Source organism: Pseudomonas sp. B16120 (assembly GCF_044218845.1).
GTDB lineage: Bacteria > Pseudomonadota > Gammaproteobacteria > Pseudomonadales > Pseudomonadaceae > Aquipseudomonas > Aquipseudomonas paracarnis.
Map to the genome: position 1 here is coordinate 623,527 of NZ_CP162588.1, position 115,343 is coordinate 738,869.

The window sequence follows — 115,343 nt, forward strand, 5'->3', positions numbered from 1 at the left end:
GCCGGTCTGGTGGCCGAGGCTGTCGTTGATGCGCTTGAAGTTGTCGATGTCCACCAACAGCAGGCTGATCGGGCTGTCGCTGTCGCGGGCAAAGCGCTCGTCGAGGTTGCGAATGAACGCGGGGCGATTGCCCAGGTTGGTCAGGTTGTCGGTGTAGGCCAGGCGTTCGATGCGCTGCTGCGCCAGCTTGGTCTGGGTGATGTCTTCGTAGATGCCGATGTAGTGGGTCAACTCGCGGTTGTCGCCATACACTTTGGAAATCGACAGCTGGCCCCAGTAGGGTTCCAGGTTCTTGCGGCGGCTCTTGAACTCGCCTTGCCAGCTGTTGCTTTTGGCCAGGGCCGAGGGCGCGTCGAACAGCAATTCGCTGAGGTTCTCCAGGGCTGGCAGTTGGGCCAGGCGATGGCCGTGGACTTCTTCGGCGCTGTACTGGGTGATCGCGGTGAAGCTGGGGTTGACGTACTCCACCACGCCGTCGCAATTGACCAGCAAGAACGCGTTGGCGCTTTGCTCTACCGCGCGCTGGAACAGGTGCAAGGCGCTGGTGGCAGTGCGGCGGTTGTGGTTGTTGATGACCTGGGCGAACTGGTCTGCCAACTCGCCGGCGAACGCGATTTCATCGGACTGCCAGGCGCGCGGGCTGCCACCTTGTTCCAGGCACAGCACGCCGACCACCTGGCCGTCGACACGGATGCTGGCGTCGAGCATCGCGTGGATGTCCTTGGCGCGCAGGCTTTCAGCCATTTCCCGGGTGCGTGGGTCGCGCATGGCGTGGGTGGCGTCGATGGCGCGGCTGGAGTGCAGGGCTTCCAGGTAATCCGGGAAGCCGCTGGCATCGATGGCTTCAGGCAGGTGGTGTTGTTGATCGGCGCGGTGATAGGCGGAGATCGGTACCAAGTGATGGCCTTCGAGGTTCCAGATGCTGGCGCAGTCGATCTGGTAAATGTCGCAGGCGCTGCGCGTGATCAGTTCAGCGGCTTCTTGCAGGGAGTTTGGCGTGGTGTAGCGTTGGCGCGCCAGCAGCAGGATCAGTTCTTGCTGGGCGCGCACTCGCTCCAGATGCTGCAACTGTTCCTGCTGTGCTCGCTGATTGAGCTCCAGGGCAATTTGCAGGCGGCTGTTCTGGTTTTCCAGGTCGACCGTCGGGGCGGGTGCGCTGTTCTCGCTGAACAGCCCCTCGACCACCATCAGGTAGCCGCGCACCAGGTGGCGGTTGTGTTGTTTGTAGGCCTCGCCCATTTCCAGCACGCTCAGCGGGCCGTCATGGGTGTGCAGGGTATAGCGCACCAGATAATGGGGGCTGTGGGCCAGTTGTTGCTGGATCGCATCGTGCAACTGGTAGCGCGCCTGGGGTTCCATCAGGCTGGCGTAGGGCGTGCCGATCAAGGCGCAGAGTTCAACCGCCGGCAGGCCGAACTGGCGTTCGCAATTGGGATCGAGGTAGAGCAGGGCCCAGCTTGCCTCATTAAGCCGCTCGAAACGCAGCATACCGAGGCGCGAAGGCACCGGTAATTGCGTCACTACCTCGGCCGCCATACGGGCGACATCGGGTTGGCTTTTCATGGGGAAACTCGCTTGGGAAAATGCGCACTGCGCTGGGCTCACGCCCTCTTGACTGTCGACTGCGGCAAGGTTGCATCATGCAGGACGCAGTGACAAGAGAGGATGAAGGCTAAGTGCTATAAGCCTGTTATCGGCCGCGCGAGGGATTTCTGTAATTGGGGTGATCGATGGTTCACGCCTGTTCTCTGTAGGAGCGAGGGGGACGCCTAGTTCTTGCTCGCGAAAAACGCCAGGGCACCGCGTTTATCCAGAAGACCCGCGTCATCGTTGACGATCTTCGCGAGCAAGCTCGCGTCTACAAAAACACAGGCAAAAAAAGCCCCGCCAAGTGGCGGGGTTGAGGTACGAGCGTGGCGCTCGGAAATCGGTGTGGCAAGGACCTTCCCGGTAACAGGAAGGCCCTGCGACTTACAGCAGGATGGTGCGGATGTCGTTCAGCAACTGGCTCAGGCGCTGGGTGAAGCGCGCAGCCGCGGCGCCGTTGATCACGCGGTGATCGTAGGACAGCGACAGTGGCAGCATCAGCTTGGGTTGGAACGCTTTACCGTCCCACACAGGCTGGATGGTGGCCTTGGACACACCCAGGATCGCCACTTCCGGCGCGTTGACGATTGGCGTGAAGCCAGTACCGCCAATGTGGCCGAGGCTGGAGATGGTGAAGCAGGCGCCCTGCATGTCGTCGGGGGTGAGCTTCTTGTCGCGGGCCTTGGCAGCCAGCGCAGCCGCTTCGCCAGCGAGCTGCAGCAGGCTCTTCTGGTCGACGTTCTTGATGACCGGTACCAGCAGGCCATCCGGGGTGTCGACCGCAAAGCCGATGTGCACGTACTTCTTGCGAATGATCGCCTTGCCGCTTGGCGCCAGCGAGCTGTTGAAGTCCGGCAGTTCCTTGAGCAGGTGTGCACAGGCCTTGAGCAGCAGTGGCAGTACGGTCAGCTTCACGCCGGCCTTCTCGGCCACGGCTTTCTGCGCAACGCGGAACGCTTCCAGGTCGGTGATATCGGCCTGGTCGAATTGGGTCACGTGCGGGATGTTCAACCAGCTGGCATGCAGGCCTGCCGCGCCGATTTGCATCAGGCGGGTCATCGGCACTTCTTCGGTTTCGCCGAAGCGGCTGAAGTCCACGGTACGGATCGGCGGAATGCCCGAACCACCGGTAGCGCCGCCGGCAGCCGGAGCTTCCTTGGCTTTTTGCATCATGGTTTTGACGTAAACCTGCACGTCTTCCTTCAGCACACGGCCGTGCGGGCCGCTGGCTGCAACAGCGCTCAGCTCGACGCCGAATTCACGGGCCAACTGACGCACGGCTGGGCCGGCGTGAACCTTGGCACCGCTTGGCGCAGGTGCAGCCGCCGCAGGGGCGGGCGCAGCTTCGGCTTTTGCGGCCGGCGCAGGGGCAGCAGCGGCAGGTGCCGCTTCAGCCTTGGCCGCCGGAGCAGCAGCCGGTGCTGGTGCGGCGGCTGGCGCAGCACCTTGTACTTTGAGCTTGAGGATGAAGTCACCGGTGCCGACTTCGTCTTCCAGCTTGACCGCGATGCTTTCCACTACGCCGGCAGCCGGCGATGGGATCTCCATGGAGGCCTTGTCGGACTCCAGGGTGATCAGCGACTGGTCGGCTTCGACGGTGTCGCCGACCTTGACCAGCAGCTCGATGATCTTGGCCTTGCCCGACGAGCCGATGTCCGGGACGTGAATGTCCTGGACGGTCGCGGCGGCAGGTGCGGCGGCCGGGGCTGGAGCAGCCTCGGCAGCGGCAGGCTTTTCAGCAGCAGGTGCAGGTGCAGCGGCGGCCGGAGCCGCGGCCGCAGGGGCTGCATCAGCAGCGCCTTCGATTTCCAGTTCCAGCAGTTCGTCGCCTTCTTTCAGGCGGTCGCCCAGCTTCACTTTCAGGCTCTTGACCACGCCGGCCTTGGGAGCAGGGATTTCCATGCTCGCTTTGTCCGACTCCAGGGTCAGGATGCTCTGGTCGGCTTCGACGGTGTCGCCGACCTTCACAAACAGCTCGATTACTTCACCTTCACCGCTGCCGATGTCAGGTACGCGAATGAGTTCGCTCACAAAAAATCTCCTCAGCAGTCCAGTGGGTTGCGTTTTTCCGGGTTGATCCCGAACTTGACGATAGCGTCAGCCACCACCTTGGGTTCGATCTCACCACGGTCAGCCAAGGCTTCCAGGGCTGCCAACACCACGAAGTGACGGTCGACTTCGAAGAAGTGACGCAGCTTCTTGCGGCTGTCACTGCGGCCGAAACCATCGGTGCCCAGGACTTTGAATTCCTTGGACGGGACCCACTGGCGAATTTGTTCAGCAAACAGTTTCATGTAGTCGGTAGAGGCAATGACTGGACCCTTACGGCCGGCCAGGCACTCTTCGACGTAGCTCTTGGCTGGCTTCTGGCCAGGGTGCAGACGGTTGCTGCGCTCCACGGCCAGGCCGTCGCGGCGCAGTTCGTTGAAGCTGGTGACGCTCCATACGTCGGCACCGACGTTGAACTCGTCGCGCAGGATCTTCGCCGCTTCACGCACTTCACGCAGGATGGTGCCGGAGCCCATCAGCTGTACGTGGTGCGCCGCTTCCTTGGTGTCTTCTTCGAGCAGGTACATGCCCTTGATGATGCCTTCTTCCACACCGGCCGGCATGGCTGGCTGCTGGTAGGACTCGTTCATCACGGTGATGTAGTAGAAAACGTCCTGCTGCTCTTCGGTCATCTTCTTCATGCCGTCCTGGATGATCACCGCCAGCTCATAGCCGTAGGTTGGATCAAAGGTGCGGCAGTTCGGGATGGTGGCAGCCAGGATGTGGCTGTGACCGTCTTCGTGTTGCAGGCCTTCGCCGTTCAGCGTGGTGCGGCCGGCGGTACCGCCGATCAGGAAGCCACGGGTACGGCTGTCGCCTGCTGCCCAGGCCAGGTCGCCGATACGCTGGAAGCCGAACATCGAGTAGAAGATGTAGAACGGCAGCATTGGCTGGTTGTGGCTGGAGTACGAAGTACCGGCAGCGATGAAGGAGCTCATGGCGCCCGCTTCGTTGATGCCTTCTTCGAGGATCTGGCCCTTCTTGTCTTCCTTGTAGAACATCACCTGGTCTTTATCGACTGGCTCGTAGAGCTGGCCGACGGAGGAGTAGATGCCCAACTGACGGAACATGCCTTCCATACCGAAGGTACGGGCTTCGTCCGGGATGATCGGGACGATGCGCGGGCCGATGTCCTTGTCCTTGACCAATTGCGCGAGGATACGCACGAAGGCCATGGTGGTGGAGATTTCACGGTCGCCCGAGCCGTCAAGGATAGCCTTGAGGGTGCTCAGGTCTGGCGTCGGCACGCTGAAGCTGTTGGCGCGGCGCTGTGGCACGAAACCGCCCAGTGCAGTGCGGCGCTCGCTCAGGTAGCGGGCTTCGGCGCTGTTTGGCTCTGGCTTGAAGAACGGCAGGTTCTCCAGCTCTTCGTCCTTGACCGGGATGTCGAAGCGGTCGCGGAACAACTTCAGGCTGTCGACATCGACTTTCTTGGTGTTGTGCGCGGTGTTCTTCGCTTCGCCGGCACCAGTGCCATAACCCTTGATGGTCTTGGCCAGGATGACGGTCGGTTGTTCTTTGTGGTTGACCGCTTCGTGGTACGCCGCGTAGACCTTGTACGGGTCGTGGCCGCCACGGTTGAGCTTCCAGATTTCGTCGTCGGACAGGTCGGCAACCATCGCCTTGAGTTCAGGCGTGTTGAAGAAGTGCTCACGGACGAACGCGCCGTCTTTGGCTTTGTAGTTCTGGTACTCGCCGTCGATGACTTCGTCCATGCGACGCTGCAGGATACCGTCGACGTCCTTGGCCAGCAGTGGGTCCCAGAAGCGGCCCCAGATGACTTTGGTCACGTTCCACTGAGCACCGCGGAACACGCCTTCGAGTTCCTGGATGATCTTGCCATTGCCGCGAACCGGGCCGTCGAGGCGCTGCAGGTTGCAGTTGATGACGAAGATCAGGTTGTCGAGCTTCTCGCGGCCGGCCAGGGAAATGGCACCCAGGGATTCCGGCTCGTCGCACTCGCCATCGCCGAGGAAGCACCAGACTTTCTGCTTGCCTTCAGGGATGAAGCCACGGGCTTCCAGGTACTTCATGAAGCGTGCCTGGTAGATTGCCTGGATCGGGCCCAGACCCATGGAAACGGTCGGGAACTGCCAGAAATCAGGCATCAGCCAAGGGTGCGGGTAGGACGACAGGCCCTGACCGTCGACTTCCTGGCGGAAGTTGTTCATTTGTTCTTCGCTGATGCGACCTTCCATGAACGCACGGGCGTAGACGCCTGGCGAGGTGTGGCCCTGGAAGTAGATCAGGTCGCCGCCGTGTTCGTCGGTCGGGGCCTGGAAGAAGTAGTTGAAGCCGATGTCATACAGGGTTGCGCTGGAAGCGAAGCTGGAGATGTGACCGCCCAGGTCCGAATCTTTCAAGTTCGTGCGCATTACCATCGCCATGGCGTTCCAACGTACCAGCGAGCGAATGCGGCGTTCCATGAATAGGTCGCCAGGCATGCGTGCTTCGTGGGTAACGGGGATGGTGTTGCGGTATGGCGTAGTGATGGCGTAAGGCAGTTGCGAGCCGCTGCGGGTCGCGAGCTCGCCCATACGGGTCATCAGGTAGTGAGCACGGTCTTCGCCTTCTTTGTCGAGAACCGATTCCAGGGCGTCCAGCCATTCCTGGGTTTCGACGGGATCGAGGTCTTGCATGGCTTGCTCCAGGGCGGAAAGGCTACCAGAATCGGTTGCCTGAAGTTTGCGACTGGCCTTGTGGGCAGACGACATAAATTCTTGGATGGCCGAAGGTTGCTTCGGCGTCCTGTAGTTTTACTACAAATCGTCGGCCATTTCAGCCTTTCGAATGTATATACGAGTAGTAAAACTACACAAGACTGAGCGTATGGCTCGGTCTTGCTGGTGAGCATAATCGTTATTGTTGGTCTATTGCGAACAAGAAAAGGTGAAACTTTGATGTTGCCTGCCAAGATTAATTTAATTTCAGCTATTTCTAACCTTTGTTCGACAGTCCTTCACCGAGCATGGCTCTTGCCTTCACAACTACACGCCATTTACACGCCGATCAAGGATAGACCATGAGCCTTCCAACGCTGGCCGAACTGCCGGCCATTCTGTTGCCTTACGCCAACCGGGCCGAACAGTCATTTCGTGACGCGGTGGCCGCGCTGGATGACGATCATGGCCTTTCTGCGTGGACGCCGCAACGGTGGGCCGACTTCGCCCGCGTGTGCGCCGCCAGTGATTTCGTCATTGAACAGAGTGTTCGTGACCCTTTGATGTTGCTGGAGCTGGTGGCCTGGGGCGAGCTGGACCGCGGCTTTGCGCCCGGCGAGCTGTGCAGCCAGATAGCCGGTGCCGTGCAACAGGCCGAAACAGAAGATGAACTGGGCCGTGCGCTACGCCGCCAACGCACGCGCCAGCAGGTGCGCATCATCTGGCGCGACCTCACACGCCAGGCCGACCTGGTGCAAACCTGTCGCGATCTGTCCGACATGGCCGACGCCTGCATCGACCAGGCCTATCAATGGCTGTACCAGCGCCACTGCGCCCAGTTCGGCACGCCGACCGGCGCACGCAGTGGCGAGGCGCAGCACATGGTCATCCTCGGCATGGGCAAGCTCGGTGCGGTGGAGCTGAACCTGTCGTCGGATATCGACCTGATCTTCGCCTACCCCGAAGGCGGCGAGACGGTGGGCGTGAAGCGCGCCCTGGATAATCAGGAGTTCTTTATTCGCCTGGGTCAAAAACTGATCAAGGCCCTGGACCCGATGACCGTCGACGGTTTTGTCTTCCGCGTCGACATGCGCCTGCGTCCCTACGGTTCGGCCGGCGCCCTGGTGCTCAGCTTCAACGCGCTGGAGCAGTACTACCAGGACCAGGGCCGGGACTGGGAGCGCTACGCCATGATCAAGGCGCGGGTGGTGGCCGGGGACCAGGCGGCTGGCGCGCAACTGCTCGACATGCTGCGCCCGTTTGTCTATCGCCGTTATCTGGACTTCTCGGCCATCGAAGCGCTGCGCACCATGAAGCAACTGATCCAGCAGGAAGTGCGGCGCAAGGGCATGGCCGACAATATCAAGCTGGGCGCGGGCGGCATTCGTGAGGTGGAATTTATCGCCCAGGCATTCCAGCTGATCCATGGCGGCCGCGACCTCAGCCTGCAGCAACGCCCGCTGTTGAACGTGCTGGGCACGCTGGAAGGCCAGGGTTATTTGCCCGCGGCGGTGATCAGCGAGCTGCGCAGCGGTTACGAGTTCCTGCGCTACACCGAACATGCGATCCAGGCGATTGCCGACCGCCAGACGCAAATGCTGCCGGACAGCCCCGAAGACCAGGCGCGCATTGCCTTTATGCTGGGCTTTAGTGACTGGGCCGCGTTCCATGAGCGCCTGATGTACTGGCGTGGCCGTGTGGACTGGCACTTTCGCCAAGTGATTGCCGACCCTGATGAAGAAGAGGGCGAAGAAAGCGAATTGGTGGTCGGCGGTGAATGGTTGCCACTGTGGGAGGAATCCCAGGATGACGATGCCGCGTGCCGCCAACTGAGTGAAGGCGGTTTCGCCGATGCCCCCAAGGCCCTCAAGGCCTTGGCCAGCCTGCGCGCCAGCCCGCAGTTGCGCGCCATGCAGCGCCTGGGGCGTGAGCGCCTGGATGCGTTCATCCCACGCCTGCTGGCCCAGGCCGTTGAACATGCCAACCCAGACCTGGTGCTGGAGCGCGTGTTGCCGCTGGTGGAAGCCGTGGCCCGGCGTTCGGCCTACCTGGTGTTGCTGACCGAGAACCCCGACGCCCTGCGTCGCCTGCTGACATTGTGCGCAGCCAGCCCGTGGATCGCCGAACAGATCACCCGTTTCCCGCTGTTGCTGGATGAATTGCTCAACGAAGGCCGCTTGTTCAAGCCGCCGCTGGCGCCGGAGCTGGCCGCTGAGTTGCGCGAGCGCCTCACGCGCATTCCCGAAGATGACCTTGAGCAGCAGATGGAAGCCTTGCGCCATTTCAAACTGGCGCACCGCCTGCGGGTGGCCGCTTCCGAAATCGCTGGCAGCCTGCCGTTGATGAAGGTCAGCGACTACCTCACCTGGCTGGCCGAAGCCATTCTTGAACAAGTGCTGGCCCTGGCCTGGCGCCAGACCGTCGCCCGCCACGGCTCGCCGCAGCGCCTGGACGGCACCCTGTGCGATCCTGGGTTCATCATTGTCGGTTATGGGAAAGTCGGCGGCATCGAACTGGGGCATGGTTCGGACCTGGACCTGGTGTTTATCCATGACGGCGACCCCCAGGCCGAGACGGACGGTGCCAAGCCGATCGATGGCGCACAATTCTTTACACGCCTGGGCCAGCGCATCATTCACCTGCTGACCACCCAGACCAACTCCGGCCAGCTGTATGAAGTGGACATGCGCCTGCGACCTTCCGGCGCATCGGGCTTGTTGGTGAGTTCCCTGGGGGCGTTTGATCGCTATCAACAAAATGAAGCCTGGACCTGGGAACATCAGGCCCTGATCCGTGCGCGGGTACTGGTGGGCAGCCAGGATGTGGGCCAGGCGTTCGAGCAGGTACGGGCTAACGTGTTGGGGCGTGAGCGGGACTTGGAGAAGCTGCGCCAGGAGGTCAGCGAGATGCGTGCCAAGATGCGTGACAACCTGGGCACCAAGGCCACGACTGCCGGCAGGGGCGCCAATGCCTTCGAGGCCACGGCGCTGTTCGACCTCAAGCAGGACGCCGGAGGTATCGTCGATATTGAATTTATGGTGCAATACGCGGCTTTGGCGTGGTCTGCGCAACATCCATCGTTGCTGCGCTACACCGACAATATCCGCATTTTGGAGGGCCTGGAGCAGGTCGGGCTGATGCCCGCCGCCGATGCCCATTTGCTGCGTGAAGTGTACAAGGCTTATCGCTCAGCCGCGCACCGCCAGGCTTTGCAGAACGAGGCCGGTACGGTAGCCGGGGACCAGTTCGCCGACGAGCGGCGACAGGTGATGCGAATCTGGCAGGCGCTGGGCTTAAATTGAAACTCGACTGATTGGCGACGCCAATTTTTATATGGGATGCGGATTAATGTGGGAGCCGGGCTTGCCCGCGATGCAGGCGCCTCGGTTTATCAGGGATACCGAGGTGATGCGATCGCAGGCAAGCCAGCTCCCACATAAAGATGCTCCCTGGCGCACCGCGATCTACAGTTATTATCGATGCGGGGAGGCATAGGCCTCCCCGCATCGTTTGTGGAAACTACATGAATATTCTGATCGTTGGGCCCAGTTGGGTCGGTGACATGGTGATGGCACAGACACTGTTTCAGTGCCTGCGCCTGCGCTATCCAGACTGCCAGATCGACGTGCTCGCCCCTGAGTGGAGCCGGCCGATCCTCGAGCGCATGCCAGAGGTGCGTAAGGCCTTGAGCTTCCCGCTCGGCCACGGCGCCCTCGAGCTGGCGACTCGCCGACGTATCGGCAAGTCCATGGCGGGCCAGTACGACCAGGCGATCCTGCTGCCTAACTCGCTGAAGTCGGCGCTGGTGCCGTACTTTGCCGGTATCCCCAAGCGCACCGGCTGGCGCGGCGAGTTTCGCTATGTGCTGCTCAACGACGTGCGCACCCTGGATAAAGCCCGTTACCCGTTGATGATCGAACGCTTTATGGCTTTGGCCTACGAGCCGGGCACTGAACTGCCCAAGCCGTACCCGCGCCCCAGCTTGCAGATCGACCCGGTGACCCGCGACGCGGCGCTGGCCAAGTTCGGCCTGACCCTGGATCGGCCCGTATTGGCCTTGTGCCCGGGCGCCGAATTTGGCGAGTCCAAGCGTTGGCCGTCGGAGCATTACGCCAAAGTCGCCGAAACCAAGATCCGCGAAGGCTGGCAGGTGTGGTTGTTCGGCTCCAAGAACGATCATTCGGTGGGTGAAGACATTCGTCAGCGCTTGATCCCCGGCCTGCGTGAAGAGGCGGTGAACCTCAGTGGCGACACGTCCCTGGCCGAGGCCATCGACCTGTTGTCGTGCGCCGACTCGGTGGTGTCCAACGACTCCGGCCTGATGCATGTGGCGGCGGCGCTGAATCGTCCGCTGGTGGCCGTGTACGGCTCCACATCCCCAGGCTTCACTCCGCCGTTAGCCGACAAGGTCGAAGTGGTGCGCCTGGGCCTGGATTGCAGCCCGTGCTTTGACCGTACTTGCCGCTTCGGCCACTACAACTGCCTGCGCCAGTTGCTGCCCCAGCCGGTAACCGATGCCCTGCAGCGTTTGCAGGGCGACGTGGTCGAGGTTCATTGAGTTGCGGGTTCTGGTAATCAAGACCTCATCCCTGGGCGACGTGATCCATGCCTTGCCGGCCCTCACCGACGCAGCGCGGGCGATTCCCGGCATTCGGTTCGACTGGGTGGTGGAAGAAGGCTTTGCCGAAATCCCCACCTGGCACCCGGCGGTCGACAAGGTGATTCCGGTGGCGATTCGCCGCTGGCGCAAGAACCTCTGGCAAACCGTCAAGAGCGGTGAATGGCGGAGGTTCAAGCAGGCGGTGCAGTCGACCAAATATGACCTGGTGATCGACGCCCAGGGCTTGCTCAAAAGCGCCTGGCTGACGCGCTATGTGCGGGCGCCCATCGCTGGCTTCGACAAAGATTCTGCGCGTGAACCCCTGGCTGCGCGCTTTTATTCCCGGCGCCTGGCCGTGGCCCGTGGGCAGCATGCGGTGGAGCGCTTGCGCCAGCTGTTTGCCGTGGCCCTGGGCTACGACCTGCCCCAACGCCTGGGCGACTACGGCCTGAGCGTTGAAAAGCTGCTCGGCCTGCCGCCGAAAAAACCGTTCGTATTGCTGTTGCATGGCACCACTTGGGACACCAAGCACTGGCCCGAAGCCTATTGGCGCGAGCTGGCCGAACGCATGGGCCGCCTGGGCGTGGACGTAAAGCTGCCGTGGGGCAACGCCGCCGAAAAGGCGCGGGCCGAACGCCTGGCCCTCGGCCTGCCCAACACCGAAGTGTTGCCCAAGCTCAACCTGGCGGGCGTTGCCCGTGTCTTGGCGAGCGCCCGTGCCTGCGTGGCCGTCGACACCGGCCTTGGCCACTTGGCGGCGGCATTGGACGTGCCGACCATTTCCCTGTTTGGCCCCACCAACCCAGGCCTTACCGGTGCCTACGGCAAAGGCCAGATTCACTTGGCCAGCGACTGGCCGTGCGCGCCTTGCCTGCAAAAACAGTGCACTTATCAACCCACTGCCGACGACCTGCGGCGGTTCGACATCGCCCGCGAGTCGCCCCTGTGCTTCACGCGCTTGAACCCTGAGCGTGTTGCAAGCCGGCTGAGCACGTTGTTACTGGCCGAGGAGCAGCACTGATGCAACTGGCTTTTGTTCTGTACAAGTACTTCCCTTTCGGTGGCCTGCAGCGCGACTTCATGCGCATCGCCCTGGAATGCCAGCAGCGCGGCCACAGCATTCGGGTGTACACCCTGATCTGGGAAGGTGATATCCCGCCAGGCTTTGAGGTGCTGGTGGCGCCGGTCAAGGCCTTGGTCAACCACCGTCGCAACGAAAAGCTCTACGCCTGGATCCAGGCCGACCTGGCCAAGCGCCCAGTGGACCGCGTGGTGGGCTTCAACAAAATGCCGGGGCTGGACCTGTACTTTGCCGCCGACGGTGTGTTCGAGGACAAGGCCCAGACCCTGCGAAACCCGATGTATCGCTGGTTCGGGCGCTACAAGCACTTTGCCGAATACGAGCGCGCCGTGTTCGATAAAAACGCCAAGACGCAGATCATGGTGTTGTCTGAGCATCAGCAGCAGCTGTTTACCCAGTATTACGGCACCCAGGCCGAGCGTTTTCACCTGTTGCCACCGGGTATTGCCCGCGACCGCCGCGCCCCGCCGAACGCCGCCGAAATCCGCGCCGAGTTCCGCGCTGAATTTGGCTTGGCCGAGGATGATCTGCTGTTGGTGCAGATCGGTTCGGGGTTCAAGACCAAGGGCGTCGACCGCAGCCTCAAGGCGCTGGCCGCTCTGCCTTCGCGGCTGAAGAAACGCACCCGGCTATTTGTAATCGGCCAGGACGACCCCAAAGTATTCCAATTGCAGAGCGCGGCGCTGGGCCTGGGCGACCAGGTGCAGTTCTTCAAGGGCCGCAATGATATTCCGCGTTTCCTGCTGGGGGCGGACCTGTTGATTCACCCTGCGTACAACGAGGCGGCCGGCATGGTGCTGGTCGAAGCGGTGGTCGCCGGCCTCCCTGTACTGGTGAGCCAGGTGTGCGGCTATGCGTTCTACATCGACAAGGCCCAGAGCGGCCGGGTGTTGGACGAGCCGTTCGAGCAAACCCAGCTCAACCAGTATTTGGTCGATATGCTCGACGACCCACAAGCGCGTGCGACCTGGAGTCGCAATGGTCTGGCCTTCGCCGAGACGGCCGACCTCTTTAGCATGCCGCAGTACGCTGCGGACCTGATTCTGGCGGAGCCAAACCGATGAAGTTGATTCTAGCCGAACCCTTCAAGACCCTCTGGGCCGGACGCGATGCGTTCGCCGAGGTCGAGAAGCTGGAAGGCCAGGTGTTCCGCGAGCTGGCCGCTCGCCGTACGTTGCGTACGGTGGTCGAGGGCCAGCCTTATTTTGTGAAGATCCACCGTGGGATCGGCTGGGGCGAAATCCTCAAGAACCTGGTCACCGCCAAATTACCGGTGTTGGGCGCGGGCCAGGAGTGGGTGGCGATCCAGCGCTTGCAGGCGCTTGGCGTACCGACCATGACCGCCGTGGCGTTCGGTGAAAAAGGCAGCAACCCGGCCGACCAGCATTCGTTCATCATCACCCAGGAACTGACCCCCATCATCAGCCTGGAAGACCTGACCCTGGACTGGGTCAAGCAACCGCCCGTGCCGGCCATCAAGCATGCCTTGACCCTTGAGCTGGCGCGTACCGTGGGCGCGATGCACCGCGGCGGCGTCAACCACCGTGACTGCTACCTGTGCCATTTCCTGCTGCACACCGACCGGCCTATCAGCGTCGACAACCTCAAGCTGTCGGTGATCGACCTGCACCGTGCCCAGGTACGTGCGACGATCCCCGTGCGTTGGCGCAACAAAGACCTGGCCGGCCTGTATTACTCCGCGTTGGAGATCGGCTTGACCCAGCGCGACAAGCTGCGTTTTCTCAAGGCCTACTTCCAGCAGCCGCTGCGCCAGATCCTGGCAGAGCAAACCGCGCTGTTGTCTGCGCTGGAACGCATGGCAGCAAAGCTGTATGCGCGTAAACAGCGATATGGGGATGCGATCTGATGGCGGGTTGGAATCTGGAACCTGCCTACGCCGCCCTGGCGGATGACTTTGGAAGCCTGGACGCGGTGTTCGCCCTGCAAGGCGAGCGGCTGACCCGCGACCCGTTGTCGGAAGTGATCCGGGTGGAGCGTGGCGGGGTCAATTATTACGTCAAGCGCTACGTAGGTGCCGGCAAGGGCCTGCGTCGTTACCTGGGCAGGCCGCGGGTGAAGTCCGAATGGCAGAACCTCAAGCGCTTCGCCAAGTGGGGCATCCCTACCGCCGACGTGGTGGCCTGGGGCCTGGACCGTAAGGGCCTGGCCTATAACCGTGGCGCCATGATCACCCGCGAACTGCCCAAGACCGAAGATCTGTCGGTGCTGGCCGAGCGTCACGATGAGCGCCTCAAAGACCCCCGGTGGGTCGATGGCATCAGCCGCCAGCTCGCCGAATACACGCGCACCATGCACGATCACCGCTTCACCCATAACGACTTGAAGTGGCGCAATCTGCTGGTGGACGACCAACGCACCCTGTACCTGATCGACTGCCCCAACGGTGATTTCTGGCGCGGTTTCTGGCTCAAGTACCGCATCACCAAAGACCTGGCCTGCCTGGACAAAGTCGCCAAGTATCACTTGTCGGCCACCCAGCGCCTGCGCTTCTACCTGCAATATCGTCAGCGCGCGCACCTGACCGCGTCGGACAAACAGCGAATTCGCCATGTGGTGAAGTTTTTCGAGGGACGCGAATGAGTGACTTCCTGGCGGCCGAAGACCGCGCTCTGCTTGAGCGCAACGGCCTGGCGACCTTCGACGCGCTGTGGGCCAAGCAACTGGATGCAGTGGACGAGCCGAACACCAGCGGCGACGGTTGGAGCAGTGTGTATCGCCTGGAGCTTGAGGGGCAGGGTTACTACCTCAAGCGCCAGAGCAACTACCTCACGCGCACCTTGCACCGCCCGTTCGGCGAGCCGAGTTTTGCCCGCGAGTTTCGCAACATCAGCCTGTATCGAAAGCTCGGTATACCGGCCCTGCAAGCGGCGTTCTTCGGTGAACGCAAGGTCAAGGGCGAGCGCCGGGCGATGCTGCTCACCCGTGCGCTGGATGGCTGGAATGACCTGGACTCGTTGCTGGAGCAGTGGTCGCAATTGAGCGCAGCCCAGCACAGTGCGATCCTGTTGGCGTGCGGCAAGCTGGCGCGTCATCTGCACAGCGTCGGGCAAGTGCATGGCTGTTTTTACCCCAAGCATATTTTCCTGCAGCCTGCCGGTGAGGGTTATGCCGCGCAGTTGATCGACCTGGAGAAAACCCGCCCGCTGCTGTTTGGCTGGCGTGACCGGGTCAAGGACCTGGAACCGCTGCTGCGCCGCGCGCCGCAATGGTCGGACGCGCAGGTGCGCCAATTGCTGGCGGCGTACCTTGAGCAGTCCGAGGACAGTGCCCTGGTGTCCACTTGGCACCAGCGCCTGACCGCGCGCCGCAGCCACAAGGAGAACCGCTGATGCGTTTATCCGAGCTGAAATCGGCTGGGCGTACCCCCGGCCTGCCACTGACCCTCGACCTGGCGGATGCCGCCGGCCCTGGGCAATTGCAATTGCTGAGCCTTTTGCGGGTGTTGCCGGGGCAGCGCTATGTGGGCGCCGCCGTGTGGCGGGGTCGCCCGGTGTTGGCCAAGTTGTTGGTGGGCAACAAGGCGGCGCGGCATTTTCAGCGTGAGCTTACGGGGGTGCGCCTGTTGGCTGAGCAGGGCCTGACCACGCCGTTGCTGCTGGCCGATGGCTTGCAGGACGGCGAGGGCGGTTGGCTGCTGTTTGAATTTATCGAGGGGGCCCAAAGCCTGTCCGACGCTTGGCTCGCCGTCGAAAACCTGCCGCCGTTGGCGGACGAACAAACCGCTGTGCTCGCCGAAGCGCTGGGCGCGATTGCCCAGATGCATGCCAAGGGCCTGTGGCAAGAAGACCTGCACCTGGACAACCTGCTGCGCAAGGATGGCAAGCTGTATTTGATCGATGGCGCCGGTATTCGTGTCGAAGAGGCGGGCAAGCCGTTGTCGCGCAATCGAGTGCTGGAGAACCTCGGTGTGTTCTTCGCCCAACTGCCCAAGAACCTCGAGCCCTTTACCGAAGAGTTGCTGGTGTATTACTTGCTGGCCAACGGCGAACACGCCTTGCCAATGCAAGCCTTGGAAAAGCAGGTGCGTAAAGTCAGCGCCTGGCGTTTGAGAGACTACCTGGACAAGACCGGCCGCGAATGCACGCTGTTCAGCGTGGTGCGCGGCGCTTTTGGCTTGCGTGCGATCCGCCGCGAAGAAGAAGCCGCCATGGTGCCGGTGCTGGAGCAGGCCGATGCGTTGCTCGACCAGGGTCACCTGTACAAGACCGGTGGCGCGGCGAGCGTGGCCAAGGTCGACGTGGCTGGCCGGCCGCTGGTTATCAAACGCTACAACATCAAGGGCTTTGCCCATTGGCTCAAGCGCTTCTGGCGCCCGAGCCGCGCCTGGCACTCCTGGCGCGAAGGCAACCGCCTGGCCTTCCTGGGCTTCGCCACGCCCAAGCCGCTGGCGGTGCTGGAGAAACGGTTCCTGTGGTTGCGCAGCCGTGCCTACCTGGTCACCGAATACCTGCCTGGGCCAGACATCATCGAGCGCTTTGCGCCGTATGTTGAAAGCGGCGATGCGCCCGAGAGCGAATTGCAGGCGCTGGACCAGTTGTTTGCCGAGCTGATCCGCGAGCGCATCAGCCATGGGGATTTCAAGGGCCATAACCTGTTCTGGAGCGACGGGCGCTGGGCGATGATTGACCTGGATGCGATGTGCCAGCACGGTTCGCTGTCCAGCTTCGCCCCTGCGTATGCCAAAGACCGTGCGCGATTTATGCGTAACTGGCCGCAGGGCAGTGCGCTGTACCAGGTGATTGACCAGCGCTTGCCCAAAGAGGCGGGTGTCGGCAGTTAAATCTATCGCGGGCAAGCCCGCTCCCACACTTGATCTGTGAACGCGGTCAAAATGTGGGAGCGGGCTTGCCCGCGATGGCGCCCGTCCAGGCGCTGCATTCAGAACTGGTACTGCGCCCCAGCCCCCGCATACCACGACCGCCCCGGCGCGGCTTCGTAATAGCGACCATTGCCGTCGCCCACAATTACCGACCCCACATACTGGCGATCCAGCAGGTTATCCAGGCGCAAGGTCTGGTGAAAGGTCCAGTGCTCTACCTTCTGCTCAAACCGTGCGCGCCAGTTGAAGACGCTGTAGGCCGGTGCGGCATGTTGCTGGTTGGTGTCTTCTACGTAGACTTTGCTGCGGTACAGGCCCTCGATGGCGGTGCTGACCCAGTCCCGTGGTTTCCAGTTCAGTTCGGCGAACAGGGTAGTTTGTGGCACGCCGGGGAGGTAGTTGCCTTTGTCGATGGTGTTGGCGCCGCTGGCAAAGTCGCTGTCGTAGGTGGCGTGCAGGCGGGTGTAGGCGAGGCTGGTGCTCCAGTGCTCGCTCAGTTGGCTTTCAACGCCCAGTTCGAAGCCGCGGCGCAATGTGCGACCGGCGTTCTGGTAGCTGGTACGGCCACCGATGGATTGCTGCACCACCAGTTCGTCCTCGGTGGTGATCTGGAAAAGGGCGGCGTTGATCCGCGTGTTGTTCAGTTGCGCTTTCACACCCATTTCATATTGCGTACTTTCAGATGGCTTCAAGCCGAAGTTGAAGCCCTCGGTGTTGCCCGGTGCATAGGCCAGCTCGGCCTGGGTCGGGGTTTCAAAGCCTTTGCCTGCGCTGATGTAGCCATGCAGGTCGGGGGTGAACGCATACATCACGCTCATCGACGGTGTGTTTTTCTGGTAGGTCTTGTTGCCGCTGGCGTCGCCATTGCTGAGGAACTGGTCGTCAACGTCCATCTGCATCGTGCTGTGGCGTACGCCGGCTTGCAGGGTCCAGCGGTCGAGGGCCCAGTTGGCTTGGATATACGGGTCGAGGCTGCGAGCCGTGTCGATTTCGTCGCGGCGTAGTTGGCCTTTCACGCCCAGGGCATTGCCGCTGTAGTTCTGATAGCCATGGCGGCTGTCCTCGCTTTGGTCGAAGTCCAGGCCGGTAATGATCATCAGCTCGCCAGGCGCGCTTTCGATGGGCTGCATCCAGCGCACGCTGCCGCCGTAGAACTTTCGATCAAATTGCACCACGCCTCCGCCGCGTTCGTTGGCGGGCGTGCCCTTGGGGATCGACAGGTACTGAATCACACTACGGCGCCCAGTGTAGGCATTGACCTGCAAGGTGGCGCCACCGAAATACCGCTCGTAATTCATCCCCAATTGCTGATGATCGATACTTTTGCGCGTGTTGTAGTTCAGCGCATTGGCGCTCACCGAACGCGGGTCGGCCTTGTACGCCGCCCAGGTCTGCCCCAGTGGATCTTGCGTACCGTTCTGCTCCAGGCTGCTGTAGATCAGCGCCAGCTTGCTGTCGTCATCGGGCTGGAAATTGAGCTTGGCGAAGGTCTGGTCGCGGCGCGCGCTGCTGTGATCGCGGTAGCCGTTGGTGTCCATGCGCGAGGCGTCGAGCACAAACCCGGCGCCATTCGCCGCGCCCTCGGCGCTCAGGTGGTTCTTGTTCAGCCCGTCGCTGCCCACCAGGGTTTCGGCGCCGATGCGCGGCGGGCCCTCGCCGTCGCGGGAGAACATCTGGATCACGCCCCCGGCGTTGCTGCCATACAGCGTCGCCGCCGGGCCGCGCAGCACTTCGATGCGCTCGGCGGTGTCGAGGTTGAAGGTGGCGGCTTGACCCTGACCGTCCGGGGTACTGGCGGGAATGCCGTCGGCGACCAGCTTGATGCCGCGCACGCCGAATGCCGAACGGGCGCCGAAGCCGCGGGAAGAAATTTGCAGGTCCTGCGCATAGTTCTGGCGGTTCTGCACCACCAGGCCGGGCACGCGGGACAGGGCTTCGGAGGCGTTGATGCCGAGTTGGCCGTCACTGATCTGTTCGCGGCTGATGCCGTCCACGGAGTAGGGCAAATCAAACGTTGGGCTGGCGCTGCGCGAACCGGTGACCACGCTGGGGTCAAGTATCAGTGGCGAGTCCTCGCCTTGCGCTGTGGTGCTCAAGGCCAGCAGGCCAGGCAGCAAGAGGGAAAAGCGAGCGTGCGTTTTTTTCATGAGGCAGCCAGAGTCTCGGGCACGCATAGTGAAGGCGCGCAAAAAGTGCGCAAGTTTAAACAGTCAGGTAAGTTTTACCATTTCGGATTTTTCCCACGCAATGTGGCGGTGCTTCTCGGATGAATGAGCCAATCTCTCGGTGCTAGCGTGGCTGACCGTTTGCGAGGCTCGGATATGAAAAGAAAAAGAATGGCGGCGCTGGGTATAAGTGTCGTTGCGCTGTTATTAAGCGGTTGTGGAACCGTTAATAGCGTCATGCGCAAAGAGGGCGACACGGCGCGTGAGCTCAGGCTCGTAAAAACCTATTGCCAATCCATTCCCCGCGCTTACAGCGGCGTGGCGTTTGATTTCTGCATGCTGCACGCGGCCCCGGACCCCACCGGGTTCCTCATACCCTTCGTGCTCGTAGATATTGCGGTGTCCGCGGTTGCCGATACGGTGGTTTTGCCCTATACGATTTATCGACAATCGGCCGACGGTAATATCAGCATCTATTGGCGTCCAGGCCGTTCATAAGCCTATGGGTATAAAAGCACCTGCCCAGCCCATTTACTGGGCGAAAGGAGTAGTCCGTGAGTCGTGGTTTCAAAGTACTGCTGGTTTCAACCTTGTTAATGGCCTCCGGTTGCGGAACGATCAATACCGTCTTGCGTCCGGATGCCGTGGCCAGCCAGAATCTCAAGGAGTCGCGCAGCCACTGCGAAAACGTGCCGCGTATCTACAGTGGGGTGATCTACGGCTTTTGTACCCTCAATGGCGAGCCCGCACCGGACAAAAGCCTGAAGGACCAAAGCCTGCTGGATCGCCAAGGCAATGCTTTCCCGATCATCGCGATTGAATTTGTCGCCTCTGGTGTCATGGACACCCTGATGCTGCCTTACACGATCTACCGCCAGAACAAGGACGGCAGCATCGAGATCTTCCGCTAGCCCCTCTCGGCGCTTGCCGCTAACAGCTTCCCTCTGCTTTTAAGCTATAATCCCGCCCTTTAGCTGTTTCTCGCCCAGGCGAGAGGCACACTTTTTTCAGGCGCGATGCGCCTGCATGCAGACTAAAAGAGGCTAGACCCCAGTGGCATTGACGATTCTTGGCCTGTCCGGCGCCCTTAGCCATGATCCTTCCGCAGCCCTGTATATCGACGGCAAGCTGATTGCGGCCGCCGAAGAAGAGCGCTTCGTACGCGACAAACATGCAAAGAACCGCATGCCCTACGAGTCGGCGAAGTTCTGCCTTGAGCAGGCTGGCATCAAGCCTTCGGACGTTGACGTGGTGGCGATCCCGTTCGCCCCGATCAGCCTGTTCGGCGAGGCGCGCTGGCACTACGCCAAGCGTTACTGGTACGCCCCGGACCGCGCCCTCGACGCGATCCTGATGGGCAACCGTCGTTACAAACGCTATCGCAACAAGATCGTCTGGTGCCTGGAGCAACTGGGCTTCGATCCTAAGAAAATCAAGATCGAACCGGTTGAACACCACCTGGCTCACGCTTCCAGCGCCTACCACTGCTCGGGCTTCCAGGAAAAAACCGCGATCCTGGGCATCGATGGCAAGGGCGAGTACGCCACCACCTTCTTCGGCTACGGCGAAAACGGCAAGATCCACAAGATCAAGGAATTCTACGATCCGGACTCCCTCGGCGGCCTGTACGGCGCAATCACCGAGTTCCTCGGTTTCGAGATGCTCGACGGTGAGTTCAAGGTCATGGGCATGGCGCCGTACGGCGATGCCAGCAAGTACGATTTCTCTCGCCTGGCCTCCTTTGAAAACGGCGAGCTGGTGATCAACACCGACTACGCCAATGTCATCGGCCTGCGCCGCTACAAAGAGAAGGGCAAGGGTTTCTACTTCTCGCCGAAACTGATCGAGTGGCTGGGGCCGAAACGCGAAGGCGACATCGCCGACGAGCCGTACATCCACTACGCGGCCAGCATGCAGGCGCTGTTCGAGAAACTGGCCTTGCAGATGATCGACCACTACCTGGGCGACATCCTCAAGGACACCGGCAAGCTGGCCTTCGCCGGCGGCTGTGCGCTGAACGTCAAGCTGAACCAGAAGATCATTGCCCGTGACGACGTCAAAGAGCTGTTCGTACAGCCGGCTTCCGGCGATGCCGGCACCGCCGTCGGTGCGGCGGCCTACGTGTCCCATGCTCGTGGTGTACCGGTCGAGAAGATGGAACACGTCTACCTCGGCCCGTCCTACAGCAACGAAGACGTGATTGCCGCGTGCGCCAAGCACGAGAGCAAGCCGAACTGGCGCAAGATCGAGAACATGCCTAAGCGCATTGCCAAGATCATGGTCGACGGCAATCCGGTCGCCTGGTTCCAGGGCCGCATGGAGTTTGGCCCGCGTGCGTTGGGCGGTCGTTCGATAATCGGTTGCCCAAGTGCAACCGGCGTGGCGGATCGCATCAACCACCAGATCAAGTTCCGCGAGCGCTGGAGGCCTTTCTGCCCGTCGATGCTCGACACCGTGGCCCCACAGATGATCAAGGTCGATCACCCGGCGCCGTTCATGACCTTCACCTTTGAAGTCGCCGAAGAGTGGAAGACCCGTGTACCGGAAGTGGTGCACGAAGACGGTACTTCCCGTGCCCAGGTGCTCAAGCGCGAATACAACCCGCGCTACTACGACATGATGAAAGAGCTGGAAGTGCTGACCGGTAACGGCGTATCCCTGAACACCTCGCTCAACCGTCGTGGCGAAGCGATGATCTGCTCGCCGACCGACGCGCTGAACATGTTCTTCGGCTCGGACCTGCAGTACCTGATCATGGAAGACATCCTGGTGGTCAAGGACGGCGTGGACCCTTATGACGCCGTGGTTTAAATGCTGAACCGCTTCCAGGGCTGGCGTGAACGTGGCTGGGCGCCTGTCGAGGCCGAGGTTTACGCCCAGGCCTGGCAGCGTTACGGCGGCAGCGTGGCGACCCATCCCCAGGTGATCGAGCGGCTGGCCGGCCTGGCGCAGATACCCGTGCGCTACCTGGGCTGGGAGCAAGGTGGTGAGTTCAAGGGGGCGATCGCCACCTGGGGGCGCGACCTGGCGCTGTCCAAGGACGTGCTCAAGCGCAGCGGCAAGAAAGGCCTGTTTGACCTGGGCAACGCCGAGATCATCCTGCCGATTGCCGCCGATGCGCAGGTACCGTTACGGCACCGTGCGCGCTACCTCTCGGCGCTGAACGAGGGGCGCGTGAGCACCCTCAAGCCTCAGGCCGAGCAATTGGCCATGGCGCGCACGCCCGAAGACCTGTCGAAGAAGTTTCGCTATAACCAGCGGCGTGAACTGCGCCTGTTGGAAGAGGCGGGCGGCGTGGTACGGGCGGTCAGTGAGTTTTCCAGCGTAGAACTGGCGGCGATTTATTGCGACCTGTTCCAGCGTCGTTGGGGCTTCCCGGCGGCGGGCGCGGCGCGTCTGGCCGAGGTGCTGGAGTTGCTCAAGGAATTCCTGTTCGGCTCGGTGCTGTTTCTGAACGACGCGCCGATTGCAGTGCAATTGGTGTATCAGGTGCAGTCCAACGAGTGGTTCAGCGCCGAGTATGTCAACGGCGGCGTCGACCCTGAAACCCGTGCATTCAGCCCTGGCAGTGTGCTGAGTTTCCTCAATACCCAAAGTGCCTGGGAACAGGCGCGGGCGGCGAACAAGTCACTGCGCTTCTCCTTCGGGCGTTCCGACCGTGAATACAAGGAGCGCTGGTGCAACCCGGTGCCGGTGTTCAGCGTATGAGCCGCAAACAGCAACTGCTCAAGCGCCATCGGCGTAACAAACGTATTGCGCTGCTGATCGGCGTGCTGGTGTTGGTCGCGACCGGCGTACTGGTTGCCTGGTGGTTGCCGCTGATCCTTGCGGTGCTGTTGTGGGCCGCCCATGAGGCCTGGTTTGCCGATCACCTGTTTTACTCGCCCCAAGACAGCTATGAGTACGCGTTCCCGGCCGGCAGCGAACAACCCGGCTTGCGCCTGGAGGCGGGCCGACTGTTGCTGGATACGCCGTTGGCGGCGGATGAAACCCTGATCGTCGGCATTGAGTTGAAAAGTACCTGGCTGGGGCGTTTCTTCGACCCTGCGGTGGACCTGTTGGGCCTGGCAAGCCCGGACCGGCAAACCTTCGAACGCGGCGTCGCTGGGCGGCGTTATCTGAACCTGACCGGCGCCGCCGAAGACTTGGCGGCGGGCAAGCTCCACTTGCGCGGGCGTTTTTGCCGGATCAAGGGGCAGCCGACGCTGTGGCGCTTTCGCCAGCCCGACTATCGCCAGCAACGTGTGATGGTGATCGCGCCCCATGCCGACGATGCCGAGCTGGCTGCGTTCAGCCTTTACAGCCAGGCGACTGAAAGCTGGATCGTCACGCTGACCGCCGGTGAAATCGAAGCCGAGCATTATCAGCACATGGGCCTGCCCAAGGCTGAAGCTGCGCGCCTCAAGGGCCGTTTGCGCGCCTGGGACAGCGTCGCCGTGCCCCGCTGGGCGGGCGTGCCCGAGGCGCAGTGCGTGCAATTGGGCTACTTTTGCATGCAGTTGCAAGCCATGCAGGTCGCGCCGGATCAGCCTCAAGCCTCGCGCGAAGCCGATTTGGCCGATACGCGGCTGTTTCGCCAGTTCAATGGTTTTGCCCTGCCTGGCGATGCTGATGGCGCGCCGACTTGGCACAACCTGATCGCCGATCTGCGGGCGCTGCTGCTCAAGGCGCGGCCCCAGGTCATCGTGTTGCCCACGCCGTTGCTGGACCCCCACGCCGACCATATCTGCGCCCATGCGGCAGTGCTGGAAGCCTTGCAGGGCCTGGCGTGGCAGCCCGACACATTGCTCGGCTACGCCAATCACCTGCATGATAACGACCGTTGGCCCATGGGCGATTCCGGCGCTGGCGTAGCATTGCCGCCGCGTTTCGATGGCGCTGTGGAGCTGGTGCCGTGCAGTTTCGCCCTCGCCTTGAGCCAGCAGCAGGACAAGGCCATGGCCCTGGGCATGATGCACGACCTGCAGCCGCCAGCGCCGTTCAAGCGTCGAGTGCGTAGGTGGTTGCAGCAACTGCTGGCGGGCCGTAGTCCATCGCCCTATGGCGAGAACGAATTCTTTCGCAAGGCCGTGCGCCGCCACGAGCTGTTGTGGGTCCTGAAGCAGGACTGAGAGCCGATTGAAGGCGGGCCGTTATGCGCCTGCCGCCCTTTTTACCGGGCTGCGTGCCCGTAGCCAGATCGCTGCATGGAGAGTTATGAAGCCTCGTTTCAAGGTTTTGCAGTTACAGCCGGACTACAACGTCAAGACCCATGACTTCGCGGACTTGGGTGAGCAAATCGTCAAATCCCTGCCGGCTGAGCGTTTCGAGGTGACCTCCGGATTTCTCAGTGGGCGCCCGCTGCCCGGCCAGCCCCTGAGCGTGGCCGAGCACTCCCACTATTTCGAGCTGCCGGAGAAGTCTCTCAAGGGTATTCGCTTTGGCGCCATGTGGCAGATCTACAAATACTGCCGTGAGCAGAAGTTCGACGTGGTCATCTGTAACCGGTTCAAGTCGGTGAACATGATGCTGTCGCTCAACCGCTGGTTGAAGATCCCGCTGTGCATCGGCATCTCCCACGGCTTTGGCGAGTACGCCCGTGGTTACCGTCGACGTCAGACCCAGCGCTGGGTCAGCCCGGCGTGGCGCTTTGTCGGTGTGTCCGAAGCGGTCAAGGACTACCTGGTAGACCTCAACTGCGGCTTCACCCGTGAGAACACCACCTACGTCACCAACGCGATCGACATTCCCCAGGCAGAGGCTTTGCAGCTGTCCCGTGAAGACGCACGCAAGGCCTTGGGCCTGCCCATGGATGCACGGATGATTGGTGCCCTGGGCCGCCTCGTGCCGATCAAGGGTCATACCCATCTGCTGCAAGCCTTCGCCACGCTCAAGGACAAATACCCTGAGGCGCAGGTGGGCATCATTGGTTCCGGCCGTGCCGAAGCCGACCTGCGCGCCGACATCGAGCGCCTGGGCCTGACCGGCCGTGCGCACTTGCTGGGTTTTCGCGAAGACGGCATGAAGTACGTGCGTGGCTTCGATATCTGGACCATGCCGTCGCTGTTCGAAGGTCTGGGCCTGGCCTTGCTGGAAGGCATGAGCGGCCATCTGCCGGTGATTGCCTCCAACGGCCCGGCGATGCTGCCGCTGGTGCTGGGCGCGGGCGGCTTGTCCCACGACCCGGGCAATGTCGAACAACTGGCTGCGGCCCTGGATACTTACCTGGCCTTGAGCGATGAACAATTGCGCGCCAAGGGGGAGGAGGTGTTCCGCTATCTAGAGGCCAACCACACCCTCGACGAGTTCAAGCACAAGTACCTGACCCTGATTGAAACCGGTTTGCGTGAAGTAGGTAGAGCATGAATCAGCCACAACCCCTGGTCTCGGTGATCATCGCTTCCTACAACCATGGCCAGTACATCGAGCAAAGTATTCTTAGTGTGCTGGGGCAGACCTACCCCAATATCGAGCTGTTGGTGGTCGACGACGGCTCCAAGGATGACAGCGTCGAACGCATCCAGCGCTTGCAGGCCGAGCACGGCTTTGATTTCCAGGTGCAGCAGAATCAAGGGCTCAGCGCCACCTTGAACGGTGCGATTGCTCGCGCCAAGGGCAGCCTGATCGCACCGTTCGGCTCGGATGACATCATGTTGCCGGACCGTATTGCCACCCAGGTGGCGTATATGGACGGCAAGCCGAAGGTGGGCATGTGTGCTGGCAATATCGAGCTGATCGACGGGGATGGCAACCTGCACCCGGAGAAGAAACAGCGTCGCGACGTGCCGTTTCGCTGTCTGGATTTCGACGACCTGTTCCTGGACCGCAAACCGTTTCCACCGGCGCCGACCATGCTGATACGTCGCGAAGTGCTGGAGGAGGTCGGTGGTTTCGACCCACAGATTCCCCTGGAAGACTTGCTGATCCAACTGAAGATCACGGCGGCGGGCTATACCATCGACGCCCTTGACGTGGTGATGGCCAAGTATCGCCAGCACGCTAACAACACGTACAAGAACCACCGCTACATGATCCAGAACATCCTCAAGACCTACGCGAAGTTCAGCGAGCACCCGGCCTATGACGCGGTTCGCTACAACTTCCTGAACTCGATGTTCCTCAAGACCGCCGACCGCGACCGCCCGTTGGCGCGGGAGATTCTCAAGCAGATCCCTATGAAGTTCTGGGGGCGCAAGACCTTGCGGGGGCTGGTGCGGTTGTATCTGGCGCCGCTCAAGAAGAGCTGAACCGGCACCGCACCCTGTAGGAGCGAGCAAGCTCGCTCCTACAGGTGTTTACAGGCTTTGGACCTGCTCGCGGATTTTCGCAGTGGCGGTTGGGCTTGCCACCGAGGCGTAACCTTTGAGCAGTTGTTCGAAGTGCGTTTCGAACAGCCAGCTGCGGTCCTGCGGATAACGCTGCATGTGGCGCAGGTTACGTTGGCGCAAGGCGTGACGCAGTGAAGACGGGTAGATGCGCAGGTCAGCCACGTCGATCAGGGCAAACTCACCGTCGTCCATCAACAACACGTTACCCAGGTGCAGCGAGCGGAAGTACACGCCGCGCTCGTGCAGTTGCGCCATGAACCGGCCAAAGCGCTCCACCAGTGACTCACGCAGACTGCTGTCCAGGCTTTGCAGCGCTTGGCGCAACGTCAGGCCGGGCAGTGGTGTGTAGGTCACGGCGCTGCTGGCATCGCTGAGGCGATAGAGCCCAAGGATGTGCGGCGTGGGAATGCCCAGGGTGCGCAGTTGCTCGCTGTTGCTGGCAAAGCGCTCGGAGTACGGGTTGAAACTGCCGGAGGTGTACCAGCGGCGTGGGCGGAACAGTTTGAGGAAACTGCCGTCCTCCAGGCGCAGGACTTTGGGCCCCAGGCCATCGGCTTCAATCACGTGGGCGTTGCTGCACAGCTGTTCAAACGCCGCGGGCTTGAGGTTCTGCACCTTCATGCGCAGCAGGCTGCGGTGGCGTTGGGCGAGGCTCAGGCCAGTGATAATTGCCAGGGGAATCCACAGCAGGAACCAGTGTTCCTTGGGGCGCGACAATATGCCGCCGCCTTCGGTCAGGCCTGCTCCGATGCCATAGGCCAGCAGGGACGATGCCAGGATGAACAGCGGCTGGGCGCGCTCCTTCAAACCTTTGTATAGGCCCCAGCCGAGCATGAAGGCCCAGGGGATAAAACCAATGATGCCGACGTAATAGAGCACGCCGAGGGCAAAGCTGTGGGGCTCGCGCAGTTGATAACCGTCCGCCAAGGTCAGGAACAACTCGGAGTCGTAACTATGGCCGATCCACGGGTGCTCGGCGATAAGCTGCAAAGACATGCTCCACAATTCCAAGCGGAACGAGCTGCCACGCATAATGATTGATTCAGGATAGAACAGCATCAGCCCGACGATGCCCAAGGCGGTGCCGGCGAGCAGTAGCATTGAGCGTCGATTGCGGCTGACAAAACTCATCCAAAGTATGGCCAGCGTCAGCGCCACCAGCGGCGTGCGTGAGCCGGTCGCCAGCACCGCAGCGGTCATGATCGCCAGGGACGGTACGCTGAACCACAGCACGTTGAGACGCTGGGTGGTCATGCAGACGTATAGCCAGTACACCGTGAAAAAGCCAAACAGGTGCGAGCTGAGCAGCGGGTTGTCGAGGGCGCCCAGACCACCGATCATGCGCATGCCAGGTTGATAGCCCTTGGCGAACGCCACCAGATTACCCAGGCTCACCACCAGCGCAATCACCGCAGCGCTGAAGAAGATCGGTTTGAACAATTCGTTGCGGTAATGCAGCAACAGCCCGCAGCCACCAAACAGCATGAAGGTATTCAGCGGTCGCTTGAACAGGTCGGTATCGGAACTGGGCGCGGGGCTCCAGAGCAGACTGGTCAACGCCCAGGCGGAGAACGCCAGGAACGCGATCGCCAGGGGTTCGCGCAGCAGGTCCTTGAACTCCCGAGGACGCATGCACAACAGAAACAAGGTCGGTACGCTGAACAGGATGTAGACAATTCGGTGCAGTACATTGCGATTGCCGACAAAGAACAGTGCACTCAGGAGCAGCAACAAGCCAACAGGCAAAATCCATAGGACCAGGAAGTCGAAAACGCGATTTGAGCCATAGGTAAGGCGCTTGGAGTGCATACAGTAAAGCCATTCCAGAAAGAGAAAGCCGACCATCTTAAGCTAGTGGCTAAGTAATGTCGCCGGTAGGATCCAACCGGGCCGCGGCTTACGCCGGGTGCAAGTACAACAGAGAAGCTGTGCTAAAGTCAGCCTCCTTTTTCAAAACGCCGCGTGATATGACCGACTCCAGTCCGAGCGCAAGCCCTTCGAGCTTGAAAATATACTTCCGCCTGCTCAGTTACGTTAAGCCCTATATGGGCTTGTTCGCGTTGAGTATCCTTGGATTTTTGATTTTCGCGTCGACCCAACCGATGCTGGGTTACATCCTCAAGTACTTTGTCGACGGTCTTTCCAATCCGGAAGCTGTGCTGTTCCCGACCGTGCCCTTTTTGCGCGACCTGCAATTGCTGCAGGCGGTGCCGCTGCTGATTATCCTGATCGCGGCCTGGCAGGGCCTGGGTTCATTCCTGGGCAACTACCTGTTGGCCAAGGTCTCCCTGGGTTTGGTCCACGACCTGCGGGTGCAACTGTTCAACAACCTGCTGACGCTGCCCAACCGTTACTTCGATAACCACAACTCCGGGCACCTTATTTCCCGCATTACCTTCAACGTGACCATGGTCACGGGTGCCGCGACCGATGCCATCAAGGTGGTGATTCGCGAAGGCATGACGGTGATCTTCCTGTTCGCTTCCTTGCTGTACATGAACTGGCGCCTCACCTTGGTAATGATCGCGATCCTGCCGTTGATTGCCGTGATGGTCAGTACCGCCAGCAAGAAATTTCGCAAGCAGAGCAAGAAGATCCAGGTGGCCATGGGCGACGTGACCCACGTGGCCTCGGAGACCATCCAGGGCTACCGCGTGGTGCGCAGCTTCGGCGGCGAAGTCTACGAACAGAAGCGCTTTTTCAAGGCCAGCCAGAGCAACACCAACAAGCAACTGCGCATGACCCGCACCGGGGCGATCTACACCCCGGCGCTGCAATTGGTGATCTACTCCGCCATGGCCGTGCTGATGTTCCTGGTGCTGTACCTGCGTGGCGACGCCTCGGCGGGTGACATGGTGGCCTACATCACCCTGGCGGGCTTGCTGCCCAAGCCGATCCGCCAACTTTCGGAAGTCAGCTCGACCATCCAGAAAGGCGTGGCGGGCGCCGAAAGCATCTTCGAACAACTGGACGAAGACGTTGAGGTCGACCACGGCACTCTCGAACGCGACAAGGTCAGCGGTCGTCTGGAAGTGCGTCACCTGAACTTCACCTACCCTGGCATCGATCGCCATGTGCTCAAGGACATCAGCTTCACCGCCGAGCCTGGGCAGATGATTGCGCTGGTGGGTCGTTCGGGCAGTGGCAAGTCGACCCTGGCCAGCCTGATCCCGCGCTTCTACCACCATGAAAGCGGTGAAATTCTGCTCGATGGCATCGAGATCGAAGACTACAAGCTGCTCAACCTGCGCAAGCATATTGCCCAGGTCACCCAGCATGTGACCCTGTTCAGCGACACCGTGACCAACAACATCGCCTATGGCGACCTGGCCGGTGCGCCTCGTGCCGACGTTGAAGCGGCGGCGGCGGATGCCAATGCCAAGGACTTCATCGATCAGTTGCCCAAAGGCTTCGATACCCAGGTCGGTGAGAACGGCGTGCTGTTGTCCGGCGGCCAGCGCCAGCGCCTGGCGATTGCGCGCGCCTTGCTCAAGAATGCGCCGCTGCTGATTCTCGACGAGGCCACCTCCGCTCTCGACACCGAGTCCGAGCGGCATATTCAGGCGGCACTCGATAAGGTCATGCAAGGCCGCACGACTCTGGTGATCGCACACCGCCTGTCCACCATCGAGAAGGCTGACCTGATTCTGGTGATGGACGACGGGCGGATTGTCGAGCGTGGTACCCACGGCGAGTTGTTGGCGCAGAACGGCTATTACGCCCGCCTGCATGCCATGGGCCTGGATGCACCGGTGCAGGCTGATATCACCTGATCCACCCGGCATCACGGGGTAAATGAAATGTAGGAGCGAGCTTGCTCGCTCCTACAGAGAGCAAATCCCCTCCCACATTTGCCCTGCGGCGGTCGCAAGCCATCGCAAACCCTGTGCTAATATCGCGCCCCTGTTCATTTTGTATGTGGGTTGCTCCATGAAGTTGTCCATGCCGCGATTCAATCAAGCCGCTGTCTTGGTGGTCGGCGATGTCATGCTCGACCGTTACTGGCATGGTGGTACCTCACGGATTTCCCCTGAGGCTCCGGTACCGGTCGTCAAGGTCGAGCAAATCGAAGACCGCCCAGGTGGCGCTGCCAACGTCGCGCTCAATATTGCCGCCCTCGGCGCCCCGGCCTCCCTGGTGGGGGTGACCGGCGACGACGAAGCGGCCGAAAGCCTGGCCAACAGCCTGCAGGGCGCCGGCGTGCGTGCGTTGTTTCAGCGCATCGCCTATCAGCCGACCATCGTCAAGCTGCGGGTCATGAGCCGTCATCAGCAGTTGCTGCGTATCGATTTTGAAGAACCCTTCGCCACCGACGCCCTGGCCCTTGGCGACCAGGTCGAGGCACTGCTCGAAGGTATCAAGGTGCTGGTGTTGTCCGACTACGGCAAAGGCGCCTTGCAGAATCACCAGGTGTTGATCCAGGCCGCCAAGGCCCGCAACATTCCGGTGCTGGCCGATCCCAAGGGCAAGGACTTTTCGGTTTACCGAGGCGCCAGCCTGCTCACGCCCAACCTCAGTGAGTTCGAGACCATCGTCGGCGGTTGCGCTGATGAGCACGAACTGGTGAGCAAGGGCGCGGCGCTGATGGCCGATCTCGACTTGGGCGCCTTGCTGGTGACCCGTGGCGAGCACGGCATGACCCTGCTGCGTCCGGGCCATCCGGCGATGCACCTGCCAGCGCGTGCCCGTGAAGTGTTCGACGTCACCGGCGCCGGTGATACCGTGATTTCTACCCTGGCAGCCTCCATTGCTGCCGGTGAAGAACTGCCCCACGCCGTGGCCCTGGCCAACCTGGCGGCGGGCATTGTGGTGGGCAAGCTGGGTACCGCCGCCATCAGCGCACCGGAGTTGCGCCGTGCGATTCAGCGCTCGGAAGGCTCGGAGCGCGGTGTGCTAGGCCTGGAGCAATTGCTGCTGGCGATTGACGATGCCCGGGCTCACAACGAAAGCATTGTGTTCACCAACGGTTGCTTTGACATCCTGCACGCCGGGCATGTGACGTACCTGGAGCAGGCGAGTGCCCAAGGCGACCGTTTGATCGTCGCGGTCAACGATGACGCGTCGGTCAGCCGCTTGAAAGGCCCTGGCCGCCCGATCAACAGCGTTGACCGGCGCATGGCGGTACTCGCGGGCCTGGGTGCGGTGGACTGGGTGATCAGCTTCTCTGAAGGCACGCCGGAAAACCTGTTGGCCCAGGTCAAGCCCGACGTGCTGGTCAAGGGCGGTGACTACAGCGTCGACCAAGTGGTCGGTGCGGACATCGTCAGTGCCTACGGTGGCACGGTCAAAGTGCTGGGGTTGGTTGAAAACAGCTCCACCACCGCGATTGTCGAGAAGATCCGCAACAACGAGTGATACCCCGTGGGGCGAGCCTGCTCGCCCTAGCTTTTCTTCGGCACGATCTTGCGCAGCATCTGCCGCGCCTTGCCGGTCAAGCGCTTGAGCTTGGAGTCTTTTTCCGGCTCTGCCAGGCCCTGCTGCCTGAGCCAGTCCTTCCAGCGAATGCGCTCATCGCGCACCAGCCAGCCTTCTTGCTGGGCAAAACTTTCCGCCAGATACAGGCCGCGCGTGCTGGCCGGGTACAGCTGATCCTTCTTGACGGTATACAACTCTGCAAGCGGCTCGCCGTCTTTGAGCGGCATCAAGTACAGGTCCGGACGCTGACGATCCAGGCGTGCCACCAGTTGGTCGCCCTCCAAACGCTCATCCACATGAAACAAACTGAGGGACTTGGCCTCCTTCGGCACTTCCAGGCGCAGGTCATAAATCAATTGCAGCGAGGCGGTCGGCAGGTGCACGTAGGCCCGTGGGCGCTCGATCAGTTGCATGGTGGCGCAGCGTACCGGGCGTGCGGCGCCGGACAAGGGGCTGAGCCGAAACGGTAGGGCTTCGCGGTAATGCAGGGCGGCGGAGTAGGGCGCCGGCAGCCAGGTGTCGTTGAAGCGCCCGCCGAGCCAGCCTTCGGGTGTTTCGAGCAGGCACTCTTCAGCAATTTCCTGGATGGCGGTGTGCAGCGGCAGGTTCAGTTCATGGGCCGGGACGTAGCCGGAGATCAGCTTGAGCACCACGTCGCCACGGTCCTGGCGGCGTTGGCGCACCAGCACCCAGTAGTCCTTGTTTTGCCAGTGCAGGGTCAGGCGTACCGAGACGCCGAGGTTCGCCAGTTCCAGGGCGAAGCGTTCGGCATCTGGTACCTCGACCGGCTTGCGCCGTTGGAGGGTCTGGGCGAAGTTGAGCGGCATGCCGACGCTCTGGTAGCTCAGGCCTTCGGGGGTGGCTTCGACGTGCAGCGGCAGTGTCTTGAAGTTGCTGGGGTTCTTTCTTATGAGCGTACGCGGCATGTCGGCTCCTTCTTGCGACGGGGTCGGCCGCGTGGGCGGCATCAGAGTTGACGAATGACCCGGGCAGCAGTTGCTACGTTATGGGCCAGGTGCAGCGGATTAATGGTCCCGACAATAGCACTGACGACGCCCGTTTGCGCGAACAACAAGGTGAAACTGGCCTGAATTGGATCCATTCCCGGTTCCAGGCATACGTGGCCGCTGGCCAGCGCCTTTTTCACCAGGATGCCCTTGCCGTGGGCGGCCGCATAGTCAATCACGGCCTTCTCAGCCTGTTCGTTGAGGTTGTAGGTGACCATCGCGCAGTCGCCCTGTTCCAGCGCTTTCACGCCGCCCTCAACGGTTTTGCCGGAGAAGCCGAAACCGCGAATCTTGCCGTCTTTCTTCAACTGCGCCAGAGTCTGGTAAACCTCGCAATCGTTGAGGATATGCAAGTCGTTGCCGTCGGAGTGCACCAGCACCAGGTCGATAAAATCCGTTTCAAGTCGTTTCAGACTGCGTTCGATCGACATCCGCGTATGGGCCGCGCTGAAATCGTGATGGGACACGCCATTGGCAAACTCTTCGCCAACCTTGCTGACGATGACCCAGTCCTTGCGCTGGTCACGCAGCAGCGGCCCCAGGCGCTCTTCGCTCATGCCATAGGCCGGTGCGGTGTCGATCAGGTTGATGCCCAGTTCGCGGGCCTGGCGCAACAGCATGCGGGCCTCGTCGTCGCCAGGGATCTGAAAGCCGTTGGGGTATTTCACCCCTTGGTCGCGGCCCAACTTGACGGTGCCCAGGCCCAGGGGCGACACCAGCAGGCCGGTGCTGCCCAGGGGGCGATGCAGGTCGTGCAGGGTTGGCAGGCTCATGGCAACAGTTGCTCCCAGACGGGTTGGCCGATTGCCGGTGCTGGCAGCTCGGGCAGCGGGGTATTGGCGCCTGGGCGGATGCCGTCGCGCTCCAGAGCGTGGAGTACGCGGTCGGCGAAGTCCGGCGCCAGGGCCAGTTTGGTGGGCCAGCCGACCAGCAGGCGGCCGTCTTCGGCAAGGAACGCGTTATCGGGACGGCTCAGCCCCGATTGCAGCGGCTCGGCGCGATCCACCCGCAGGGTGGCCCACTGGGTCTGGCTCATGTCGATCCAGGGCAGCAGTTGCGCCAGCTCTTTCTGCGCGGTGGCGATCTGTTCTTGCGGCGTACGCGCCACGCCGTCAGCCTCGGCGATATCACCGCCCATGTACCACACCCAGTTGCCATCCGCGGCCGGGTGGGTGGTCACGGTGAGGCGCGGCTTGGTGCCGCCGCCCAGGCAGTGGGCGTACAGCGGCTTGAGGCCGGGGCCTTTGGCGATGATCATGTGCAGCGGGCGTTTTTGCATGGCCGGCTGGCTATGGCCCAGGGCGGCGAGCAAGTCTGCCGTGCCGCCGCCAGCGCTCAGGACTATGCGCTGGGCGCGGATCTCACGGCCATCGACCTTCAAGCCCACCAGGGTGTCACCCTCCAGCAACGGTTCGATGTGCACACCTGCGAGCAGGCTGTCACCAGCCAGTTGCGCCAAGCGATTGATCAGGCTGGGCACGTCCACCACCAGCTCGGCCAGGCGGTAGACCTTGCCTTTGAAGCGACGGTCCTGCAGCGCCAGGGGCAGTTCGTCGCCCTTGACCTGATCGACGCGGCCACGCACGGCCTTGCTGGCGAAAAAGCTGGTGAGGTTGCCGGCAATCGTCCCGGGCGACCACAAGTAATGTGCCTGGGACAGCACGCGCACACCGGACAGGTCCAGCTCGCCGTTGCCGGCCAGGGCTTCACGCCAGCGGCGCGGCATATCGGCAATGGCTTCGGAGGCGCCGGTGAGGGCGCCATGCAGGGCGTATTTCGCACCGCCGTGGATGATGCCCTGGGACTTCAGGCTTTGCCCGCCGCCCAGGGTGGCGCTTTCCACCAGTACCGTGGAAAACCCCTGGCCGCGCAGGCGCGCATTGAGCCAGAGGCCGGCAACCCCGGCGCCGACAATCAGAACGTCGGTGGAAATAACGGATGGCATCGGCGACCTCAGTGTTCAAGACAAGAGGCGCAGTATACAGGCTGTTGAGTGGCGGTCAGTGTCCGGCGGTTTTCGAGAACAGCTGAATCACCACCACGCCCAGCACAATCAGGCCCATCCCCAGCATCGCCGGCACATCCAACTTCTGCCCGTAGATGAACAGCGCCGCGATGCTGACCATGACGATGCCCATCCCTGCCCATACCGCGTACGCCACGCCGACCGGCACGGTGCGCACCACCAGAGTCAGCATCCAGAACGCCACGCCGTAACCGACGATCACCAGCAACAACGGAATAGGGGTGCTCCAGCCTTTGATGGCTTTCATGGAAACGGTGGCGATCACTTCCGAGCAGATGGCGATGGCCAAGTAGTAGTAGGCGGCATTCATGGGGCAATCCTCGAGGTGATGCGCATTTGATAAGGTCGGCATTCTAGAGGTTCGCCAGATGGGGTAAAGTCATTACCTATCTGGAATTGAGATGGGTTGAGCCATGAGCGTGCAATGGGATCTGGAGCAGATGCGCCTGTTTGTGAGCGTCGCCGAGCAGCGCTCGTTTTCTGCCGTGGCGCGGGGGCAGCGCAAGGCGCAATCGGCGGTCAGCAGTGGCATTGCCCTGCTGGAGGCGGACTTGGGCGTTGTCCTGTTCGAACGTAGCAGCGGCCGGCAACCGCGCCTGACCGAGGCCGGCAGTGTGTTGTTGGAGGAAGCGCGTGAGGTGCTGCGCCAGTGTGAGCGCCTCACGGGCCGGGCGTTGTCGTTGACCCGCGGCGAGGAAGCCTGCCTGCGCCTGGCCCAGGATGAGGCGATGTTGTTCCAGCCTGTGCTCGACAGCCTGGAGGCGCTGGCCGTGCACTACCCGCTGCTGGAGGTGCAGTTGTCCAGCGCGGCCCAGGGCGATGTGGCGCGCAAGCTGGTGGAGCGCAAGGCGGACCTGGGGCTGTTGTTCTATCACGACCAGATTCCCGAAGCCCTGGAGCGAAGGGTGGTGGGCAGCGTGGAAATGGTCACGGTGTGCGGAGTCAATCACCCGTTGGCCAAGGAGCAGTACGTGACGTGCCAACACCTGGCCCAGTTTCGGCAGTTGCTGATGTCGACCCAGACCAGCGTCTACCCCGGCAGCGAGGCGGCCAGCCCCCTGGTGTGGCGCGCCGACAGCTTCTACGTATTGGCCGAATGGCTGATGAGTGGCCTGGGCTGGGCCTGGCTGCCTCGGCATATCGTGCAATACCCGACCTACCAGCAACAGATGGTCGAATTGGCCAGCGAATGGACCCCGCCCGCCCTGGTGGTGGAACTGGTGTGGCGCCGCGACGAGCACCTTGGGCCCGCCGCGCGCTTCTTGGCCAAACGTTTTGCCGAGTGCTTGCAGGCGATCGACTGAAAAAGCCGATAAACTCCGCCGCCATGAATAGAACTCTCTACAGCTGTGTGTTTTACCTGGCGCTGCCGTTGGTGGCTTTACGCTTGTGGTTGCGTGCGCGCAAAGCGCCGGCCTATGCCAAGCGGGTGGGCGAGCGGTTTTCCTATGGCTTGCCGGTGATGCGGCCCGGCGGGATTTGGGTGCACGCGGTGTCGGTCGGCGAAAGCATTGCCGCCGCCCCGATGGTTCGCGGCTTGTTGGAGCGTTATCCACAGCTGCCGATTACCGTCACCTGCATGACGCCCACCGGTTCCGAGCGGATCCAGGCGTTGTTCGCCAACGAACCGCGCATCCAGCACTGCTATTTGCCGTACGACTTACCGTGCGCCGCCAAGCGTTTTTTGAACCGCGTCCAGCCCACGCTGGCGGTGATCATGGAAACCGAGCTGTGGCCCAACCATATCCACGCCTGTGCCCAGCGCGGTATCCCGGTGGCGCTGGCCAATGCACGGTTGTCGGCGCGTTCGGCCAAGGGGTACGCGCGATTTGCCAAGCTGACGGCGCCGATGCTGGCAGAAATGAGCCTGTTCGCCGTACAGACCGAGACCGAGGCCGAACGCTTGCGCAGCCTGGGTGCACGTCCTGAAACCGTGGAAGTGACCGGCTCGATCAAGTTCGACCTGAGCATCGACCCGCAGTTGACGGCCCGCGCCGCTGCCCTGCGTGAACAATGGGGCGCCAGCGAGCGTCCGGTCTGGATCGCCGCCAGTACCCACGAAGGTGAAGACGACGTGGTGCTGGCCGCTCATCGCCAGTTGCTGGCGAACTATCCCAATGCACTGCTGATTCTGGTGCCCCGTCATCAGGAGCGCTTTGGCCCTACGTTTGAGCGCTGCGTGCAGCAAGGGTTTGCCACCGTGCGTCGCTCCAGCGGCGAGCCGGTTACCGAGCACACCTCGGTGCTGCTCGGCGACACCATGGGCGAATTGCTGTTTCTTTACGCCCTGGCCGACAGCGCATTCGTCGGCGGCAGCCTGGTGCCGACCGGCGGGCACAACCCGCTGGAACCGGCGGCGCTGGGTAAACCGGTGATCATGGGCCCGCATGTCTTCAACTTCCTCGACATCACCGCGATGATGCGCGACGCCGGGGCTTTGCGAGAGGTGGACGATGCCGATGGGCTGGCCGAAGCGGTGCGACAGTTGTTTGAGTTGCCCCAGGACGCACGCAAGATGGCGCAGGCGGGGCTCAAGGTGATGCAGGCCAATCAGGGCGCGCTCAAGCGTTTACTGGAGGGTTTGGACAAACTGATCAAACACTGACAACACCAACCCAATGTGGGAGCTGGCTTGCCTGCGATAGCATCACCTCGGTGTACCTGATGTACCGAGGTGTCTGCATCGCAGGCAAGCCAGCTCCCACATTTTAATAGCCGGGGCGGGCCTTGAGCTGTTCGGCAGCGGCTTTGGCCAGGTCCGGCGGCAGGAAGTCTTTGTCCGGGTTGTAGTCAGCCTTGAGATAGCGCGCCAGATCTTGCAAATCCCCCGGGTTGAGCGTGCCGGCCGCCTGCTTCAAGCGCAGGTTGTCGAGGATGTAATCGTAGCGGCTGTTGTTGTAGTTGCGCACCGACGCGTACAGCTGGCGCTGTGAGTCCAGCACGTCGACGATGTTGCGCGTGCCCACCTGATAGCCGATTTCCGTGGCTTCCACTGCGCTCTGGTTGGAGATGATCGACTGGCGGCGCGCTTGCACCTGCTCCACATCGGTGTTGACTGCACGGTGCAGATTGCGGGTGTTTTCCACCACTTGGCGGCGCAGGCCTTCACGTTGTTGCTCGGTCTGGTCGAGGCGCGAATAGGATTCGCGCACTTGCGAGCTGGTAAGGCCGCCGCTATAGATCGGGATGTTCAAGCGCAGGCCGACGGTGCGTTGCGACACATCGCCACCGTACGGGATGGGCAACTGATTCGGGTTGCTGAAACCCAGGGCGTCGTTGTCGCCTTTTTCGTATTGCGCAACCGCATCGAGCGTCGGCAAGTGGCCGGCTTTGCGCTGCCGAAGGGTTTCTTCAGCGGCGGTTACCGCGTAATTGCTGGCGAGCAGGTTAAGGTTCTGGCGCCCGGCAGTTTCGACCCAGGCCTTGGCGTCGTTCGGCGCCGGCGGCAGCACCGGCAGCGTATGGACGATGCCCTGGATCGAATTGTATTGGCGGTTGGTCAGGGTGATCAGCGCTTCGAAAGCGTCGTCCACCTGGCGCTGGGCCAGGATGCGGTTGGCCCGGGCAGTGTCGTAGCTGGCCTGGGATTGCAGCACATCGGTCTTGTCCGACAGGCCCACATCGAAGCGTTCGTTGGACTGGTCGAGCTGGCGCTTGAAGGCATTTTCTTCGGCTTTGGTCGACGCCAGGTTGTCCTGGGCACGCAGCACGGCGAAGTAGCTCTCGGCACTTTGCAAAATCAGGTTCTGCTCGGAGGCCGACAGTTGCAGCGAGGCTTGCTCGTTGACCGCTTGTGCGGCTTGCAGCTGGAACCAGCGGTCGGCGCGAAACAGCGGCTGGCTCAGGGTGGCGCGCCAGGAGTGGGCGTCACGGTTGGCCGTGGCGGCCGGTTGATCGATCTGGGTGCGCACGTTATTGCTGTCGGCACCGGCCGACAGATTCGGCAGCAAACCTGCGCGGGCCTGGGGCACCACTTCTTTTTGCGCGCCGTACTGCGCACGGGCAGCGGCCAGGTCGGCGTTGTTGTGCGCCGCTTCCTGATAGACGCTGACCAGGTCGGTGTTGGCGGACAAGGGCGCTTCAGCTGCCCAGACCAGTCCGTTGGTCGCACAAGACACGGCAACAGCCAGTGAGAGTTTGCGCAGCATGAGGCGATCCCTAATTTTAATATTACGACTATAATTTAGCGCTCAAGGCTAAGGCTGGCCATTCCTGGCGTCAAGCCTTGAAGCAGTGCCCGAGTGTAGTGGCCGGACCTGCGCACAACAATCCCACGATCGCGCCATTCATCACGCTGAATGCACCGCTATTGGCAATTTGCCCACGCCATGGTCTAGACTGGCCGCGTTCTTGTCGGGGTGCCTTGTTGGAAGGCTGAGATCGGTAAATACCGGATCCCGTTGAACCTGATCAGGTTAGCGCCTGCGTAGGGAACAAGATTTCTCGTCACCCGGCGAGTCCTCTTGTGCTTCGTCCGGGATGTTGTTCGACAATCGAACAGCCCTCGTGCGCCAAGCACAGCACTGGTTACAGTGCGTCCGTCCGTCACAGGTTCGCTCCGACAAAAATCCACCGCCTGGATAAGTTGGAGAGCCCGTGATGAGTACAAAACTAAAAAATACCGTGCACCTGAGTGAATCGGCCAAGGTCGACTCCGGCTCCGTGCAGCCGTTTACCCGCTCGCAAAAAATCTACGTGCAGGGCTCCCGCCCGGATATTCGCGTGCCGATGCGCGAGATCAGCCTGGACGTCACGCCTACCGATTTCGGCGGCGAAATCAACGCGCCGGTTACCGTCTACGACACCTCAGGCCCCTACACCGACCCGAATGTGATTATCGACGTGCGCAAAGGCCTGGCCGACGTGCGCTCGCCGTGGATCGAAGTACGCGACGACACCGAGCGCCTGCCCGGTCTCACATCGCACTTCGGCCAGCAGCGCTTGAGCGACGCCGAACTGACTGCCCTGCGTTTTGCCCATGTAAAGAACCCGCGCCGCGCCAAGGCCGGTGCCAACGTCACGCAAATGCATTACGCGCGCAAAGGCATCATCACGGCCGAGATGGAATACGTCGCCATCCGCGAAAACATGAAGCTTGAAGAGGCCCGTGCCAGTGGCTTGCTGGATCAGCAGCACGCCGGCCACAGCTTCGGCGCCAGCGTGCCGAAAATCATCACGCCTGAATTCGTACGCGAAGAAATCGCCCGGGGCCGCGCGATCATCCCGGCCAACATCAACCACACCGAGCTGGAACCGATGATCATCGGCCGTAACTTCCTGGTGAAGATCAACGGCAACATTGGCAACAGCGCCCTGGGGTCGTCCATCGAAGAGGAAGTGGCGAAGCTCACCTGGGGCATTCGCTGGGGCTCGGACACGGTGATGGACCTGTCCACCGGTAAACACATCCACGAAACCCGCGAGTGGATCATCCGCAACTCGCCAGTGCCAATCGGTACCGTGCCGATCTACCAGGCCCTGGAAAAAGTCGGGGGCGCCGCCGAAGACCTGACCTGGGAGCTGTTCCGCGACACCTTGATCGAACAGGCCGAGCAGGGCGTCGACTACTTCACCATCCACGCTGGGGTATTGCTGCGGTATGTGCCGCTGACTGCCAAGCGCGTGACCGGCATCGTCTCCCGTGGTGGTTCGATCATGGCCAAGTGGTGCCTGGCCCACCACAAAGAGAACTTCACCTACACGCATTTCGACGAAATCTGCGAAATCATGAAGGCCTATGACGTCAGCTTCTCCCTTGGCGATGGCTTGCGCCCGGGTTCGATTGCCGATGCCAACGACGCCGCGCAATTCGGCGAACTGGAAACCCTGGGCGAACTGACCAAGACCGCCTGGAAGCACGACGTGCAAACCATGATCGAAGGCCCCGGCCATGTGCCGATGCAGTTGATCAAGGAGAACATGGACAAGCAACTGGAGTGCTGCGACGAGGCGCCGTTCTACACCCTAGGCCCGCTGACCACCGACATTGCGCCCGGCTATGATCACATCACTTCGGGTATCGGCGCGGCAATGATCGGCTGGTTCGGTTGTGCCATGCTCTGCTACGTCACGCCCAAGGAGCACCTGGGCTTGCCGAACAAGGATGACGTGAAGACCGGGATCATTACCTACAAGATCGCGGCCCACGCGGCCGACCTCGCCAAAGGCCACCCCGGCGCGCAGATTCGCGATAACGCCTTGAGCAAGGCGCGCTTCGAGTTCCGCTGGGAAGACCAGTTCAACCTCGGCCTGGACCCGGATACCGCACGTTCATATCACGATGAAACCTTGCCGAAGGATTCGGCCAAGGTCGCGCATTTTTGTTCGATGTGCGGGCCTAAGTTCTGTTCGATGAAAATCACCCAGGAAGTGCGTGAGTACGCGGCCAACCAGCGCATCGATGCGGTGGATGTGGATGTGGCCAAGGGCTTGGCCGAGCAGGCTGAGCGGTTCAAGCAGGAAGGTAGCCAGCTCTACAAGAAGGTCTGATCCATAGGCGGCGGTGCCTGCACCGCCGTCATCGCGGGCAAGCCCGGCTCCCACAGTTGGCCTAAGTGGACTCAGATTTTGTGTTCACTGCCGGTCCCCTGTGGGAGTCGGGCTTGCCCGCGATAGCGATCCGACAAACACCCACTCTCCCCTGCAATAACAACCGATCAGCGGCGTGCCGGCATCAGCTCAGGCTTGATCACGCCGGTGAGGCGCGTATAGGGCAGGGTGATTTCGATCAGCCCCTGTGCGTAAGGGGCGATGGTGCTGACGTTGTACTTGAGCACCACGCCGCCGCTGGTCAGGGCCACGTTCGGGGTTTTCTGAAACGGCCAGCTCTTCACGAACTCCGGATCGCGATCCATCTTGGTGCTGATCAACCAGCTGTTGTGGGCAACTTTAGCGGTATTCCAGAACGCCTGCTCCTGGCCGGGCAGCAGCATGTCGGCCAGGGTCAGTTCCTTATGCAGAATCCGTGAATAGTTGATAAACCCGCGGCCTGGCTCGCCGTGGGCGACGCCGGTGTCCAGGTAGCTGGACACTTCAACGATCACCAGTCCGTCATGCTGGTCACGTACCTTGGCTTGCAAGTACATGCCGTGGCGGTCAGGCGACTCACGCAGGAAGGTGTTCCGGTAGGCGTTCAGGCTCGCCGGTACGCTGGCGCCAGGCGTGGTGCGGGTCATTTGCAGCAAACGCTGTTCCACCAGGCTGTCGAGTTGTGGCTCGGTGGGGAAATGCACGGTGTCGATGTTTACCAGCGGGCAGGCCGGGCTATCACAGCCGGGCTTGATCTGCTCCGATTTGTCGGTGGTAACGTCCAGCGGCTTGAGATAGGCAGGTTGGAACAGGCTCTGGCAAGCACCCAGGGTCAAGGCAATACAGGCCACGGAGGCGATTTTTAAAAGCGACATGTGTGTCCTTCGTAAATCGATGGAAAGCGAAAAGAGTAGCGCTTGGACTGCCAACGTGGCCGCCAGTTCGCCACTAAACTGATTGCAGTGAGTTTGACGCTCGCCGCCTCTCCCGGCAACCGCAAAGGGGCTGCATCAACGGGCGTCGGCGCGTTAGGATGGCGCCCATTGCACGAGCTTAACGAGGGACACCATGACGGACATCGCGAAGTCGACGCCGAACAAAATCGAGATTGTTCAGCGTGACAATGCCTATAAAGGCTTCTACAAGCTCGATCGCGTGCAACTGCGCCACGAAAAATTCGACGGCGGCATGAGCCGGGTGATCAACCGCGAGGTGTTCGTGCGTCATGACGCCGTATGCGTGCTGCCCTACGACCCGCTGCGCGATGAGGTGGTGCTGATCGAACAGTTCCGCGTCGGCGCCATGGGCCGCGCCGATAACCCCTGGCTGGTGGAGATGGTCGCCGGCCTGATTGACAAGGATGAGCAACCCGAGGAGGTTGCACACCGCGAGGCCGAGGAGGAAGCTGGGCTGACATTCTCCGCGCTGTGGCCGATCACCAAGTATTTCCCATCGCCGGGCGGCAGCACCGAATTTGTCCACCTGTACCTGGGCCGTTGCGACAGCTCGGGCGCGGGTGGCGTCCATGGATTGGAAGAAGAAGCAGAAGATATCCGCGTCACCGCCTGGGCCTTCGAAGATGCCTTGCAGGCAGTGCGCGATGGCAAGATTTCCAACGCAGCCAGCATTATCGCCCTGCAATGGCTTGCGCTTAATCGCGCGGAAGTGAGGGGGTTATGGCAGTAAAGGCACGGGAACGTTATCGAGTAGACCTGATCGGGCTGCAAGCGGCCTGCGAGGCCAACTATGCGCGGCTGATGCGCCTGCTCCCGGACATGCGCCACGCCCCCCAGGCGCGGCGCATTGCTGTCACCCATGGCGACCAGATCCTCGGTGTGCTGACCCTGGAAGTCATTCTCACCTGCCCGTACACCACCACCCTGCGGGTGCGCCAGGAACACAGCCTGCCGTGGTTGCCGGTGCCGCAACTGGAAGTACAGGTCTACCACGACGCCCGTATGGCCGAAGTGATCAGCGCCGAGCACGCACGACGCTTTCGCAGCATCTATCCTTACCCGAATGTGTTCATGCACCAGCCCGATGAGAAAGCACAGCTCAATGTGTTCCTCGGTGAATGGCTCAGCCACTGCCTGGCCTTGGGCCATGAGTTTGAAGTGGTGCGGTAGAGGTGAACTGCGTCTGCTTCCTTGGGTTTCCTCTTTGTGTCCTGCCCCAGCATAATCGCGCCAAATGTCCATTCCTGTAGTTGCCAGGGAGAGCGCCTTGCCGAGCGTATCCGTCGTGAATCCTGATGCCGTGTTGCTGGTGCAGTTGTCCGACAGCCATCTGTTTGCCGACGCTGACGCCACGCTGCTGGGCATGAACACCCGTGAAAGCCTGCAGCGGGTGGTCGAGCTGGTGCGTGCGCAACAGCCGGCCATCGACCTGATACTGGCGACCGGCGACTTGTCCCAGGACGGCACGCTGGCGTCCTATCAACAGTTTCGCGATTTGACCGCTCCCCTTCGCGCCCCGGCGCGCTGGATTCCCGGCAACCACGACGAACCGCAGGTCATGGCCCAGGCTGCCATGCACAGTGATTTGCTCGAACCGGTGGTGGATATCGGCAACTGGCGTATCACCCTGCTGGATTCGGCGGTACCCGGGTCGGTGCCGGGTTACTTGCAAGACGAGCAACTGCAACGGCTGGCGCAGGCCTTGAGCGAAGCGCCGGATCGCCATCACCTGGTGTGTTTCCACCATCATCCGGTGCCCATCGGCTGTGCATGGATGGAGCCGATTGGCCTGCGCAACCCCGAGGCGCTGTTTGCCGTGCTTGAGCGCTTCCCGCAGACCAAGGCATTGCTTTGGGGCCATGTGCATCAGGAAATCGACGGCGAGCGCAACGGTGTGCGACTGCTGGCTTCGCCGTCCACCTGTATCCAGTTTGCGCCGGGAAGTGAGGATTTCCAGGTCAGCGAGCAAGCGCCGGGGTATCGATGGTTGCGCTTGCATGGCGACGGACGGTTGGAAACGGGGGTGGAGCGGGTCAAAGGCTTCGCTTTTACGGTCGATTACGGCAGCAACGGCTATTAAGGCCTGCAAACACTGATCAAAAGGTGGGAGCTGGCTTGCCTGCCATGACGGTGTACCTGGCGCTGACTCGTTGACTCAATCGCCGCCATCGCAGGCAAGCCAGCTCCCACATTGGGTCCGCTTCTGCCTGCATTCCCTGTAAACTGCGCCTCTTTGGCCCCAGCACGGAGAGCCCGGCATGTCCGCTTCGATCCTGTATATCCACGGCTTCAACAGTGCGCCGGCTTCCAACAAGGCCAGCCAGTTGACCACCGTGATGGGCACCCTCGGCCTGTCCGACCAGTTACGCGTACCGGCGCTGCATCACCACCCTCGTCAGGCAATTCTTCAATTGGAGCAAGCGATTGCGCAACTGGGCCGGCCACTGCTGGTCGGCAGCTCACTCGGCGGCTACTATGCAACCCATCTTGCCGAACGCCATGGCCTCAAGGCGTTGCTGGTCAACCCGGCGGTCAGTCCCCATCGGATGTTCGACGGTTACCTGGGCACCCAGAAGAACCTCTACACCGATGAGACCTGGGAGTTGACACAGGACCACGTCACGGCCTTGGCCGAGCTGGAAGTACCGGCGCCCCAGGATGCCGCGCGTTATCAGGTGTGGTTGCAGACCGGGGACGAAACCCTGGATTATCGCCTGGCCCAACAGTATTACCGGGCCTGCGCCTTGCGCATCCAGGCCGGTGGCGACCATGGTTACCAGGGGTTCGCCCAGCAATTGCCGGCACTGTTGTGCTTTGCCGGCATTGGCGCAGATCAGTTTCAATCCTTCGATTTTTCGTCACTGTAGAAAATCGCAGGTCACTTTTTAATCGAACGACTCACGACGAGACCCCATGGCCACTCCCAGCGCTAGCTCTTATAACGCCGACGCCATCGAAGTCCTCTCGGGCCTCGACCCGGTGCGCAAACGCCCCGGCATGTACACCGACACCAGTCGGCCGAACCACCTTGCCCAGGAAGTCATCGACAACAGCGTCGACGAAGCCTTGGCCGGGCACGCCAAGTCGGTGCAAGTCATCCTTCACGCCGACCATTCCCTGGAAGTGTCCGACGACGGTCGTGGCATGCCGGTGGACATTCACCCCGAAGAGGGTGTGCCGGGCGTCGAGCTGATCCTTACCAAGCTGCATGCCGGCGGCAAGTTCTCCAACAAGAACTACCAGTTCTCCGGCGGTTTGCACGGCGTGGGTATTTCCGTGGTCAACGCGCTGTCGACCCTGGTGCGGGTCAAGGTCAAGCGCGATGGCAACGAGTACCAGATGACTTTCGCCGATGGCTACAAAGCCACCGACCTGGAAGTGATCGGCACCGTGGGCAAGCGCAACACCGGCACCAGCGTGTACTTTGCGCCGGACCCCAAGTATTTCGATTCGCCCAAATTCTCCATCAGCCGCCTCAAGCACGTGCTCAAGGCCAAGGCTGTGTTGTGCCCGGGGCTGCTGGTCAGCTTTGAAGACAAAGGTACCGGCGAGAAGGTCGAGTGGCACTACGAAGACGGCCTGCGCTCTTACCTGGAAGACTCGGTCAGCGACTTCGAGCGCCTGCCCAACGAGCCGTTCTGCGGCAGCCTGTCGGGTAATAAAGAAGCGGTGGACTGGGCGCTGCTGTGGTTGCCCGAAGGTGGCGACAGCGTGCAGGAAAGCTACGTCAACCTGATCCCCACGGCCCAGGGCGGCACCCACGTCAACGGTTTGCGCCAAGGCTTGCTGGATGCCATGCGTGAGTTCTGCGAATACCGCAGCCTGTTGCCGCGCGGCGTCAAACTGGCGCCGGAAGACGTGTGGGAGCGCATCGCGTTCGTGCTGTCCATGAAGATGCAGGAACCGCAATTCTCCGGGCAGACCAAGGAGCGCCTGTCGTCCCGCGAGGCAGCGGCGTTTGTCTCTGGCGTGGTCAAGGACGCCTTCAGCCTGTGGCTCAACGAGCATCCGGAACTGGGCCTGGCCCTGGCGGAGCTGGCGATCAACAACGCCGGCCGGCGCTTGAAGGCGAGCAAAAAGGTCGAGCGCAAGCGCATCACCCAGGGCCCGGCACTGCCGGGCAAACTGGCCGATTGCGCCGGGCAAGACCCGATGCGTTCCGAGCTGTTCCTGGTGGAAGGTGACTCCGCCGGCGGTTCCGCCAAGCAAGCGCGGGACAAGGAGTTCCAGGCGATCCTGCCGTTGCGCGGCAAGATCCTCAACACCTGGGAAGTCGATGGCAGCGAAGTGCTGGCCAGCCAGGAAGTGCATAACATCGCGGTCGCCATCGGCGTCGATCCGGGCGCGGCAGACATGAGCCAGTTGCGCTACGGCAAGATCTGCATCCTCGCCGACGCCGACTCTGACGGCCTGCACATTGCTACCTTGCTGTGCGCGTTGTTCGTCCAGCATTTCCGCCCGTTGGTGGATGCCGGTCACGTCTACGTCGCCATGCCGCCGCTGTACCGCATCGACCTGGGCAAGGAAATCTTCTACGCCCTGGACGAAGCCGAGCGCGATGGCATCCTTGACCGCCTGGTGGCCGAGAAGAAACGCGGCAAGCCACAGGTCACGCGATTCAAGGGCCTGGGTGAAATGAACCCGCCGCAACTGCGCGAAACCACCATGGACCCGAACACCCGGCGCCTGGTGCAGTTGACCCTGGAAGACTTCGCCGCCACCTCGGAAATGATGGACATGCTGCTGGCGAAGAAACGCGCCGGCGACCGCAAGACCTGGCTTGAATCCAAAGGCAACCTGGCCGAGGTACTGGGCTGATGCGCACAGGCTTCGCCCTGGCGATCCTGATGTTGAGCGGGATGGCGGTCACCCAGGTGGCCGCAGCCAGCGTGGCAGAGCTCAAGCTGGTCTCGGAACACCCGGTTGACGGCATGCGCGGCGGGAACCTGTCGGGCCTGGCGTTGTGTGGCAACGAGCTGTGGACGGTTTCGGACCGCGATGACGACCAGATCTACCGCCTGGATACCCGTGCGCCGACCTGGAGCGCGCAAGCGCTGACGATCGACGTGCCGCCCGTGCCCGAGTCCGGCCTGCCTTGGGGCTTGCGTTCGCGCACCAAGGCCGCTTCGTTCATACGTGGTGGTGACCTGGACTTTGAAGGCATCAGTTGTGATGCCGCAGGCAACCGCTACATTGTCAGCGAAGCCCATGCCGCGGTGTTGCAGGTACCCGCAACGGGCGCACCCGAGTGGTTGAAAATCGCGCCGGGCATGGTGCGTGAAGCCAGGGCCAGTGGCATGTTGCTGCACTTTAATGCCTTGTTCGAAGGCCTGGCGGTAAACCCTGAAGGCAATCAGATCTGGCTGGCTGCCGAGCGCGAACGCCGTGGCCTGGTCTCGATCAAGCGTGGGCAGAGCGTATGGGATTGCGATGGCCGTTGTGTATTGTTGAGCGAGGCCGGCCAGGAAGTGCAACCGGCGCAGTTCCCCAACGCCAAGGCCGTGTCCAAGGACTTTGCTGACCTGTCGCTGTTCAACGGCAAGCTGTTTACCCTGGAGCGCAATGCGTTTCAGATCTGCCGGCGCGACCCGCTCACGGCCAAGGTTGAGCTGTGCTGGTCGTTTGCCGACGAAGCCCTGACGCCGCAGCGACGTTACCCGCAGTCGTATGGCCTGGCTGAAGCCCTGTTGGTGGATGCCGACGGTGCCTGGGTCGGGATCGACAACAATTTCGGCCCGCGTGCCGATGGTGAAAAACGTCCGATGGTCTATCGTTTTGCCGCTCCGGATGGCGGCTGGAGTGCCCAGCCATGAGTCGAGATTTTTTTGAATTGAATCAGCGCAGCGGCAGTTCCGCTGCGCCTTACCCCATGATGAGGCCCGCATGAGTGACATCCTCGCAGACAGCTTAGATGGCGTAGAACGCCGGTCGCTGGCTGAATTCACCGAAAATGCCTACCTCAACTACTCCATGTACGTGATCATGGACCGTGCCTTGCCGCATATCGGCGACGGCCTGAAGCCCGTGCAACGGCGCATCATCTACGCCATGAGTGAGTTGGGCCTGGACGCCGATTCCAAGCACAAGAAATCGGCGCGTACCGTCGGTGACGTGCTGGGTAAATTCCACCCCCACGGTGATTCGGCGTGCTATGAAGCCATGGTGCTGATGGCCCAGCCGTTCAGCTACCGCTATACCCTGGTGGACGGGCAGGGTAACTGGGGTGCACCGGATGACCCCAAATCCTTCGCCGCCATGCGTTACACCGAGGCGCGGCTGTCGCGTTATTCCGAAGTGCTGCTCAGCGAGCTGGGCCAGGGCACTGCCGACTGGGGGCCGAACTTTGACGGCACCCTCGACGAACCCCTGGTGTTGCCGGCGCGTTTGCCGAATATCCTGCTCAACGGCACCACCGGTATTGCGGTCGGCATGGCCACCGATGTGCCGCCGCACAACCTGCGCGAAGTCGCCACTGCCTGCGTGCGCTTGCTGGATGAGCCCAAAGCTACGGTCGAGCAGCTCTGCGAGCATATCCAGGGCCCGGATTACCCGACCGAAGCAGAAATCATCACGCCGCGCGCGGACCTGCTGAAGATGTACGAAACGGGCAAGGGCTCGGTGCGTATGCGCGCGGTGTACCACATCGAGGACGGCGACATTATTGTGACCGCGCTGCCGCACCAGGTATCGGGTGCCAAGGTGCTGGAGCAGATCGCCGCATTGATGCAGGCCAAGCCGTCGAAATTGCCACAAGTGGCCGACCTGCGTGACGAGTCCGACCATGAGAACCCATGCCGCATCGTGATCATCCCGACTAACAGCCGGGTGGATCACGAAGTGCTGATGCAGCACTTGTTCGCCAGCACCGACCTGGAGTCCAGCTACCGGGTCAACGTCAACATCATCGGCCTGGACGGCAAGCCGCAGTTGAAGAACCTGCGCAATCTGCTGGTGGAATGGCTGGAGTTCCGCGTACAGACCGTGCGTCGCCGCCTGCAATTTCGCCTCGACAAGGTCGAGCGCCGCTTGCACCTGTTGGACGGCTTGCTGATCGCCTACCTCAACCTGGATGAAGTGATCCATATCATCCGTACCGCCGAGCATCCGAAAGCCGAGCTGATCGCGCGTTTCGAGCTGAGCGAAATCCAGGCGGACTACATTCTAGACACCCGCTTGCGCCAGTTGGCACGCCTGGAAGAAATGAAGCTGCGCGACGAGCAGGATGCACTGCTCAAGGAACAAGCCAAGCTGCAAGCCCTGCTGGGCAGCGAAGCCAAGCTCAAGAAGCTGGTGCGCAGCGAACTGATCAAAGACGCCGAAACCTATGGCGATGACCGTCGCTCGCCTATCGTCGAGCGCGCTGAAGCCAAGGCGCTGACCGAAACCGAGCTGTTGCCCAACGAGAAAATTACCGTCGTTCTGTCGGAAAAGGGTTGGGTTCGCTCCGCCAAAGGGCATGATATTGACGCCACCGGCCTTTCGTACAAAGCCGGTGATGGCTTCAAGACCGCTGCCGCCGGACGTTCCAATCAATTCGCGGTGTTTATCGACTCGACCGGGCGCAGTTATTCGGTGCCGGCCCACACCCTGCCGTCTGCACGGGGGCAGGGCGAGCCGTTGACCGGGCGCCTCACGCCGCCACCGGGGGCGAATTTCGAGTGCGTGCTGTTGCCGGACGATGATTCGCTGTATGTCATCGCCTCCGACGCCGGTTACGGTTTCGTGGTCAAGGGTGAAGACCTGCAGGCCAAGAACAAGGCGGGCAAGGCGCTGTTGAGCCTGCCGAACAATGCCAAGGTGATCCTGCCAAGGCCGGTGGAGGATCGGGAGAGTAACTGGCTGGCGTCGGTGACCACCGAAGGGCGCTTGCTGGTGTTCAAGATCAGCGACTTGCCGCAGCTGGGCAAGGGTAAAGGCAACAAGATCATCGGGATTCCCGGTGACCGGGTGGCCAGTCGCGAGGAGTATGTGACTGACATCGCCGTGGTTCCGGAAGGTTCTACCCTGGTGCTCCAGGCCGGCAAGCGCACGTTGTCATTGCGCCCTGACGACCTTGAACACTACAAGGGTGAGCGTGGCCGGCGAGGTAACAAACTGCCACGAGGCTTCCAGCGAGTGGATGCCTTGCTGGTCGAAACGCCGGTTTAAGCGGTACTAGAGGCCTCGATCTACGATTTAACGCGTAGATCGATGCTTTCGCGCTGGAGTCATGGCGCATATTCACGGATGATATGGCCTTTCCAGCGCCGGCGTGGCCGAGCGTGTTCAGGTTATTTTTAGTATTACATTGTGGTTCGCCTTGTGGCAGCCACTTGGATGGGATGATGACTGCTCCACGCCTTCCTCTATTTTTGATGCTCGCTGGCCTTTTGGGGTTGGCGGGTTGCAGCACACATCAACCGGTGTCGCTGTACCAGCTGGACAGCGGAAGTCCGGCTCAGCCAGCCCAAACCGCTGGCATGGCCGTATTGCTGGGGCCGGTAGTGGTTGCCGATTACCTGCAACGCGAAACCCTGCTTCAACGTCAGAACGACGGCAGCCTGCAAGGTTCCACAGATGGTCGTTGGGCCGGTAGCCTGTCGTCGGATATCAACCAGTTGATGTTGCGTCAGGTCGCCGGCCAGCTGGACAGCCAGCGTGTGGTCCTGGCACCGGGACCCTCCGGGTTCACCCCGGATGTACAGGTGTTGCTGACCATTACGCGGCTGGATTCCGGCAAGTCGCAACCGGCGATCCTGGATGCACAGTGGCGCCTGATCGACCGTCGCGGGCAGGTGCGGGACAACCGCATTGTGCATCTGCAGGAAGAGCACGCCGGCACCACTGCGTCCCAGGTCCAGGCCCAGGGTGTGCTGTTGCAGCACTTGGCACAGCAGTTGTCGGTGGCGCTCAAACCATTGGCCAACCAGCCGCCGATTGCCGAAGCGCAACCGCGTAAGCAGGCCCCCGCCCAGGCCAAGCCTGCGGCCCCGGAAAAACCGAAGATGCCGATGGCCACGCCGATTCGTACGGATTTGGAAGTGTTCAGATTCTGATCTGAATGGCGCACAAACAAAAGGCCCGCTGAATAAGCGGGCCTTTTTGTTGGGCTGCGATTTAAGCTGCACCACAACCCAAATAGGGGGGCGGGCTTGTGTGTGAGCGAGCTTGCTCGCGAATCAGGTGTGTCAGGGGCGCATCAGCTGAGTGACACGCCGCCTTCGCGAGCAAGCTCGCTCCCACATAAGCCCAGCTCCACAGTAGGTATAACGCTATGCCTCAGGGCTTACGGGTCTCATGCATCCGCGCCAACTGACGCTCCAGCATCGACGGATACGGCTCCATCAACCGCTCCACACAACTGGCCCCTTCAGGGCTGGCAATCGGGCGGATACGTGCGCGTTGGCGGATCAGCGTGTCTTCGCTGATCTTGCGCTCCACCAGCAGCAGGTTACGGCTGTGCTGGGACAAGGCCAGGGCATCCTGGGCGATTTCGGTCAGCAGCAGGTCGATCTGGCTGATGCCAAACAGGTCGTCACCCACGGTTAGACCCAGCTGCAGTTGCAGGGTAATGCCGCTGTCGGCTACTTCGATCTGCAGGGCATGGCCCAGGGCGCGCAACAGCTCGCCGCAGCAGATGGCATTGGTCAGGTAGTCCTCGCCGCTGTCTTCGCTGTGGAACAGCATCAGCGTGCTGCCATCGTTCAGGGTGTGCAGTTCGCTCTGGTAGAGCGAAGCGGCCTGGTCGAGGCAGTCACGGTAGCGTTCGAGCAGTTCGGTCAGGCGGGCGCGGGGCAGGCGGCGCAGTTGCTCCTGGGCACCCAGTTGCACGGCGAGTACAGCACTGTGCTGTGGCTCGGCGTTCTTGACCGCAACCGGTTTGGGCGCAGCGACTGGGGCGGCTGCCGAGGTGTCGCGCAGGTCGGCGAACGGGTCTTCGTCGTCCAGCTCGTCTTCCTCAGCCTTGATCACATGGCGCGGCGCAGGCTTGAGGCCGGCCACCGGGGCGCTTTCGTCGAAGCCTGGGTCGCGCAGGTCGCGCACTTCAAACTCAGGCTCGTCGTTGTAGTCCTCGGTGTCGTCGTACTCAGGCTCAGGTTCGACTTCAGGCGCTTTCGGCTCCGGGGCAAAGCTGGTGTGGAGCTGGCGCGCGAGGTCGCCGATTTCGTCCTGGCGATCGGTGGCCGGGGTGTGTTCGTCGATATCCCGCAGCCAGATGCGCAGTTGCATCAACGGCGTGGAGATATGCCGACCAAGGCGCAGGCTCAAGGCCAGGGCCAAGGCCAGCAGGATCGCGCTCAGGATGCCCATGCTTTGCAGGCTGATGGTCATCGGCTGCTGGAACTGTTGCATATCAAGGCTGATACGCAGTTGGCCGGCCTTCACGTCCTGGAACGTGATATTGCTCTGATACAGGCCTTCGGCCTCACCGAGCAGGCCGTTTTTCGGGCGCTGCCCGGCCTCGGCCATGATCCGGTTGTCCACGCTATAGATGGCGGCGTGGGCCACCAGCGGGTTCTTGGTCAGGTTGTTGAGCAACACGTTGAGGCTGAGGATGTCGTTGGACACCAGCAACTCAGTCGCCGAAGTGGCAGTCTGGGTTGTCAGGCTCGCGCCCAGGGCGTCAGCTTGCTCGTGCATGGCCTGCTTGAACTGCAAACCCATCACGCAGGCGTAGATCACCAGGGCCAGAGCGACCAGGATCACGTTATGGCTGGCGATGCGCAATGCAATCGGTACACGGCGATGGCGCAGTGCCCGGAAGATCAGCAGGAAGAAGTTATCGGTTTTTACTGGCGTGGGCCGGTTCACTTGCGCTCGGCTCTTGGTCCGTGAAGTTGACGCGCAGTATAGCGACAGGCCCCTGGCCGGCAAAGCGCTGCCTGTGCCCGATGGTCACTGAAAGTGGGTAGAATGCGGTTTTTTTCCAGCCTGGGGGTGCGCTTTGCGCGAAATTGTCCTGATCAACATCACGGGTGAAGACCGACCGGGTCTCACCGCAGCCATTACCGGCGTCCTGGCCCAGGGTGGTGTGAACATTCTCGACATCGGCCAGGCAGTGATCCACGACACCTTGTCGTTCGGCATCCTGGTGGAGATCCCCAGCACCGAGCAGGCCTCCTCGGTACTCAAGGACATCCTGTTTACGGCGTATAAGCTCGATCAACAGGTACGTTTCACCCCGGTGTCCGAAGCTGACTACCAGCACTGGGTCGAAGGCCAGGGTAAAAAACGCCATATCGTCACCCTGTTGACCCGCAAGGTAACGGCTGAGCAGCTGCAGCGCGTCAGTTCGATCACCGCGCAATACGGATTGAATATCGACCATATTGACCGTCTGTCGGGTCGCATGCCATTGGACACCCCGGCTGACAAAGGCAAGGGCTGCATCGAGTTCTCCGTGCGCGGTGAACCGGCTGACGCGCAAGCGCTGCGCGCCGACTTCCTGAGCGTGGCCCAGGAACTGAATGTCGATATCGCCTTCCAGGAAGACTCCCTGTTCCGTCGCAACCGCCGCTTGGCGGTGTTCGACATGGACTCCACCTTGATCGAAGCCGAAGTCATCGATGAGCTGGCCAAGGCGGCCGGTGTGGGCGAGCAAGTTTCTGAGATTACCGAGCGCGCGATGGCCGGCGAGCTGGATTTTCGTGCCAGCTTCAAGGAGCGTCTTGCGCTGCTCAAGGGCCTGGACGTGGGCGTGTTGGACTCGATCGGCGCGTCGCTGCGCCTGACTGAAGGCGCCGAAACCCTGTTCGCCGAACTCAAGCGACTGGGCTACAAGACCGCCATCCTGTCCGGCGGCTTCACGTACTTCGCCAAGCAGTTGCAGGCCAAGCTGGGCATTGACTATGTATTCGCCAACGAGCTGGAAGTGGTGGATGGCAAAGTGACTGGCGTCGCGGTGGAGCCGATTGTCGACGCCCAGCGCAAGGCCGACCTGCTCAAGGAATTGGCCCATAAGGAAGGCTTGCGCCTGGAGCAGACCATTGCGGTCGGCGACGGCGCCAATGACTTGCCGATGCTGGCGATTGCCGGGTTGGGCGTGGCCTTTCGCGCCAAACCGTTGGTCAAGCAGTCAGCCAAGCAGGCGATTTCGACCTTGGGGTTGGATGGCGTGTTGTATCTGCTGGGCTTGCGTGACCGCGACGGTCAGCTATAACCCCACAGCTGATCGTTCCCACGCTCCGCGTGGGAACGCCTCCAGTGACGCTCTGCGTCACGCTTTGGGCGCAGAGCGCCTCGGGCTGCATTCCCACGCGGAGCGTGGGAACGATCAACTGCAATATCAGGCTTTAGCTGCGGCGATACCCTGGCCCATCTGCACCGGCGTACCCGCTGCCAGTTCTTCAGCCCACTTCACCTGGTCCGGCCCGAACAGCACGATGGCAGTGGAGCCCAGTTTGAAACGACCCAGTTCCGCACCCTTGTCCAGATGAATCGGCGCGCGGGCCGCTTCGTCGTAGCGGAAGGTTTTCAGCTCGCGTTTCGGCGGCGTTACCAAACCGGCCCACACGGTTTCAATCGACGCAACGATCATCGCACCTACCAACACTACGGCCATCGGGCCGCGTTCGGTGTCGAACAAGCAGACAACGCGCTCGTTACGGGCGAACAGTTCCGGCACGTTTTCGGCGGTGGTCTGGTTGACCGAGAAAATCCGCCCTGGCACATACACCATCTCGCGCAGGGTACCGGCCAGTGGCATGTGCACCCGGTGGTAGTCCTTGGGCGACAGGTAAATTGTCGCGAACTCGCCGCCCATGAACGGCGCAGCCATTGCGGCATCGCCACCGAGCAGTTCCAGCACGCTGAAGCTGTGGCCCTTGGCCTGGAAGATACGGCCATGTTCGATCGGGCCTAGCTGGCTGACCGCGCCATCGGCGGGGCTCAGGACTGCGCCAGGGGTTGGATCCAACGGGCGGGCGCCGTCTTTCAACGCACGGGTGAAGAAGGCGTTGAAGTGCTCATAGGCGCTCAGGTCTTCCACCAGGGCCTGGGACATGTCCACCTGGTAGCGCTTGGCGAACCAGGCAGTGAAGGCGTTCTTGAACCAGCGCACGCGGCACTCGGCGATGCAACCAGCCAGGCGCGACAGCAAGTGGTGCGGCAGCAAGTACTGGCTGAGGATAAACAACTGCTTTTTCATAACTGTCCTTAAACCTTAAATCTCAACGGGGGTGTCGGGGTGGTTGCCCCATTCGCCCCAGGAACCGGCATAACCTTTGACTCGCGGATAACCGAGCGCCTTGGCCACCAGGTAGGTGAAGCCAGAGCGGTGGTGAGTCTGGCAGTGGGTGATGATTTCTTTGTCTTTGGTCAGCCCGAGGTCTTCGAGGATTTGCGGCATGTCACGGCGGATACGCAGGTTGCGCGTCTTGTCCATGCCGGCAGTCCATTCGAAGTTCACCGCGCCGGGAATGTGGCCGCCCTTGGCTGCGAGCACTTTCTCGCCGGAATACTCCAGCGGGCCACGAGCGTCCCAGATCCCCAGGTCGGCCGCGCCGAGGCGGCTTTGCAGGTATTCGCGGGTGGCTGTGGGGCCGTCGTGCAGCGTAAGGCTGACCGGGCCGCCGGCTGCTGGGGGCACATCGGTGGAAAGCGGGTGCCCTTCCTCCAGCCAAGCCAGCAGGCCGCCGTCGAGGTAGTGATATTTCTGGTGGCCGATCACGTCGAGCATCCAGATAAAACGCCCGGCCCAACCGCCGCCTTCGTCGTCGTAGACCACATAGGTGGCGTCCGGGGTGTGGCCCAGTTCGCCGAACAGTTTTTCCAGGTCGGCCTTGCTTGGTAGCAGGCCGGGTGCCGGTGGCTGTCCCAGTTGGGTGCGCTTGGGGTCAACGAAATGCGCGCCGGGGATATGCCCTTCGGCGTAGCGGGCGACACTGGTGAGGTCTACCAGTATCAAGTGCTTGGAATCGAGGCGACCCAACAGGTCGGCGGATTCGATCACCAGCGGCAAGCCAGAGAAGTCAGGCATGTGAGGTCTCCTGGGCACAAATGTTGGCGATAAAGGCCGGTGATTGTAGCGCAAGCATCAGGCGCTGCGGTTGGTAAAGCTGTGCAGGGCTTTCTCGATGCATTGGGCGGTTTTGCCGAACGCCTGCACGGTGGTTTCCGAGAACGGCCCGCCGCCCTGGTCCGCCACGATCAGCATGACCACACGGCCGTTGCAGCTCAGTGAGCGCAGCAGCAGATGCTCGCCAATAAACAGACGACGCAGGATCGGTGGCAGCAATGCGGAAAACTGCGCATGGTTGTCGGGGGTCAGGCGTACCTGGGCGGACTTTTCCAGCAGGCGTTGCAGCAGTGTGCTGTTCACCACATCCAGGCTCAGGTGAGCCGCGTCCTTGGGCAGGCCGTCGGCCTGGTGTACACGCAAGGTGCTCAAGGCGCGATCTGCCATGAATATCAGTACCCGCTGCATGCCACTGGCGACCAGGGCTTCCTTGGCGCAAGTGGTCAGGTGCATGGCGTTGGCAAAGCGGCTCGGCTCCACCAGCAACTCGGTGCAGCGCGTGCGCCACACGGCCAAGGCTTCGGCCGTGGGCGGTGGTGCAGGCAGCAAGCCGCGATGGACTTTCTGCACATGCCACGGCCAGATCAGCGACAGCGCCGGGTGCCAGAGATCGGGCATCAAGGTGGTGCGAGCGCTGGTCACCGCTTGCTGGTGGGCTTGCTGTTGCACATCGCTCAATGGCGTTTGCAGGTACAGCGCCGTCAGGTATTGCCAGCGCTCTGTGTGCGGGCAGGTCCAGGATTCCTGGGCCGACATCGCCAGGCCATTGGCCAGCAATACGGTATTGGCCGGCTGGTTCAGCCAGCGTCGCAGGTTGGGCTCGGCATCGAGCAATTGCTGGTGGCGCAGGGCATCGTCTTGACGGGCAATGTGCAGCGCCTTGACCAGCAGGCGTTGCTCGGCCAACAGCAACTTGTAGCCCTGTGAAACCCAGATCGGCAGGTGCCAGGCTTCGGTCAGGCCCAGGCACAGGTCGAGCAAGCGCACGCCGAACAGCTGTTGCTCGACCTGGCGTGCCGATTGGCCTTTATGGATCACCCGCAACTCCCACTCTTCCAAAAGCTTGGGGTAGGCGACGGCCATCGGCCACAGTGGCGACAAAAACAGCAGGCTGCCCCAGTGGATGTCCTGCCACAACCGCGCCAGGCGACTGCCGAACAAACCGTTAGCTTGCTGGGATGCGTGCTGGCTGATTAGCAACAGTTGACGCAAGGCCACGGGGATTTCCCGGGCGGGTACCGAAGGCAGGCGCGCCAACAGCTCTTCGGCACGTTTGAGGCCAAGACGGTTAAGTGCGACTTCAAGGTTTTCCGCAGGTTCGGCCAGGCTGCCGTGGGCTTGGCTGTTGGCTTCGCGCATCACACTCAGCACCAGGGCCGGACTGTTTTGCATTAACTCAGCAATATCTCGCAATGAACTGCGGCTATCGCGAATAGCTTTGCACACGCGTTCGTGGCTGGCCTGGGGCACGGGCAGCAGCACGTCGTCCAGGCACTTGATCCAAGCGGCGAGGGTAGTGGGGCGGTTTGTTGGGGTTGTCGTTTCAATTGCCATGATTGGGGCGCGATCATCACTTGCGTTCAACACGCCCGGAACGGGCCGAATTGGCTTTTCGCCTTAACGGGCTATAGTCTGGCGCAGTTTTGCCGATAAGTAGAACAAGAGTTTTCTGCTGCACCCAATATGTCCATGAACCCGACGGCGCAAGTACCCCTCTCCTATGGCTAAAATTATCGGCATCATTGTCGTCATCGCAAGTGTGCTCGGAGGGTACGTCCTCTCCCACGGTAAAATCGCCGCACTGATCCAGCCTTTCGAAGTGCTGATTATCGGCGGTGCCGCGTTCGGCGCATTTTTGCAGGCCAACCCAGGCTATATGACCATGCACGTGGTCAAGAAGTCCCTGGGCATGTTCAGCTCGCGCTTCTCCCACACGTTTTATCTGGAAGTGCTGGGGCTGATCTACGAGATCCTCAACAAAAGCCGCCGCGAAGGCATGATGGCGATCGAAGGCGATATCGAAGACGCCGCGGCCAGCCCGATTTTTGCCAAGTACCCGGCCGTGCTCAAAGACGAGCGCATGACCGCGTATATCTGTGATTACCTGCGCATCATGTCCTCCGGCAACATGGCGCCCCACGAGCTGGAAGGCCTGTTCGACATGGAGTTGTTCAGCCTCAAGGAAGAGCTGGAGCATCCTTCCCACGCCGTGACCGGCATCGCCGACGGCATGCCCGGTTTCGGTATTGTCGCGGCGGTACTGGGTATCGTGGTGACCATGGCGTCCCTGGGCGAAGGCGATCAGGCGGCCATCGGCATGCACGTAGGTGCGGCGCTGGTGGGGACCTTCTTCGGTATTCTCGCCGCCTATGGTTTCTTCGGCCCGCTCGCCACCTCCCTGGCCCACGATGCCAAGGAAGAGATCAACCTCTACGAAGCGATCAAGGCGTGCCTGGTGGCATCGGCGTCGGGCATGCCGCCGTCGTTGGCCGTGGAGTTCGGGCGCAAGGTGTTGTACCCGAAACACCGCCCAAGTTTCTCCGAGCTGGAACAAGCGGTTCGCGGTCGCTAAGCCATGGAAAACAACCAGCCGATCATCATCAAGCGCGTCAAGCGCTTCGCTGCGGGGCACCATGGCGGCGCCTGGAAAATCGCCTTCGCCGACTTTGCCACGGCGATGATGGCGTTCTTCCTGGTGTTGTGGCTGATGTCCACCGCTACGCCAGAACAGAAAATCGCCATCGCCGGCTACTTCAAGGACCCGATTGGCTTTTCGGAAAGCGGTACGCCGTTTGTCATTGACCTGGGCGGCTCGCCGGAACTGGCGCCCGAGCGCACCATCAACCCGGAAGTGCAAACTGAATCGCCTCAGGAAAAAATCCCGATCGAGCGCGACACTGTCGAATCCATGGCCGAGCAGGTCGAACAGGAGCGACTGGAACTGTTACTGCAGGAATTGCAGAACAAGGTTGAAGAAAACCCACAGTTGCTGAAGTTCAAGGACCAGATTTCCTTCGAGATCACCCCCGAGGGGCTGCGCATCCAGATTACCGATGCCGCCAACCGGCCGATGTTCGACTCGGGCAGTGCGCGCTTGAAGCCGTACTTTGAAGACATCCTGCTGGCCATGGCTGACACCATCAAGGCGGTGCCCAACAAGATCAGCATCAGCGGGCACACCGACGCCAAGCCCTACGCGGGCCAGGGTGATTTCGGCAACTGGGAGCTCTCGGCCAACCGCGCCAATGCTGCCCGGCGTGCGCTGGTGGCCGGCAGCTACCCGGACCCGCAAGTGGCGCGGGTGGTGGGCTTTGCCTCCTCGCAGCTGTTTGATCCCAAAGACCCGTACAACCCGGTCAACCGCCGTATCGACATCGTGGTGCTGACCAAAAAAGCCCAGCGTGCGATTGAGGGCGATCAACCACCGCTACCGGCACCGACCCAGGGCGACGGTGCGCCAGGCGAAGTGCCGGCCGACCCGAACGCGCTGCCTCCGGAGCAGGAACCGCTGCCAGCCCATGAGCTGCGCCAGAAGCTGAACCTGTTTGATGACGGGGGCGTCAAGGATCCTACGGCGCCTGCACCGGGGTCATAGTTGATCTAAGCGCTGGAAACGTAAACGCCCCGATCATTCGGGGCGTTTTCATGTGTGTTCAAAGTGGGAGGTACGCTTTGACACCACTGACTACGCCTCGCATGTCGTCGGCGCACAGGCGTGGGACGAAGTACTCTCGACCTTTTGGAGCGAGTCTTTCTATGCAACTTGTCGAGGCGCTCAAAGCTGACGGTATAAATCATGTCGCACTTCACCCATAGCTCTTTATAGCCATCGGATTGAAGTGGATTGGTGCGTAGCAAATGGTGCCAGTCGTATTGGGTCGCTGGTGCAGTAGAGGAGATTGGCACCACGGTGCAGAGCTTGCGACTGTGGGTCGCGGTAGGAGATATCACTACGACTTTGCGGATCTTCAGCATTTCCGGGGCGACAAAGCCTCGGGTGAAGTCACACAGCAAAACGTCGCCTTGTTTGGGGTGATAGTAGAGAGCCAAATGTTAATTCCCCACAAAAAGCAAAGCCGCCCGAAGGCGGCTTCATTCGACACGCAGTGGAGCTTGCTTCGCCCCTTCTGCGCCGCTGGATCAACTCCGAAAAGGATCCAGACTCCTGCCAGCTTTCGCTGGTGACGGAGCAATTATGAGCATCAGGAAATCCGAATACAAGCTGGCATGTGCGTATCAGCCACCCAGTTGACTCGAATTCTTGATGCCTGCTCCTGTTAAATCAATGGGCTAGGGCTTTCAGCCCGCTGGTTTATGTGTATCAAGAAATTGACCGTCAATAGCTGCTCTCAGGCAAGCTCGCAATAATCGACCGATAGCTGTTCATCCGCTGCTGCTGCACGCGCCCATCTTCCAGTGCCTTGAGCAACGCACAACCCGGCTCGCGGTCGTGTTTGCAGTCGCGGAAGCGGCAGGTGCCGATCAGGTCGTTGAACTCGATGAAGCCCGCTTCCACATCGCTGCGGCTGACGTGGCCCAAGCCGAATTCACGGATACCCGGTGAGTCAATCAACTCGCCGCCGCCCGGGAAGTGGAACAACCGCGCGGTGGTGGTGGTGTGGGTGCCCTGGCCGGACAGTTCCGACAGCGGGCCCACGCGGGTTTCGACTTCCGGCAACAGGCTGTTGACCAGCGACGACTTGCCCACGCCTGACTGGCCGACGAACACGCTGATCCGCCCGTCCAACTGCCGTTGCAGCTGTTCCATGCCGTTGCCGTGGTGAGCCGACACTTCCAGCACCGGGTAGCCCAGGGTGCGGTAGACCGCCAGCAACGCATTGAGCGCCGGGGCGTTCTGCTCGTCGATCAGGTCGAATTTGTTCAGCAGCAGCAACGGGCGGATGCCAGCATGCTCGGCCGCGACCAAGTAGCGGTCGATCAGGTTGGCATGGGGCTCGGGCAGTGGCGCGAACACGATCACGATCATGTCAACGTTGGCCGCCACCGGCTTGAGCTGCCCACGGCTGTCGGGGCGGCGCAGCTCGGTACTGCGCGGCAACTGGGCGACGATGACGCCGATGCCCTGGTTGCCGGCACGCCACACCACCTTGTCGCCGGTGACCAGCGCGGGCAGGTTGGCGCGCAAGTGGCAACGGAACACCTGGCCCGCGAGTTCGCCTTCGAGCGCCTCGACTTCGACCTGCACACCAAAGTGCGCGATCACCAAGCCGGTTTGTTCGGGCCCCAGGTCGCCGCCCTCGAGCGCTTCCACGGCGGAGGATTCACGTTTGGCGGCGCGGGCGGCGCGTTCACCTTGAATCTTTTCGATGCGCCAGTTTTGGCGACGGTTGAGCTGGCGTTTGGCCATTGGTGTTCCGTGTCGATAATGCAAAAGTTGGGTAAAACGGTCGCGAGTCTAGCACGCCCCCGCCTGCTAAACTGCCCGGCTACGCCAAGGTGCCAAGAGAATCAAGCCATGCAAAACCCACAGAACCTGATTTGGATCGATCTGGAAATGACCGGTCTGAACCCCGACACCGACGTCATCATCGAGATGGCGACCATTGTCACCGACAGCAACCTCAACACCTTGGCCGAAGGCCCGGTGATCGCCATCCACCACAGCGACGCCGTACTCGCCACCATGGACGAGTGGAACACCCGCACCCACGGTAACTCCGGGCTGACCCAGCGCGTGCGCGACAGCCGCATCAGCATGGCCGAAGCCGAGGCCGAAACCATTGCCTTCCTGGAAAAATGGGTGCCCAAGGGCAAATCGCCGATCTGCGGCAACAGCATCTGCCAGGACCGTCGCTTCCTTTATACGCACATGAAGGGGCTGGAAAGTTACTTCCACTACCGCAACCTGGACGTGTCGACCTTGAAGGAACTGGCTGCGCGTTGGGCGCCGGAAGTCAAAGACAGCTTCCATAAAGGCAGCACGCACCTGGCGCTGGATGATATTCGCGAGTCGATTGCCGAGTTGCAGCATTACCGCAAGCATTTCATCAAGGCTTGATTCTGCGGCGCCAGTGAGTGCGCTATCGCAGGCAAGCCAGCTCCCACATTTGACTGCATTCGCAAATTCAAAGTGTGGGAGCTGGCTTGCCTGCGATACAGGCGACGCGGTTTATCGCCAAGCGCCCCCTTTTGGTGCCCTCGGCAAATGATTAGACTGCCGGCCTCTCTGTCAGGATCGCCATCATGTTGCTGATGCTCTACCTCGTCGCCATCACCGCCGAAGCCATGACTGGCGCCCTGTCCGCGGGGCGGCGTGGCATGGACTGGTTTGGCGTGGTGCTGATCGCTTGCGTGACAGCCCTGGGCGGCGGTTCGGTGCGCGATGTGTTGCTCGGCCACTACCCGCTGACCTGGGTCAAACACCCGGAGTACCTGGTGCTGACCTCCGTTGCGGCATTGGTGACGATCTTTATCGCGCCCTTGATGCGCCACCTGCGCTCGCTGTTCCTGGCGCTGGATGCGGTGGGGTTGGTGGCCTTCACCCTGATCGGCTGCATGACCGCCCTGGAAATGGGCCACGGTATGTTGGTGGCGTCGGTCAGCGGGGTCATCACCGGGGTATTCGGCGGCATCCTGCGGGATATCTTCTGTAACGACATCCCGCTGATCTTCCGCCGCGAGCTGTATGCCAGCGTGTCGTTCCTGGCTGCCTGGTTCTACTTGCTGTGCCTGTACCTGGAGCTGCCCAGCGAGCAAGCGATTCTGCTCACGCTGTTCAGTGGCTTCCTGTTACGCCTGCTGGCGATCCGGTTTCACTGGGAGATGCCCAAGTTCGTCTACAACGACGATGTGCACTAGCGCGCAGCGTGTTGCTCCAGCGCCCACTCCACGTGTTCGCGTACCAACTCCGACGGGTAGTCCCGCCGCGCCTTCAAGGCTTCCAGCACTGGAATGCTGGAGGGCGCATTGCCCAGGCCCACCGCCAGATTGCGTAACCAGCGCTCATAACCGGCACGGCGCAGGGGCGAGCCCTCGGTGCTGCTGAGGAATTTATCCTCGTCCCACATAAACAATTCGGCCAGTTCTGCGTTATTCAGATTGTGCCGTGGCTTGAAATCGCTTTCGGCGGTAGGTCGAGCGAAACGATTCCACGGGCAAACGATCTGACAGTCATCGCAGCCAAATACCCGGTTGCCGATCAGTGGGCGCAGATCTTCGGGGATGGCACTCTTGAGTTCGATGGTCAGGTACGAAATGCAGCGTCGCGCGTCCAGCACGTAAGGGCCAACGAAGGCGTTGGTGGGGCAGATGTCCAGGCACGCCGTGCAGCGGCCGCAGTGTTCTGTGGCGTGGGGTGGGTCTACCGGCAACGGTAGATCGACAAACAGTTCGCTCAGGAAGAAATAACTGCCGGCCTTGCGGTTGAGAACCAGGGTGTTTTTACCGATCCAGCCCAGGCCCGCTTGCTCGGCAATGGCTTTTTCCAGGACGGGCGCGCTGTCGACAAAGGCGCGAAAGCCGAACGGCCCGATCTGCGCCTGGATGCGGTCGGCCAGTTGCTGCACGCGCTTGCGGATCAGCTTGTGGTAGTCGCGGCCCAGGGCGTAGCGCGATATATAGGCTTTTTCCGGCTGGGCCAGTAGTTGCGCCATCTGGGTGTCGCCGGGCAGGTAGTCCATGCGCAGTGACACCACGCGCAAGGTGCCGGGCACCAGCTCGTCGGGGTGGGAGCGTTTGCTGCCGTGGGCGCCCATGTATTCCATCTCGCCGTGGTAACCCGCGTCGAGCCAGCGTTGCAGGTGCTGTTCATGCTCAGCCAGGTCGAGGCCGCTGATGCCGACTTGCTGAAAGCCCAGCTCGCGACCCCAGTCTTTGATCGATTGGGCGAGGGCGGGCAGATCGGAGGTAATAGCAGGCATGAGACACGGGAAACCACAGGTTAGATGCGTATAATTCTGCCAGACATCGGAGCTTGAAGACGCATGCCTCAGACAAAACACCCAATTACCGACGTTCAGCTGTTGTTGCCCGGCCATTTGCCGCAACTGGCTGCGCGTTCCCCGGACGCCCATAAGGGCCAATTCGGCCACCTGCTGGTCATCGGTGGTGACCGTGGCGTTGGCGGCGCGGCGTTGCTGAGCAGCGAAAGCGCCTTGCGCAGCGGCGCCGGCATGGTCTCGCTGGCGACGCGGCCGGAACACGTACCGGCCGCTCTGGCTCGGCTGCCGGAGGTCATGGCCGTCGGCGTGAGCTCGGCCAACCAGTTGATGGGCCTGCTGGAAAAAATTTCGGTGATCGTCATTGGCCCAGGCCTCGGCGATGCCGCCTGGGGCAAGAGCCTGTTGTCGGTCGCGGCCAATGCCAGCCAGCCGCAGGTGTGGGATGCCGATGCGCTCAATCAACTGGCCACTGGCAGCGTCGAGCTGCCGGCCAACTGTGTAATTACCCCTCATCCGGGCGAAGCTGCGCGTTTGTTGGGGCTATCGACAGCCGAGGTTCAGGCTGATCGCCTTAAGGTGGCGCGCGCGTTGAGCCAAAGATTCAATGCCGTGACTATCCTCAAGGGTGCTGGCAGTTTGATTGCCAGCCCGGATGGGCGTGTGTCGCGGTGTGATCAAGGCCACCCGGCGATGGCAACAGCTGGGCTCGGTGATGTTTTGGCCGGTCTGGTCGGGGCGCTATTGGCTCAGGGTATGCCCGCGTACGAAGCGAGCTGCCTGGCCGTGTGGTTGCACGCGACCGCCGGAGACCGCCAGGGCAGTTTTGGTCGCGGCTTGGCAGCCAGCGACCTGATGCCCGCCATTCGTCAATTGCTGGAGGAGCAGTCGCCGTGCCTGAAGTAATTCTTTTCCTGGCAGATGAAGAGGCTATGGTCGCGTTGGGTCAGCGTATTTCGCAGGTCACGCAAGGGGCCGGGTTGATCTTTCTCGAGGGCGATCTGGGCGCAGGCAAAACCACATTGTCCCGGGGGATTATTCGCGGCCTTGGCCATACCGGCGCGGTAAAAAGCCCGACCTTCACGTTGGTCGAGCCTTACGAGATCGGCGACGTGCGTGCTTTCCACTTCGACCTCTATCGCCTGGTCGATCCGGAAGAGTTGGAGTTCATGGGCATCCGTGATTACTTCGACGATGATGCGCTGTGCCTGATCGAGTGGCCAAATAAAGGCACAGGCTTTTTGCCAAAGCCGGACCTGACCATTACCATTACGCCGCATGAGCACGGACGTCAGCTGAAGTTGTTGCCCCAGAGCCCACGCGCTGAGTCGTGGTGTGCTGCTCTGGCATTGGAATTCAAATAATTGGTGGGGTTAGGTATGCGCTTTCGCGCGTTGGTTGCTGTCGTGGGGGTGTTGCTTGCGGCAATGACTGTCAATGCTCTGGCTGCTTCACAGGTGAAAAGTGTTCGCCTGTGGCGAGCGCCGGATAACACGCGACTGGTGTTCGACCTGTCTGGCCCGGTCCAGCACAGCGTCTTTACCTTGACGGCGCCTGATCGCCTGGTGATCGATATCAACGGTGCCAGCCTGGCCGCGCCGCTGAAAGTCTCCACCGCCAACACGCCCATTACCGCCATGCGCTCGGCCCAGCGTACGCCGACCGACCTGCGTGTGGTCATCGACCTGAAAAAGGCCGTGACCCCCAAAAGCTTCTCCCTGGCCCCCAACGCCCAGTACGGCAACCGCCTGGTGGTCGACCTGTTCGACAACCCCGCCGACGCCGCACCGCCGCCTGCGCCAACGCCGAGCGTGGCGACGGTGCCTGCGGTGCCGGTCAACCCTTCGCAACCCCAGGTCAAGCTGCCACCACCGCCGCCTGCCCCTGCAGGCAAGCGCGACATTATCGTGGTGATCGACGCCGGCCATGGTGGCGAAGACCCTGGGGCTTCCGGCTCCCGCGGCCAGCATGAGAAAGACGTGGTGCTCGCCATCGCCCGTGAACTGCAGCGCCAGGTCAATGGCATGAAAGGCTACCGCGCCGAGCTTACCCGTACCGGTGACTACTTCATTCCGTTGCGTGGCCGTACCGAAATTGCCCGTAAGAAGGGCGCTGACCTGTTCGTGTCCATTCACGCCGACGCCGCGCCTTCAACCGCTGCCTTTGGCGCCTCGGTATTTGCCCTGTCGGATCGCGGCGCTACCTCCGAGACTGCGCGCTGGCTGGCCGACAGTGAAAACCGTTCCGACTTGATCGGCGGGGCCGGCAACGTGTCCCTTGATGACAAGGACAAGATGCTCGCAGGCGTACTGCTCGACCTGTCGATGACTGCCTCGCTGACTTCCAGCCTCAACGTGGGCCAGAAAGTCCTGAGCAATATCGGCCGCGTGACGTCGCTGCATAAACAGCGTGTGGAACAAGCCGGGTTCATGGTGTTGAAGTCGCCGGACATCCCGTCGATCCTGGTGGAAACCGGGTTTATCTCCAACGCCAACGAAGCGTCGAAACTGGCCAGCGCCAGCCACCAGCAAGCGCTGGCGCGCTCGATCAGCGCCGGCGTGCGCCAGTTCTTCCAGCAGAACCCGCCGCCGGGCACCTATATCGCCTGGCTGCGCGACTCCGGCAAAATCGCCCAGGGCCCGCGTGACCATCGTGTGCAGCCCGGTGATACCGTTGCCATGCTGGCCGTGCGTTTCCAGGTCACGCCTGCAGCCTTGCGCAGCGCCAATAACCTGAAAACCGATGAGTTGAAGATCGGCCAGGTGTTGACCATCCCCGGCACCTCATTGGCGGCGCAGTGATGAGCGAATCCACCTTGAACAGCGGCTCGCGCATTGAATTGCTCAGCCCGCGCCTTGCCAACCAGATCGCTGCGGGTGAGGTGGTTGAGCGCCCGGCGTCGGTGATCAAGGAGTTGCTGGAAAACAGCATCGACTCGGGTGCCAAACGCATTGATGTCGATGTGGAGCAGGGCGGCGTCAAGCTGCTGCGGGTACGTGACGATGGCAGCGGCATCTCTTCGGATGACCTGCCCCTGGCCCTGGCCCGCCACGCCACCAGCAAGATCCGCGACTTGGAGGACCTGGAGCGGGTCATGAGCCTGGGCTTTCGTGGTGAGGCCCTCGCCTCCATCAGCTCCGTGGCCCGCCTGACCCTGACCTCCCGCACCCGCAGCGCCGAGCAAGCCTGGCAGGTGGAAACCGAAGGCCGCGACATGGCGCCTCGGGTCCAGCCGGCGGCGCACCCGGTGGGTACCTCAGTGGAAGTGCGCGACCTGTTTTTCAATACCCCGGCGCGGCGCAAATTCCTCAAAGCCGAGAAAACCGAATTCGATCACCTGCAAGAAGTCATCAAGCGCCTGGCCCTGGCCCGTTTCGACGTGGCCTTCCACCTGCGCCACAATGGCAAGACCATCCTCAGCCTGCACGAAGCCAACGACGACGCCGCCCGTGCTCGGCGGGTGGCGGCGGTGTGTGGCAGCGGGTTCCTGGAGCAGGCGCTGCCGATTGAGATCGAGCGCAATGGCCTGAGGCTGTGGGGCTGGGTCGGGTTGCCGACGTTCTCCCGCAGCCAGGCCGACTTGCAGTATTTCTTTGTGAACGGCCGGGCAGTACGCGACAAACTGGTGGCCCACGCGGTGCGCCAGGCTTATCGCGATGTGCTGTTCAACGGGCGCCACCCCACCTTTGTGCTGTTCTTTGAGGTTGACCCTTCGGTGGTCGACGTCAACGTGCACCCGACCAAACACGAGGTGCGCTTCCGTGACGGGCGCATGGTGCATGACTTCCTGTATGGCACGCTGCACCGTGCCCTGGGTGATGTGCGCCCGGATGATCAATTGTCGGCGCCGATCGTCACCGCGGTGGTGCGCCCGAGCGGTCCCGAGGCCGGTGAGTTCGGGCCGCAAGGTGAAATGAGCCTGGCGGCCAACCTGCTGCAATCGCCGCAGGCGCAGCCAGCCTACACGGCGCCGAATTCGGGTGCCGGTGCGGGTTATCAGTACCAATACACACCGCGCCCGCAATCGACGGCGCCGGTGGCCGAAGCCCAGGCGGCGTACCGTGAGTTTTTCGCGCCGTTGCCGGGTGCCGAGCCGGGTGCTGCTGTGGCGTTGCCCGAAGGCGGCGGTGATATTCCGCCGCTGGGCTATGCCCTGGCGCAGCTCAAAGGCATTTATATCCTCGCCGAAAACGCCCATGGCCTGGTGCTGGTGGACATGCACGCTGCCCATGAACGGATCATGTACGAGCGCCTGAAGATCGCCATGGCCAGCGAAGGCCTCAGCGGCCAGCCGCTGCTGGTGCCCGAATCCCTGGCGGTGAGCCAGCGTGAAGCCGACTGCGCAGAAGAACATTACAGTGTGTTCCAGAAGCTGGGCTTCGAACTGCAACGCCTGGGCCCGGAAACCCTGGCGATCCGCCAGATTCCCGCGCTGCTCAAGCAGGCCGAGGCCAACCGCCTGGTGGCCGACGTACTGGCAGACCTGATGGAGTACGGCACCAGTGACCGTATCCAGGCGCATATCAACGAATTGCTCGGCACCATGGCCTGCCACGGCGCCATCCGCGCCAACCGCCGCCTGGCCCTGCCGGAAATGAACGGCCTGCTGCGCGACATGGAAAACACCGAGCGCAGCGGCCAATGCAACCATGGCCGACCGACCTGGACCCAGATGGGCCTGGATGATCTGGACAAACTATTTTTGCGCGGCCGCTGATGAGTGCCTTGCCTCCCGCCATTTTCCTGATGGGCCCCACGGCCGCCGGCAAGACCGACCTGGCCATCGAGCTGACCAAGGTGCTGCCCTGCGAATTGATCAGCGTCGACTCTGCCCTGGTTTACCGGGACATGGATATCGGTACGGCCAAGCCGTCGAAGGCGCTGTTGGCCCAGTATCCGCACAAGTTGATCGACATCATCGATCCGACGCAGAGCTATTCGGCGGCGGATTTTCGCACCGACGCCCTGGCGGCCATGGCCGAGATCACCGCGCGCGGCAATATCCCGCTGCTGGTGGGCGGCACCATGCTCTACTACAAGGCGTTGCAGGAAGGCCTGGCCGATATGCCGCCTGCCGATACCCAGGTGCGCGCCGAACTTGAAGAAGAGGCTGCGCGCCTTGGCTGGCAGGCCCTTCATGATCAGTTGGCGGCGGTAGATCCGGTGTCTGCGGCACGTATTCACCCCAATGACCCCCAGCGGCTCACACGCGCCCTGGAAGTCTGGCGCGTCAGTGGCCAGACCATGACTGAACATCGGCTGAAACAAAGTGCGCAAAGTACTGATGCAGGCGCATCTGGACAGTCACAATTGCCCTATACTGTGGCGAATCTGGCCATCGCTCCGGCAGATCGTCAGGTGCTGCATGAACGAATTGCACAAAGATTCACAATTATGTTGGAACAGGGGTTTGTGGACGAGGTCGTAGCACTGCGTTCAAGAGGTGACCTGCATGCAGGGCTGCCTTCGATACGTGCTGTAGGCTACCGCCAAGTCTGGGATCATCTGGATGGCAAGCTGACGTCAGCCGAAATGCAGGAGCGCGGCATCATCGCCACGCGCCAGTTGGCGAAGCGCCAGTTCACCTGGCTGCGCAGCTGGAGCGATTTGCACTGGTTGGACAGCCTGGACAGCGACAATCTGTCACGCGCCTTGAAATACTTGGGAACGGTCTCCATATTGAGCTGAGTCCTTGCAATTGCCGTCTATCCTTGGGGGTGTGACGGCCATAAGCTATCTATTTTCCGATTTTTTATTATTGATCCTTAAAGGAGTGCGGCACATGTCAAAAGGGCATTCGCTACAAGACCCTTACTTGAATACTTTACGTAAAGAGAAAGTTGGGGTTTCCATCTATCTGGTCAACGGCATCAAGCTGCAAGGTACGATCGAGTCGTTCGACCAATTCGTTATCCTGCTGAAAAACACCGTCAGCCAGATGGTTTACAAGCACGCTATCTCGACAGTCGTTCCAGTTCGTCCAATCCGTCTGCCTAGCGCAGCCGGTGATGAACAGGGTGACGCTGAGCCAGGTAACGCCTGATAGGAGTCTCCTTTGTTCTTTGAGCGCCACGGTGGTGGTGAGCGAGTAATCCTCGTTCACTTGGATGGACAGGACCCTGAGGCGCGCGAAGATCCGCAGGAGTTTCAGGAGTTGGCAAATTCGGCCGGCGCCGAGACCGTTGCGTTTTTTAACGTACCGCGTCATCGGCCAACCGCCAAATACCTGATTGGCAGCGGCAAGGTCGAGGAACTGCGCGACCTGGTTCATGCCGAAGAAGCCGATCTGGTGATCTTCAATCACACCCTCACGCCCAGTCAGGAACGTAACCTCGAACGTGTTTTCGAGTGTCGCGTGATCGACCGTACCGGCCTGATTCTCGACATTTTCGCCCAGCGCGCCCGTACCCATGAAGGCAAGCTCCAGGTCGAACTGGCCCAGCTTGATCACATGAGCACCCGCCTGGTTCGCGGCTGGACTCACCTTGAGCGTCAGGGTGGCGGTATCGGCATGCGTGGCCCGGGTGAAACCCAGTTGGAAACCGACCGGCGTCTGCTGCGGGTTCGCCTGCGCCAGATCAAGGGCCGCCTGGAAAAAGTGCGCAGCCAGCGCGAGCAGTCGCGACGTGGCCGTTCCCGTGCGGATATCCCTACGGTTTCGTTGGTGGGCTACACCAACGCCGGCAAATCCACGCTGTTCAATAACGTGACCAAGTCGGATGTGTACGCGGCCGACCAACTGTTCGCCACCCTCGACCCGACCCTGCGGCGTCTGGACATCGACGACCTGGGGCCGATTGTGCTGGCCGATACCGTGGGTTTCATTCGTCACCTGCCCCACAAGCTCGTCGAGGCATTTCGGTCTACGCTCGAAGAGTCGAGCAATTCCGACTTGCTGTTGCACGTGATCGATGCGGCCGAACCGGATCGCATGTTGCAGATTGAACAGGTCATGGTGGTGCTGGGCGAGATTGGTGCCCAGGACTTGCCGATCCTCGAGGTCTATAACAAACTCGATTTGCTTGAAGGCGTTGAGCCACAGATCCAGCGCGACGAGAACGGCAAGCCCCAGCGGGTCTGGTTGTCGGCGCGAGATGGCAGTGGCTTGGAGTTGCTGGAACAAGCCATTGCCGAATTGCTCGGCAGCGATTTGTTCGTCGGCACCTTGCGCTTGCCGCAGCGTTTTGCTCGACTGCGTGCACAGTTTTTCGAGTTGGGCGCTGTACAGAAAGAAGAACACGACGAAGAAGGTGTCAGCTTGCTGGCCGTTCGATTGCCACGCTCGGAACTCAATCGGCTGGTCAGCCGAGAGGGTGTTGTACCGGCAGAGTTTATCGAACAACACACTTTGCAATAAAAGCCTGAGAAAGCGGTTGTGCCGCAGTAGCAGGCATTCTGTAGCATTGGTCGGCGCGCCGTGGGTGCGTCTTTGCTTTATCAGATGGAGAGCGCTATGGCTTGGAATGAGCCGGGTGGCAACTCGAATAATCAGGATCCTTGGGGTGGTAAGCGCCGCAATAACGGCGACCGCAAGGGGCCACCGGATCTCGACGAGGCCTTCCGAAAGCTGCAGGAAAGCCTGAATGGGTTGTTCGGTGGTGGAAAAAAACGTGGTGGTGACGACGGCGGTCGCACAAGCAAGGGCGGTGGCTATGGCCTGCTGGGCCTGGGTCTTGTCGTGCTCGCGGCCGTATGGCTGTACAGCGCGGTCTACGTGGTGGACGAGCAGGAGCAAGCCGTGGTGCTGCGCTTCGGCAAGTACTACGAGACTGTCGGGCCAGGCCTGAACATCTATTTCCCGCCGATCGACAAGAAGTACATGGAGAACGTGACGCGTGAGCGTGCGTACACCAAGCAGGGCCAGATGCTGACCGAAGACGAGAACATCGTCGAAGTGCCGCTGACCGTGCAGTACAAGATCAGCAACCTGCAAGACTTCGTGCTGAACGTTGATCAGCCGGAAATCAGCCTGCAACACGCAACCGAAAGTGCCCTGCGCCACGTGGTGGGTTCCACCGCCATGGATCAGGTGCTGACCGAAGGTCGTGAGTTGATGGCCAGCGAAATCAAGGAGCGTCTGCAACGGTTCCTCGATACCTATCGCACTGGTATTACCGTCACTCAGGTGAACGTACAGAGCGCAGCGGCACCGCGTGAAGTGCAGGAAGCCTTTGACGACGTGATCCGTGCCCGTGAAGACGAGCAGCGTTCGCGCAACCAGGCTGAAACCTATGCCAACGGCGTTGTGCCGGAAGCCCGTGGTCAGGCCCAGCGCATCCTTGAAGATGCCAACGGTTACCGCGATGAAGTGGTCTCCCGCGCCAAGGGTGAGGCAGATCGTTTCACCAAGCTGGTCGCCGAGTACCGCAAGGCTCCTGAAGTGACCCGCGAGCGTCTGTACCTGGACACCATGCAGGAAGTCTTCAGCAACACCAGCAAGGTTCTCGTGACCGGCAGCAAAGGTGGGCAGAACAACCTGCTGTACCTGCCGCTGGACAAGATGATCGAAGGTGGTCGTAGCGGCGCCAGTGCACCGTCCACCGGTTCGAATGCCGCTGCCAACGAAGCGAGTGCCCGTGCGGCCGCTGACTTGCTGCAACAGCAAACACGTACCAGGGAGAGCCGTTGATGAGCAATAAATCGCTGACCGCCCTGATTGTGGGCGTCGTCGTGGTCATCGCTGCCTGGAACTGCTTCTACATCGTCGCTCAGACCGAGCGTGCGGTGCTGCTGCAATTCGGTCGCGTGGTCCAGGCGGATGTCCAGCCGGGCCTGCATGTGAAAGTCCCCTACGTCAACCAGGTGCGCAAGTTCGACGCCCGCCTGATGACCCTGGATGCACCGACACAGCGCTTCCTGACCCTGGAAAAGAAAGCCGTGATGGTTGACGCCTACGCCAAGTGGCGCGTCAAGGATGCCGAGCGCTTCTACACCGCGACTTCCGGCCTCAAGCAGATTGCCGACGAGCGTTTGTCCCGTCGTCTGGAATCGGGGCTGCGTGACCAGTTTGGTAAGCGCACCCTGCACGAGGTGGTATCCGGTGAGCGTGATGCGCTGATGGCTGACATCACCCGTTCGCTGAACACCATGGCGGAAAAAGAGCTGGGTATTGAAGTGGTCGACGTTCGCGTCAAGGCCATTGACCTGCCCAAGGAAGTGAACCGCAGCGTGTTCGAGCGTATGAGCACCGAGCGTGAGCGTGAAGCGCGTGAGCACCGCGCCAAGGGTAACGAGTTGGCTGAAGGTATCCGTGCCGATGCCGACCGTCAGCGTCGTGTACTGCTGGCAGAAGCCTACCGTGAGTCTGAAGAGGCGCGTGGTGATGGCGATGCTCAAGCCGCGGCGATCTATGCCAAGGCCTACGGCCAGGACCAGGAGTTCTACGCGTTCTACCGTAGCCTGCGTGCCTACCGTGAAAGCTTCGCGAACAAAACCGACGTACTGGTGCTGGACCCAAGCAGCGACTTCTTCCGCTACCTGGAAAAGTCCAAGTAACCAGCCCGTGATTCTGTAAGGCGCACTCCGTCGGGCGGCTAAAATGCCTGGCGGGGTGATCCTTTCAGAAAACGGGTGTATGATGCGGCAGCCGGGAAATTCCCGGCTTTTTTGCGTCTGCATGTTTGATTCGGCAGGCGTGACAGGTTTTTCGAGGAAAGTGCCCGACGAGGCCGTTTGCAGGCCGTTCGTCACGTCGCTCTTGCGCGTGGTTTATGCAAGGGGCGGGTATTTTCTGCTTCACTCAAGGCTCGGCCGAGGGCTGGCCGCCCGGATCAAAGGGGAATGGCGTAATGGCAACGGTAGACCGCTGGCTGCTGCCAGATGGCATCGAAGAAGTACTGCCACCAGAAGCTGCGCGCATTGAAGTAGCGCGTCGCCAGGTGTTGGATCTGTTCCAGAGCTGGGGTTACGAGTTTGTCGTGACTCCCCATATCGAGTACCTGGAATCCCTGCTGACCGGCGCGGGCCAGGACCTGGATCTGCGCACCTTCAAGGTCATCGACCCGCAATCGGGCCGGCAAATGGGGTTCCGTGCCGACATCACGCCGCAAGTGGCGCGCATCGATGCGCACACCCTGCGTCGCGAAGGCCCGAGCCGCCTGTGCTACGCCGGCAGCGTACTGCATGCCCAGCCACGTGCGTTGTCGTCCTCCCGTAGCCCGATCCAGTTGGGCGCCGAGTTGTACGGCGATGCCAGCCCGAGCAGCGATGTTGAAGTGATCAGCCTGATGCTGGCCATGCTGCAACTGGCGGATGTGCCGGATGTGCACATGGACCTGGGCCACGTCGGTATCTACCGTGGCCTGGCGCGCGCTGCCGGGTTGTCCGGTGAAGTGGAGCAACAGTTGTTCGATGCCCTGCAGCGCAAGGCGATCGATGAAGTGATCGCCCTCACCGAGGGTGTGCCTGCTGAGCTGGCTGGCATGCTGCGCGCGCTGGTAGACCTGTGCGGCGGCCGTGAAGTGCTGGTGGCTGCGCGTGAGCGCCTGGCCAATGCGCCGGCACCGGTATTGGCGGCACTGGATGATGTGCTGGCGATTGCCGAGCGCTTGTCGGCACGGTTCCCGCAGCTGCCGCTGTATTTTGATCTGGGTGAATTGCGCGGCTACCACTACCACACCGGTGTGGTGTTCGCGGTGTTCGTTCCGGGTGTTGGCCAGGCCATCGCCCAAGGTGGTCGCTATGACGATATCGGCGCCGACTTCGGTCGTGCGCGTCCGGCCACTGGTTTTTCCACCGATCTGAAAACCCTGGTGACCCTGGGGCGTGCTGAGGTCGAGCTGCCGTCTGGTGGCATCTGGATGCCCGACAGTACGGACGCAGCGCTCTGGCAGCAGGTTTGCCAGTTACGCCGTGAGGGTCAGCGTGTAGTCCAGGCCTTGCCTGGGCAGCCATTGGCCGCCGCCCGTGAAGCGGACTGCGACCGGCAATTGATTCAGCAGAACGGGCTTTGGCAAGTATCGCCACTGGCTTCTTGAGTTTTCCTGCCGGCCATCGCCGGCACCAAGTTTGCGCGAATGAGGACAAGTGTTATGGGTAAGAATGTCGTAGTCCTGGGCACCCAATGGGGTGATGAGGGCAAAGGCAAGATCGTTGATCTGCTGACCGAACATGCTGCCGCCGTAGTGCGCTACCAAGGTGGCCACAACGCTGGCCACACCCTGGTCATCGATGGCGAAAAAACCGTCTTGCACCTGATCCCGTCGGGTGTCCTGCGCGAAGGCGTGCAGTGCCTGATCGGCAACGGCGTGGTGGTTGCACCTGACGCCCTGCTGCGCGAGATCACCAAGCTGGAAGAAAAAGGCGTACCGGTGCGCGAGCGCCTGCGTATCAGCCCGTCCTGCCCGCTGATCCTGTCCTTCCACGTTGCGCTGGACCAGGCCCGTGAAAAGGCGCGTGGCGAGCTGAAGATCGGCACCACCGGTCGCGGCATCGGCCCGGCCTACGAAGACAAGGTTGCACGTCGTGGCCTGCGTGTGGGCGACCTGCTCAACATGCCGCGCTTTGAAGACAAGCTGCGTGAACTGGTGGATTACCACAACTTCATGCTGGTCGGTTACTACAAAGAGCCAGCCATCGAGTTTGAAAAGACCCTGGCCGAGTGCAAGGAATACGCTGAGCTGCTCAAGCCGCTGATGCTGGACGTGACGGCCGAGCTGCACGACCTGCGTCGCGCTGGCAAGGACATCATGTTCGAAGGTGCCCAGGGTTCGTTGCTGGACATCGACCACGGTACCTACCCGTACGTGACCAGCTCCAACACTACTGCTGGCGGCGTTGCCACCGGCTCGGGCGTTGGCCCGATGTTCCTGGACTACATCCTGGGCATCACCAAGGCTTACACCACCCGTGTAGGTTCCGGTCCGTTCCCGACTGAGCTGTTCGACGACGTTGGCGCACACCTGGCCAAGCAAGGTCACGAATTCGGCGCCACCACTGGCCGTGCTCGTCGTTGCGGCTGGTTCGACGCCGTTATCCTGCGTCGCGCTATCGATGTGAACAGCATCTCGGGCATCTGCCTGACCAAGCTGGATGTACTCGACGGCCTGGAAGCCATCAACATCTGCGTCGGCTACAAAGACGCCCAAGGCAACGATGTTGCCCCGACTGACGCTGACAGCTACGTGGGCCTGCAGCCTGTGTACGAAGAAGTGCCAGGCTGGACCGAATCGACCGTGGGCGCCAAGACCCTGGAAGAACTGCCAGCCAACGCCCGCGCCTACATCAAGCGTGTGGAAGAGCTGATCGGTGCACCGATCGACATTATTTCGACCGGCCCGGACCGCAACGAGACCATCGTTCTGCGTCACCCGTTCGCGTAATAAGCTGTTGATGTAAAAAGCAAAGGGCTCCTTCGGGAGCCCTTTGTCGTTTCTGCCTGGCAAACGGCACGACCCTTGCTGTGTTTCCCTCTTTCGAGGTGCTATCAAATTAGTGGCACCCGTGGTGGAGGGATTTCCAGTGTCTGCCGTTCTCTCGTTGTTACAAAGCCGTCTGTTGCGGCCGGTGTTCGTTACCCTTGGTATCGCTCTTTTGGTGCAAGTGCTGGTGGCCGTCGCGCTGACGCGGAGCACGGTGACGGCGCTGGAAGCCGATTTGGGCAATCGTCTGGGCATAGATAGCCAGAAGTTGTCTGGTGAACTGGCCCAGGCTGGCAAGGAAGTCACGTCCAGCCTGGACAGCCTCTCCGCCAGCACGCGCCAGCGCCTCACAGCCGGGCTTTCCACGCGCTTGCAGGAAGAGCAAAAGCAGTTGCGTGCGACGCTGGAAAAAGACCTGCAGGACTCCGCCAATGACATGGCGCAACTGCTGGCCTCGGTCGCGCCCCGTGCCATGTGGGACAGTGACGTGCCGACCCTTTCTGAGTTTGCCCGCCGGGCCCAGCGCAACCCCAATGTGCTGTTTGTGGTGTATGACGACGCCGCAGGCGAGCACCTGACCCGATACCTGAACCGCGAAAACCCTATCAACCAGGCCCTGCTGGCAAAGGGCGCAGGGGAGCGTGCCCTGGACAAGGTGCTGGACGCGGCCAAGACAGACCCCTCCGTGTATTACGTCGAAGCCTCCATCAGCCCCAACGGCGTGGAAATCGGCAAGGTGCGCATGGGCGTGTCGACCGCGACGGTTGAAGCCGACCTGCAAGCCTTGGATAAGCGCTTTGCCGCGCTGATCGCCAGCGGTGATCAGCTGGTGGGTGACAGCCTCAAGGGAGCCGCTGCTGACAGCGCCAACGCCATGGGCGCCCGGCTGCAATCGGCGCAAGCCACTGCCACGCAAATGACGGCCAACACGGCCGCCGCTGTGCAAGACGCGGCGGGCACCCTGCGCTGGCGTATCGGCATGGGTCTGGCGCTGGTGGGGCTTGGGGTCTTGCTGCTGATCGCTATTGTGCTGGGCCGGCGCGTGGTCAATCGTCTGAAGCTGCTGATTGCCGCGATGGATGACCTGGCGGCCGGCGAAGGCGACCTCACCAAGCGCGTGCAGATCAACAGCAAGGATGAAATCGGTGATATGGCCTCGGCGGTCAATCGCTTTGTGGATAAGTTGCAGCCCATCGTGCGGGAGGCAGGCGACGTGGCCCAGCGTACTGGCGTGGAAATCGGCGCCATGACGTTGCGCAATGCTGGCGCCGATGCGGCGGCGGGCTTGCAGCGTGATGAAGTGGCCGAGAGTTTGCGCGCTTTGTCGCAAATGGCCGATGAGGCCCAGGCCGAAAGCCACGCCATGCAGGCGGCCCTGCAGCAGGTGGTGGATATTCGCCAGGCCACGGATGAAAACTCACGGACCTCGGCCGAAGTTGGCAGCTTGATCGAGGCGTTGGCGGGGCAGGTGCAGGCCGGTTCCCAGGTGATCGAACGGCTGGCGCAGCAAAGCGAACAAATTGAAGTGGTGTTGACCGTGATTCACGGTATCGCCGAGCAAACCAACCTGCTCGCTCTCAACGCGGCCATCGAAGCGGCACGGGCTGGCGAGACTGGGCGCGGCTTTGCGGTGGTGGCCGATGAAGTGCGTGCGCTGGCCAGCAAGACTCAAAGCTCCACTGGCGATATCCAGGCGCATATTGTTGCGTTGCAGCAGGGCGCGCGTGAGGCCGTAGAAACCATCGGCAAGGCGGGGCGCCAGGCCAGTGAGGGCTTGCTGGTGCTGCGCGATAGCGTGCGCTTGCAGCAGACGGTGCAGGCTTCTGTGGAGCAGGTGCATGCGGCGATTGGCCTGGCGACGCGCGCGGCCGAGCATCAAGCCCAGGGCGCGCATGCGGTGCGTGGGCGCGTCGAGGTGATTCATGCCCAGGCCGAGCGTGCGGCGCAAGCGGTGGTGGAGACGACGGCCAGTGGCAAGGTGTTGGATGGGTTGGCGGCGCAGTTGAAGGCGAGTTTGGGGCAGTTCAGGGCGTGAGGTTGTCTGGACTGGCCTCATCGCAGGCAAGCCAGCTCCCACATTCAACTGCATTCCAAAGTTGGAACTCGGTCACTGTGGGGGCTGGCTTGCCTGCGATAGCTGTTTCAGCGACTCAGATACATCCGAGTCGTGAGCAGATACACCGGCAACCCCGACACCACTATCAACAACGCCGCATACGGCGCCGCCGCCGCAAATTCCACATTCGAGGTATGTGCCCAGACGGCCGTCGCCAAGGTATTCAACCCGGTCGGGCTGAGCAGCAACGTCGCCGTCAATTCCTTCATCGCATCCAGGAATACCAAGGCAAACGCCGCCCCCAGCGCCGGAAAGATGATTGGCAACGTCACCCGGCAAAACGCACTGAAGGACGATGCGCCTAACGTGCGCGCAGCCTCTTCCAGCTGTGGCGCCGCCTTGTTCAGTGCTGTACGAATCGGCGCCTGTGCCAACGGCAAAAACAGCAGCGCATAAGCAATCAGCAATAACGCAGAGGTCTGGTACAGCGCGGGGATGTAATGCAGGGCGAAATACACCAGGGTCAGCGCAATCACCAGGCCGGGCAGGGCATGCAGTAGATACGGCAAGCGTTCGGCCCAGATTGCCAACTGTCCTTTGTAGCGCACCACCAGCAGCCCAACCGGCACTGCCAGTACCAGGCACAGTGCGGCGCCGCCCAGGGAGAGCGCCAGGGATGACAGCAGCGCCTCGCTGATCTCGGCCATCGGAAACGCCGCTGACGAACCGACGGCCAACCAATAGCCGAGCATGCCCAGCGGGATGCCGCTGCCGATGATCGCCAATGCCAGGCAATACACCTGGCCCAATGGCGCCCACTTGCCGAGTCGAACCTGCTCGGCGTGCCGCGCCGCGCCCTGGCCAATGCGCACATGCCGGCCTTTGCCGCGTGCGCGCAGCTCCAGCCACAGCAGGGTCAGGCACATCACCAGCAGCACTGCCGAGAGCATTGCCGCATTGGCATTGCTGAATTCCAGTTCGAACTGCTGGTAGATCGCGGTGGTGAAGGTCTGCAACCCGATAATCGACAGCGCGCCGAATTCCACCAGCATGTGCAGTGCGATCAATAGTGAGCCGGCCAGCAGCGATGGCCACAGCAGCGGGAGTGTGATGCGAAAGAACACGCCCCAGCGGTTGAGCCCCAGCGTGCGGGCCGATTCTTCCAGGGAGGGGTCTAGATTGCGCAGTGTTGCCGCCACCGGCAAAAACACCAGCGGGTATTTGGACAGGCTCATCACCAGGATCGCGCCACCGAGCCCCTCGAACTGAGCGCTCAGCGACACCCAGGTAAAGCTGCTGACAAACGCCGGCACCGCAAACGGCAGGCACAGGATCACGCCCCAGATGCGCCGTCCTGGCAGGTTGCTGCGTTCCAGTAGCCAGGCCAGGGACAGGCCGATCACGCCGCAGGTCAGGGTCACGCCGACCATCAATGCCAGCGTGTTGCGCAGCAGCCCGAACACATAAGGTCGCCACAGTAGATGCACCGCCTCCGTCCAGCCCGCCTGCCAGGCTTTGAGCCCGACATAGGCGAGCGGCAACAGGCTCAGGCCAACCAGCAATAGCACAGGCAGCAGCAGCCAGATTGACGGGCGTTTGCGACGGGGGGTGAACCCCGTGACGGAAAGCGATGGGTTCATCAGTTCAGGCCAACGTCACGTTCCAGCTCCAGGGCTTCTTCGGCGTTACCCAGGTCTGCGGGGGTGACCTTTGGTGGCTGCAGCTCGCTAAATGGCTTGAGGCCGCGGTTCGATTCCATGCCCTTGCGCAGCGGGTACTCGGCCGACGTGTTGGTGATCACGCGCTGGCCCTCTTCGCTGGCCATGAATGCCAGCAATTGCTGAGCTTCTTTGGGATGCTTGCTGGATTTGAGTGCGGCAGCGGAGGACACGGTGATCAGGCCGCCAGCATCACCATCGGTGAAGTAATGCAGCTGGGAGTCCAGGTTGGTTTTTTCCTTTTTCAGGGCGAACCAGTAGTAGTTGTTTACCAGCACGGTAGCCACTTCGCCGTTTTCCACGGCCTTGAGGGCGACCATATTGTTGCTGTACACCTTGCCGAAGGCGCGCAGGCCGGTCAGCCATTCTTCCGCGGCTTCGCGACCGTGCAGCTTGATGATTGCCACGGCTTGTTCCTGGAACGCGCCGCTGGTGGGCACGAAACCGACCTTGCCTTGCCATTCGGGGCCGGCGAAATCCAGTACCGACTTGGGCAAGTCTTTTTCCGCAATCAATTTGGGGTTGAAGGCTACGACGCGGGTGCGTGCGGTCACGCCCATCCAGTCGCCGTTTTTACCCACGTAATCCTTGGGCAGCACATTGAGGGTGCTGGCATCGATTTTTGCCAACAGGCCTTGCTCGCCGAGTTTGTTCAGGGGCGGTGATTCTTCGGTGTAGATGACGTCGGCAGGGGAGCGCTCACCTTCTTCGACGACTTGGCTGGCCAACTGGTTGCTGCTGCCTTTGCGCACGTTGACGTGGATGCCGGTCTTGGCTTCGAAGGCCTTGGCGAGTTCATCGCCGACTTCTTTGTGTTGGCCGTTGTATAAGGTCAGGGAGACCTTGTCGGCAGAATGGGCGGCGGGCGAGAGCAGGGTCAGGCTGAGTAGGGTGAGGGTCAGGCCGCGCAGAAGGGATGTCTTGAGTCGGTTGTCACGGATCATCATCCGAAGTGTTCCTCGCTTATATGCAACAAATCATTGCAAGGATAAACGATAAATCTTCTCAAGTGCGGATGACGGGGAAATCACTGGGGAAGTTTTCAAACCCCGGAAACGAAAAAACCCGCTTTCGCGGGTTTGATCTGAATTTGGTGCCCAGGAGAAGACTCGAACTTCCACGACCTTGCGATCACCAGCACCTGAAGCTGGCGTGTCTACCAATTTCACCACCTGGGCATTATCTAACAACGTTGCCGCTGTTGATGGGGCGAACTATACGGCGGGGTTTTTAATCTGTAAACCCCTGATTCGAAAAATATAAATCAATTTTTCCGTTAAAAATCAAAGGCCTGAAACGAAAAAACCCGCTTTCGCGGGTTTGATCTGAATTTGGTGCCCAGGAGAAGACTCGAACTTCCACGACCTTGCGATCACCAGCACCTGAAGCTGGCGTGTCTACCAATTTCACCACCTGGGCAGCATCAACAACGTTGCCGTCGTCGATGGCGCGCACTATACGGAGCGATATTTGAGCTGTAAACCCCTGCCATGAAAAAAGCCTGGAAAATTTCACCAGCGGTCGTGCAAGGTGCGTGGCGGGGGTCGTAAAGGTCTTTTAAACGCTTGTTGATACCTGAAATTTCCCGTTTCAATACGCGTATGCCAAACTAACCCACATATAGACAAGGTGAAAACTCTCTAATGGCCGATTGGCAGTCCCTCGATCCCGAGGCCGCTCGTGAAGCGGAAAAATATGAAAACCCTATTCCTAGCCGCGAACTGATCCTGGCGCACCTCGCCGATCGTGGTTCGCCTGCTAGCCGCGAGCAGTTGGTCGAAGAATTCGGTCTGACCACCGAAGACCAGCTCGAAGCCCTGCGCCGCCGTTTGCGTGCGATGGAGCGCGATGCTCAATTGATCTACACCCGTCGTGGCACTTACGCGCCGGTAGACAAGCTCGACCTGATCCTGGGCCGCATTGCCGGCCACCGCGACGGCTTCGGCTTCCTGATACCGGACGATGGCAGCGACGACCTGTTCATGAGCCCGGCGCAAATGCGTCTGGTGTTCGATGGCGACCGTGCCCTGGCGCGGGTTTCTGGCCTCGACCGCCGTGGTCGTCGTGAAGGCGTGATCGTCGAAGTGGTGTCCCGTGCCCACGAATCTATCGTCGGCCGTTACTTTGAAGAAGGCGGCATCGGCTTCGTTGTGCCGGATAACCCCAAGGTCCAGCAGGAAGTGCTGATCACCCCGGGCCGCAATGGCGCCGCCAAGGTCGGCCAGTTCGTCGAGGTGAAAATCACCCACTGGCCTACTGCGCGCTTCCAGCCCCAGGGCGATATCGTGGAGGTGGTCGGCAACTATATGGCGCCGGGCATGGAAATCGACGTTGCCTTGCGCACCTACGATATTCCTCACGTCTGGCCTGATGCCGTGCTCAAGGAAGCCGCCAAGCTCAAGCCGGAAGTCGAAGAGAAAGACAAAGAAAAACGTATCGACCTGCGCCATCTGCCGTTCGTCACTATTGACGGCGAAGATGCCCGCGACTTCGACGATGCGGTCTACTGCGAAGCCAAGCCTGGCAAGCTGCGCCTGTTCTCCGGCGGTTGGAAGTTGTACGTCGCGATTGCCGACGTCTCCAGTTACGTGAAGATCGGTTCGGCCCTGGATAACGAGGCTCAGGTGCGCGGCAACTCCGTGTACTTCCCAGAGCGCGTGATTCCGATGCTGCCTGAGCAGCTGTCCAACGGCCTGTGCTCCCTGAATCCGAAAGTCGACCGTTTGGCCATGGTGTGCGAGATGACCATCTCCAAAACCGGCGAAATGACCGACTACCAGTTCTACGAAGCGGTGATCCACTCCCAGGCGCGTCTGACCTACAACAAGGTCAGCACCATCCTGGAAACGCCGAAGACCAGCGAAGCCAAGGCCCTGCGTACCGAGTACGCTGGCGTGGTGCCGCACCTCAAGCAGCTTTACTCGTTGTACAAGGTGTTGCTGGGTGCCCGTCATACCCGTGGCGCGATCGATTTCGAAACCCAGGAAACCCGGATTGTCTTCGGCTCCGAGCGCAAGATTGCGGCGATCACCCCGACCACCCGTAACGACGCGCACAAGCTGATCGAGGAGTGCATGCTGGCGGCCAACGTGGCCACTGCCGAGTTCCTCAAGAAGCACGAAATTCCTGCGTTGTACCGTGTGCACGACGGCCCGCCGCCGGAGCGCCTGGAAAAACTTCGCGCCTTCCTCGGCGAACTCGGCCTGTCCCTGCACAAAGGCAAGGATGGTCCTACGCCTAAGGATTACCAGGCCCTGCTGGCCAGCATCAAGGACCGTCCGGATTACCACGTGATCCAGACCGTGATGCTGCGATCCCTGAGCCAGGCGGTGTACAGCGCCGATAACCAGGGCCACTTCGGCCTGAATTACGAGGCGTACACCCACTTCACTTCGCCGATTCGCCGCTACCCGGACTTGCTCACGCACCGGGCGATCCGCAGCGTGATCCATTCCAAGCAGAACACCCCGCACGTCAAGCGCGCCGGTGCCATGACCATTCCGAAAGCACGGATCTATCCGTACGACGAAGCGGCCCTGGAACAGCTGGGTGAGCAGTGCTCCATGAGCGAGCGCCGCGCCGACGAAGCCACCCGCGACGTGGTGAACTGGCTCAAGTGCGAGTTCATGAAGGATCGCGTGGGCGAATCGTTCCCGGGTGTGATCACCGCCGTGACCGGCTTTGGCCTGTTCGTCGAGCTGACCGACATCTACGTCGAGGGCCTGGTGCACGTCACCGCCTTGCCGGGTGATTACTACCACTTCGATCCTGTGCATCACCGCCTGGCGGGCGAGCGCACCGGTCGCAGCTTCCGTCTGGGCGATACCGTTGAAGTGCAGGTCATGCGTGTCGACCTCGACGAGCGCAAGATCGACTTCGGCATGCCTGACAAGCCGGCAGAGCCTGCGGGTCGTAAAAAACGTGGTGAAACCACAGCGCCTGCGTCCAAAGGCAAAGCGACCACTGCAAAAACCACGGCCGAGCCTGCACCTGCCAAGGCCGGTCGTCGTTCTTCCGCCAAGGACAAGGCCCCTGAAGCCTACCGCCCAAGCGACGCTGCGGCGAAAAACGCCGAGCTGCGCAAGAGCCGCGAGTTGAAGCAGCAGTTGCTCAACGAAGCCAAAAGCGGTGGTAAAGCGGCGTCTGGGGGAAAGTCTCACGGGGCGGAAAAGCCGTCGAGCAAGCCAAGTAAACACCGTAAAGGCCCGCCAAAAGCGGGTTCGGCTCCCGCAAAAAGCGGCGGGTCGCGCAAACCTAAGGCCAAGTCATGAGTCTGGAAAAAATCTACGGCGTGCACGCCGTAGAAGCACTGCTGCGTCACCATCCCAAGCGCGTCAAGCAGGTGTGGTTGGCCGAAGGTCGCAGCGAGCCGCGCGTACAGGCGCTGGTCGAGTTGGCTACGCAGAATAAGGTTGCCATCGGCCAGGCCGAGCGTCGTGAAATGGACGTGTGGGTCGAAGGCGTTCACCAAGGTGTGGTGGCTGACGTCAGTCCGAGCCAGGTGTGGGGCGAGGCGATGCTCGACGAGCTGCTCGACCGTACCGAAGGTGCGCCGTTGCTCTTGGTGCTGGACGGCGTGACCGACCCGCACAACCTCGGCGCCTGCCTGCGTTCGGCGGATGCTGCCGGTGCGCTGGCGGTGATCGTGCCCAAGGACAAGTCCGCGACCCTGACGCCGGTGGTGCGCAAGGTCGCCTGCGGTGCGGCGGAAGTGATTCCGCTGGTGGCCGTGACCAACCTTGCGCGTACCCTGGAGAAGCTCCAGCAGCGCGGCCTGTGGATCGTGGGCACGGCGGGGGAGGCTGAGGTCAGCATTTATGACCAAGACCTTACCGGCCCTACCATCCTGATCATGGGCGCCGAAGGCAAAGGCATGCGCCGGTTGACCCGTGAGCATTGCGATTACCTGGTGCACCTGCCGATGGCTGGTAGCGTCAGCAGCCTCAATGTGTCGGTTGCGACGGGTGTTTGCCTGTTTGAAGCCCAGCGTCAGCGTGGTGCGAAAGCCAAGGCCAAGCCCAAGAAGTGATCAAAATGTGGGAGCGGGCTTGCCCGCGATGACGGAGTGTCAGTCAGCAGAGATGTTGCCGGTGCCATGGTCATCGCAGGCAAGCCCGCTCCCACATTGGTTCTGTGGTGTTTATTCAGGATTGTTCAAATAATCACCAATTGCCTTGCGCCGCTTCTCCCCCTTCTCTACAATTGCGCCCCTTGCCTTCCTGGCAGGCACCGATGTGCCTCCCCTGCGGCAAGATCCATAAGTGTCATTCACTCCTTGTCTGACCGTTTTTGAGCGGCAGGCTACAACCCGTAAGGAGCATTCATGCGTCATTACGAAATCATCTTTTTGGTCCACCCGGATCAAAGCGAGCAAGTCGGCGGCATGGTTGAGCGTTACACCAAGCTGATCGAAGAAGACGGCGGCAAAATCCACCGTCTGGAAGATTGGGGCCGTCGTCAACTGGCCTACGCAATCAACAATGTTCACAAGGCTCACTACGTGATGCTGAACGTTGAGTGCACTGGCAAGGCCCTGGCCGAGCTGGAAGACAACTTCCGCTACAACGATGCAGTGATCCGTAACCTGGTCATCCGTCGCGAAGAAGCCGTTACCGGCCAATCCGAGATGCTCAAGGCTGAAGAAAACCGCAGTGAGCGCCGTGAGCGTCGCGATCGTCCTGAGCACGAAGGCGCTGAAAGCGCTGAAGGCGAAGAGAACGACAGCGATAACGCTGACGAGTAATCCACGGACCTTATTAAGGAGCCTATCAAATGGCACGTTTCTTCCGTCGTCGTAAATTCTGCCGCTTCACCGCTGAAGACGTGAAAGAGATCGATTACAAAGATCTCAACACTCTGAAAGCCTACGTATCCGAGACCGGCAAAATCGTTCCAAGCCGTATCACCGGTACCAAAGCACGTTATCAGCGTCAGCTGGCCACCGCTATCAAGCGCGCCCGCTTCCTGGCCCTGCTGGCCTACACCGACAGCCACGGCCGCTGAGACCGGGCAGTCGACAAGTAGTAAGGGATTGAATGCATGCGCGCCTTAGCTGAGTTCATCATGCGCGGTCGCGTGCAGGCCACTCTGGTAGTGGCTGGATGTGCGGCATTGCCGTTGCTTTATTGGTTGGGTGCTGCCGCAGGTTGCCTTGTGCTGCTGCGGCGCGGTTTGAAGGACGCCCTTGGCGTTCTTGCCCTGGGTTTGTTGCCGGCCTTGATCTGGTGGCTGCAAATGGGTGATCCACGGGTACTTCTGGTACTGCTGGGGTCATCGAGCCTTGCGTTGGTTTTGCGCGCAAGTGAGTCCTGGGTCCGTACGCTGCTGGTCAGCGTGGCATTGGGGTTGGTGTACTCAGTGATGCTTGGCGCGGCTTTCCGCCCGCAAATCGAGGCGCTGGCGCAGGAGATCGTCAAGATCCTGCCGTTGGCCCTCGGGGATCTCTACCAGCATTTGTCGGTAGATGAGCGAGCGCGGTTTGCGTCACTGATTGCCCCGGTCCTGACTGGCCTGATTGCGGCTTTGTTGCAGGTCGTCAGCGTGCTGAGCCTGATTCTTGGGCGTTATTGGCAGGCGTTGTTGTACAACCCGGGTGGTTTTGGTCGCGAGTTTCGCAGTATCAGAATCCCAGCGGGGCCGGCGATGTTGCTGCTGGCGTGCATGGTTGTCGGGCCGAACTTCGGCCCACAGATGGCCTTGCTGGCGCCGATTTGCAGCGTACCGCTGGTGTTTGCCGGGCTGGCCCTGATTCATGGGCTGGTTGCGCGAAAGCGCCTGGCCAGGTTCTGGCTGGTGGGGTTGTACGTCACGCTGTTGCTGTTCATGCAGTTGATCTATCCGTTACTCGTGGTCTTGGCCATTGTTGACAGCCTGATTGATTTTCGCGGTCGTCTGGCGTCGAAAGACGCCGATAACGCGAACGGTGAAGGTTAAAAGTTAGAGGATTTTCACATGCAACTGATCCTTCTGGAAAAAGTCGCCAACCTGGGCAACCTGGGCGACAAAGTGAACGTTAAGGCCGGCTACGGTCGTAACTACCTGCTGCCATACGGCAAAGCCACCGCTGCAACCGCTGCCAACCTGGCTGCGTTTGAAGAGCGTCGTGCTGAGCTGGAAAAAGCCGCAGCAGACAAAAAAGCGTCGGCCGAAACTCGCGCTGCCCAACTGGCTGAGCTGGAAGTGACTATCACTGCCACCGCTGGTGACGAAGGCAAGCTGTTCGGTTCGATCGGCACCCACGACATCGCTGATGCACTGACCGCCTCCGGCGTTGAAGTGCAGAAGAGCGAAGTTCGTCTGCCGAACGGCACCATCCGCAACGTAGGCGAATTCGACGTAGCCGTGCACCTGCACGCCGAAGTTGAAGCCACCGTACGCGTTGTCGTGGTAGCAGCTTAAGTCGCACCTAACTGACTGGCACCTCGCGTGCCAGCCGGTTAACATCGGGCACGATCCTGTTTACAGGTCGTGCCTTTTGTTTTTCTACACACCCCAAATTCCAAGTGGCCATGAACGAAATCTCCGCTCCTGAGCAATACGATCTGCAAACCGCTGCCCTGAAGGTGCCGCCGCATTCCATCGAGGCCGAACAGGCCGTGCTCGGTGGCTTGATGCTGGACAACAACGCCTGGGAACGCGTGCTGGATCAAGTCTCGGACGGTGACTTCTATCGCCATGACCACCGCCTGATCTTCCGCGCCATCGCCAAGCTGGCCGACCAGAACTCACCGATCGACGTGGTAACCCTGGCCGAGCAGTTGGACAAGGAAGGCCAGACCTCCCAAGTGGGTGGCCTGGGCTACCTCGGTGAGTTGGCAAAAAACACGCCGTCCGTCGCCAACATCAAGGCCTATGCCCAGATCGTCCGCGAGCGGGCCACGCTGCGCCAGTTGATCGGCATCAGCACTGAAATCGCCGACAGCGCCTTCAACCCCGAAGGCCGCACTGCTGCCGAGATCCTTGACGAAGCCGAGCGGCAGATCTTCCAGATTGCAGAAGCACGGCCCAAGACCGGCGGCCCGGTCAGCGTCAACGACCTGTTGACCAAAGCCATCGACCGCATCGACACCCTGTTCAACACCGACGCGGCTATTACCGGTATTTCCACCGGCTACACCGACCTCGACGAAAAGACCAGCGGTCTGCAGCCGTCCGACTTGATCATCGTCGCCGGCCGTCCGTCGATGGGTAAGACCACCTTTGCGATGAACCTGGTGGAAAACGCCGTTCTGCGCAGCGACAAGGCGGTGCTGGTGTACTCCCTCGAGATGCCAGGTGAATCGCTGATCATGCGTATGCTCTCGTCTCTTGGCCGTATCGACCAGACCAAGGTGCGTTCCGGTCAACTTGAGGATGACGACTGGCCGCGCCTGACCTCGGCGGTCAACCTGCTCAACGACCGCAAGCTGTTTATCGATGACACCGCCGGTATCAGCCCGTCCGAAATGCGCGCGCGTACCCGGCGCCTGGTGCGTGAGCATGGCGACATCGCCCTGATCATGATCGACTACCTGCAGTTGATGCAGATCCCCGGTTCCAGTGGTGACAACCGTACCAACGAGATTTCTGAAATCTCTCGTTCCTTGAAGGCGCTGGCCAAGGAATTCAACTGCCCGGTGGTGGCGTTGTCCCAGCTCAACCGTTCCCTGGAACAACGTCCCAACAAGCGTCCGGTGAACTCCGACTTGCGGGAATCCGGAGCGATCGAGCAGGACGCCGACGTGATCATGTTCGTGTACCGCGACGAGGTGTACCACCCCGAGACGGAACACAAGGGCATTGCCGAAATCATCATCGGCAAACAGCGGAACGGCCCGATCGGGTTTATCCGGTTGGCGTTCATCGGCAAGTACACGCGTTTCGAGAACCTGGCGCCGGGTAGCTACAACTTCGACGACGACGAGTAGTTTCAAGCACCTGTAAGGGCCTCATCGCAGGCAAGCCAGCTCCCACATGTGGAATGCGCTCTCCTGTGGGAGCTGGCTTGCCTGCGATGGGGTCACCACAATTCCGACTACTACCGTCGGAATTGGTCAAAATTTGTGCTATATTCCGCGCCCGCGATTTTTCATCTTCACACCGGTCACCGTCATGCAAACAGCCAAGCCGTTATTTGACTATCCCAAGTACTGGGCCGAATGTTTCGGTCCTGCGCCATTCCTGCCGATGAGCAGGGAGGAGATGGATCAGCTTGGCTGGGATTCGTGCGACATCATCATCGTCACCGGTGATGCCTATGTTGACCACCCATCGTTCGGCATGGCGATCATCGGCCGGCTGCTGGAGTCCCAGGGCTTTCGCGTCGGGATCATTGCGCAGCCGAACTGGCAGTCCAAAGACGACTTCATGAAGCTCGGCGAGCCGAACCTGTTCTTCGGCGTCGCGGCCGGCAACATGGACTCGATGATCAACCGCTACACCGCCGACAAGAAAATCCGCTCCGACGACGCCTACACCCCCGGCGGCATGGCTGGCAAACGCCCCGACCGTGCAAGCCTGGTGTACAGCCAGCGTTGCAAGGAAGCCTACAAGAATGTACCGATCGTACTCGGCGGCATCGAAGCTTCCCTGCGCCGCATCGCCCACTACGACTACTGGCAAGACCGCGTGCGCAACTCGATCCTGATCGACGCCACCGCCGATATCCTGCTGTACGGCAACGCCGAGCGGGCCATCGTCGAAGTTGCCCAGCGCTTGTCGTGGGGCCACAAGATCGAAGACATCACCGATGTGCGCGGTACTGCGTTCATTCGCCGTGACACGCCGGCGGGCTGGTACGAAGTGGACTCCACGCGCATCGACCGTCCGGGCAAGATCGACAAGATCATCAACCCGTATGTGAATACCCAAGACACCCAGGCCTGCGCCATCGAGCAGGAAAAAGGTCCAGTCGACGATCCGGAAGAAGCCAAGGTTGTGCAGATCCTCGCCAGCCCGCGTATGACCCGTGACAAGACCGTGATCCGCCTGCCATCGGTGGAAAAGGTCCGCGGCGACGCGGTGCTCTATGCCCACGCCAACCGCGTGTTGCACCTGGAAACCAACCCAGGCAACGCCCGTGCCTTGGTGCAGAAACACGGAGAAGTGGACGTGTGGTTCAACCCGCCGCCCATTCCCATGACTACCGAAGAAATGGACTACGTGTTCGGTATGCCTTACGCCCGCGTGCCGCACCCGGCATACGGCAAGGAAAAGATTCCGGCCTACGACATGATCCGTTTCTCGGTGAACATCATGCGTGGCTGCTTCGGCGGCTGCACCTTCTGCTCGATCACCGAGCACGAAGGCCGCATCATCCAGAACCGTTCCGAAGAGTCGATCATTCGCGAAATCGAAGAGATCCGCGACAAAGTGCCGGGCTTCACCGGCGTGATCTCCGACCTCGGCGGCCCGACGGCGAACATGTACCGCATCGCCTGCAAAAGCCCGGAAATCGAATCCGCGTGCCGCAAGCCATCGTGCGTGTTCCCTGGCATCTGCCCGAACCTGAACACCGACCACTCGTCGTTGATCCAGCTGTACCGCAGTGCCCGTGCGTTGCCGGGTGTGAAGAAGATCCTGATCGCTTCCGGCCTGCGCTACGACCTGGCCGTCGAGTCGCCGGAATACGTCAAAGAGCTGGTCACCCACCACGTCGGTGGCTACCTCAAGATCGCCCCGGAACATACCGAGGAAGGTCCGCTCAACCAGATGATGAAGCCGGGCATTGGCAGCTATGACAAGTTCAAGCGCATGTTCGAGAAGTACACCAAGGAAGCGGGCAAGGAGCAGTACCTGATCCCGTACTTCATCGCCGCCCACCCCGGCACCACCGATGAAGACATGATGAACCTGGCCCTGTGGCTCAAGGGCAATGGCTTCCGTGCCGACCAGGTGCAGGCGTTCTACCCGTCGCCGATGGCCACCGCCACCGCGATGTACCACTCGGGCAAAAACCCGCTGCGCAAGGTCACCTACAAGAGCGACGCGGTGACCATCGTCAAGAGCGAGGAGCAGCGCCGCCTGCACAAGGCGTTCCTGCGTTACCACGACCCGAAGGGCTGGCCAATGCTGCGTGAAGCATTGACCCGCATGGGCCGTGCCGACCTGATCGGGTCGGGCAAGGACCAACTGATCCCGCTGCACCAGCCGTCCACCGACAGCTACCAGAGCGCCCGGCGCAAGAACTCGACGCCGGCCGGCAGCCATAAGGTCGCCAAGGAAACCACCACCAAGATCCTCACCCAGCACACCGGCCTGCCACCCCGTGGCAGCGACGGCAGCAACCCGTGGGACAAGCGCGAGCAAGCCAAGGCTGCGGCCCAGGCGCGCAATAAGCAGGCGGCCAAAGAGCGCAGCGATGCGGCCAAGGGCAAGGGCGGCAAGCCTACGCGCAAGCCGGTTGTGCCGCGTTGATCGACGCCTGAAATGCAAAACGCCAGCCTCGTGCTGGCGTTTTGCTTTCTGGTCGGTGGTGAGTCTGTTTGGTAAGGTGGCGCCCATTAGATTGCTATCGCAGGCAAGCCAGCTCCCACACTTGGAATGCATTCCCCTGTGGGAGCTGGCTTGCCTGCGATGAGGCCGGTCTGGGCACTCTCGATTTCAAGGAAGAACACTTATGGGCAACCCCTTGCTCAACATCGGCATGGACTCCAACCGCTCCCAATTCATGGCGCGCCAGCGCATTGAGAGCCAGATCAACCTGCCGCGGCTGTTCGCCGTCATTGACGCCGACCCCAGCATCGTCGGCGCTGGCGTGGTGTACATCGACGCCGACTTCAACGTGATCACCCTGCGCGAATTCAAGCCCATCTGCAGCATCAAACCCAAGCGCGTCATTTTGCGCGAGGCGCAGAAGTACATCTCGCCGGCGCAGTTCGTCGAGCAGGTGAAGACCGACCCCCGTGAAGGGCGACTCCAGAAGGAGGCCTTTGATATGGGGCTTTCCTGTGGGGCGGCGGTGATCGGTTGGATCGTGGTGTTCAGTGGCAGCGTCGCCGTACCCTTCACCGCCGGCGCCAGTGCTTTTGTGGTGGGTATTGGTGTCACAGCGGCGCTGGCCAGCAGTGCTCAGTGCGGGTTTGGCGTGGCCCGTACCTATAACGAGATCCTTGACCCGCAAGCCAACGACCGCATGGACGACGCCCAGTGGTATGGCGCGGTGTCACCGATTCTCGATGCCGCGTCGTTGGTCGGGATCGGAACGGGAGCCTTCACCACATTAAGGCTACTCAAGGCCAAAAAAGCCGCTGCGTTGGGCAAGAGCTGGTATGAATTGCTCAAGGGCTTGAATCGCCAGGAGCGCAAGAAGTTGACCCAGGAATTGCTCAGTCTCAAAGACCCAAGCCTGACCCCCAAGTTGCTCAAGTTGCAGCAGCGCGCCGGCACGTTGCCCAAGCGCTACAGCTCCACGGAAATTCGTCATGCCACGCTCACCCAGCTCAAGGACGCCTTGGGCGGCATGTTGGGTATCTGGGGCAGCTATCGAACCGGTCACGTTGGCTCGGCATCGACGCTTGCCATTGGCCTGTATGAGGAACTGACGGAATGAAGGGGTTTCCCGATAGGCGCAGTTTCCTTGCGCGTTATTTTCCGGTGTTCATGGGCACCATCTTCATGGCGATTTTCTCTGGTTCGGTGGCTGTCTCCACGGCGGGCGTGACCTATTTGCGCGGTGTTGAGCCGGCGCTCAAGGCCAACTACTCCGGGGCTGCAATCCTGGTGCTGGTGGCAGTGTTGGTGTTTGGCAATGTGATGATTGCACGCGGGTATCCCTGGGCGACCCGGCTGGTGGCGGGCTACCTGGTGTGTTGCCTGCTGTTCGTGTTGCCGATGATTCAATACGGCCTCAATACCCTGGTGTACGGCTCGGCGGTGCTGTTTCCGCTGCTGGGCTTGCTGCTGCTCAACAGTAAGCGCCATCGTGAAATGCGCCAGCGGTTACTCGAAATACGTCACCTGCGTCGGGCGGTGATTGCGCAACGCAAGGCCCGTTGATTAGGTAGGTTTATTGGCGGTAGGTGGCCTGTTTGTTAGGGTGGCGCCCATCAGATTGCTATCGCAGGCAAGCCAGCTCCCACAGGGGAATGCATTTCAAGTGTGGGAGCTGGCTTGCCTGCGATGAGGCCGGTCTGGGCACTTTCAATGTCAAGGAAGAACACTTATGGGCAACTCCTTGTTCAACATCGGCATGGATTCCAACCGCTCTCAATTTATGGCGCGCCAGCGCATCGAGAGCCTGATCAATCTGCCACGGCTGTTTGCGGCCATCGATGCTGACCCCGGCGTTGTCGGTGCTGGCGTGGTGTATATCGATGCCGATTTTAATATCGTCACTCTGCGCGAATTCAAGCCCATCTGCAGCATCAAGCCAAAGCGTGTCATCCTGCGCGAGGCGCAGAAATACATCGCGCCGACACAATTCGCTGATCACGTAGTAAACAATCCACGGGAATCCAGGCTGATCGGCGAGGCCGTAAATACCGGAATCTCTTGCCTGGGTGCTGTCATCAGTTGGGCTGCGATTGCCAGCGGTACTATTCTGGTTCCTTTCAGTGCCGGCGCGAGCTCAGTCATTGTGGTGGTGGGGTACGCGGCCGCAGGCGCGAGTTCGCTCCAGTGCTTCAATGGCATTGCCCGAACGACCCTTGAGGTGGCCAAGCCTGAGGTAAACGATTGGCTCGACAGTGAAGGCTGGTACCAGAATGCATCCATTGTGCTGGACGCGGCATCGTTGGCCGGTGTGGGCGCTTCAGCCCTGACGACGGTCAAGCTGGTCAAGGTCGCTAAGGCATCGACGGGCAAGAGCCTGCGGGAAGTGCTACGCGGCTTGAACCGTCAGGAGAGGGCCAAGCTGACCAAGGAACTACTGAGCATCAATGATCCCAGCCTGACCTCGAAGATGCTCAAGCTCAGGCAGGCATCGGGTGAGCTCTCCAAGCGTTTCACCCCGACGCAACTCAAGCAAAGCACCAGTACTCAGATCAAAGATATCCTGGGAGCGACCGTCGGGTTCGGAGGCAGCGCCTACTCTGGGAACGTCAATACCATTGCGATAGGCTTGTACGAGGAAATAAACGAATGAGTGAGCTGATGACGCTGCGCGACTTCTTCAGGCGTCACTTCTTGACGTTTCTGGGCGGCGTATTTGCTGCGTACTTTTCGCTGGCACTTGCAGTGGCGCTGGCTTTCGTTACCTATTTTCGTGATGCGTCCCTTGCTCAAGTCGGGCTCAAGATCCTGGTCGCAGGTGCATTGCTTATCTTGTTGACGGTCCATAGCAACTTTATGATCCTGCGGGGCAAACCTTCATGGGCATGGGTGATGGTCGCCATCTACGCTGCCTGTCTGTTGTTTGTGCTCCCCATGATTCAGTACAACCCACACAGGGTTCTCTATAGCCTGTCGCTGATTTTCCCGCTGTTCGGCCTGCTGGTGCTCAACAGCAGCGGGCAGCGAGAGATGCGGGCAAAACTTGTGCAAATCCGTCAACTGCGCCAAGCCCTGAATACCAGGCGTACTACGCCTTAACTGGGTAGATTCACCACCTGCACTCAGCCCGGCGCTACAAATGTGTGCAGCGCCTGCACCATAGCCGCAACGTTGGCGCTGTTTTGGTGCTGTACTGCACCGGGCCTGACGTTTTAGTGCAATGACTGCTGCTGTGGCATAAGTCTTGCGCGCGTTGTGCTTATGCCCTGGCTCGCAGGAGGCCGCCGTGTCGATTCATGTCGCGTTGCACCACGTTACGCATTACCGCTACGACCGTGCAGTTGAACTCGGCCCGCAGATCGTGCGGCTACGCCCGGCGGCCCATAGCCGTACGCGGATACTGTCCTACGCGTTGAAGGTGTTGCCCGAGCAGCATTTCATCAACTGGCAGCAAGACCCCCAGGGCAATTACCTGGCGCGCCTGGTGTTCCCGGAAAAGACTGACGAGTTGCGCATTGAAGTCGACCTGGTCGCCGAGATGGCGGTGTTCAATCCGTTCGATTTTTTCCTCGAGCCCTACGCCGAAAATATCCCGTTCAGCTACGCCGCCGATGAGCAGCGCGAGCTGGCGCCGTATCTGGAAACCTTGCCGCTGACGCCAAGGTTGGCTGCGTACCTGGCCGGTATCGACCGCACGCCGCTGCCTGCTGTGGATTTCCTGGTCGGCCTCAACCAGCGCCTGGCCGCCGATATCGGTTACCTGATTCGCATGGAACCGGGCGTGCAAACTCCGGAATTTACCCTGGAAAACGCATCCGGCTCTTGCCGCGACTCGGCCTGGTTGTTGGTGCAATTGCTGCGCAACCTCGGATTGGCGGCGCGATTTGTCTCTGGTTATCTGATTCAACTGACCGCCGACGTCAAAGCCCTCGACGGCCCGTCCGGTACCGAGGTGGACTTCACCGACCTGCACGCCTGGTGCGAAGTGTATTTGCCCGGCGCTGGCTGGATTGGCCTGGATGCCACGTCCGGGTTGTTCGCCGGTGAAGGGCATATCCCGTTGGCCTGTAGCCCCGATCCATCGTCCGCCGCGCCCATCAGCGGGTTGGTGGAGCCGTGCGAATGCGAGTTCACCCATGAGATGTCGGTGGAGCGCATCTGGGAAGCGCCACGGGTGACCAAGCCCTACACCGAAGAACAATGGTTGGCGATCCAGGCCCTGGGCCGGCAGATCGACGGCGACCTGCTCAAGGACGACGTACGCCTGACCATGGGCGGCGAGCCGACCTTCGTCTCTATCGACGACCCAGACGGCGCCGAATGGAACACCGCAGCCCTGGGCCCGGACAAGCGTCGCCTGTCCGCCGAGCTGTTCCAGCGCCTGCGCCAGCACTATGCGCCCAAGGGCCTGGTGCATTTCGGCCAAGGCAAGTGGTATCCCGGGGAGCAATTGCCACGTTGGTCGCTCAACTGCTATTGGCGCCGCGATGGCGTGCCGATCTGGCACAACAGCGCGCTGATCGCCGATGAACAGCAGGACTACGGTGCTGATGGGGTGATGGCCGGGCGTTTCCTGGCCAGCGTCGCCGAACGCCTGAAACTGCCGGCGCGCTTTGTGTTCCCGGCGTTCGAAGACAATTTCTACTACCTGTGGCGCGAAGGGGCGCTGCCCCAGAACGTCACTGCCCAAGACCCGCGCCTGAGCGACGACCTGGAGCGTGAACGCCTGCGCAAAGTCTTCAGCCAGGGCCTGGATAAAGTCATCGGCCAAGTGCTGCCGCTGGCACGGACTGCGGCCAATGACCGCTGGCAGAGTGGTCGTTGGTACCTGCGCGACAACCATTGCCGCCTGGTGCCGGGGGATTCGCCGCTGGGCTATCGTCTGCCGCTCGCTTCGCAGCCCTGGGTGACTGCGGCGGAGTATCCGTTTGTGCATCCGACCGACCCTAACCAGGATCAGCCGGAGCTGCCGACCAGCGCCCAGTTGCAAAACCATGGCGAGCCCGCGCCGGGTGATGAGCGTGTGCCCAAGGTCGACGAGTCCGCCGACTGGCTGACCCGTACCGCGCTGTGCGCCGAAGCACGGGGAGGGCGCCTCTACCTGTTTATGCCGCCGCTGGAGCGCGTCGAGGATTACCTGGAGCTGGTGGCTGCCATTGAGGCCACCGCCGAAGAGCTGCATTGCCCGGTACTGCTGGAAGGCTACGAGCCGCCAGCGGATATGCGCCTGAGCAATTTCCGCGTCACGCCAGATCCCGGTGTCATTGAGGTCAACGTACAGCCATCCGCCACCTGGGACGAGTTGGTGGAACGCACCGAATTCCTCTACGAAGAGGCACGGCAAACCCGCCTGACCACCGAGAAGTTCATGATCGACGGGCGCCATACCGGCACCGGTGGCGGTAACCACTTCGTGCTCGGCGGCGCGACGCCCAAGGACTCGCCCTTCCTTCGCCGCCCGGACCTGCTACGCAGCCTGATCAGCTACTGGCATAACCACCCGTCGTTGTCCTATTTGTTCTCCGGCCTGTTTATCGGCCCCACCTCCCAGGCGCCCAGGGTAGACGAGGCGCGCAACGATGCGCTGTATGAACTGGAAATCGCCTTCGCGCAGATGCCGGCACCGGGCGAGGAGTGCCCGCCGTGGTTAGTGGATCGCCTGTTGCGCAACCTGCTGATCGACGTGACGGGCAATACCCATCGCGCCGAATTCTGTATCGACAAACTCTACTCACCCGACGGCGCCACGGGCCGACTGGGCCTGCTGGAACTGCGCGCCTTTGAAATGCCGCCCCATGCGCGCATGAGCCTGACCCAGCAGTTGTTGCTGCGAGCGCTGGTCGCGCGGTTCTGGCGCGAGCCCTATGCGCCGCCGAAGCTGGCGCGCTGGGGCACTGAACTGCATGACCGTTTCCTGTTGCCGCACTTTATCGAGCAGGACTTTGCCGACGTGATCGTCGAGCTGAACGCGGCTGGTTACCCGCTGCGAGCCGAATGGTTCGCGGCGCATCTGGAGTTCCGTTTCCCCAAGGTGGGCGACTACGCCGTCAGCGGTATCGAACTGGAACTGCGCCAGGCCTTGGAGCCTTGGCATGTGCTGGGCGAGGAGGGCGCGGTGGGGGGCACGGTGCGCTATGTGGATTCGTCCCTGGAGCGCCTGCAAGTGAAGTTGAGCGGGTTGCCACCGCAACGCTACCTGCTGACCTGCAATGGCGTGCCGGTGCCGCTGCAACCGACCGGCCGCGTCGGTGAGTTCGTGGCGGGGGTGCGTTACCGCGCCTGGCAACCGGCCAACTGCCTGCAACCGACCATCCCCGTGCATGCGCCGCTGGTATTTGACCTGCTCGACACCTGGATGCAGCGTTCGTTGGGCGGCTGCCAATACCATGTGGCGCACCCGGGCGGGCGCAATTACGACAGCCTGCCGGTGAATGCCAATGAGGCGGAGAGCCGGCGCATGGCGCGGTTTTTCCGCTTGGGGCATAGCCCGGGCAAGCTTGTGGTGCCGACTGTAACGGTAAACGATGAGTTGCCAATGACCCTGGATTTGCGGCGTTTCACAAAAAATAAGGAATGAACATGATCCAAGTGTGGGAGCTGGCTTGCCTGCGATAGCGGTGGTTCAGTCGATAGTTCTGGTGACTGACACACCGCTATCGCAGGCAAGCCAGCTCCCACATTGGATCGTAGTGAATTTGAGTTAACCTGACTTCCCTTGCCTCTGCCGAGCGTTCCATGTCCGACTTGCTCGACCGCTACCCGCTCACCGCGGGCACCTATCACGAACTGCTGGACGCCAGCGGCGCGGTGCGTGCCCATTGGCGGCGCTTGTTCGATCACCTGCAACGCAGCACGCCCGCACAACTGGCCCAGCGCCAGGCGTTGCTGACGCGCCAGATCCAGGAAAACGGCGTGACCTACAACGTCTACGCCGACCCCAAGGGCGCCGACCGCCCCTGGGAGCTGGACCTGTTGCCCCATGTGCTGGCGGCCGAGGAGTGGCAGCAACTGTCGGCCGGCATCGCCCAGCGTGCGCGCCTGCTCAATGCGGTACTGGCCGACCTGTATGGCCCGCAGCGCCTGATCAAGGAAGGCTTGCTGCCGGCCGAACTGGTGTTCGGGCATAACAATTTTCTGTGGCCGTGCCAGGGCATCCATCCGCCCGACGGTGCGTTCCTGCATCTGTACGCGGTCGACCTGGCGCGCACGCCGGACGGCCGCTGGTGGGTCACCGCCGACCGTACCCAAGCCCCATCGGGCGCCGGCTACGCCCTGGAAAACCGCACCATCGTGTCCCGCGCTTTCCCGGACCTGTACCGGGATATGCAGGTGCAGCACCTCACCGGTTTCTTTCGCACGCTGCAGGAGACCCTGGCGCGCCAGGCCCCTGGCGATGACCAGCCGCCACTGATCGTGTTGCTCACGCCGGGGCGTTTCAACGAAAGCTATTTCGAACACCTGTACCTGGCGCGCCAGCTCGGCTACCCCTTGGTAGAGGGCGGCGACCTCACCGTGCGTGACAGCACTGTGTTCCTGAAAACGCTCAGCGGCCTGCGCCGGGTGCACGCGATCATGCGTCGCCTCGACGATGATTTCTGCGACCCGCTGGAACTGCGCACTGACTCGGCGCTCGGCGTGCCGGGCCTGCTCGACGCCGTGCGTCAGGGCAACGTGCTGGTGGCCAATGCCTTGGGCAGTGGCGTGCTGGAGTCCCCGGGGTTGCTGGGCTTTTTGCCCAAGATCAACGAATTTTTGTTCGGTGAAACCTTGATCCTGCCGTCGATTGCCACCTGGTGGTGCGGCGAAGCGCCGGTGCTTGCCGAAGCCCTGGAAAAACTCCCGGAACTGCTGATCAAGCCGGCATTTCCCTCACAAAGTTTCGCCCCGGTGTTTGGTCGCGACCTTGACGACGAACAGCGCCAGGCCCTGGCCGAACGCATGCGTGCGCGGCCCTATGCCTATGTCGCCCAAGAGCTGGCGCAACTGTCTCAGGCGCCCGTATGGCACACCGTGGATGACCACCTGCAACACCGTGCCATTGGTATGCGTGTCTACGCCGTGGCCAGTGAAGACGGTTATCGGGTACTGCCTGGCGGCCTGACTCGCGTGGCGGCCGACGCCGATGCCGAGGTGGTGTCGATGCAGCGCGGCGGGGCGAGCAAGGACACCTGGGTACTCGGTGAACGCGTGCCGGGTGGCGAGCAATGGCGCGCCCAACGCACCATTGGCGCCTATGACCTGGTGCGCCGCGATCCCTATTTGCCCTCGCGCGTGGTGGAAAACCTGTTCTGGTTCGGTCGTTACTGCGAGCGCTGCGACGACAGTGCGCGCTGGCTGCGTATCGTACTGGCGCGGTATGTCGATGGCGACGATCCGCTGGCGTTGCAGGCCGCCGTCGAACTCGGCGAAAGCCTGCGCCTGTTGCCGGAGGAGGGCGAGCTGCCGGAGCGCCTGCTCGCCGCCTTGCTGGGTGATGACTGGCCTTCAAGCCTGCGCGCCAATTTGCAGCGCTTGCAGTGGGCGGCGTCCCAGGTGCGCGGCAAGTTGTCCCGGGAAAACTGGCAGGCCCTGGTGGAGCTGCAACGCGAAGCCATGGAACTGGAAAGCGACACTGCAGACTTTGGCGAGCTGCTCGACTTTCTCAACCGCCTGGTGATGTCCCTGGCGGCACTGTCCGGGTTTGCCCTGGACGACATGACCCGCGATGAGGGCTGGCGCTTCTTGATGATGGGCCGGCGTATCGAGCGTCTGCAGTTTCTGAGCAGCAGCCTAGCGGCGTTCCTGCGTGGCGTGGCCGTGTTCGATCAGGCCGGGCTGGAATGGTTGCTGGAGCTGGGCAACAGCAGCATCACCTACCGCTCGCGCTACCTGGCGGTGCCGCAGTTGATCCCGGTGCTCGACTTGCTGCTGCTCGACGAGCAGAACCCCCATGCGGTGCTGTTCCAGCTCAAGTTGGTGAGCCGCACCCTGCGCCGTCTCAATGATGATTTTGGCGTGCCCCGTGAAACCGGGCTGGCGCCGTTGGTCGAGCGCCTGGCGCGTTTTGACCTGGGCTGCCTGGAGGACGGCCTGTTTGGCGAAACCAGCGTGCGTGCCGCGCTGGACGGCCTGGCCGACTTGCTGCAAGCGGTGGCCGATGAAAGCGGGCAGGTGTCGGATCGCCTGGCGCTGCGCCATTTTGCCCACGTGGATGATGTCAGCCAGCAAACGGTGTCGGTGTAATGAGCGCGCGCTATCAGATTTTCCACGATACCCATTACCACTATGACAGCCCGGTGTCCCTGGCCCAGCAACTGGCGCACCTGTGGCCAAGGCCGTGCGCCTGGCAGAAGTGCACCTGGCAGCAGTTGGATATTAGCCCGGAACCCACCTCGCGCCGCGACGAACTGGACGTATTCGGCAACCCGATCACTCGCCTGGCGTTCGAACGGCCCCATGATGAATTGCTGGTGAACGCCGGACTCACTGTAGAAGTGCTTTCGCGACCCGCTCTGGACTTCCAGCGGTCGCCGCCCTGGGACCACACCCGCGACAGCCTGACCTACAGCAGCCAGGCCTTGAGCGCCGAGCTGATCGAAGCCTGCCGCTATCGCTTCGAGTCGCCCTATGTCCATCTGAAGAAAACCTTCGTCGAGTTCTCCGAAAGCTGCTTCCCGCCCGGCGAGCCTTTACTGCTGGGCACGCAGGCATTGATGGAGAAGATCTTCAGCGAATTTACCTTCGATGCCGAAGCCACCCAGGTCGCCACGCCACTGGTTGAAGTGCTGGAGCGCCGTCGCGGCGTGTGCCAGGACTTCGCTCACCTGATGCTTGCCTGCCTGCGTTCCCGTGGCCTGGCGGCGCGCTATATCAGCGGCTACCTGCTCACCCAGCCACCGCCCGGCCAGCCACGGCTGATTGGCGCGGATGCTTCCCATGCGTGGGTTTCGGTGTTTTGCCCGGTATCAGGCTGGGTGGATTTTGACCCGACCAACAATGTGCAGCCGGCGCTGGAGCACATCACCCTGGCCTGGGGCCGGGACTTTTCTGATGTGTCGCCATTGCGGGGGGTGATTCTGGGGGGAGGCAGCCACGACCCGGAGGTGCGGGTGACGGTGATGCCGCTGGAATGAAAAACGATCATTCCCACGCTCTGCGTGGGAATGCCTGCTGTGACGCTCTGCGTCACCCTTGCGCTGGCTTCAAGCCTGGTGCGGGACGCGGAGCGTCCGGGGCTGCATTCCCACGCGGAGCGTGGGAACGATCATTCAGCTGGGTCTTTCAGGGTTTCGGTCTCGTCAGTTGCCGCTTCACCTTCGGCATCCGGGGTCAGCGCGCCGGCTTCTTCCTCTGCAGCGGCTTTCTTGCGTTGCAGCTTTTCCTCTTTCTTCTGTTCCTTGGCCAAGTCTCTCTGACGTTTGGCGAAGGAGTAATTAGGTTTGGCCATGGGCGATCCTCTAGGGTCGAAGGTGAGGGTGGGCGGCGCGCAGCTGCCTCGGGTCGTCATGGTAGCAGCTTCAGGGGGCCCTTTGCTTTCACTTACCGCAGGCGTAGGCAGCCAGAAGGCCGTTGAACAGGTGATTGGGGTGCATGGCATGAACTCCCGTGAGTGATGGGCCGATCATAATCAGGGTGCGGCAGTTTGGCTGGTTGATTGTGTTGATGAAGCTGATAGCCTAAAGTTGTATACAATCTGTTGATTCAGATCATAAGAACTCAAGCCTGATTGAGGCACCCTTACCGCAATCCGCGTTTTTAAAACCCTGCCTTGGAGATTCACATGTTTGCCAAACTCGTTGCTGTTTCCCTGCTGACTCTGGCGAGCGGCCAGTTGCTTGCTGCAGAGTGCAAGGTCACTGTCGACTCCACCGACCAAATGTCGTTCAACACCAAAGCGATTGAAATCGACAAGAGCTGCAAGCAGTTCACCGTTGAGCTGACTCACTCGGGTAACCTGCCCAAGAACGTGATGGGCCATAACTGGGTGCTGACTACCGAAGCCAATATGCAACCGGTGGCAACCGACGGCATGGCTGCGGGGATCGACAAGGATTACCTGAAAGCCGGTGATGAGCGCATCATCGCCCACACCAAAATCATCGGTGCCGGCGAGAAAGATTCGGTGACCTTCGACGTCTCCAAGCTGAAGGCCGATGAGAAATACAGCTTCTTCTGCTCGTTCCCAGGCCACATCTCGATGATGAAAGGTGCTGTGGTTCTGAAGTAAGACCGCGTTATCGTTCATCGCAGGCAAGCCAGCTCCCACATTCGACCGCATTCCCATGTTGGAATCCGGTCAAGTGTGGGAGCTGGCTTGCCTGCGATGGCGATGTGACAATCAATGCAAAACGATCAGGTTCACCTCAAGGTGCAAACGGCATCACCCGCTTGTGCTCAGTCTTGCGATAGGTCTCGCAGATAATCCTGAACGCCTCCTCACGCACCGGCTCACCCTGCAGGAACGCATCAATCTCGGCATAGGTCACGCCATGTGACGCCTCGTCCGGCTTGCCCGGCGAAAGGTCTTCCAGGTCGGCGGTCGGTACCTTCTCCACCAGCGATTCCGGCGCGCCAAAGTGACGGGCAATGGCCCGCACCTGATGCTTCACCAGCCCGCTCAACGGTGCCAGATCGCACGCGCCATCACCGAACTTGGTGTAGAAGCCCATCACCGCTTCCGCCGCATGGTCGGTGCCGATCACCAGCCCACCGGCCGCGCCGGCGATGGTGTACTGCGCCACCATACGCATGCGCGCCTTGGTGTTGCCCAGCACGAAGTCACGGGACGCCGCGGCCTTGCCTTCAAAGGCGGCCACTTCATTGGCCAGGGCTTTAACCGCCGGGCCGATGTTCACGGTGTGACGTTCATCCGGCTCGATAAAGTCCACCGAGGCCTGGGCGTCGTGCTCGTCGAACTGGGTTTCGTAGGGCAGGCGCACGGCGATAAAGCGGTACGCCTCATCGCCGGTGCTGGCGCGCAGTTCCTGCACCGCACGTTGGGCCAACAGGCCTGCGGTCAGGGAGTCGACACCACCACTGATGCCGAGCACCAGGGTCTTGAGCCCGGAATTGCGCAGGCAGTCCTGGATAAAGGCCACGCGCCGGGCAACCTCGGCTTCGAGTGCGGCCTGGTCCTTGAACGGGGCTTGCACCTTGAGCTGTTGTGCAATCTCACGCTGTACGGCTTGCATGATTCACTCCTTGCTGGATAGGGCAGGTACTTTGAAAACGTGACGCAAATAGGCGACAAAATTCGGGTCGGTGCAATGGGTCTTGCCCGCTTCATCGGAAATTTTTGCGACGGGCTGGCCATTGCAGGCGGTCATTTTAAGCACGATGCTCATCGGTTCCACCCCTGGAATATCACAGGTCAGGTTGGTGCCGATGCCAAAGCTCACATTAATGCGACCGCGCAACGCCCGGAATATTTCCAAGGCTTTGGGCAATGTCAGACTGTCGGAGAACACCAGGGTCTTGCTCATCGGTTCGATGCCCAGCTTGTGGTAGTGAGCGATGGCTTTTTCTGCCCACTGGATCGGATCACCGGAGTCATGGCGCAGGCCATCGAACAGCTTGGCGAAGTACAAGTCGAAGTCGCCCAGGAACGCGTCGGTGGTGATGCAATCGGTGAGGGCGATACCCAACAGGCCACGGTACTCGCGCACCCAGCAATCAAGGGCGGCGATCTGGCTGTCGATCAGGCGCGGGCCGAGTTGCTGGTGGGCCATGATCCACTCGTGGGCCATGGTGCCCAGCGGCTTCATATCGAATTCGCGCGCCAGGTGCACGTTGCTGGTGCCGACAAAACGGCCAGGGAAATCGTGCTTGAGCACGCTGACCACTTCCTCTTGCACCCGGTAGGAAAAACGCCGGCGCGTGCCGAAGTCTGCCACTTGCAGCTCCGACAGCTCATCGCTGCTGGCGTTGGCGGTCAACCAGTCGAACTTGCGATACAGCTGCTCGCGGGCCTGCTCGAGGATCACGGTCTGGTAGCGGTAGCGGTTACGCACCTCGCTGACGATGGCCAGCATTGGCACTTCAAACAGGATCACATGCAGCCACGGTCCGCGCAGGCGGATAAACAACTCGCCGTTCTCGATGCCGGTTTGCACATACCGCAGGTTGAAGCGAAACAGCCCGAGGAAACGCAGAAAATCCGGCTTCATAAAGCTGATGCGTTCCAGGAACCCCAGTTGATCGGGGCTCAGGCTCAGCTCGGCGAGGCGCTCGATCTGGTAACGAATCTCCGCCAGGTAAGGGCGCAGGTCTTCACTGTTACGGCAACGAAACTCCCATTCAACTTCCACGTTCGGGTAGTTGTGCAGCACCGCCTGCATCATGGTCAGCTTGTAGAAGTCGGTGTCGAGCAGGTTCTGCACGATGCGATCGGCAAACACACTCTCGCTCATAACGGGAATCTCCAGACGGGTCGGCGGTGGAGGCCGGCCTTTACGCACAATTGAGGAAGGGGGTTAGTGGCGCATAGACTTGTGGGGTTTTGCCAGTGATTTTTTCAGTAAGGCCACTGGCGCCATCGCAGGCAAGCCAGCTCCCACATTTGAAGTGCATTCCAAACGGTGGGAGCAGGCTTGCCTGCGATGGCGATTCTCCAGGCGCTAAAGCACCTGCTCCATCATCCACTTCACAAACTCGCGCACCTTGGGCACCTCTGCCGAATGCTCAGGATACGCCAGGTAGTAAGCATCCTGGCTCGGCATCGCATGTTGCCAGGGGATCACCAACTTGCCCTCGGCCAATTCCTCCTCCACCAGAAAGCGCGGCAATAACGCCACGCCGCATCCCACCTGCGCCGCACGGATACACATATAAAACGTGTCGAACCGCGGGCCATGGTAGCTGTGCTCGGTATGGAAGCCCTGGCTGGCGAACCAGTCATGCCAGCCCTGGGGCCGCGAGGCGTTTTGCAGTAGCACCAGGTCGCTCAGTTGCGTGGGGTCGGTGAAAGGCTGGGCGGGCAGGCTGTCGGGCGAACACACCGGTACCAGCTCTTCACTGAACAGTTTCAGGCTCTCGGTGCCGGGACGTGCGCCCTGGCCGAAATAGAACGCCATGTCGGCCTTGCCTTGCAGTAACTCGTCCGGGTCCTGTTCGTTGCACAGGTCCAGGTGGATCTGCGGGTGGCGCAAACGCCAGCCTTTGAGGCGCGGCACCAGCCAGCGTGCTCCGAAGGTGTAGGGCGTGGACACGCGCAGCACTTCTGTTTCGCCCCCGTAGGAGCGCAGGTAGTGGGTGGACATTTCCACCTGGGTGAGGATCTTGCGCACCTCCACCAGGTACAGGTCGCCCGCCGGGGTCATCTGCAAGCGGCGGCGCACGCGGCGAAACAGCAGGTGTTGCAACAGTTCTTCCAACTGCGCTACTTGTTTGCTCACCGCGCTTTGGGTGAGGTTCAGTTCCTCGGCGGCGCGGGTGAAGCTCAGGTGGCGGGTGGCCGCTTCGAAACACTGCAGGGCGGTGATCGAGGGCAAATGTCTTTTGTTCAGCACGGCATGCCTCTTTTTATTCTTTGCATGAATAAAGGGAATGATATCTCGCCTAATCGTCGTTTGTTGGCAAGTCTTGGGCCAGCTACAAATAGGGCCAGGATCGCCGTGCGTATTGCGGCGCGAATTTTTGTCTGCAGATTGAAGGAGTGACCCATGGTTGCCGCATTGCTTGATCGTCTCGGGGTAAACCCGGCGCTGTACCAGGCTGGAAAACAACCCGTGCATTCACCGATTGATGGCAGCCGTATCGGCAGTGTGCACTGGGAAGGCGCCGCCGAGGTGGAGCAACAGGTCAGTCGCGCCGAGCATGCATTCGAGGCCTGGCGCAAGGTGCCGGCGCCGCGACGTGGCGAGCTGGTGCGCCAGTTCGGCGACGTATTGCGCGAGTACAAGGCCGACCTGGGCGAACTCGTTTCCTGGGAAGCGGGCAAGATTACCCAGGAAGGCTTGGGTGAAGTGCAGGAAATGATCGACATCTGCGACTTCGCCGTCGGCCTGTCGCGCCAGTTGTACGGCTTGACCATCGCCTCCGAGCGCCCAGGCCACCATATGCGTGAAACCTGGCACCCGCTGGGCGTGGTCGGCGTGATCAGCGCCTTCAACTTCCCGGTGGCTGTGTGGGCGTGGAACACTGCGCTGGCCTTGGTGTGCGGCAACGCGGTGATCTGGAAACCGTCGGAAAAGACCCCGCTCACTGCACTGGCCTGCCAGGCCTTGTTCGAGCGCGTACTGAAAAAATTCGACGGTGCCCCCGAGTACCTCAGCCAAGTGATCATCGGCGGCCGTGACGCCGGCGCTGCGCTGGTGGATGACCCGCGCGTCGCCCTGATCAGCGCCACCGGCAGCACGCGTATGGGCCGTGAAGTGGCACCCAAAGTCGCCGCACGTTTCGCCCGCAGCATCCTTGAACTGGGCGGCAACAACGCGATGATTCTCGGCCCGAGCGCCGACCTGGACATGGCCGTGCGCGCCATCCTCTTCAGCGCGGTGGGCACCGCCGGCCAACGCTGCACCACCCTGCGCCGGCTGATCGCCCATGAGTCGGTCAAGGAAGAAATCGTCACCCGCCTCAAGGCCGCCTATTCCAAAGTGCGCATCGGCCACCCACTGGAAGGCAACCTGATCGGCCCGCTGATCGACAAGCACAGTTTCGACAACATGCAGGACGCCCTTGAGCAAGCCTTGAGCGAAGGCGGCAAGGTGTTCGGCGGCAAGCGCCAACTGCAAGACACATTCCCCAACGCCTACTACGTATCGCCGGCCATCGTGGAAATGCCCGAGCAAAGCGACGTAGTGTGCAGCGAAACCTTCGCGCCGATTCTTTACGTGGTCGGCTACACCGACTTCGCCGAAGCCCTGCGCCTGAACAATGCCGTGCCACAAGGTTTGTCGTCCTGCATCTTCACTACCGACGTGCGTGAAGCCGAGCAGTTCATGTCGGCGGTGGGCAGTGACTGTGGCATTGCCAACGTCAACATCGGCCCGAGCGGCGCGGAGATCGGTGGCGCGTTCGGGGGGGAAAAAGAAACCGGCGGCGGGCGTGAATCGGGCTCGGATGCGTGGCGCGGGTATATGCGCCGGCAAACCAATACTGTGAACTACTCGCTGGAACTGCCGTTGGCACAAGGCATCACGTTCGACTGACCAGACTGATCGTTCCCACGCTCTGCGTGGGAACGCATTCTGTGACGCTCCGCGTCACGACAATGCGGACGCGGAGCGTCCAAGGCTACATTCCCACGCAGAGCGTGGGAACGAGCGGTGGTGAATTCATCCCGGAGTCTGGAAATGGCACTGCGCGAAACATGTTTATGGGAACACCTCACCCCAGGCCGTCCCGACCGAGCCGCGCTCAAGGGCGCGGTCAAGGTGGATGTGTGCGTGATCGGCGCCGGCATCACCGGTTTGTCGGCGGCCATTCATTTGCTGGAACAGGGTAAAAGCGTCGTCGTACTGGAAGCCCATCGCACCGGCCACGGTGGTTCGGGGCGCAACGTCGGGCTGGTCAACGCCGGCCTGTGGATTCCACCGGACGAGATCGAGGCCGGTTTCGGCACGGCGGTGGGCAGCCAGCTCAACCGCATGTTGGGTGCGGCGCCGTCCCTGGTGTTCAGCCTGATCGACAAGTACAACATCGACTGCCAATTGCGCCGTGAAGGCACCTTGCACATGGCGCACAACGCCCGTGGCGAGGCGGATTTGCGCAGCCGTGAGCAGCAGTGGAAACGCCGTGGCGCACCGGTTGAGTTACTCACCGGCCAGGCCTGCGAGCACGCCACCGGTACCCGGAAAATCGCCGCCGCGTTGCTGGATCGGCGCGCCGGCACCTTGAACCCCATGGGCTACACCACTGGGTTGGCAAATGCCGCCGCAGCGTTGGGCGGGCAGTTGTTTGACCATTCTCCGGTCACCCAGCTTGAACGCCAAGGCGCCGATTGGTCGGTGCAGACCGCCGAGGGTGCGGTGCAGGCCGCGCAGGTGGTGATCGCCTCCAACGCCTACACCGAAGGCGAATGGACTGAACTGCGGCGTAACTTCTTCCCCGGCTATTACTACCAGGTGGCGTCGGCGCCGCTGACCGATGACGCGGCCAAACAGATCCTCCCCGGCGGCCAGGGTTCGTGGGACACGCGCCAGGTCCTGAGCAGTATTCGCCGCGATGCCGACGGGCGCCTGTTGCTGGGCAGCCTGGGTAACGGCAACCAGAAGCCGGCGTGGTTCCTCAAGGCATGGGCCGATCGGGTGCAGCAACACTACTTCCCGTACCTCAAACCGGTGCAATGGGAATTCACCTGGACCGGCTGCATCGCGTTCACCCCCGACCACTTGATGCGCCTGTTCGAACCGGCCCCCGGCCTGGTGGCGGTTACCGGTTATAACGGGCGCGGGGTGACCACCGGCAGCGTAGTGGGCAAGGCGTTTGCCGACTACCTGTGTCACCAGGACCCCCAAGCCTTACCGATCCCTTTTGCCCCTATGCAACCTCTGGCCGCTGTGGGCCTGCGCAGTTGCCTGTATGAAGCCGGCTTCTCGCTCTATCACGCCGGGCAATGCCTGAGGATCGTGATCTGATCAGCGAAATACCCCTCAGAAGCCTGCGTTTTCTTAGCAGGCTACCCATCTGTATTGGTGCAAGTCGTAGCAATCACGCACTGTAAATGTGCAGTTCCGTTACGCACGTTGTTACAGCTGTAGGAACTGTCGTTTATGCCTGTGGTTGCAGGTGCGACCTACCAGGGTTGTACTTTTTTGCAGTGCTGGTTGCACCCGTAGACGCTAGACGGTTGCACGTCCTGGCAAAAGGCGTCGAAACGCCTGTAATAACAATGACACCGTGTCTTTTTGAAGAATAAAAAAGTAATGGCACGCGGCTTGCTCTGAGCTTTCAGTGAAAAGTTTGAATGCAAGTTGTCGTGCCAAAAATCAAAAATATCGGAGCACCACTCATGTCCCAGACGTTTTACAAGAAAGGTTTTCTGGCCCTCGCCGTTGCTGCGGCGCTGGGTGTTTCTACGTTTGTTCAAGCTGATGTGAAAATTGGTGTGGCGGGCCCGATGACGGGTGCCAACGCCGCTTTCGGTGAGCAGTACATGAAGGGTGCCCAGGCGGCAGCCGACGTTATCAACAAGGCCGGCGGCATCAACGGCGAGCAGATCAAGCTGGTGGCGGGCGATGACGCCTGCGAACCCAAGCAGGCCGTGGCCGTGGCCAACCGCCTGGCCGACCAGGACAAAGTGATCGGTGTGGTCGGGCACTTCTGCTCATCCAACACCATCCCGGCGTCTGAGGTTTACGACGAAGCGGGCATCATCGCCATCACCCCAGGCTCCACCAACCCACAAGTGACCGAACGCGGCCTGGGCGCCATGTTCCGTATGTGCGGGCGTGACGACCAGCAAGGCATCGTCGCCGGCGACTACATTGTCGACGTGCTCAAGGGCAAGAAAGTCGCGGTGATCAACGACAAAGACACCTACGGCAAAGGCCTGGCCGACGCCACCGCTGCGCAGTTGACCAAGCGCGGCGTCAAGCCGGTGCTGGAAGAGGGCCTGACCCGGGGCGAGAAAGACTTCAGCGCCCTGGTTACCAAGATCCGTTCCCTGGGCGCCGACGTCGTGTACTTCGGCGGCCTGCATCCGGAAGCCGGCCCACTGGTGCGCCAGATCCGCGAAGCGGGCCTCAAAGACGTCAAGTTCATGTCCGATGACGGCGTGGTCACCGACGAACTGGTAGCCACCGCCGGCGGCGCGCAGTACGTTGATGGTGTGTACATGACCTTCGGCGCCGACCCGCGCCTGCTGCCAGACAGCAAGACGGTCGTGGAAGAGTTCCGCAAGAACGGTACCGAGCCTGAAGGCTACACCCTGTACGCTTACGCCTCGATCCAGGCCCTGGCCGCCGGCTTCAACGGTGCCAAGTCCAACAAGGGCGAAGACGCTGCCAAGTGGCTCAAGGCCAACCCGGTTAAAACCGTCATGGGCGAAAAAGCCTGGGATGCCAAGGGCGACCTGAAAGTCTCTGACTACGTGGTTTACCAGTGGGACAAAGACGGCAAATACCATCAGTTGGAAAAGCAGAAGTAATAACGCGACGGCCTGAACACCTTGATCCCTGTGGGAGCCGGGCTTGCCCGCGATGACGGACTCAATGCCAACCCTGTGTTGAATGTGAAACCGCTATCGCAGGCAAGCCAGCTCCCACAGAGGGCCTGGTTGCCTGCTCTATTGCAACAAACCTGTCTTTTCCTCCAGAAGCGCCGCACACCCACCGGTGTGCAGGTGCTCACCGCGTGAGATTGCGTTATGGATGGTATTTTCCTGCAGCAACTGGTCAACGGCCTGACCCTCGGGTCGGTCTATGGCCTGATCGCCATCGGCTACACAATGGTCTATGGCATCATTGGCATGATCAACTTCGCCCACGGCGAGGTTTATATGATTTCCGCTTACCTCGCGGCGATCAGTCTGGCACTGCTGGCTTACTTCGGCATCGAATCCTTCCCGCTGCTCATTCTCGGTACTTTGATCTTCACCGTAGTCGTCACCGGCGTGTACGGTTGGGTGATTGAGCGTGTCGCCTACAAACCCCTGCGTAACTCCACCCGCCTGGCACCGCTGATCAGCGCCATCGGTATCTCGCTGATCCTGCAGAACTACGCGCAGATCGCCCAGGGCGCCAAGCAACAAGGCATTCCCACCCTGCTGGCCGGCGCCTGGCGCGTCGATATCGGCACCGGGTTCGTGCAACTGACCTACACCAAAGTGTTCATCCTCGTGGCGGCGTTCGCCGGCATGGCCTTGCTCACCTACATCATCAAATACACCAAGCTCGGCCGCATGTGCCGCGCCACCCAGCAAGACCGCAAGATGGCCTCGATCCTGGGCATCAACACCGACCGAGTGATCTCCTACGTGTTCGTCATCGGCGCAGCCATGGCTGCCCTGGCCGGCGTGCTGATCACCCTCAACTACGGCACCTTCGACTTCTATGCCGGCTTCATCATCGGCATCAAGGCGTTTACCGCGGCGGTCCTCGGCGGCATCGGCTCCCTGCCTGGGGCGATGCTGGGCGGGATCATCCTCGGTATCTCCGAGTCGCTGTTCTCGGGGTTGATCAACTCTGACTACAAAGACGTGTTCAGTTTCTCCCTGCTGGTGGTGATTCTGATTTTCCGTCCCCAGGGCCTGCTTGGTCGCCCACTTGTGGCGAAGGTGTAAACATGTCTGCTGCCAAATCCATTGATATCAAGAAAAGTGTGGTCGATACGGTCCTCGCGGGGCTGATTTCGCTGATCGTATTCGGCCCGATTGTCGGCGTGGTGCTCGACGGCTACAGCTTCAACCTGGAACCTGCGCGGGTTGCCGTGCTGGTCGCTATCGTGATGGCCGGGCGCTTTGCCTTGAGCCTATTCCTGCAAACTTCCAAGGGCGTGAAGATCCTGCAGGGGTTCGAGAGCAGCGGCTCCGGCGTGCACGTGCTGCCACCGGACTACAAGTCGCGGCTGCGCTGGATCATCCCGGCGTTGATCGTGATCGCCATCGTGTTCCCGATCTTTGCCAACAAGTACCTGCTCACCGTGGTGATCCTGGGGCTGATCTACGTATTGCTCGGCCTGGGGCTGAACATCGTGGTGGGCCTGGCGGGCCTGCTCGACCTGGGTTACGTGGCGTTCTATGCCATCGGTGCCTACGGCCTGGCGCTGGGTTATCAATACCTGGGCCTGGGCTTCTGGACGGTGCTGCCACTGGCGGCCATCGCGGCGGCGTTGGCGGGGTGCATACTCGGCTTCCCGGTGCTGCGAATGCACGGTGACTACCTGGCCATCGTGACCCTGGGTTTTGGTGAAATCATACGCCTGGTGCTCAACAACTGGCTGTCGTTCACCGGCGGCCCGAACGGGATGCCCGTGCCGTCACCGACCTTCCTGGGCCTGGAGTTCGGCAAGCGTGCGAAGGATGGCGGCATTCCGTTTCACGAGTTTTTCGGCATCGATTACAACCCCAACATCAAGTTCATGTTCATCTACATCGTGCTGTTTCTGGTGGTGCTGGCCGTGCTGTACATCAAGCATCGCCTGACGCGCATGCCGGTCGGTCGCGCCTGGGAAGCCCTGCGCGAAGATGAAATCGCCTGCCGTTCCATGGGCCTGAACCATGTGCTGGTCAAACTCTCGGCCTTCACCATCGGCGCGTCCACCGCCGGTTTGGCCGGGGTGTTCTTTGCCAGCTACCAGGGCTTCGTCAACCCATCGTCGTTTACCTTCTTCGAGTCGGCGTTGATCCTCGCCATCGTGGTGTTGGGCGGCATGGGCTCGACGGTCGGCGTGGTGATCGCAGCGTTCGTGTTGACCGTGGCGCCGGAACTGCTGCGTAGTTTTTCCGAGTACCGCGTGCTGCTGTTTGGGGTGTTGATGGTGGTGATGATGATCTGGCGACCGCGTGGCTTGATTCGGATTAGTCGTACCGGTGTGACGCCACGCAAGGGGGTAGCGCCATGAGCAAGGAAGTCGTGCTGTCTGTCGAACACCTGATGATGCACTTCGGGGGCATCAAGGCCCTCAGTGATGTGAGCCTACAGGTCAAACGCAACTCGATCTTCGCCCTGATCGGCCCCAACGGCGCCGGCAAGACCACGGTGTTCAACTGCCTCACCGGCTTTTACAAAGCCAGTGGCGGCAAGATCGAGCTCAACGTGCGGGGCAAGCAAACCAACGTCATTCAGTTGCTGGGTGAGCGCTTTGAGGCCACCGACTTTGTCTCGCCCAAAAGCTTCCTCAGCCGCGTGTACTACAAGATGTTCGGCGGCACCCATCTGGTGAACCGTGCCGGCCTGGCGCGCACTTTCCAGAACATTCGCCTGTTCAAGGAAATGTCGGTGCTGGAAAACCTGCTGGTGGCCCAGCACATGTGGGTCAACCGCAACATGCTTGCCGGCATCCTCAATACCAAAGGCTACCGCAAGGCCGAAAGCGATGCGCTGGACTGCGCATTCTACTGGCTGGAAGTGGTCGACTTGGTGGACTGCGCCAACCGTCTGGCCGGCGAGCTCTCCTACGGCCAGCAGCGCCGCCTGGAAATCGCCCGCGCCATGTGCACGCGGCCGCAGATCATCTGCCTGGACGAACCGGCAGCGGGCCTCAATCCACAGGAAACCGAAGCCCTCAGCGCGATGATTCGCCTGCTGCGCGACGAACACGACCTTACGGTGGTGCTGATCGAACACGACATGGGCATGGTGATGAGTATTTCCGACCACATTGTGGTGCTGGACCACGGCAACGTGATCGCCGAAGGCGGCCCGGATGCGATCCGCAACGACCCGAAAGTGATCGCCGCCTACCTGGGCGCGGATGAAGAGGAGTTGGTATGAGTGCACCTATCCTCGAAATGAAGGACCTGGACGTGTTCTACGGCCCGATCCAGGCCCTGAAAAAAGTCTCGCTGCACATCAACGAAGGCGAAACCGTCAGCCTGATCGGCTCCAATGGCGCGGGTAAGTCCACGTTACTGATGTCGATCTTCGGTCAGCCTCGGGCCGAGTCGGGGCAGATCCTCTACAACGGCGTCGACATTACCCACAAATCGTCCCACTACATCGCTTCCAACGGCATTGCGCAGTCGCCGGAAGGGCGGCGGGTGTTCCCCGACATGACCGTCGAGGAAAACCTGTTGATGGGCACTATCCCCATTGGCGACAAGTTCGCCAGCGAGGACATGCAACGCATGTTCGAGCTGTTCCCCAGGCTCAAGGAGCGGCGCAACCAGCGGGCGATGACCATGTCCGGTGGTGAGCAACAAATGCTCGCCATCGCCCGTGCGCTGATGAGCCGGCCCAAGCTGTTGCTGCTCGATGAGCCAAGCCTGGGGTTGGCGCCGATTGTGGTGAAGCAGATCTTTTCCACCCTGCGCGAGCTGGCGTCCACCGGTATGACCATCTTCCTGGTGGAGCAGAACGCCAACCATGCGCTGCGCCTGTCGGACCGAGCGTATGTGATGGTCAATGGTGAGATTCGCCTGACCGGCACCGGCAAGGAGTTGCTGGTGAACGAGGACGTGCGCAACGCCTACCTGGGCGGCCACTGACCTAAGATCCAGGCGCATCAACCCTGTGGGAACCGGGCCTTATGTGGGAGCCGGGCTTGCCCGCGACAGCATCACCTCGGTTTAGCTGACATACCGAGGTGGCCGCATCGCAGGCAAGTTAGCTCCCACCCAAAGCCGGTTCCCACATTTGTTTTTGCGATGTCCACAAGCGCTCAACCAAATTGTGGAAAACAAATCCAGCCCACCTCAAAAGCGCGACATATAGTCGCCGCAAATCCCTGTTTTGTCACAGTTTTGACTTGTCCCCATCCACTGTGGAACCGGCTGTGGGTAACGTGGGAGTAGCTGGCTGAAAGCCTTTAACCACGTGGCTTGTAGCGTGTTGGTTGTTTTTCGATCAGTGTGTTTTTCGCGACCGTCTCAAGGGTTTGTCAACCTGTTTAAAGACACAGGTATATGAACGAAATAAGTCGTTACGGCCTGTGGATAAGTCTGTGATTAAACTCTGGAAAGACGCGCGCAGGGGCCGCAATGACTGGCCTGGAGCCATCGTTGTGTTTTTCAGCATTTGTCGCCGGCTACATAGGCGCTTGCCCAGGTCAAGCAAAAAACTTTATAAAACCGCCTGCAACCCTTGTACACAGTGGCTTTGAGCCG

General features: G+C 61.2%; 92 protein-coding genes, 2 tRNA genes and 1 riboswitch (1 of these 95 running past the window's edge). Of the genes, 68 read left to right on the top strand and 26 right to left on the bottom strand.

The annotated features are described in order from the left end of the window. The 3 genes from AB4P90_RS03210 to aceE form a co-directional block, all read right to left on the bottom strand. Positions 1 to 1,563 carry the 5' portion of a bifunctional diguanylate cyclase/phosphodiesterase gene (locus tag AB4P90_RS03210; RefSeq protein WP_020301653.1) on the bottom strand. It extends 1,131 nt beyond the left edge of the window, so the window shows 1,563 of its 2,694 coding nt (coding positions 1–1,563); it begins with the start codon at positions 1,561 to 1,563; its stop codon lies beyond the left edge, outside the window. 408 nt (positions 1,564 to 1,971) lie between these two features. Then, a complete protein-coding gene (gene aceF, locus AB4P90_RS03215) occupies positions 1,972 to 3,618 on the bottom strand; it encodes a dihydrolipoyllysine-residue acetyltransferase (protein WP_014716622.1) in 1,647 nt (548 codons plus the stop codon). An 11-nt stretch (positions 3,619 to 3,629) separates the two neighbouring features. Next, positions 3,630 to 6,275 (bottom strand): pyruvate dehydrogenase (acetyl-transferring), homodimeric type, encoded by a 2,646-nt coding sequence (aceE, locus tag AB4P90_RS03220; RefSeq protein WP_014716623.1) that lies wholly within the window; start codon positions 6,273 to 6,275, stop codon positions 3,630 to 3,632. 383 nt (positions 6,276 to 6,658) lie between these two features. Between aceE and glnE the strand changes: the two genes are divergently transcribed. The 8 genes from glnE to AB4P90_RS03260 all read left to right on the top strand — a co-directional run bounded on the left by glnE (position 6,659) and on the right by AB4P90_RS03260 (position 16,778). Continuing rightward, positions 6,659 to 9,598 (top strand): bifunctional [glutamate--ammonia ligase]-adenylyl-L-tyrosine phosphorylase/[glutamate--ammonia-ligase] adenylyltransferase, encoded by a 2,940-nt coding sequence (glnE, locus tag AB4P90_RS03225; protein WP_137270875.1) that lies wholly within the window; start codon positions 6,659 to 6,661, stop codon positions 9,596 to 9,598. A 221-nt stretch (positions 9,599 to 9,819) separates the two neighbouring features. After that, a complete protein-coding gene (gene waaF, locus AB4P90_RS03230; protein ID WP_019818313.1) occupies positions 9,820 to 10,854 on the top strand; it encodes a lipopolysaccharide heptosyltransferase II in 1,035 nt (344 codons plus the stop codon). A gap of 1 nt (position 10,855) precedes the next feature. Beyond that, entirely contained in the window at positions 10,856 to 11,917 is a 1,062-nt protein-coding gene (waaC, locus tag AB4P90_RS03235) for a lipopolysaccharide heptosyltransferase I (protein WP_014716626.1), read from the top strand. Continuing rightward, on the top strand, positions 11,917 to 13,041 hold the full coding sequence (locus AB4P90_RS03240) for a glycosyltransferase family 4 protein (protein WP_014716627.1): 1,125 nt from the start codon (positions 11,917 to 11,919) through the stop codon (positions 13,039 to 13,041). The genes waaC and AB4P90_RS03240 overlap by 1 nt, the downstream gene beginning before the upstream one ends. After that, on the top strand, positions 13,038 to 13,844 hold the full coding sequence (gene rfaP, locus AB4P90_RS03245) for a lipopolysaccharide core heptose(I) kinase RfaP (protein ID WP_014716628.1): 807 nt from the start codon (positions 13,038 to 13,040) through the stop codon (positions 13,842 to 13,844). Before AB4P90_RS03240 ends, rfaP begins: the two co-directional genes overlap by 4 nt. Further along, the gene (locus AB4P90_RS03250; protein ID WP_003187993.1) at positions 13,844 to 14,578 is read left to right on the top strand and encodes a lipopolysaccharide kinase InaA family protein; all 735 of its coding nucleotides are present in this window, start codon (positions 13,844 to 13,846) and stop codon (positions 14,576 to 14,578) included. Before rfaP ends, AB4P90_RS03250 begins: the two co-directional genes overlap by 1 nt. Then, entirely contained in the window at positions 14,575 to 15,327 is a 753-nt protein-coding gene (locus AB4P90_RS03255) for a lipopolysaccharide kinase InaA family protein (protein WP_014716629.1), read from the top strand. The genes AB4P90_RS03250 and AB4P90_RS03255 overlap by 4 nt, the downstream gene beginning before the upstream one ends. Then, complete coding sequence (locus AB4P90_RS03260; RefSeq protein WP_275967985.1) at positions 15,327 to 16,778, top strand: lipopolysaccharide kinase InaA family protein; 1,452 nt, start codon at positions 15,327 to 15,329, stop codon at positions 16,776 to 16,778. Before AB4P90_RS03255 ends, AB4P90_RS03260 begins: the two co-directional genes overlap by 1 nt. 98 nt (positions 16,779 to 16,876) lie before the next feature. On the opposite strand, the gene AB4P90_RS03265 is transcribed toward AB4P90_RS03260, so the two are convergent. Next, entirely contained in the window at positions 16,877 to 18,964 is a 2,088-nt protein-coding gene (locus tag AB4P90_RS03265; protein ID WP_395605657.1) for a TonB-dependent receptor family protein, read from the bottom strand. Positions 18,965 to 19,153: 189 nt separating this feature from the next. Here AB4P90_RS03265 and AB4P90_RS03270 point away from each other — a divergent pair, with 189 nt between their 5' ends. From AB4P90_RS03270 to AB4P90_RS03300, 7 genes are all read left to right on the top strand, one after another. Next, entirely contained in the window at positions 19,154 to 19,480 is a 327-nt protein-coding gene (locus AB4P90_RS03270) for a YceK/YidQ family lipoprotein (RefSeq protein ID WP_019818311.1), read from the top strand. A gap of 56 nt (positions 19,481 to 19,536) precedes the next feature. Then, positions 19,537 to 19,893: a YceK/YidQ family lipoprotein gene (locus AB4P90_RS03275; protein WP_014716633.1), complete on the top strand. Its 357-nt coding sequence runs from the start codon at positions 19,537 to 19,539 to the stop codon at positions 19,891 to 19,893. A 142-nt stretch (positions 19,894 to 20,035) separates the two neighbouring features. Beyond that, a complete protein-coding gene (locus tag AB4P90_RS03280) occupies positions 20,036 to 21,793 on the top strand; it encodes a carbamoyltransferase (protein WP_014716634.1) in 1,758 nt (585 codons plus the stop codon). Further along, complete coding sequence (locus tag AB4P90_RS03285) at positions 21,794 to 22,690, top strand: GNAT family N-acetyltransferase (RefSeq protein ID WP_014716635.1); 897 nt, start codon at positions 21,794 to 21,796, stop codon at positions 22,688 to 22,690. Continuing rightward, the gene (locus tag AB4P90_RS03290) at positions 22,687 to 24,093 is read left to right on the top strand and encodes a PIG-L family deacetylase (protein ID WP_395605658.1); all 1,407 of its coding nucleotides are present in this window, start codon (positions 22,687 to 22,689) and stop codon (positions 24,091 to 24,093) included. Before AB4P90_RS03285 ends, AB4P90_RS03290 begins: the two co-directional genes overlap by 4 nt. 85 nt (positions 24,094 to 24,178) lie before the next feature. Further along, positions 24,179 to 25,327, top strand: a complete 1,149-nt coding sequence (locus tag AB4P90_RS03295) for a glycosyltransferase family 4 protein (RefSeq protein WP_395605659.1) — start codon at positions 24,179 to 24,181, stop codon at positions 25,325 to 25,327. Further along, entirely contained in the window at positions 25,324 to 26,208 is an 885-nt protein-coding gene (locus tag AB4P90_RS03300; protein ID WP_019818309.1) for a glycosyltransferase, read from the top strand. Before AB4P90_RS03295 ends, AB4P90_RS03300 begins: the two co-directional genes overlap by 4 nt. A gap of 48 nt (positions 26,209 to 26,256) precedes the next feature. On the opposite strand, the gene AB4P90_RS03305 is transcribed toward AB4P90_RS03300, so the two are convergent. Next, entirely contained in the window at positions 26,257 to 28,098 is a 1,842-nt protein-coding gene (locus AB4P90_RS03305) for a bifunctional O-antigen ligase/aminoglycoside phosphotransferase family protein (protein WP_103452214.1), read from the bottom strand. A gap of 158 nt (positions 28,099 to 28,256) precedes the next feature. On the opposite strand from AB4P90_RS03305, the gene msbA reads away from it, so the two are divergent. Next, positions 28,257 to 30,062 (top strand): lipid A export permease/ATP-binding protein MsbA, encoded by a 1,806-nt coding sequence (msbA, locus tag AB4P90_RS03310; RefSeq protein WP_395605660.1) that lies wholly within the window; start codon positions 28,257 to 28,259, stop codon positions 30,060 to 30,062. A 157-nt stretch (positions 30,063 to 30,219) separates the two neighbouring features. After that, a complete protein-coding gene (hldE, locus tag AB4P90_RS03315) occupies positions 30,220 to 31,644 on the top strand; it encodes a bifunctional D-glycero-beta-D-manno-heptose-7-phosphate kinase/D-glycero-beta-D-manno-heptose 1-phosphate adenylyltransferase HldE (protein ID WP_014716641.1) in 1,425 nt (474 codons plus the stop codon). Positions 31,645 to 31,670: 26 nt separating this feature from the next. Here hldE and AB4P90_RS03320 read toward each other — a convergent pair whose 3' ends face one another. Genes AB4P90_RS03320 through AB4P90_RS03335 form a run of 4 tightly spaced genes read right to left on the bottom strand, consistent with a single transcriptional unit; the run spans position 31,671 to position 35,047 of the window. Next, positions 31,671 to 32,630, bottom strand: coding sequence for a hypothetical protein (locus AB4P90_RS03320; RefSeq protein WP_003188010.1), 960 nt, complete (start codon positions 32,628 to 32,630; stop codon positions 31,671 to 31,673). Positions 32,631 to 32,671: 41 nt separating this feature from the next. Beyond that, positions 32,672 to 33,484, bottom strand: a complete 813-nt coding sequence (locus tag AB4P90_RS03325; protein ID WP_395605661.1) for an aldo/keto reductase — start codon at positions 33,482 to 33,484, stop codon at positions 32,672 to 32,674. Next, positions 33,481 to 34,656 (bottom strand): FAD-binding oxidoreductase, encoded by a 1,176-nt coding sequence (locus AB4P90_RS03330; RefSeq protein ID WP_200599117.1) that lies wholly within the window; start codon positions 34,654 to 34,656, stop codon positions 33,481 to 33,483. Before AB4P90_RS03330 ends, AB4P90_RS03325 begins: the two co-directional genes overlap by 4 nt. Before the next feature lie 55 nt (positions 34,657 to 34,711). Further along, entirely contained in the window at positions 34,712 to 35,047 is a 336-nt protein-coding gene (locus tag AB4P90_RS03335) for a multidrug efflux SMR transporter (RefSeq protein WP_003188013.1), read from the bottom strand. 103 nt (positions 35,048 to 35,150) lie between these two features. Here AB4P90_RS03335 and AB4P90_RS03340 point away from each other — a divergent pair, with 103 nt between their 5' ends. Both AB4P90_RS03340 and waaA read left to right on the top strand, forming a co-directional pair. Continuing rightward, a complete protein-coding gene (locus AB4P90_RS03340) occupies positions 35,151 to 36,041 on the top strand; it encodes a LysR family transcriptional regulator (protein ID WP_014716644.1) in 891 nt (296 codons plus the stop codon). Positions 36,042 to 36,064: 23 nt separating this feature from the next. Next, a complete protein-coding gene (gene waaA, locus AB4P90_RS03345) occupies positions 36,065 to 37,342 on the top strand; it encodes a lipid IV(A) 3-deoxy-D-manno-octulosonic acid transferase (RefSeq protein ID WP_106111110.1) in 1,278 nt (425 codons plus the stop codon). A 103-nt stretch (positions 37,343 to 37,445) separates the two neighbouring features. On the opposite strand, the gene AB4P90_RS03350 is transcribed toward waaA, so the two are convergent. After that, a complete protein-coding gene (locus tag AB4P90_RS03350) occupies positions 37,446 to 38,885 on the bottom strand; it encodes a TolC family outer membrane protein (RefSeq protein ID WP_014716646.1) in 1,440 nt (479 codons plus the stop codon). Between the two features lie 196 nt (positions 38,886 to 39,081). After that, positions 39,082 to 39,187, top strand: a riboswitch (TPP riboswitch). Between the two features lie 149 nt (positions 39,188 to 39,336). Here AB4P90_RS03350 and thiC point away from each other — a divergent pair. Further along, positions 39,337 to 41,226 (top strand): phosphomethylpyrimidine synthase ThiC, encoded by a 1,890-nt coding sequence (gene thiC / locus AB4P90_RS03355; RefSeq protein WP_014716647.1) that lies wholly within the window; start codon positions 39,337 to 39,339, stop codon positions 41,224 to 41,226. Positions 41,227 to 41,393: 167 nt separating this feature from the next. Here thiC and AB4P90_RS03360 read toward each other — a convergent pair whose 3' ends face one another. Continuing rightward, the gene (locus AB4P90_RS03360; protein WP_014716648.1) at positions 41,394 to 42,140 is read right to left on the bottom strand and encodes an RsiV family protein; all 747 of its coding nucleotides are present in this window, start codon (positions 42,138 to 42,140) and stop codon (positions 41,394 to 41,396) included. Positions 42,141 to 42,333: 193 nt separating this feature from the next. Here AB4P90_RS03360 and AB4P90_RS03365 point away from each other — a divergent pair, with 193 nt between their 5' ends. The 8 genes from AB4P90_RS03365 to AB4P90_RS03400 all read left to right on the top strand — a co-directional run bounded on the left by AB4P90_RS03365 (position 42,334) and on the right by AB4P90_RS03400 (position 51,256). Beyond that, complete coding sequence (locus AB4P90_RS03365; RefSeq protein ID WP_032893869.1) at positions 42,334 to 42,951, top strand: NUDIX domain-containing protein; 618 nt, start codon at positions 42,334 to 42,336, stop codon at positions 42,949 to 42,951. Further along, complete coding sequence (locus AB4P90_RS03370) at positions 42,942 to 43,391, top strand: DUF1249 domain-containing protein (protein WP_395605662.1); 450 nt, start codon at positions 42,942 to 42,944, stop codon at positions 43,389 to 43,391. Before AB4P90_RS03365 ends, AB4P90_RS03370 begins: the two co-directional genes overlap by 10 nt. A 97-nt stretch (positions 43,392 to 43,488) precedes the next feature. Continuing rightward, entirely contained in the window at positions 43,489 to 44,301 is an 813-nt protein-coding gene (gene cpdA, locus AB4P90_RS03375; protein ID WP_395605663.1) for a 3',5'-cyclic-AMP phosphodiesterase, read from the top strand. Positions 44,302 to 44,479: 178 nt separating this feature from the next. Beyond that, positions 44,480 to 45,088: a YqiA/YcfP family alpha/beta fold hydrolase gene (locus tag AB4P90_RS03380; RefSeq protein WP_014716651.1), complete on the top strand. Its 609-nt coding sequence runs from the start codon at positions 44,480 to 44,482 to the stop codon at positions 45,086 to 45,088. Between the two features lie 46 nt (positions 45,089 to 45,134). Further along, positions 45,135 to 47,039: a DNA topoisomerase IV subunit B gene (gene parE, locus AB4P90_RS03385; RefSeq protein WP_003188026.1), complete on the top strand. Its 1,905-nt coding sequence runs from the start codon at positions 45,135 to 45,137 to the stop codon at positions 47,037 to 47,039. Further along, positions 47,039 to 48,034, top strand: coding sequence for an esterase-like activity of phytase family protein (locus AB4P90_RS03390; RefSeq protein WP_014716652.1), 996 nt, complete (start codon positions 47,039 to 47,041; stop codon positions 48,032 to 48,034). The genes parE and AB4P90_RS03390 overlap by 1 nt, the downstream gene beginning before the upstream one ends. 70 nt (positions 48,035 to 48,104) lie before the next feature. Further along, positions 48,105 to 50,369, top strand: a complete 2,265-nt coding sequence (gene parC, locus AB4P90_RS03395) for a DNA topoisomerase IV subunit A (RefSeq protein ID WP_020301636.1) — start codon at positions 48,105 to 48,107, stop codon at positions 50,367 to 50,369. Between the two features lie 173 nt (positions 50,370 to 50,542). Then, positions 50,543 to 51,256, top strand: a complete 714-nt coding sequence (locus AB4P90_RS03400; RefSeq protein WP_032873461.1) for a membrane integrity-associated transporter subunit PqiC — start codon at positions 50,543 to 50,545, stop codon at positions 51,254 to 51,256. Between the two features lie 223 nt (positions 51,257 to 51,479). On the opposite strand, the gene AB4P90_RS03405 is transcribed toward AB4P90_RS03400, so the two are convergent. After that, positions 51,480 to 53,012: a HAMP domain-containing protein gene (locus AB4P90_RS03405; RefSeq protein ID WP_014716655.1), complete on the bottom strand. Its 1,533-nt coding sequence runs from the start codon at positions 53,010 to 53,012 to the stop codon at positions 51,480 to 51,482. A gap of 133 nt (positions 53,013 to 53,145) precedes the next feature. Here AB4P90_RS03405 and serB point away from each other — a divergent pair, with 133 nt between their 5' ends. Then, entirely contained in the window at positions 53,146 to 54,360 is a 1,215-nt protein-coding gene (gene serB, locus AB4P90_RS03410) for a phosphoserine phosphatase SerB (protein ID WP_003188034.1), read from the top strand. Positions 54,361 to 54,486: 126 nt separating this feature from the next. On the opposite strand, the gene asd is transcribed toward serB, so the two are convergent. Genes asd through AB4P90_RS03425 form a run of 3 tightly spaced genes read right to left on the bottom strand, consistent with a single transcriptional unit; the run spans position 54,487 to position 57,771 of the window. Next, entirely contained in the window at positions 54,487 to 55,347 is an 861-nt protein-coding gene (gene asd, locus AB4P90_RS03415; protein WP_102666004.1) for an archaetidylserine decarboxylase, read from the bottom strand. Positions 55,348 to 55,362: 15 nt separating this feature from the next. Continuing rightward, positions 55,363 to 56,178 carry a rhodanese-like domain-containing protein gene (locus AB4P90_RS03420; protein WP_102666003.1) on the bottom strand — a complete coding sequence of 272 codons (816 nt, stop codon included), beginning with the start codon at positions 56,176 to 56,178 and terminating at the stop codon, positions 55,363 to 55,365. A 57-nt stretch (positions 56,179 to 56,235) separates the two neighbouring features. Further along, positions 56,236 to 57,771: an HDOD domain-containing protein gene (locus AB4P90_RS03425; protein ID WP_102666002.1), complete on the bottom strand. Its 1,536-nt coding sequence runs from the start codon at positions 57,769 to 57,771 to the stop codon at positions 56,236 to 56,238. Between the two features lie 166 nt (positions 57,772 to 57,937). Between AB4P90_RS03425 and motA the strand changes: the two genes are divergently transcribed. Then, positions 57,938 to 58,789: a flagellar motor stator protein MotA gene (gene motA, locus AB4P90_RS03430; protein ID WP_003188041.1), complete on the top strand. Its 852-nt coding sequence runs from the start codon at positions 57,938 to 57,940 to the stop codon at positions 58,787 to 58,789. Between the two features lie 3 nt (positions 58,790 to 58,792). Then, a complete protein-coding gene (gene motB / locus AB4P90_RS03435) occupies positions 58,793 to 59,812 on the top strand; it encodes a flagellar motor protein MotB (RefSeq protein ID WP_014716660.1) in 1,020 nt (339 codons plus the stop codon). Between the two features lie 5 nt (positions 59,813 to 59,817). On the opposite strand, the gene AB4P90_RS03440 is transcribed toward motB, so the two are convergent. Both AB4P90_RS03440 and rsgA read right to left on the bottom strand, forming a co-directional pair. Next, positions 59,818 to 60,192 (bottom strand): type II toxin-antitoxin system PemK/MazF family toxin, encoded by a 375-nt coding sequence (locus AB4P90_RS03440; RefSeq protein ID WP_233086252.1) that lies wholly within the window; start codon positions 60,190 to 60,192, stop codon positions 59,818 to 59,820. 361 nt (positions 60,193 to 60,553) lie between these two features. Then, positions 60,554 to 61,585, bottom strand: coding sequence for a small ribosomal subunit biogenesis GTPase RsgA (gene rsgA, locus AB4P90_RS03445; RefSeq protein ID WP_102666001.1), 1,032 nt, complete (start codon positions 61,583 to 61,585; stop codon positions 60,554 to 60,556). A gap of 108 nt (positions 61,586 to 61,693) precedes the next feature. On the opposite strand from rsgA, the gene orn reads away from it, so the two are divergent. Next, the gene (gene orn / locus AB4P90_RS03450) at positions 61,694 to 62,236 is read left to right on the top strand and encodes an oligoribonuclease (RefSeq protein WP_003171343.1); all 543 of its coding nucleotides are present in this window, start codon (positions 61,694 to 61,696) and stop codon (positions 62,234 to 62,236) included. 182 nt (positions 62,237 to 62,418) lie between these two features. Further along, positions 62,419 to 63,036: a trimeric intracellular cation channel family protein gene (locus AB4P90_RS03455; protein ID WP_169913170.1), complete on the top strand. Its 618-nt coding sequence runs from the start codon at positions 62,419 to 62,421 to the stop codon at positions 63,034 to 63,036. Here the strand turns inward: AB4P90_RS03455 and queG are convergent. Next, a complete protein-coding gene (queG, locus tag AB4P90_RS03460; RefSeq protein ID WP_060767948.1) occupies positions 63,033 to 64,097 on the bottom strand; it encodes a tRNA epoxyqueuosine(34) reductase QueG in 1,065 nt (354 codons plus the stop codon). The two genes, AB4P90_RS03455 and queG, sit on opposite strands and share 4 nt — an antisense overlap. 63 nt (positions 64,098 to 64,160) lie before the next feature. Here queG and AB4P90_RS03465 point away from each other — a divergent pair, with 63 nt between their 5' ends. From AB4P90_RS03465 to AB4P90_RS03520, 12 genes are all read left to right on the top strand, one after another. After that, a complete protein-coding gene (locus tag AB4P90_RS03465) occupies positions 64,161 to 65,021 on the top strand; it encodes an NAD(P)H-hydrate dehydratase (RefSeq protein WP_339232168.1) in 861 nt (286 codons plus the stop codon). Continuing rightward, positions 65,009 to 65,479 (top strand): tRNA (adenosine(37)-N6)-threonylcarbamoyltransferase complex ATPase subunit type 1 TsaE, encoded by a 471-nt coding sequence (gene tsaE, locus AB4P90_RS03470; protein WP_014716665.1) that lies wholly within the window; start codon positions 65,009 to 65,011, stop codon positions 65,477 to 65,479. The genes AB4P90_RS03465 and tsaE overlap by 13 nt, the downstream gene beginning before the upstream one ends. A 15-nt stretch (positions 65,480 to 65,494) precedes the next feature. After that, positions 65,495 to 66,916, top strand: a complete 1,422-nt coding sequence (locus AB4P90_RS03475; RefSeq protein WP_003188054.1) for an N-acetylmuramoyl-L-alanine amidase — start codon at positions 65,495 to 65,497, stop codon at positions 66,914 to 66,916. Beyond that, the gene (gene mutL, locus AB4P90_RS03480) at positions 66,916 to 68,832 is read left to right on the top strand and encodes a DNA mismatch repair endonuclease MutL (protein WP_395605664.1); all 1,917 of its coding nucleotides are present in this window, start codon (positions 66,916 to 66,918) and stop codon (positions 68,830 to 68,832) included. Before AB4P90_RS03475 ends, mutL begins: the two co-directional genes overlap by 1 nt. Further along, positions 68,832 to 69,803 carry a tRNA (adenosine(37)-N6)-dimethylallyltransferase MiaA gene (gene miaA / locus AB4P90_RS03485; protein ID WP_395605665.1) on the top strand — a complete coding sequence of 324 codons (972 nt, stop codon included), beginning with the start codon at positions 68,832 to 68,834 and terminating at the stop codon, positions 69,801 to 69,803. Before mutL ends, miaA begins: the two co-directional genes overlap by 1 nt. A gap of 94 nt (positions 69,804 to 69,897) precedes the next feature. Beyond that, positions 69,898 to 70,158 (top strand): RNA chaperone Hfq, encoded by a 261-nt coding sequence (hfq, locus tag AB4P90_RS03490; protein ID WP_003188059.1) that lies wholly within the window; start codon positions 69,898 to 69,900, stop codon positions 70,156 to 70,158. Positions 70,159 to 70,170: 12 nt separating this feature from the next. Further along, positions 70,171 to 71,472, top strand: a complete 1,302-nt coding sequence (hflX, locus tag AB4P90_RS03495; RefSeq protein WP_003188061.1) for a ribosome rescue GTPase HflX — start codon at positions 70,171 to 70,173, stop codon at positions 71,470 to 71,472. A gap of 96 nt (positions 71,473 to 71,568) precedes the next feature. Beyond that, positions 71,569 to 72,744 carry an FtsH protease activity modulator HflK gene (gene hflK, locus AB4P90_RS03500; protein ID WP_003188062.1) on the top strand — a complete coding sequence of 392 codons (1,176 nt, stop codon included), beginning with the start codon at positions 71,569 to 71,571 and terminating at the stop codon, positions 72,742 to 72,744. Further along, positions 72,744 to 73,610, top strand: coding sequence for a protease modulator HflC (hflC, locus tag AB4P90_RS03505; RefSeq protein ID WP_003188064.1), 867 nt, complete (start codon positions 72,744 to 72,746; stop codon positions 73,608 to 73,610). The genes hflK and hflC overlap by 1 nt, the downstream gene beginning before the upstream one ends. 293 nt (positions 73,611 to 73,903) lie before the next feature. Beyond that, the gene (locus AB4P90_RS03510; RefSeq protein ID WP_014716668.1) at positions 73,904 to 75,091 is read left to right on the top strand and encodes an ATP phosphoribosyltransferase regulatory subunit; all 1,188 of its coding nucleotides are present in this window, start codon (positions 73,904 to 73,906) and stop codon (positions 75,089 to 75,091) included. A gap of 54 nt (positions 75,092 to 75,145) precedes the next feature. Beyond that, entirely contained in the window at positions 75,146 to 76,435 is a 1,290-nt protein-coding gene (locus AB4P90_RS03515; RefSeq protein ID WP_014716669.1) for an adenylosuccinate synthase, read from the top strand. 139 nt (positions 76,436 to 76,574) lie between these two features. Then, positions 76,575 to 78,509: a methyl-accepting chemotaxis protein gene (locus AB4P90_RS03520; protein WP_014716670.1), complete on the top strand. Its 1,935-nt coding sequence runs from the start codon at positions 76,575 to 76,577 to the stop codon at positions 78,507 to 78,509. Positions 78,510 to 78,616: 107 nt separating this feature from the next. Here AB4P90_RS03520 and AB4P90_RS03525 read toward each other — a convergent pair whose 3' ends face one another. From AB4P90_RS03525 to AB4P90_RS03540, 4 genes are all read right to left on the bottom strand, one after another. After that, positions 78,617 to 80,170, bottom strand: coding sequence for an iron ABC transporter permease (locus AB4P90_RS03525; RefSeq protein WP_014716671.1), 1,554 nt, complete (start codon positions 80,168 to 80,170; stop codon positions 78,617 to 78,619). Then, positions 80,170 to 81,195, bottom strand: coding sequence for an extracellular solute-binding protein (locus tag AB4P90_RS03530; RefSeq protein WP_014716672.1), 1,026 nt, complete (start codon positions 81,193 to 81,195; stop codon positions 80,170 to 80,172). The genes AB4P90_RS03525 and AB4P90_RS03530 overlap by 1 nt, the downstream gene beginning before the upstream one ends. A gap of 144 nt (positions 81,196 to 81,339) precedes the next feature. Beyond that, positions 81,340 to 81,426, bottom strand: a tRNA-Leu gene (locus tag AB4P90_RS03535). A gap of 154 nt (positions 81,427 to 81,580) precedes the next feature. Next, positions 81,581 to 81,667, bottom strand: a tRNA-Leu gene (locus AB4P90_RS03540). A 224-nt stretch (positions 81,668 to 81,891) separates the two neighbouring features. Between AB4P90_RS03540 and rnr the strand changes: the two genes are divergently transcribed. The 15 genes from rnr to AB4P90_RS03615 all read left to right on the top strand — a co-directional run bounded on the left by rnr (position 81,892) and on the right by AB4P90_RS03615 (position 101,769). Beyond that, positions 81,892 to 84,519 carry a ribonuclease R gene (gene rnr / locus AB4P90_RS03545; protein ID WP_014716673.1) on the top strand — a complete coding sequence of 876 codons (2,628 nt, stop codon included), beginning with the start codon at positions 81,892 to 81,894 and terminating at the stop codon, positions 84,517 to 84,519. Further along, on the top strand, positions 84,516 to 85,277 hold the full coding sequence (rlmB, locus tag AB4P90_RS03550) for a 23S rRNA (guanosine(2251)-2'-O)-methyltransferase RlmB (RefSeq protein ID WP_014716674.1): 762 nt from the start codon (positions 84,516 to 84,518) through the stop codon (positions 85,275 to 85,277). The genes rnr and rlmB overlap by 4 nt, the downstream gene beginning before the upstream one ends. Before the next feature lie 294 nt (positions 85,278 to 85,571). Further along, positions 85,572 to 85,991: a 30S ribosomal protein S6 gene (gene rpsF, locus AB4P90_RS03555; RefSeq protein WP_003188075.1), complete on the top strand. Its 420-nt coding sequence runs from the start codon at positions 85,572 to 85,574 to the stop codon at positions 85,989 to 85,991. Positions 85,992 to 86,020: 29 nt separating this feature from the next. After that, the gene (rpsR, locus tag AB4P90_RS03560; protein WP_002551829.1) at positions 86,021 to 86,251 is read left to right on the top strand and encodes a 30S ribosomal protein S18; all 231 of its coding nucleotides are present in this window, start codon (positions 86,021 to 86,023) and stop codon (positions 86,249 to 86,251) included. A 36-nt stretch (positions 86,252 to 86,287) separates the two neighbouring features. Continuing rightward, complete coding sequence (locus tag AB4P90_RS03565; protein ID WP_014716675.1) at positions 86,288 to 87,181, top strand: hypothetical protein; 894 nt, start codon at positions 86,288 to 86,290, stop codon at positions 87,179 to 87,181. A gap of 18 nt (positions 87,182 to 87,199) precedes the next feature. Continuing rightward, positions 87,200 to 87,646, top strand: a complete 447-nt coding sequence (rplI, locus tag AB4P90_RS03570) for a 50S ribosomal protein L9 (RefSeq protein WP_003171376.1) — start codon at positions 87,200 to 87,202, stop codon at positions 87,644 to 87,646. A 110-nt stretch (positions 87,647 to 87,756) separates the two neighbouring features. Beyond that, positions 87,757 to 89,154, top strand: a complete 1,398-nt coding sequence (gene dnaB / locus AB4P90_RS03575) for a replicative DNA helicase (protein ID WP_003188079.1) — start codon at positions 87,757 to 87,759, stop codon at positions 89,152 to 89,154. 184 nt (positions 89,155 to 89,338) lie between these two features. After that, positions 89,339 to 91,642, top strand: a complete 2,304-nt coding sequence (locus tag AB4P90_RS03580; RefSeq protein ID WP_003188080.1) for a YgiQ family radical SAM protein — start codon at positions 89,339 to 89,341, stop codon at positions 91,640 to 91,642. A 202-nt stretch (positions 91,643 to 91,844) separates the two neighbouring features. Next, a complete protein-coding gene (locus tag AB4P90_RS03585) occupies positions 91,845 to 92,777 on the top strand; it encodes a hypothetical protein (RefSeq protein ID WP_019818300.1) in 933 nt (310 codons plus the stop codon). Then, positions 92,774 to 93,223, top strand: a complete 450-nt coding sequence (locus AB4P90_RS03590) for a hypothetical protein (RefSeq protein WP_014716677.1) — start codon at positions 92,774 to 92,776, stop codon at positions 93,221 to 93,223. Before AB4P90_RS03585 ends, AB4P90_RS03590 begins: the two co-directional genes overlap by 4 nt. A gap of 166 nt (positions 93,224 to 93,389) precedes the next feature. After that, positions 93,390 to 94,310 (top strand): hypothetical protein, encoded by a 921-nt coding sequence (locus AB4P90_RS03595; protein ID WP_014716678.1) that lies wholly within the window; start codon positions 93,390 to 93,392, stop codon positions 94,308 to 94,310. Next, on the top strand, positions 94,307 to 94,756 hold the full coding sequence (locus AB4P90_RS03600) for a hypothetical protein (RefSeq protein ID WP_014716679.1): 450 nt from the start codon (positions 94,307 to 94,309) through the stop codon (positions 94,754 to 94,756). The genes AB4P90_RS03595 and AB4P90_RS03600 overlap by 4 nt, the downstream gene beginning before the upstream one ends. A 187-nt stretch (positions 94,757 to 94,943) precedes the next feature. Beyond that, on the top strand, positions 94,944 to 98,234 hold the full coding sequence (locus AB4P90_RS03605) for a DUF2126 domain-containing protein (protein WP_236465940.1): 3,291 nt from the start codon (positions 94,944 to 94,946) through the stop codon (positions 98,232 to 98,234). Between the two features lie 158 nt (positions 98,235 to 98,392). After that, positions 98,393 to 100,879 (top strand): circularly permuted type 2 ATP-grasp protein, encoded by a 2,487-nt coding sequence (locus AB4P90_RS03610; protein WP_106111117.1) that lies wholly within the window; start codon positions 98,393 to 98,395, stop codon positions 100,877 to 100,879. After that, positions 100,879 to 101,769, top strand: coding sequence for a transglutaminase family protein (locus AB4P90_RS03615; protein WP_019818297.1), 891 nt, complete (start codon positions 100,879 to 100,881; stop codon positions 101,767 to 101,769). The genes AB4P90_RS03610 and AB4P90_RS03615 overlap by 1 nt, the downstream gene beginning before the upstream one ends. Positions 101,770 to 101,900: 131 nt before the next feature. Here the strand turns inward: AB4P90_RS03615 and AB4P90_RS03620 are convergent, their stop codons facing one another. Beyond that, a complete protein-coding gene (locus AB4P90_RS03620) occupies positions 101,901 to 102,083 on the bottom strand; it encodes a hypothetical protein (RefSeq protein WP_038448658.1) in 183 nt (60 codons plus the stop codon). 333 nt (positions 102,084 to 102,416) lie between these two features. On the opposite strand from AB4P90_RS03620, the gene azu reads away from it, so the two are divergent. Further along, positions 102,417 to 102,863: an azurin gene (gene azu / locus AB4P90_RS03625; protein ID WP_014716684.1), complete on the top strand. Its 447-nt coding sequence runs from the start codon at positions 102,417 to 102,419 to the stop codon at positions 102,861 to 102,863. A 136-nt stretch (positions 102,864 to 102,999) separates the two neighbouring features. Here azu and nadE read toward each other — a convergent pair whose 3' ends face one another. The 3 genes from nadE to AB4P90_RS03640 form a co-directional block, all read right to left on the bottom strand. Further along, entirely contained in the window at positions 103,000 to 103,827 is an 828-nt protein-coding gene (gene nadE, locus AB4P90_RS03630; protein ID WP_014716685.1) for an ammonia-dependent NAD(+) synthetase, read from the bottom strand. A gap of 3 nt (positions 103,828 to 103,830) precedes the next feature. Further along, complete coding sequence (gene pncB, locus AB4P90_RS03635) at positions 103,831 to 105,045, bottom strand: nicotinate phosphoribosyltransferase (protein WP_003188094.1); 1,215 nt, start codon at positions 105,043 to 105,045, stop codon at positions 103,831 to 103,833. 207 nt (positions 105,046 to 105,252) lie between these two features. After that, a complete protein-coding gene (locus tag AB4P90_RS03640) occupies positions 105,253 to 106,143 on the bottom strand; it encodes a LysR family transcriptional regulator (protein ID WP_014716686.1) in 891 nt (296 codons plus the stop codon). A 153-nt stretch (positions 106,144 to 106,296) separates the two neighbouring features. On the opposite strand from AB4P90_RS03640, the gene AB4P90_RS03645 reads away from it, so the two are divergent. The 7 genes from AB4P90_RS03645 (at position 106,297) to AB4P90_RS03675 (ending at position 114,725) form a co-directional block, all read left to right on the top strand. Then, a complete protein-coding gene (locus AB4P90_RS03645; protein WP_003188096.1) occupies positions 106,297 to 107,787 on the top strand; it encodes an aldehyde dehydrogenase family protein in 1,491 nt (496 codons plus the stop codon). Between the two features lie 144 nt (positions 107,788 to 107,931). Beyond that, a complete protein-coding gene (locus tag AB4P90_RS03650) occupies positions 107,932 to 109,215 on the top strand; it encodes an FAD-binding oxidoreductase (RefSeq protein WP_038448662.1) in 1,284 nt (427 codons plus the stop codon). Positions 109,216 to 109,589: 374 nt separating this feature from the next. Further along, the gene (locus AB4P90_RS03655) at positions 109,590 to 110,726 is read left to right on the top strand and encodes a branched-chain amino acid ABC transporter substrate-binding protein (RefSeq protein WP_005784282.1); all 1,137 of its coding nucleotides are present in this window, start codon (positions 109,590 to 109,592) and stop codon (positions 110,724 to 110,726) included. 219 nt (positions 110,727 to 110,945) lie between these two features. Beyond that, positions 110,946 to 111,860, top strand: a complete 915-nt coding sequence (locus tag AB4P90_RS03660) for a branched-chain amino acid ABC transporter permease (protein WP_003188099.1) — start codon at positions 110,946 to 110,948, stop codon at positions 111,858 to 111,860. A 2-nt stretch (positions 111,861 to 111,862) separates the two neighbouring features. Continuing rightward, complete coding sequence (livM, locus tag AB4P90_RS03665; RefSeq protein ID WP_014716688.1) at positions 111,863 to 113,140, top strand: high-affinity branched-chain amino acid ABC transporter permease LivM; 1,278 nt, start codon at positions 111,863 to 111,865, stop codon at positions 113,138 to 113,140. Then, the gene (locus tag AB4P90_RS03670) at positions 113,137 to 114,012 is read left to right on the top strand and encodes an ABC transporter ATP-binding protein (protein WP_003188102.1); all 876 of its coding nucleotides are present in this window, start codon (positions 113,137 to 113,139) and stop codon (positions 114,010 to 114,012) included. Before livM ends, AB4P90_RS03670 begins: the two co-directional genes overlap by 4 nt. Beyond that, a complete protein-coding gene (locus AB4P90_RS03675) occupies positions 114,009 to 114,725 on the top strand; it encodes an ABC transporter ATP-binding protein (RefSeq protein ID WP_003188103.1) in 717 nt (238 codons plus the stop codon). Before AB4P90_RS03670 ends, AB4P90_RS03675 begins: the two co-directional genes overlap by 4 nt. Positions 114,726 to 115,343 lie beyond the last annotated feature (618 nt).

Excerpts from the sequence above, each read along its gene's own strand:
- hflC (WP_003188064.1), top strand. The coding sequence starts at position 72,744 with ATGAGCAATAAATCGCTGACCGCCCTGATTGTGGGCGTCGTCGTGGTC.
- orn (WP_003171343.1), top strand. The coding sequence starts at position 61,694 with ATGCAAAACCCACAGAACCTGATTTGGATCGATCTGGAAATGACCGGT.
- AB4P90_RS03330 (WP_200599117.1), bottom strand. The coding sequence starts at position 34,656 with ATGCCATCCGTTATTTCCACCGACGTTCTGATTGTCGGCGCCGGGGTT.
- aceE (WP_014716623.1), bottom strand. The coding sequence starts at position 6,275 with ATGCAAGACCTCGATCCCGTCGAAACCCAGGAATGGCTGGACGCCCTG.
- glnE (WP_137270875.1), top strand. The coding sequence starts at position 6,659 with ATGAGCCTTCCAACGCTGGCCGAACTGCCGGCCATTCTGTTGCCTTAC.
- azu (WP_014716684.1), top strand. The coding sequence starts at position 102,417 with ATGTTTGCCAAACTCGTTGCTGTTTCCCTGCTGACTCTGGCGAGCGGC.
- AB4P90_RS03400 (WP_032873461.1), top strand. The coding sequence starts at position 50,543 with ATGATGACTGCTCCACGCCTTCCTCTATTTTTGATGCTCGCTGGCCTT.
- AB4P90_RS03425 (WP_102666002.1), bottom strand. The coding sequence starts at position 57,771 with ATGGCAATTGAAACGACAACCCCAACAAACCGCCCCACTACCCTCGCC.
- AB4P90_RS03615 (WP_019818297.1), top strand. The coding sequence starts at position 100,879 with ATGAGCGCGCGCTATCAGATTTTCCACGATACCCATTACCACTATGAC.
- mutL (WP_395605664.1), top strand. The coding sequence starts at position 66,916 with ATGAGCGAATCCACCTTGAACAGCGGCTCGCGCATTGAATTGCTCAGC.
- AB4P90_RS03285 (WP_014716635.1), top strand. The coding sequence starts at position 21,794 with ATGCTGAACCGCTTCCAGGGCTGGCGTGAACGTGGCTGGGCGCCTGTC.
- rplI (WP_003171376.1), top strand. The coding sequence starts at position 87,200 with ATGCAACTGATCCTTCTGGAAAAAGTCGCCAACCTGGGCAACCTGGGC.
- rnr (WP_014716673.1), top strand. The coding sequence starts at position 81,892 with ATGGCCGATTGGCAGTCCCTCGATCCCGAGGCCGCTCGTGAAGCGGAA.
- AB4P90_RS03390 (WP_014716652.1), top strand. The coding sequence starts at position 47,039 with ATGCGCACAGGCTTCGCCCTGGCGATCCTGATGTTGAGCGGGATGGCG.
- AB4P90_RS03270 (WP_019818311.1), top strand. The coding sequence starts at position 19,154 with ATGGCGGCGCTGGGTATAAGTGTCGTTGCGCTGTTATTAAGCGGTTGT.
- AB4P90_RS03600 (WP_014716679.1), top strand. The coding sequence starts at position 94,307 with ATGAGTGAGCTGATGACGCTGCGCGACTTCTTCAGGCGTCACTTCTTG.
- AB4P90_RS03655 (WP_005784282.1), top strand. The coding sequence starts at position 109,590 with ATGTCCCAGACGTTTTACAAGAAAGGTTTTCTGGCCCTCGCCGTTGCT.
- AB4P90_RS03300 (WP_019818309.1), top strand. The coding sequence starts at position 25,324 with ATGAATCAGCCACAACCCCTGGTCTCGGTGATCATCGCTTCCTACAAC.
- rpsF (WP_003188075.1), top strand. The coding sequence starts at position 85,572 with ATGCGTCATTACGAAATCATCTTTTTGGTCCACCCGGATCAAAGCGAG.
- AB4P90_RS03610 (WP_106111117.1), top strand. The coding sequence starts at position 98,393 with ATGTCCGACTTGCTCGACCGCTACCCGCTCACCGCGGGCACCTATCAC.
- hldE (WP_014716641.1), top strand. The coding sequence starts at position 30,220 with ATGAAGTTGTCCATGCCGCGATTCAATCAAGCCGCTGTCTTGGTGGTC.
- AB4P90_RS03620 (WP_038448658.1), bottom strand. The coding sequence starts at position 102,083 with ATGGCCAAACCTAATTACTCCTTCGCCAAACGTCAGAGAGACTTGGCC.
- AB4P90_RS03240 (WP_014716627.1), top strand. The coding sequence starts at position 11,917 with ATGCAACTGGCTTTTGTTCTGTACAAGTACTTCCCTTTCGGTGGCCTG.
- AB4P90_RS03370 (WP_395605662.1), top strand. The coding sequence starts at position 42,942 with ATGGCAGTAAAGGCACGGGAACGTTATCGAGTAGACCTGATCGGGCTG.
- hflK (WP_003188062.1), top strand. The coding sequence starts at position 71,569 with ATGGCTTGGAATGAGCCGGGTGGCAACTCGAATAATCAGGATCCTTGG.
- AB4P90_RS03515 (WP_014716669.1), top strand. The coding sequence starts at position 75,146 with ATGGGTAAGAATGTCGTAGTCCTGGGCACCCAATGGGGTGATGAGGGC.
- pncB (WP_003188094.1), bottom strand. The coding sequence starts at position 105,045 with ATGAGCGAGAGTGTGTTTGCCGATCGCATCGTGCAGAACCTGCTCGAC.
- livM (WP_014716688.1), top strand. The coding sequence starts at position 111,863 with ATGTCTGCTGCCAAATCCATTGATATCAAGAAAAGTGTGGTCGATACG.
- AB4P90_RS03590 (WP_014716677.1), top strand. The coding sequence starts at position 92,774 with ATGAAGGGGTTTCCCGATAGGCGCAGTTTCCTTGCGCGTTATTTTCCG.
- rlmB (WP_014716674.1), top strand. The coding sequence starts at position 84,516 with ATGAGTCTGGAAAAAATCTACGGCGTGCACGCCGTAGAAGCACTGCTG.
- AB4P90_RS03565 (WP_014716675.1), top strand. The coding sequence starts at position 86,288 with ATGCGCGCCTTAGCTGAGTTCATCATGCGCGGTCGCGTGCAGGCCACT.
- queG (WP_060767948.1), bottom strand. The coding sequence starts at position 64,097 with ATGCCTGCTATTACCTCCGATCTGCCCGCCCTCGCCCAATCGATCAAA.
- asd (WP_102666004.1), bottom strand. The coding sequence starts at position 55,347 with ATGAAAAAGCAGTTGTTTATCCTCAGCCAGTACTTGCTGCCGCACCAC.
- nadE (WP_014716685.1), bottom strand. The coding sequence starts at position 103,827 with ATGCAAGCCGTACAGCGTGAGATTGCACAACAGCTCAAGGTGCAAGCC.
- motA (WP_003188041.1), top strand. The coding sequence starts at position 57,938 with ATGGCTAAAATTATCGGCATCATTGTCGTCATCGCAAGTGTGCTCGGA.
- motB (WP_014716660.1), top strand. The coding sequence starts at position 58,793 with ATGGAAAACAACCAGCCGATCATCATCAAGCGCGTCAAGCGCTTCGCT.
- AB4P90_RS03465 (WP_339232168.1), top strand. The coding sequence starts at position 64,161 with ATGCCTCAGACAAAACACCCAATTACCGACGTTCAGCTGTTGTTGCCC.
- AB4P90_RS03305 (WP_103452214.1), bottom strand. The coding sequence starts at position 28,098 with ATGCACTCCAAGCGCCTTACCTATGGCTCAAATCGCGTTTTCGACTTC.
- AB4P90_RS03510 (WP_014716668.1), top strand. The coding sequence starts at position 73,904 with ATGGCAACGGTAGACCGCTGGCTGCTGCCAGATGGCATCGAAGAAGTA.
- AB4P90_RS03295 (WP_395605659.1), top strand. The coding sequence starts at position 24,179 with ATGAAGCCTCGTTTCAAGGTTTTGCAGTTACAGCCGGACTACAACGTC.
- dnaB (WP_003188079.1), top strand. The coding sequence starts at position 87,757 with ATGAACGAAATCTCCGCTCCTGAGCAATACGATCTGCAAACCGCTGCC.
- AB4P90_RS03475 (WP_003188054.1), top strand. The coding sequence starts at position 65,495 with ATGCGCTTTCGCGCGTTGGTTGCTGTCGTGGGGGTGTTGCTTGCGGCA.
- parC (WP_020301636.1), top strand. The coding sequence starts at position 48,105 with ATGAGTGACATCCTCGCAGACAGCTTAGATGGCGTAGAACGCCGGTCG.
- rsgA (WP_102666001.1), bottom strand. The coding sequence starts at position 61,585 with ATGGCCAAACGCCAGCTCAACCGTCGCCAAAACTGGCGCATCGAAAAG.
- AB4P90_RS03380 (WP_014716651.1), top strand. The coding sequence starts at position 44,480 with ATGTCCGCTTCGATCCTGTATATCCACGGCTTCAACAGTGCGCCGGCT.
- AB4P90_RS03360 (WP_014716648.1), bottom strand. The coding sequence starts at position 42,140 with ATGTCGCTTTTAAAAATCGCCTCCGTGGCCTGTATTGCCTTGACCCTG.
- AB4P90_RS03650 (WP_038448662.1), top strand. The coding sequence starts at position 107,932 with ATGGCACTGCGCGAAACATGTTTATGGGAACACCTCACCCCAGGCCGT.
- miaA (WP_395605665.1), top strand. The coding sequence starts at position 68,832 with ATGAGTGCCTTGCCTCCCGCCATTTTCCTGATGGGCCCCACGGCCGCC.
- AB4P90_RS03265 (WP_395605657.1), bottom strand. The coding sequence starts at position 18,964 with ATGAAAAAAACGCACGCTCGCTTTTCCCTCTTGCTGCCTGGCCTGCTG.
- AB4P90_RS03350 (WP_014716646.1), bottom strand. The coding sequence starts at position 38,885 with ATGCTGCGCAAACTCTCACTGGCTGTTGCCGTGTCTTGTGCGACCAAC.
- AB4P90_RS03670 (WP_003188102.1), top strand. The coding sequence starts at position 113,137 with ATGAGCAAGGAAGTCGTGCTGTCTGTCGAACACCTGATGATGCACTTC.
- AB4P90_RS03675 (WP_003188103.1), top strand. The coding sequence starts at position 114,009 with ATGAGTGCACCTATCCTCGAAATGAAGGACCTGGACGTGTTCTACGGC.
- AB4P90_RS03420 (WP_102666003.1), bottom strand. The coding sequence starts at position 56,178 with ATGCCTGACTTCTCTGGCTTGCCGCTGGTGATCGAATCCGCCGACCTG.
- AB4P90_RS03250 (WP_003187993.1), top strand. The coding sequence starts at position 13,844 with ATGGCGGGTTGGAATCTGGAACCTGCCTACGCCGCCCTGGCGGATGAC.
- parE (WP_003188026.1), top strand. The coding sequence starts at position 45,135 with ATGGCCACTCCCAGCGCTAGCTCTTATAACGCCGACGCCATCGAAGTC.
- msbA (WP_395605660.1), top strand. The coding sequence starts at position 28,257 with ATGACCGACTCCAGTCCGAGCGCAAGCCCTTCGAGCTTGAAAATATAC.
- AB4P90_RS03340 (WP_014716644.1), top strand. The coding sequence starts at position 35,151 with ATGAGCGTGCAATGGGATCTGGAGCAGATGCGCCTGTTTGTGAGCGTC.
- AB4P90_RS03290 (WP_395605658.1), top strand. The coding sequence starts at position 22,687 with ATGAGCCGCAAACAGCAACTGCTCAAGCGCCATCGGCGTAACAAACGT.
- AB4P90_RS03440 (WP_233086252.1), bottom strand. The coding sequence starts at position 60,192 with ATGCTGAAGATCCGCAAAGTCGTAGTGATATCTCCTACCGCGACCCAC.
- waaF (WP_019818313.1), top strand. The coding sequence starts at position 9,820 with ATGAATATTCTGATCGTTGGGCCCAGTTGGGTCGGTGACATGGTGATG.
- AB4P90_RS03660 (WP_003188099.1), top strand. The coding sequence starts at position 110,946 with ATGGATGGTATTTTCCTGCAGCAACTGGTCAACGGCCTGACCCTCGGG.
- thiC (WP_014716647.1), top strand. The coding sequence starts at position 39,337 with ATGAGTACAAAACTAAAAAATACCGTGCACCTGAGTGAATCGGCCAAG.
- waaA (WP_106111110.1), top strand. The coding sequence starts at position 36,065 with ATGAATAGAACTCTCTACAGCTGTGTGTTTTACCTGGCGCTGCCGTTG.
- AB4P90_RS03595 (WP_014716678.1), top strand. The coding sequence starts at position 93,390 with ATGGGCAACTCCTTGTTCAACATCGGCATGGATTCCAACCGCTCTCAA.
- AB4P90_RS03260 (WP_275967985.1), top strand. The coding sequence starts at position 15,327 with ATGCGTTTATCCGAGCTGAAATCGGCTGGGCGTACCCCCGGCCTGCCA.
- AB4P90_RS03325 (WP_395605661.1), bottom strand. The coding sequence starts at position 33,484 with ATGAGCCTGCCAACCCTGCACGACCTGCATCGCCCCCTGGGCAGCACC.
- AB4P90_RS03525 (WP_014716671.1), bottom strand. The coding sequence starts at position 80,170 with ATGAACCCATCGCTTTCCGTCACGGGGTTCACCCCCCGTCGCAAACGC.
- AB4P90_RS03255 (WP_014716629.1), top strand. The coding sequence starts at position 14,575 with ATGAGTGACTTCCTGGCGGCCGAAGACCGCGCTCTGCTTGAGCGCAAC.
- AB4P90_RS03585 (WP_019818300.1), top strand. The coding sequence starts at position 91,845 with ATGGGCAACCCCTTGCTCAACATCGGCATGGACTCCAACCGCTCCCAA.
- AB4P90_RS03335 (WP_003188013.1), bottom strand. The coding sequence starts at position 35,047 with ATGAATGCCGCCTACTACTACTTGGCCATCGCCATCTGCTCGGAAGTG.
- rfaP (WP_014716628.1), top strand. The coding sequence starts at position 13,038 with ATGAAGTTGATTCTAGCCGAACCCTTCAAGACCCTCTGGGCCGGACGC.
- AB4P90_RS03320 (WP_003188010.1), bottom strand. The coding sequence starts at position 32,630 with ATGCCGCGTACGCTCATAAGAAAGAACCCCAGCAACTTCAAGACACTG.
- AB4P90_RS03530 (WP_014716672.1), bottom strand. The coding sequence starts at position 81,195 with ATGATGATCCGTGACAACCGACTCAAGACATCCCTTCTGCGCGGCCTG.
- AB4P90_RS03365 (WP_032893869.1), top strand. The coding sequence starts at position 42,334 with ATGACGGACATCGCGAAGTCGACGCCGAACAAAATCGAGATTGTTCAG.
- AB4P90_RS03645 (WP_003188096.1), top strand. The coding sequence starts at position 106,297 with ATGGTTGCCGCATTGCTTGATCGTCTCGGGGTAAACCCGGCGCTGTAC.
- rpsR (WP_002551829.1), top strand. The coding sequence starts at position 86,021 with ATGGCACGTTTCTTCCGTCGTCGTAAATTCTGCCGCTTCACCGCTGAA.
- hfq (WP_003188059.1), top strand. The coding sequence starts at position 69,898 with ATGTCAAAAGGGCATTCGCTACAAGACCCTTACTTGAATACTTTACGT.
- AB4P90_RS03580 (WP_003188080.1), top strand. The coding sequence starts at position 89,339 with ATGCAAACAGCCAAGCCGTTATTTGACTATCCCAAGTACTGGGCCGAA.